The organism is Baekduia sp. (genome assembly GCF_035318805.1).
In the GTDB taxonomy this organism is placed as follows: Bacteria; Actinomycetota; Thermoleophilia; order Solirubrobacterales; family Solirubrobacteraceae; genus Baekduia.
In genome coordinates, this window is the sequence record NZ_DATHDY010000066.1 from 56,439 (window position 1) to 142,898 (window position 86,460).

An 86,460-nucleotide genomic window follows, 5' to 3' on the forward strand; every position below is an offset into this window, starting at 1 on the left:
GCTGGGCGACGACGACGCGGCCGAGGTCCGCGCGCTCGTCGAGGAGCACCTCCAGCGCACCGGCTCGCCGGTCGCCCAGCGCGTGCTCGACGACTGGGACGTCTCGCGCGGCTGCTTCGTCAAGGTCTTCCCCACCGACTACAAGCGCGTGCTGGCCGAGCAGGCCGCCGCGGAGGCTGCTGCTGAAGAGGAGGTCGCCGCATGACCGCCAGCGTGTTCGTGAATCCCGTCCACCTCGACGTCAAGCGGGCCGCATGACCGCCAGCGCGTGCGTGAACCCCGTCCCCCTCGACGTCAAGCGGGCCGCCTGATGGGCGAGCTCGGCGGGTTCCTCAAGATCGACCGCTCCAACATGCCCTACCGCGACCCGCAGGAGCGGGTGGGCGACTTCAAGGAGTTCGTCGTCCAGCGCTCCGACGCGGAGCTGTCGGCGCAGGGTGGACGCTGCATGGACTGCGGCGTCCCGTTCTGCCACAACGGCTGCCCGCTGGGCAACCTGATCCCGGACTGGAACGACCTGGTCTATCGCGACCGCTGGCCGGACGCGATCAAGCAGCTGCACGCGACCAACAACTTCCCGGAGTTCACCGGGCGCCTGTGTCCCGCCCCCTGCGAGGCCGCCTGCGTGCTGGAGATCCGCGAGGGCGACGCGGTCACCATCAAGCAGATCGAGAACTCCATCATCAACCGCGCGTGGGACGAGGGCTGGGTCGTCGCCCAGCCGCCGCTGGTCGAGACCGGCCGCAGCGCCGCGGTCGTCGGCGCCGGTCCCGCCGGCATGGCGGCCGCGCAGCAGCTGCGCCGCGCGGGTCATCGCGTCGTGCTCTTCGAGCGCGACGAGGCCGGCGGCGGGCTCGTGCGCTTCGGCGTGCCGGACTTCAAGATCGAGAAGTGGCTCGTCGAGCGGCGGATGGACCAGCTGCGCGAGGAGGGCGTCGAGGTCCGCTGCGGCGTCGACGTCGGGCGCGACGTCACGGGCGAGGAGCTGCGCGCCGAGTTCGACGCCGTCGTCCTGACGATCGGCTCGCGCGTCCCGCGCGACCTGCCCGTCCCGGGGCGCGAGCTCGAGGGCATCCACCCGGCGATGGACTACCTGTACGTGCGCAACCGCGCGATCGCCGACGAGTTCGGGCCGGCGCCGACGGTCGCGCGGGCGGGTGGGTCCGACTCCGTCGAGATCACCGCCGCCGGCAAGCACGTGGTCGTCATCGGCGGCGGCGACACGGGCGCCGACTGCGTCGGCCACTCCATCCGCGAGGGCGCGCTGAGCGTCACGCAGCTCGAGCTGCTGCCCGAGCCGCCGGCGCACCGGCCCGACGACCGGACGCCGTGGCCGCTGTGGCCGCAGAAGTTCCGGCTGTCGTACGCGATGGAGGAGGCCCAGGCCATCGGCAAGGGCGAGCAGGACTACTCGATCGTCACGACGCGCTTCGACGGCGAGGACGGCCACGTGGGCGCGCTGCACTACGCCCAGGCCGCCGACGCGCCGCCGTTCGCGCCCGTCGAGGGCACCCACGGCGAGATGCAGGCCGACCTGGTCCTGCTGGCCATGGGCTTCCTGCATCCCGAGCACGAGGGGATCGTCGAGCAGCTGGGCGTCGACCTCGACCAGCGCGGCAACATCAGGGCCTCGACCTACGCGACCTCCGTCAACGGCGTCTTCGCCGCCGGCGACGCTCGCCGGGGCCAGTCGCTCATCGTCTGGGCGATCAACGAGGGCCGCCAGGCGGCCCGCATGGCCGACCGCTTCCTCCACGAGCTCGGCGCCGCCGAGCGCGAGCCGGTCCTGGCCGGCAACGTCCACGACGCCGACGACGGCCCCGAGGGTCCGCCGTCGCACGCCGACGGCGGCATGGCGGTGGAGGAGAGCTAGCTACCGTCGCGCGATGCCCCACGCGCCACTGACCCGCCGCCGGCTCCTGCAGGCCGGAGCCGCCGGAGCGGCGATCGCCGCCGTGGAGGGACGGGCGCCGGCGCTGGCCGCGCGGCGCCGGCCCAAGCGCGCCGACGTGGTGGTGGTCGGCGCGGGCTTCAGCGGCCTGGCCGCCGCCCGGGCGCTGGAGGCGGCCGGGCACTCGGTGATCATCCTGGAGGCGCGCCGGCGCGTCGGCGGCCGCACCGCCAACGTCGGCATCGGCGGCGGCACGGCGATCGCCGAGATCGGCGGCGAGTACGTGGGGCCGACGCAGGACCGGATCCTCGCGCTGGCCAAGGCGACGCAGACCAAGACGTTCCCGGCGTACAACGAGGGCTCAAACGTCCTGCTGGCCGGCGGCCGGCGAACGCTGTACCCGGCCGCGACCGGCGTTCCCGACGACCCGGAGACCGTGGCGGCGCTCGGCGCGCTCCTCGCCCTCGACCCGATGGCGAAGAAGGTCGGCGTCGCGCTGCCGTGGACGTCCGAGAAGGCGCGCGCCCACGACGGCCAGACGCTCGCGCAGTGGCTGGCGCCCAAGGGCCTCACGCCCCGGGGCAAGGCGATCGCCGACGCGGTCTGCGAGTCGATCTGGGGAGCCGATCCCGAGGAGCTGTCGCTGCTGTACGTGCTGTTCTACGTCGCCGCGGCGGGCAATGCCAGGACGCTGGGCTCGTTCGCCAGGCTCGTCTCCACCGCCGGGGGAGCCCAGGAGCAGCGCATCGTCGGCGGGTCGGTCGTCGTGGCCGAGAAGGTGGCCGCCAAGCTCGGGTCGCGGGTGATCCTCGGCGCGCCGGTGCGCCGCATCGCCGCGCGCGACGGCGGCGTACGCGTCACGGCTGACGGCGTCACGATCGACGCGGAGCGGGCCATCGTCGCGGTTCCGCCGGTGCTCGCCGCGCGCATCGCCTACGCACCCGGACTGCCCGCCGGGAAGCGCACGCTGCTGCGGGCGATGACGCCCGGCTCGCTGACCAAGGTGGAGGCGGTCTACCCGACGCCGTTCTGGCGCGAGGCCGGCCTCAGCGGCCAGGGCGTCAGCGACACCGGCCTGGCCCGCGTCCCGTTCGACAACAGCCCGGCCGACGGCAGCCTCGGCGTCCTTCTCTCGTTCGTCGGCGGCCGACGGCACCGCGAGTGGGCGGCCTTGGACGCCGCCACGCGCCGCGCCCGCGTCCTCGACGACTTCGTGCGCTTCACCGGCGACGAGCGCGCCCGCAGCCCCGAGGATCTCGTCGAGAAGGACTGGACGACCGAGCAATGGACGCGCGGCTGCCCGGTCGGCCACTTCGCGCCGGGCGTGCTGTCGAAGCACGGCGCGCAGCTGCGCGCCACGCACGGCCGCATCCACTTCGCGGGCACCGAGACCGCCGACTACTGGCTCGGTTACATGGACGGCGCGGTGCGGGCCGGCGAGCGTGCGGCCCGGGAGGTCGGCGCGGCGCTCAGGAGGCGGAGCTGAGCGTCCTGCCACCACAAACTTGACGCCCCCGTCACCTTCTGCGACGCTGCCGCTCATGTCCCCGTCGCTTCCCACCGTCTGCCTGATCGGCGCGGGCTCGTCCGGCATCGCGGTCGCCAAGGCCCTGCACCAGCACGGTGTCCCGTTCGACTGCGTCGAGGCCTCCGACCGCGTCGGCGGCAACTGGGTCTTCGGCAACCGCAACGGCATGTCGGCCGCCTATCGCGACCTGCACATCAACACGTCGCGCGACCGCATGGCCTACTCGGACTTCCCGATGCCGGCCGACTACCCGGACTACCCGCACCACGCGCAGATCGCCGCGTACTTCGACGACTACGTCGACCACTTCGGCTTCCGCGACCACATCGTCTTCGACACGCGGGTCGAGAAGGTCGTGCGCGGCGGCGACGGCGTCTACACCGTGACGACCGACGACGGCGTCACGCGCGAGTACGACGTGGTGCTCGTCGCCAACGGCCATCACTGGAACCCCCGCTGGCCCGAACCCGCCTTCCCGGGCGCCGACACGTTCGAGGGCACGCAGATCCACGCCCACTCCTACCTCGACAGCTCGATCTTCGAGGACAGGAACGTCGTCGTGCTCGGCATGGGCAACTCGGCGATGGACATCGCGGTCGAGTCGTCCTATGTCGCCCGGAGCACGTTCCTGGCCGCCCGCCGCGGCGCCTGGATCGTCCCGAAATACCTCTTCGGCCGCCCGTCGGACCAGCTCAAGAACGACCCGCGGATCCCGTTCAAGATCCGCCAGAAGGCCATCCACAACATCGTCAAGCTCTACACGGGCGACCTGACGAAGTACGGCCTGCCCAAGCCCGACCATCACTTCGGCGAGGCGCACCCCACGGTCTCCGGGCGCATCCTGGACCGCATCCAGCACGGCCGGGTCGCGCCCAAGCCGAACATCGAGCGCCTCGACGGCCGCTTCGTCGAGTTCGCCGATGGCAGCCGCCAGGAGGTCGACGTCGTGGTCTACTGCACCGGCTACAAGATCACGTTCCCGTTCTTCGACGAGGACTTCCTCTCGGCGCCCGACAACCAGATCGAGCTCTTCCGCCGCGTGTTCCACCCGGCGCTGCCGGACCTGGCGTTCGTCGGCCTGCTGCAGCCGCTCGGCGCGGTGATGCCGCTCGCCGAGGCCCAGGGCCAGTGGCTGGCCGCCTACCTGCGCGGCGAGTACGCGCTGCCGGCGCCCGGCGAGGTCGGCGCCGACATCCGCGCCGACCAGCGGGCGATGCGCAAGCGCTACGTGGCCTCCAAGCGCCACACCATCCAGGTCGACTTCGACGACTACCTGCGCGACCTCGACAGGGAGCGCAAGGCCGGCGCCGAGCGCGCCCGCACGCGCGGCTTCGCCCCGCCGGTCGCCCACCGCGCCAAGGACGCCCCGCGCACCGCTGGGGCCGCTGAGGCCGTCGCCGCGTGACGCAGGCCGCGCCAGCCGGCAAGCGCGAGCGCACGAAGCAGGCCAACCGTGCGGCGATCCTGGTCGCGGCGCGCGCGGTGTTCGCCGAGCTCGGCTTCGGCGCCGCCTCGGTGCGGGACATCGTGCGCAAGACCGACCTGGCGACCGGGACGTTCTACAACTACTTCCCCGACAAGGAGTCGGTCCTGCGCGCGCTCCTGGACGAGACCGCGGGGGAGGCGCGCGTGCGCGTGCGGACGGCCCGCCGCGAGGGGGCGACCCTGGACGCCTTCGTGCGCGACGGCTTCCGGGCCTACTTCGACTACCTGCTCGAGGATCGCCAAACGTCGGAGATGCTCAGCCGCAACGCGGGCACGATCCGGGCGATGTTCGACGAGCCGTCGCTGGTGGCGGGTGTCGAGGAGCTCGCCGAGGACCTGCACGCCGGCGTCGCTGCGGGGCTGATCCCCGGGCACGACGTCGAGTACATGGCCGCGTCGATGGTGGGTGCGGCGTTCGAGGTGGGCGCACGGATGCTCAGCAGCGACGTCCCGGACCCGGCGCGCGCCACCGAGTTCATCAGCGCGCTGTTCATCGCGGGCCTGTCGTCGCGCCGCTGACCGTCGCGCTTTTGCACGGTCCGTTGCGCGGACAGGCACCGCAACTTCCGCCCCGGCTAGGCTGTCCTAGTTCTCAGCGCGCCGAAGTACGCCGTGCGCTGACCCCTGGTACTCGTCCCCGACGCCGACAAAGGAGCACCCCGCATTCCGATGCGACGTCTCTTCCGCACGTCCCTGCTCGCCACCGCCCTGATGGCCGCCGCGATCCCCGCGAGCGCCTCAGCTGCGACGGTGGGCATCTCCGATCAGCAGCCCTCGACCTTCACGAACCCGCTGTACTCGCCGTTGAAGCTGAAGGTCGCCCGTGTCATCACGCCCTACGACGTGACCAAGGAGCCGGCCGAGAAGGCGCGCCTGGATCAGTGGATCCACAACGCCAAGCTGGCCAAGCAGACGATCCTCATCTCGTTCGAGCACTCCCGCCTGTCGTCGAAGTACAACAAGGCACCGAGCGTCTCCGCGTACACCAGCGCGCTGAAGGCGTTCAAGAAGGAGTACGGCAGCAAGTTCGACATCTCGCCCTGGAACGAGGTCAACGTCTGCCAGGCCAAGGGCCGCCAGGAAGGGCAGCCGGCGAAGATCTGCAAGTCCGCGACGGGCCCGAAGCTCGTGTCGCAGTACTACTCCGCCGCCAAGAAGACCTTCCCCGGCCGCAAGATCGTGGCCCTGGACATCCTCGACGGCTCCAACGTGGGCGGCGCGGTGAGCTACCTGCGCAAGTTCAAGAAGTACGTCAAGGGGACGCCCAAGTACTGGGGCATCCACAACTACAGCGACACCAACCGCGGCTCGACGTCGCGCACCTCACGCCTGATCAAGGAGATCAACAACAAGAAGGCGGAGGTCTGGCTGACCGAGACCGGTGGCCAGCTGCGCCTGCGCGGCGTGGAAGCCGGGCAGGCCAAGGCCGCCAAGGCGCTGAAGTGCATGTTCTCGATGCCGAAGAAGTACAAGCAGATCAAGCGCTTGTACATCTACCAGTTCAACGGCGCCGCTCCGAGCAACGACTTCGACGCCGGCCTGATCAACACCGACAACACGATCCGCACCGGCTACACGGTCGTCCAGAAGCGCCAGTCGGCCACCTGCCACGCCTAGTGGGCCACTAGGCAGACCGACCGCAGCACCACGCAGGATCGACGGGCGCCCTCCGGGGCGCCCGTCGTGCGTTGCCGCCCCATCCGGTCACCCCAGCCCCGCGTGGGGGCGCGGTTCGTAGACTGGGGGTGTGCCCTCCTTCTGCCGTCACAACCGGCTCGTCGAGAACTGCCCGATCTGCTCCAAGAAGGCGTCGGTCGTCAGCCCGGTGCGCTCGGTCGCGCGGCGTCCGTCCAAGCCGGCCAACGGCGGGCCCGTGCGCGCGCCGCGCAAGTCGACGGCGGGTGGGATGACGGTGCGCCGCGTGGAGCGCGCGCCCGACGACGGCTACGAGCACGATCTCGTCCCCGGGCTGCGCTCCAGCACGGATGCGGGCCGCCTGGCCGACGAGCTGGCGTTCTCCGCGGCGCGCCTGCGCGAGCTCAGCGACGCGCCTCCCGGCCTCTACGCCGACGTGCGCGCCACGGAGGACCGCGAGGAGGCCGCGTGGCTGATCTTCCTGATCGCGTTCATGGCCCCGCTGGAGGGCGACGACCAGTGGGCCGGCATCGAGGCCGTGCGCACCACGTGGGCCGCGGGCGAGGTGCCCGTGCTCGACGGCGGCCGGTTCGGCCCCCGCACGGCGTACGACCCCAAGCGCGGCGCTGCGCCCCTGGTGGCCTACCGCACGTGGGCCGAGCGGCTCGGCGGGCAGATCAGCGCGCTGGCCGGCGAGGAGAGCTGGACGCTGCAGCATCGCTACGACCGCGCCTTCGAGCGCCTGGCGTTCTCGAGCTTCGGCCGCCCGCAGCGGATGGAGTTCCTGGTCCTGGCCCACCGCCTCGGCCTGGTCGAGCTCGATCCCTGGACGATGCACCTGAGCGCCGCCACGGCGACCGATCCGGTGGCTCTCGGCGCCAAGCGCCTTCTGGGGATCGGCGATCCCGTGCTGCTGCAGCGCCGCCAGCGCGAGCTGGCCCACGGCATCGACGTGCCGATCGAGGCGCTGGACCTCGGCCTGTATAACTGGAACGCGCCGATGGACGCGCCGCGGGTCAAGGCGGGCGCGACCGTCGACGCCGATCCGGCCGAGCGCAAGCGCATCGCGAGCGCGCTGGGGCTGTAGGACGTTGCGGGTGCGGCGTCGCGCCCGGCTCGCCGCCGGGCTGACCTGCCTGGTGGTCGCGGTCGGCGGGTGCGGGGCGCAGTCCAAGAGCTCGCAGCCGGGGAACGCGCCGACGGTCTCGCTCTGGACCAGCGCGACGTCGGCCGACTACCGCCAGGTCAACGACGGCGCGCGGCTGGCGCTGGCCGAGGCCGGCGGCAAGGCCGGGGTCTTCCGCGTCAACTACGCGGCGCGCGAGCTCTCGGACGCCGAGCCGCAGACGACGGCCGACGCCCTGGCGGCGGCGCGCCTGACGTTGCAGGACACGCAGTCGAGCGCGATGCTGACCGGGCTGGGCGACGCACCGGCGAAGGCGGCGATCACGCTGCTCAACGAGGCCGGGATCGGGACCGTGAGCCTCGGCGACGCGACGCTGAGGACGGCGGCGTGCTCGTCGCGCAGCGACTTCTACCCCAACGGTCGAGCGACGGCCGTCGTCGTGAATCCCGATGCCGCGGTGCCGGCGTCGTGGGCGTCGACCTTCCGCAAGACCTACGGAATCGCCCCGACCGTCAAGGCGTTTCGCGCCTACGAGGGCGCGTGGGCGATCCTGACGGCGCTCGCCCAGCCGGGCGTGGCGACCACCGACTCGCCGCCGCGGCTGAACCGCGACGCGCTCGCCACCGCGCTCGTGCGCGAGCAGCGCGGCTGCGCGTAGACGTCACCCGGGCGCCGCCCGGCCCGGCGAGGACCTCGTGCGCATCCCCAATCTTGGGGCCCGTTTTGGACGAACGTTGGCGTTTGTCCGACCATCGTGCATGAGCGTCACAAGGGGTGCTCGGCGCCCAAGTGGTACGTCGAAGTGCCGCAAAATGCGACCTTCGGCGTAGCGAAGCGCACAAGGGCTTGTCCGCATTCTGACGCCGTCTTCCCGCAGACGCGGTCGTCCGCCGGATTCGGAGGTCAGGTGATCTCGAGCGCGTTGCGATACCTCGTGGCGTTGCTCACCGATGGACGTGCGTCGCCACTCGGACATCCCCTGGGAACGAGGGGGGCGAGAAATGGCCCGGCGCGCCCTAATCGGTACGGACGCCATCGAACGACACCCAAGGACGGGACATGCCGGAACTCGCCCCTCCGGAGCAGGAAGCTCCGGGCAGGCTCACGCAGGAAGAGGCACAGGAGCTGGTGCTGCGGACGGTCGCCGCGCACGCGGAGTCGCTGCTGCGCACCGCCTACGCGCACAGCTTGTGCGCCGACGACGCGCATGATGCCTACCAGCGCGGCATGGAGATCTTCATGCGCCGCGCGCGATCCCTGGATCCGCAGCACGTCGATCGCTGGCTGCATGTCGTCGTCAAGCGCGAAGCCATCGCGGTCCGCCGCGGGCGCTCCGAGCTGGTGGGGACCGAGGACATCGACTTCGACCGGCACGAGGCGCCGCACGTCGCCTCGCCGGAGGAGCGTGTGCTCACCGCCGACCGGACGACGCGCGCCGCGGAGGCGCTGCGGCGCCTGAAGCCGCAGGAGCTGCGCGCGATCTGGCTGAAGGCGCTCGGGCATTCATACGCCGAGATCGGCGAGGTCACCGGGTTCTCGGCGACCAAAGTCAACCGGTGCCTGACCGAGGGACGCAAGAGCTTCCTCTCGCGCTTCGAAGGGATCGAGACGGGCGAGGAGTGCCGGCGCTGGGAGGGCGTGCTGTCGGCCATGGTCGATGGCGAGGCGTCCGCCGCGCAGCTCACCGACGTGCGGCCGCACCTGCGGGCCTGCCCGGCGTGCCGCGCGACGCTGCGGTCGCTGCACGGGCAGAACCGGTCGCTCGTGGCCGTCCTGCCGGTGGGCGTCGCGGGTGCCGGGATGAAGCTCGCGACGCTGTTGGAGCGCTTCGTGCCGGGGGTCGCGACAGGCGACGGCGGCGCGGCCGCGGCGGCCGGCGGCGCCGGGTTCCTCGGCGTGGGCGGGGCGAAGCTGGCGGGTCTGCTGGCCGCAGGCGCCGTGGCGACCGCGGGCGGCGGGCTCGTCGCGGTGCACGAGCGGGAGGCGCGCCCGCCGGATCGGCAGGCGGTGGCGGCCCGGAAGGTCACGGCGGCGCCGGCGCGGACGGCTCCGGCGGCGGCGTCCACCGCGGTGGGCTCAGCCCTGAGCGCCGCCTCCTCGCGGCCGTCGACGAAGGGCCGTGAGAGGCGCCGCGCTCCTGTGCGACAGCGCCTCGTCGCGGACCGCTCGGCGCCCGCCGGTCGGCTCGAGTTCTCGCCGGGCGGTGCCGAGCCCGGTGCGCCGACCCCCAGCCCGAGCGCGGCCGTCGCGGCGCAGCGTGCGCCGACGCCGACGCCGACGCCGACGTCGTCCTCCCCGCCGACTTCCGCCGCGGCCGCGAGCGGCGCCGACTCCACTCGGGGCGAGTTCGCCCCGCAGCCTTGAACCGATGATTCACTCGAAAGGACTCACCATGAATCACCCATCCCTGCCCAGGTTGCGCCGGTTGCTTGCGGCGGGCCTGGCCATGTTCGCCGCGACCGGTGCCTACCTCGTCGCCGCCACCGACGCGCAGGCTGCGGCCTACATCCACCAGAGCTGCATGAACGGCGCTGATGTCGCCGACGCCTACGGCGGCTGGCAGCCGTTCAACACGCATCCCGTCCTCGGCACGGGCACCCGGTTCGAATGCCCCTTGGGCGGACTGCACGCCACCATGTCCCCGACATCCAGCGCGCCCGTCCCGCTCGGCGGCGCGGTGGGCTGGACCTACACGGCGCCACCTGGCACGACCCTTTCGCGCCTGTGGCTCGACTACGCCGGTGCGACGAGGAACTTCGACGGCAGCAACCGCGGCGTCATCCAGATCCTGGACGGGCACGGAACCATCGCCTCGAGCTCGAGCGGCGAGGAGATCTCGACGATCGCGCGCCGCATCGTCGATTGGAACGGACTGAACGGCACCACCGTCACCGTGCGCGTCATCTGCGACGGCCCGACCGGCAAGCCGGCCTGCTCGGAGTCCACGGGCTGGGCGTCGTTCTACTACCCGCGGTTGACGCTGGTCGACGACACGCCGCCGGACGTCGGCGCTCCGTCCGGCTCTGCCACGGGCGACCCGACGTGGAAGGACAGCGAGGCCCTGGGCTACGCCGCCACGGATCAGGGCGGTGGGCTCGCGCGCTTCCGGCTCTCCGTGGACGGCACCGTGACGGTCGACCACGCTGTCGATGCCTCGGGCAGCCACTGCAACGCGACGGCCACCGACGGCGGGCTGTGGGTCTTCCCTCTGCCCAAGCCCTGCCCGGGCTCGGTGAGCACGATCGAGACGATCGACACCACCAAGATCCCGGACGGTCAGCACACGATCACGGCACGCGTGGTCGACGCCGCCCAGCGCGACGCGGTGATCTGGTCGGGGTCGCGCGTCGTTGCGAACCATCCGCCGGTGAACTCGGCGGCGCCGTCGTTCGCACAGGCCGCCGATGCCGCGTCACCGATCGTCGGCCTGAAGCTGACGGCCAAGGACGGGGAGTGGGGCGGTCCCAGCCTGACCTTCGCGCGTGGCTGGCAGCAGTGCGACACGTCGGCGCTCAACTGCGTGCAGATCCCGGGCGCGACGTCGGCGGACTACGTCCCGACGGCCGCCGACGTCGGCCATCGCCTGCGGTTCGCCGTCACTGCTACCAACGCCGCCGCCTCGGTCATCGCGTTCTCGCCGGCCACCGGCGTCGTCGCGGCGCCCAGCAGCGCGGAACCGCCCACCCCCAAGCCGGACCCGACTCCCGACACGCCGGCCCCCAACGGGTCCAACGGCTCCAACGGCTCCAACGGCAATGGGGGCACCACGATCGTCATCCCGAACCTGACGACGACCAACACCGAGCGCGCGGAGCACACGCTGATCGGTCGCGTCGTGGGCGAGCGTGCAGGCGTCGCGTGCCCCAACGACAAGGCCACGCTCAAGTTCCAGCACATCGTCGGCGGGCGGACGAAGCTCGGCTATGGGAAGTCCGGGATCGCCCAGCTCCAGCTGACCTGCACGGAGTCGGGCAAGGCGATCGAGGGCGCGAAGCTCGAGATCGCGACGAAGACCGGCGCGCAGGCGGCCGTGGCCTCGGACGTGACCACCGACGGCGCGGGCCACGCCACGCTGCGGCTCGGCAAGGGCGGCAGTCGCGGCATCGTCGTCGGCTACCGGATGTACGCCGACGACCCGATGGCGCGGGCCACCGCCACGTTGCGGGTCCTCGTGACCGGCCGGGTCTCGCTGTCGGCGAATCGCAAGCGGCTGACCAACGGTCGGGCGGTGACGCTCAAGGGCTCGCTCGCCGGTGGGCTCGTGCCGAAGCGCGGCGTCAACCTGGCGATGCAGTGGAAGGACGGCAAGCGCTGGCGTCCCTTCGCGCAGATCAAGAGCGACTCGAAGGGCCGCTTCCACTACGCCTACAAGTTCACCCGCACCAACCGCACGGTCGTCTACCGCCTCAGGGCGCAGGTCGGGCCGGGGCAGGTCGACTACCCGTTCGTCGCGACCGCCTCCAAGCCGGTGAGGATCACCGTTGCCCGCTAGGCGCATGTTCTGCGCGACCCGCCTCGGCGGGTCGCGCCCGACGTCCTTCGAGCTGCTCCGGCGGCGGGCTCTGCCCGCCGCCGTCGGCGGTTGTGCGCTCCTGCTCTCGTGGGCGCTGGCGTCGCCGGCACACGCCGAGGAGGTCTTCACGAGCCAGTCGGCCGCCGCTCACGCGACAGACTCGACCTGGATCGCGGCTCCGGCCCGGCCGGCCGCCGTGTGCATCGTCGACACCGGCAACGACGCGAACCCCGACACGACGAACGTGATCGCCCGGTTGGCGGTGGACGGCGGAGACGGCTCCGATCTCGACACCACCGGCCACCACGGCACCCTCATGTCAATGATCGCCTCGGCGCCCTACAACGGCTTCGGGATGGTGGGCGCGGCACCGAGCGTGAAGGTGGTGTCAGTGCGGGCGACGCGGCCAGGGAACGGAGGCGGGTTTGCGTTCTCCGACGTGATCACCAGCCTGACGCTGTGTCGGAAGCATCAAGCCGTCTACAACATCAAGGTGATCTCGCTCTCGCTTGGCATCCGTAACCGCGGAGACCTCGACATCGACTCTCAGAAGGCGATGCAGGAGGCTGTGGACAAGGCGAGGCAGGCGGGCATCGCCGTTGTCGCTGCGGCCGGCAACCATCCTGGTGCCGTGGACTACCCTGCCGCATACCTGCCGGTGGTCGCTGTCGCCGCCTCCGACACCGCAGGTACAACTTGCGCGTTTGCCGCGTTGGGCCTAGAGGTTGACTTGATGGCGCCGGGGTGTCCTCAGGATGTGGCGCTGCCAGACGGACGAGCCGCGTGGGCATCAGGCTCGAGCGAGTCCGCCGCGTACGTTTCAGCGATCCTCGCCCAGCTACGTGCCCTACGACCTGAGCTATCGCTGGACCAAGCCGAAGGCTTCTTGGCTCCAACCACGGGGCCCGCTGCCGGGAATCTGATCGATGTTGGTGCTGCGTTCCGTGCTGCCGGTCTTGACGTTCAGTTGGCTCAAGGTCATAACGCTATGCCACCGTCGATCGCGCCAGGGCCGGCTGACGCGTCGAACGCGGACCATCCAATGCAGACTCTCACCGGTTCGGGCGCCGCGGAGCAGCCCGCGGCGTCCGATCGCGCGCTGCCGCCAGCCACCTCACCGAATGTGGGACCTCAGCCCAAGTCAGTTACCGCGAAGGTTCCTCTGAGGCTCCCGGAGCCGCGGGTACGGATCTGGCGGTACCGACGCGGACACCTGACGCTAATGCTGGGTAACAGGCCGCCAGGAGCGCAAGCCGACGTGCGGATTTACGCTCGAAGGAGGGGCCACAACCTTCCGACGCTCGTACGGCGTGTCCGTATGATCCGTGACCGTCTGCGGACTCAGGTCTTAGGAACACTGAGTCAGGTGTCGATTAGCTACCGGGATCCCACCGGGAAGCATAGTAATTCCTCTGCGTTCATTCGGCGGCCCTGACCAGTTCCACCGCAGACCATCGTGATCGCTCGTCTCTGTTGTCATCTCGCTGCCATCTTGGCGATGGCTCTCTTCACGGCCGTGCCGGCGACCCCCGCGGTCGCAGCGCAGGATCGGCCGGGGCCGGGCGATGTCGGTCCGTCAGCAGACGGTGGGACATACGTCATCCTGAGCTGTGGCGAGGGAGGGTCGACTTCGGGCTGGGCGTTGGGACCTACAAACGGGCCGACGCTCGCCGCGGGGACTCAGTGTCCACCTCAGCGCGGCAATGCGCCATCTGCCCCCAGCGTCCTGGTGCGCACGGGTCTCTGGGTCACCGATGACGGCGCCGACACCAATACGCCGGCGGGCGATCATTCCGAGCTGATCTTCACGACGACGGCTGGGACAGCGATCACACGAGCGCGGTACTGGCGGCAAGTGTCGAAACGATCCGACGACAGCTGGCAGCCTTACATAGGCCCTGCTGGCGGTCCCGCAGCGGATACGTGTGACATGAACGGGGCTCCGAACTGTGGTGTCGGGAGCGACGATTGGTATCCCGAGGATCCTAACCCGAACCTCGATCGACTCGCTTACGCCGACCTGCAGGGCATCTCGACTACGGGCTTCACTGTCGGGCTGCTGTGCAGGGACGACGGTCTGACGCACATCTGCACCAACGGAGGCACTCTTCCGCAGGCCGACGCCGCCATCTACAGCGCCTTCTTCACCATCGCCGATCCCTCCGCCCCCGCGACGGGAGCTCCGGCTGGCTCTGGTTGGGACGCGACGGGATGGGTGGATGGGGCGCAGGGTGTTCTGCCGCTTGCGTTGAGCTCGACTGACAACACGGGCATCAGTGCGACGCGCGTGTATGCGGATGGATCGCTGATCGCCACGTTGCAGCGCAGTTGCAGCTATGACCGGCCGCGGCCTTGTACCGATGAGCCGACGGGTGCGGTTGGGATTCCGTTGGCGGGGTTGGCGGATGGGGCTCATGGCATTCAGGTGGCGGCGGTCGATGCCGCGGGCAACGAGGAGAGGCTCGATCGGCCGCAGCCGTTGTGGGTCGATGGCGCTGCGCCGGCGGCGCCGGTCGGGCTGGGCTCGGCGGCGGCGACCTCGGCCGACAACCGGTTCTCGGCCACATGGGCGCTGCCGGCGGATGCCGGTACGCCGATCGTCGCGGCTCGGTATCAGCTGTGCCAGGGCGGAACGTGCGCCGCGGTCCAGACGGCTCCGTCGCTCACCGCGGTCGACGGCCTCGCGCTGGCGGCCGCCGGCCAGGGAACGCTGAGGGTGTGGTTGGTCGACTCGCTCGGCCACGCCGATCCCGCGACCGCGGCGACGCTCGCGCTCAACTACGTCCCGGCCGGGGCGCCGAACCCCAACTCCAACCCGGAACCTCCCGCGCCGCCGTCGCCCGATCCCGCCCCTCCGGCCCCGCCACTGATCATCCTGCCGCCGGCGCTGGAGAAGACGGCCGCCGCGCTCAAGCTCTCCACGGTCCGGCTCGTCGGGCGTCGGGTGACGATCGCGGGCCGCCTGACCCGCCGCGCCTCCGGGCGCGTGACGCTGCGCTACCGGGCCCGGATCGGCAACGGCCACCGCAGCCTCAGCCGCCGAGCGACCATCCGCTCGGGCACGTTCCGCTCGACGTTCACGCTCTCGCACGCGATCGCCAAGGCCCGCTCGGCGACCATCACGGCGACCTACGCCGGGGACGCCGACACGAAGGCCGCGACGGCCCGCTCGACGCTGCGGATCCGCTCGCGCTGACGACGCCGTCGCGCGCGCGGACACCCCGTCTTCGCAACGGTCCGCACACCGATTTCCGCAAGGTGCAGGAGGAACGCAAACGCCCGTGAACATCTGGGGTTTTGCCGTCCGACGGGGGTTCTACCGTCACGCCGTCCAGTCCTCGAGCTCCGGGAGCTCCCATGGCCCTCTGCTTCATCGAACCTCAAGACGCGATCCGCGTCATCGCAGAGTCCGTCGGCCGTGAGGCCCGGCGGCAGCTGCTCGGCGAGCTCGTGCGCGCATGGGTGGATGAGATTCCCGAGCGCGAGCTGGACACGCACTACGCCAAGGCGGTCGCCGACCTCGACGAGCACGACCTCTCGATGCTCGCCGCGTGGCATGCGTCGCTGGAGGTCGGGCAGCCGATCGCCAACCGCGACTTCCTCATGAACGTCTACCCGACGCTCGGCGAGAACCGGCGCGAGGCGCTGAAGATCGCCGCCGGCTTCCGCGGCGAAGAGGCGTTCGAGGCCGGCGTCGCCGAGGAGCAGGCCCTCGAGACGGTCCTCCCGCGCCTGTCACGCGAGCGCTCCGTCGAGCTCGCGCAGGAGTGCATCGAGCTGTACCTCTGGGACCGGCTCGGCAGCGACAACTAGGAGACCGTGTCGCTATCGCGACCGGGGACCCACCTCCGGCGGCGACGGCTGGCCGTCGTGGGCCTCGGCCTCGCTGGCCGCCTACGGCACCCTTAGGGTCGCGCCGCTGCGGCCGCTTAAGCCGCCGCGTCCACCCGGCGCAGCACGTCGTAGCGACCCACGCCACTGCGGCCGTCCATCCGCCAGGTGAAGAACGCGCAGTCCAGGCGGAGGCGACCGAGGTCGAGGGTCGTGCCGCACGAGACCTCGCCCGCGGCACGGCGCGCGTAGTCATCGTCCTCGCCCAGGTAGAGCTCCAGGCCCGCGTGGCGCTGGCGACCCTCGGCGTCGTAGGTCGTCGACACGCGCGGGTCGGCGACGACCTGCGCGACCGGCTCGTTGGACTCGCCGTCGTGGCCGAGCATCACGGCGTGGATCGCCTCGTCGGCGTGCGACTGGGCCTTGGCCGGCCGGACGGCGGTCAGCGTGACGCCGACGTCGCCCTCCAGCCACACGCCCAGCGCCCGCGCGACCGAGAGCTTGTCCCAGTCCGGCGCGCCCCACGAATGGCCGCGCTGGCCGCGGCCAGCGAACGGGCGCTCCTGGCCGTCGACCGTCACCGTGCCGGCCACGGTCACCAGCTGGTCGTAGCCCTCCATGCCACCGAGCTTGCCGGCGGGCAGGCCGGCCTCCAGGCGGGCGACCGCGGAGACCGCCGTCAGGTCCAGCGCGAACGCGTGCCGGCCGTCCTCGTCCTCGAAGGTCACCTTCCACGCACGCAGCGGATCGACGATCTGGGTCTCGACGCCCGCGGCATGGACGTCGCCCCAGCCGGTGCCGGAGCGCGGGACGCCGCCCTCGGCGCGCACGGCGACCGGCTCGCCGCCGGCGAACAGGAGCGCCAGGCCGCTGGTCACGATCTCACCGCCGGCCATCGCGCGGCCGATGCGGGCCACGCCGCAGACGTCGGCCTCGGCGTCGCTGAACGCGACCGTCACCGCGTCGCTCTGGCCCTCGTCCAGCGCGCGCGGCGCCTCGTGCTCGGCGGTGACGCTGCTCAAGGAAGTCTCCTGGGATCGATCTCGGTGGCGGTGCCGTCGACGTCGTAGGCGTCGCCCGGTCCGGGCGCGCCCGGCGTCCCCGGCGAGCCGGGCCCGCGACGGCGCCGCCGCCCGCCGCCCGGAATCCCCGGGCTGGGCATGTCGGCGAGCACCTGGAAGCTGAACCGCCGCACGATGATGCGGCGGATGACCGCGCGCGTCGGCGGGATGAGCAGCAGGGCGCCGACGATGTCGCTGCAGAACCCCGGCGTCAGCAGGAACGCGCCGCCGAAGATGATCAGCACGCCGTCGAGCACCTCGCGGCCGGGGACGCGGCCCTCGGTCAGCGCGGCCTGGAAGCGCCGCCACGCCGCGCGACCCTGTGACCTCATCAGCACGCTGCCCGCGATGGAGTCGGCGATCAGCAGCGCGATCGTCCACCATGCGCCGATCGCCTGGCCGACCTGGATGATCACGTAGATCTCGAGGATCGGGACGAGGACGAAGAGGACGAGCAGGAGCAGGAAGGGCATCCGGGTCCGAAGGCTACGCGGTCCTGGCGCGCGGGCGCCCGCGTACGGGCCCGGGCATCACCACGCGCGCCCGCCTACGCGGGCGCGACGACCGGGTCCACGACGACGCCCGGCAGCCGGTGCAGGCCGACGAGCTCGATGAGCCGCTGGATCTGGGGCTGTGCGCCGCGGATGCGCAGGATGCCGTCCGCCTGGCGCAGGCGACGGGCCACGAGCGCGAGGTCGACCATGAGCGACGGGTCGGCGAAAGCCAACTCATGCAGGTCGACGAAGACCGTTCCGCCAGCGCGCAGCGCCCGGGAGAGGGCGGGTCGGCGCAGGCTCTGGGTGGACCGATCCTCGTCTCCCGTGCAGCAGATCACCGGGGGGTGTTCGCTGAAGGAGACGATGGACAGGAAACCTACCCCAGGCGCGGGGCTAGACTCAAGAGCTATGCCCTCCGTCGAGGATGTCGAAGCCGCTCTCACCAACGTAATCGATCCCGAGCTCGGGCTCGATTTCGTCGAGCTGGGCCTGATCTACGGCATCGAGGTGTCCGGGGGCGACGTGCAGGTCACGTTCTCGCTGACCTCCCCCGGGTGCCCGATCGGCCCGCAGGTGACCGAGCAGATCGAGGAGTTCGTCACCGAGCTCGACGGGGTCATCTCCGTCGAGTCGTCGATGACCTTCAGCCCGCCGTGGACCCCGGACAGGATGTCCGAAGACGCGAAGTTCGCGCTCGGCTACTAGCCGAGCCCCCTTCCGGGATCTCTGATGCGGTGGGCGCTCCTTCCGGCAGCGATCACCGGGCTGCTGGCCGTCCCCGCAGCCGCGCTCGCCGCATCCTCGGGCCAGCCCCAGCCTGCGGCGACGCCGACCACCGGCCGGCTGCTCGTCACGCTGAAGCCGCCGCCCGCCGGCCAGGCGCAGGCCTCGGCCGCCCGGGCCGTCGCCGCGCGCACGGGCGCCCAGCCGACGCAGCTGACGATCCCGCAGCTGCGGACCGTCGGCGTGCGCGCCGCCGGCGGCACCTCGCTCCACACGCTCGCCACCCGCCTGCGTCGCGACCCGCAGGTCGCCGAGGTCCATGCCGAGCAGCGGTTCACGCTCCGCTACGTGCCCAACGACCCGGCCTTCACCTCGTCCGAGCGCGGCGAGAACGGGACCGTGACGGAGTGGTGGGCGGCGCGCGAGGGCCTGCCCGCCGCGTGGGACCTCGCCCGGGGCGACGGCGCCCGAGTGGCGGTCATCGACACCGGCGCCGACGCCACGCACCCCGACCTCACCAACAAGATCGTCGCGAGCGCCGACTTCGACGACACCTTCGGGGACGGTCCACCGACCGTCGACGAGGACGGCCACGGCACGCACGTCGCGTCGCTGGCCTGTGCCCAGCCCGACAACGGCCTCGGCATCGCCGGCAGCGGCTTCGGCTGCGACCTCCTGATCGCCAAGAGCGACCTCAGCGAGGGCAGCGTCGCCAAGGCGGTCATCTGGGCGGCCGACAACGGCGCCGAGGCCATCAACATGAGCTTCGGGACCGACGGCCGGCGACCCGCGGGCGACGCCTTCGTCAAGGCGCTCGAGTACGCCAACGCCAAGGGCTCGGTCCTCGTCGCCGCCGCCGCCGACGAGCCCACACGCGAGCAGGGCTACCCGGCCGACGTCCTGCAGCCGACCGACACCGGCGGCGACCTCAGCCGCAACTTGGGGCTGTCGGTCACGGCCGCCGACGCCTCCGACGCGCGCGCCTCGTTCGCCGGCCGGGGCGGTCAGATCTCCATGGCCGCCTACGGCACGTACGGTCCGGGCGGCTCGGACGGCCTGCTCGGCGCCTTCCCGACGCCGACGACGGCCCTGGAGCGCGGCAACCCCGACCTCGACGAGCCGCCCTGCCACTGCCGCACGACCTACGCCGGCGACGACCGCTACGCCTACCTCGCGGGGACCTCGATGAGCGCCGCGGTCGTCAGCGGCGTCGCGGCGCTCATGCGCCATCTGAACCCCGACCTTCCGCCGGCCGACGTCGTGCGCCTCATCAAGCAGACCGCGCAGCGGCCGTCGGAGGCGTGGTCGCCCGAGCTGGGCTGGGGGATCCTGAACGCGGGCGCCGCTGTCGCGGCCGCGCGCTCGGTCGACGCACACGCGCCCAACTCGCAGCTGCAGCGGCCGACGGTCCGCGGCCGCTCGATCCTGCTGCGCTGGCGCGGCGCCGACGACGGCGTAGCGGGCGTCGTGGCCTCGGGCATCGATCACTTCGAGGTGTGGCGCTCGACCGCCGGCCGGACCGCCCGCCGCATCGCCAAGACCAGCGCGCACTCCCTGCGCCTGCGTGGTGTGCGCGGGCAGCGCTACAGCTACTTCACGATCGCCGTCGACCACGCGGGCAACCGCGAGGCGCCGCCCGCCAAGGCGGACGCCAGCGTGCGCGTGGCCCGGCGTTAGCGCTCGTGGCCACGCGGAAACGTCTCACCGGAAATCCCGTCCGGCGAACGTTCCCGCGCGACCCACTACACGGTGGTGTTGCTCGACGAGATCGAGAAGGCGCACGCGCGGCCGCCCCCGCACGCTGCTCGGCGACCTCGGCTACGACCCGACCTACGGCGCCCGCCCGCTCAAGCGCGTCATCCAGAAGCGCCTGGTCCACCAGCTCCCGTTCGGGATCCTCGAGGGCGGGCTCCGCGAGGGCGACATGGTCGTGGTCGACGCGGCCGACGGCGAGCTGACGTTCGCCAAGGCGGAGTCACCGATGCTCGCGGTGTAGCGCTCAACGGGCCACTGCGATGTGGTCTGTTGACTTAAGCTGCGAAATCGAGTTTGCTCAGCGGCACGGCTCGGCGGCTCTCGCCGAGCCCGTACTGCAACCTCGTGGGGGGTCCGCCGTGCCTGTTCGTCGTTGCTGTTTTCTGCCCGGGGTCGCGGCCGCCCTCGTCGCTGCCTCCTCGGTCGTCGCCGCCAGCGCCGCTCAGGGCACTCCGCCGCCGCCCGTTCCACAGGTCGCCGTGCCGTCGCCACTGCTTCTCGCCCGCGCTGCCAGTGGAACCCGGCCGACCGTGCCGACGACCGCCATGCCAAACCTCTCCGACGGCGCGGCTGTCGAGGCGCTGCGCGCCCGTCTGGGCGACGTCGTGCTCGCCGAGCCCTGGACCGGTGACATCGTCGGAGCAGGGGGCCGCGTGGCCGACTACCGCGACGGCGACCATGTCGCCGTCGTCCAGGCCGCGAACGGGCGCAAGGCCGTCGTCGATTCTACGGCGCCGTTGCGCGCCCGCGACCCGCGGACCGGGCTGCTGGCACCGGTCGACCTGCACGTGCGACCCTCTGGCACGGGCTTTGCGGCGGTGAACCCCATCGCTCCCATCACGCTTCCCGAGCGCCTGTCCGATGGCATCTCGGTCGGGCGCTTCGCGGTCCGCGTGACGGCCGCCGCGGACGTGACCGCGACAGCGCTCGATGATGCGTCTGTCGCCTGGCCGAACGCCTTCAGCGACACCGATGTGGTCGCGCGCCCGACGAGCTCGGGCGCGCAGCTGTTGTGGGCGCTGCGCTCAGACGCGGCGCCGGAGGACTTCCCGGTAGCAGTCGAGCAGCCCGCCCGCGGACGCCTCGAGCTCGTCACTGGCGTTGGTGGGGCCGGCGCCGCGGCGGACGGCTCGGTCCGCGTGCTCGACGCGACAGGGGCCGTCGTGGGAACCGTCGGCGCGCCGTACGCCTGGGACGCCGAGAACACGCCGTTCCGCACCGCCTGGCGCCTGGACGGCGGGCGGCTGAGCCTGCACGTTGCGCATGCGGGCATCCCGGTTGCGTGGCCGATCACCGTCGACCCCATCATCAACGACCAGCGCTACTACCAGGACTTGTCCATCCGGCATTGGAACTATTACAGTCCGCAGCCCAGCCACTACTGGCAGGTCTACGGCAACGGTGGCTGGGGCGAGGGCATGTATCAGGGGATCAGCACCTATCAGGCTGGCCAGGCGCCCTTCTACTACCCGGATGGCGAGTACGCCTACTGGTACTTCAGCCTCGCGGGGCGCACGGCCCGCATCCTGCAGATCCATGCCGAGAACATGGACCACGACAGCGGCGCCAACGTGGCCGGTGGACCCGCGACGTGCTCCTGGGTCGCCGTCTTCGCGCAACCGCCGACCCCTGGTGCGCCCTACGACGAAGGCGGCAGCTCGTTCCGCTGCGACAGCTACCGCAGCTGGGTGACCAACGTCGGCAACTGGACGACAACCCCGGGCACGCCGGGCAACGCGGCGACATACGGCATCTCCATGTACGGCGGGGGCGCTCGCGGCTACTTCCAGCAGCACGTCGGGGTGCTGGTGCTCGCGCTGAGGGACGATGACGTCCCTGCCATGTCTCTGAGTGCGCCCACGGGCTGGACGAACAACACGGGCGCCGCGATCTCCGCGTCGGGCAGCGACCCGGGCCTCGGCCTCCAGGCCGTGACAATCGCGGCGCCTGCCGTGCCGTCGTGGTCGGGAGCACGCACCGTCGGCAACTATTGTGAGAGCAACACCCTTTGCTCGACGAGCACGGTCTACGCCTCGACCACGATCTCCAACCTCCCGGACGGGGTTTGGGCGATCACGGCCTCCGGGACCGATCCGGCCGGCAACGGCCCCAGCCCAGGGCTGCCGACCGCCGATGTCAAGGTCGACCGAACGGGGCCCGCGATTACGCTGTCTGGTGCGGCCTGGAACGCCCGCAACACCGGCGTGGACGCCGGCAGCTACGGATTGAGCGTCACCGCGACCGACGGCAACGCCGGCGCCCGGTCCACCGCCCAGTCCGGCGCACGCTCGATCACCATCAAGGTTGACGGGACGACCGTCGACGGCTCCGGCAACCAGCCGTGCGCCGCGGCCATGGGAAGCTGCTCGCTGTCGCGATCCTGGGTCTTTCAGCCGGGCCTGTACGGCTATGGGCCGCACACGATCTCGGTAACCGCCGCCGACCAGCTAGGCAACTCGTCCACCACGAGTTTCTCGATCACGGCGGACTGCTGCTTTGCCACGGCCCTCAGCTGGGGCGCCGCACTGCCCGCCGGCGACATCCGCTACGCCGACGTCAACGGCGACGACTTGGACGACGCGGTGGTGCGCAACACGTCGACCGGCGCCATCACGGTCCAGCTCGCCGGGCCGGCGGGCCCGGGCGCGCCATCGAGCTGGGGGACGTGGGCGACGACCCGCGACTTCCACCTATATGACATCGACGGCAACAACCGCGACGACCTCGTCGGCCGTGATAGTGCCGGCAACGTGTTCCTGAGCAAGTCGACCGGCTCGACGTTCGCCGCGGCGACGACGCTCACGACGATGGCGCCGTCGTTGGCGACGCTGCGTTTCGGCGACGTCAACGGCGACCAACTCGGCGACGTCGTCGGAGAGAACCCCTCGACCGGCGTGATCCAGATCGTGCTGACGAACGGGACGCTCGCGCTGCAGCGCATCGACTCCGCGCTCACCTGGACGCCGGGCGACACATTCATCCTCAATGACGTCGACGGCGATGGCACCGACGACGCGGTGGGGCGCAACATCGCCGCCGGGACGGTGAAGGTGGGGTTCTCGGTCGCGGCGGACTTCGAGACGCGCAACGGCCCGTGGAACATCGCCGCCAACGCGGACTTCGCGGTGGGCGACGTCAACGCCGACGGCCTCGCCGACCTGATCTACCGCGCGAGCGGATCGAGCCAGGTGCTCGTCCGCACTGCCACACAGGACGACGCGAGTACCACGTTCGACGCGGGGCAGGTCTGGGCGGACTGGCCCCAGACGCGCGCCGTGACGACGGCGGACGCGACCGGCGACGGCGCTGAGGATGTCGTGGCGCGCGACACCGGCAGCAACGCGTTGTACGTCGCGGTGTCGCACGGTCGGACCCCGCCCGGCGCATCCACGGCAAATGATCCGGTCCCGGCCCCGTCCGCCACGCCGCAGGCCCTCGCCGCCTTGCCACTCGAGTGCCAGAACGCGAGCACGATGAAGGTCGCGATGATGGACGACGGCCGGCTGCTCTACCACCAGAACGAAGGCCCGGACGCGCCCCTCGGCATCCAGCACACCGTCGAACGGATAGCCGCGCTCGGTACCGAGGTGGTCCGCCTTACCGTCTACTGGGGTGCGCACGAGAACAAGGCCGGCGTGACGCCGCGCTACTTCTGGGACAAGCTTGATACGGCGGTCGACACGATCACGTCGACCCACGTCGGCAACAACCCGGCGTGCGGCACCCTGGGCGTTCATCTCACGCTCACCGGGCAGACCGGGCGGCAGTGCCCCAACCCGTCGAACCCGAGCGATCCGGCCAACTACGACGGCAACGCGCGCGACTGCGACTCGACCGTGGCGCCCACCGGCCTGAACCCTGACTCCGCGCGGTTCGCGGCGTTCGTGCGGGCGGCGGTCAACCACTTCGAGACGCGGCCGCCGGACAAGGGGAAGCCGGCGAGCTATTCGCTGTGGAACGAGCCGAACCTGCCGAGCCACCAGTTCCTTTCGGTCACCGGCACGGCGCCGTCCGGCCAACCTCGCCAGCTGCTGACGGCCGCGCGGTACCGCAGCCTCTACGTCGCGGGGTACCGGGCGGCTCAACTCGGCTACTGCGAGGCACATCAGGTCCCGACGACCTGCACGGATCCACTGTCCGACGCCGTCCGTGTCTTCATCGGCGAGCTCTCCGAGCAGAGGACGAACGACTCGCCGACGGGCGCGGGCTCTCCGCGGCCCGGCGGCTACAGCGCATTGGACTACCTGTACGAGGTGCTCAGGCCCACGTCGACGACATCGGCGCCGATCGTTGCCCTCGGTCTCGCGCTGCACGCCTACCAACACATCGGCCCACCGGATCATCGTGGGCCGAGCGGGCAGGTCGGGATCGGCAAGTTGCGCGCGCCGTTGACGGCCGCCGTGAACGGGAACCGCAACCGCGTCGGTGTGCTCGAGGCGCTGACCGACCTGCGCGACAGGCGTGGGCCAAACGGGAACGACACGTCCGGCGCGTTCTGGCTGCGAACGCCGGGTGGCGCCAAGGCGCCGCTCTTCATCACCGAGTTCGGGTACTTGAACCTCCCGGTCGGCGCCAAGGCCAGCGGCGGATCGAAGGCCAACCGCACGAAGTGGAAGACGGAGGCCACGCGGGCCAAGTACTTCACCGACAAGGGCGGCGTCCACGCGGGGGCGATCTACCAGGCTCAGGTCGCGGATGCGCGCTGGCTGACCATCCACACATTGTCGGAGTCGGGCTGGTCGGCGGACCCCAGCACGAACGTGCCGTACCCGCCCGTAGGAACGCATCCGGACTTCCGCGCCCAGTTCGACACCGGCCTCGTCGCACCTGTCTGGGCGTCGGATTGGAGCGACGCTATCGGGGTGCGAGCCTACGGCAAGACGTCCGTGCCCGGATACACCGACGGCGCGCAGCAGCGCAGCGCCTACTGCGAGCTCTACAAGGAGCTGAAGGGGAAGCACTTCCCGGCGCAACAGGCCGGCGTGCCGTGTCCGTGACGCCGCAACTCACTCGACGCCGCTACGTTGGTAAGGACATGCGATCGATGCGTGGATGGTTCCTCAGCACGATGCTCGTAGCGAGCATCGGCGTCCCTTGCGCGGCGGCCGCGGCGAGCTACGGGCCCGACTGCTGCTTCGCGCCGGCCGCGGCGGTGAGCGCGCCCACGCCGGCCGGCCAGCCCGTCTTCGGCGTCTTCGACAACGGGGTGCCTGAGGCGCTCGTGCGCGATAGCGGCGGAGGTTTGTTCGTCGCGCAGTTCGTCGACGGGCGTTTCGGGCCGCCGAGCGCCCGGCCCGGGCCGGTGGTCGCGCGCGATCTGCAGGTCGGAGACGTCGATGGGGACGGCGTCGAGGACCTTGTCGAGCGCGACGGCCTCGTCGTGTCGGTGGTGCGGTCGATCGGGACGGCGTTCGAGGCGCCTCGGCGGGTTTCGACGCTCCCGCACGCCGACGCCGAGTGGCGTGTGGGCGATTTCGACGGGGACGAAGCCTTCGACATCATCGTGCTCAACCGGCGCACCGGGCGGGTGCGCGTGACCGAGCACGCCCTGGGCAAGGATGCGATCACCGTAGCGGCCGGGCGCTGGCCGATGGCCTACACGTTCATGATCGCCGACGTCGACCGCGACGGCCAGGACGACGCGGTCGGCGTCGACGCTCGCACGGGGCGCGTGCGGGTCGGCTTTTCGATCGCCACCGAGTTCGAGCGGCGCCACGCTGACTGGCGGATTCCGGCGGGCGCGCAACTGGCGTCGGCGGACGTCACGGGCGACGGGCTGGCCGACCTCGTGTTCCGGGCGAAGGGCAGCGACGACGTCTTCGTGCGACGCGCGTTGCAGACCGACGAAACGACGAGCTTCCACACGGCGCGGCGCTGGGGGCGGTGGGATCGGCGCCTGCCACTGACGACGGCCTATCTCAACGGCGTCCGCGCCGGCCTCGCCGCCCGCGACCCGCGCACCGGCCGGATCATGGTCGCGCTGTCTCGCGCACGACTCGCGTCTTCGTCCTAGGCGGCCCGCTCTTCGACCTCGTCCTCGTGCGCCACCGCCACGGCCCAGCGGCCGTGATCGCCGGAACTCGTCCGGCCCGCCGCGTTGATGAGGACATGACACCGATGCGCGGATGGCTCGGCGGCGCCCTCGTGGCGGTCAGCTTCACGGTCGCGCCCATCGGTGCGGACGCGGCGACGTACGGCCCCGACTGCTGCTTCGGGCCGGCGAAGGCGGTGAGCGACCCGTCGCCGGCCGGCCCGGCGGTCTTCGGCGTCTTCGACGGCCAGGTGCCCCAGGCTCTCGCGCGCGACCGCGGCGGGCGGCCGCTGGTGGCCCCGTATGTCGACGGCCGCTTCGCGGCGTACGCCGCGCGTCCAGGGCCGGCGGTCGGGGTGGACGTGCAGGTCGGCGACGTGGACGGCGACAACCGCGACGACCTGATCGTGCGCGCGGGCCGCGCCGTGTCCGTGATCCGTGCATCCCCAGACGCGGACGTCGGCGTCGTCGCTCGGAAGCGTCCGGGCCGGTCGCGGCGCCTCGAACGCCCCTAGGCGACTTCGACGGCGACGACCTCGCGGACATCGTCGTGCGCGACCGGCGCACCGGGCGGGTGAGCGTGACCCGGGACGCGCTCGGCCCGCAGCCGCTGACGGCCGGCATCGGCCGGTGGCCCAAGGCATACACCTTCGTGCTCGCCGACGTCACCGGAGACGGGCTCGCCGACCTGGTGTTCCGCCGACGCGGCCGCGACGACGTGCTGGTGCACCGCACCTTCCAGACCGACGAGCGGACCAGGTTCCATTCGCCGCGCCGCTGGGGCCGCTGGCCGCAGCGCCTGCCGCTCAGGTTCACCTATCTCGTCAGCGCGCGGGCGAACCTCGCCGCCCGCGACCCGCGCGGCGGGAAGATCGTCGTCGCCCTCTGGCACGCGCGGCCCGCGCCGCCGGGACGCTAACCGGCGCTGCCCACGGGCGTGCCGTCCCGGCGCGCGCCGTTGGACGACGACCGCGGCGGAGCCGTCCGCCGACGCGCCAGCGCCACCAGCTCGGCCAGCGACGCCTCGATGCCGTCCGCGATGCGGTCGAGATCGGGCACGGCGTCGTAGTCGCCGAGCAGGCCGAAGTTCATCTGCCCGTTGTAGGACATGATCGCGATCGCCAAGGCATGGTCCTTGGGCAGGAACGCCACGGGGAAGACGTCGGTCATCTCGCGTCCGCGCACGTAGAGCGGCATCTGCGGCCCCGGCACGTTGGTCACGATCAGGTTGAACAGGCGCGTGGAGAAGTTCAGCCGCGAGGCCTGGGCGAGGATCGTCGGCGGGGCGAAGCTCTGCACGCCGGCGAGGACCTCGGCGCCGACGGCCTGCTTGGACTCCTTCAGCCCGTCCATCGACGCCTTGACGGCGCGCAGCCGCGCGATCGGGTCGTCGATGTAGACCGGCAGGGGACCGCGCATCGCGGCGATGCGGTTGCCCAGCTCGTTGCGCTCCGAGCTCGTGCGGGTGGAGACCGGGACGAGCGCCCGCAGCTCCAGGCCCTCGGTCCGCACGCCGCGCGCGTGCAGCCAGTCGCGCAGCGCGCCGCTGACGACGGTCAGCACCACGTCGTTGACGGTGCCGCCGAACGCGTTCTTGACGACCTTGAAGTCGTCGAGCCGGTTGCGCACCACCGCGAAGCGACGATGCGGGCCGATCGGGACGTTCAGCGGCGTCTCGGGGGCGGGGTTCAGGCCGGCCCACGCGACCTCGCCGACGCCCTCGGCGGCGACGGTCAGGGCGCGCAGCGTCGCCTGCGGGTTGCGGACCATCCCCAGCGCGCCGGCGACGGCCCCGGCCGCGACCTTCGCCAGGCCGAGCGCGCCGCCGGCGACCAGCTCGGCGCCGGTCGGCTCGGTGTGCGGCTGCCACGGCTCGTCGGGGTGGGGAGGCTCGGCGGGCACGGGGGTGAGGTCGAACATGACCGTCGCCAGGTCCACGCCCGAGATGCCGTCGATGAGCGAGTGATGGGTCTTGGTGATGAGCGCGAAGCCGCCGTCGTCGAGACCCTCGACGATCCACATCTCCCACAGCGGCTTGGAGCGGTCCAGCTGCTGGGACATGATCCGCGCGACGAGGCGCATGAGCTGCCCCTCGCTGCCCGGGGCGGGCAGCGCGGTCTGGCGCACGTGGTACTCGAGGTTGAACGTGGGGTCGTCGACCCACAGCGGGCGGCCGGTCTCCAGCGGCGGCTGCGCGAGGCGCTGGCGGTAGCGCGGCACCAGGTGCAGCCGCGAGCGGACGTGGTCGAGCATCTCCTCGAACCGCGGCGGCGGACCGTCGCACAGCACGATGCCCCCGATGTGCATGTGCGACGCGGGACCCTCCTGGGCCAGGAACGACGCATCGACTGCCGTCAGCCGATCCAGATGCTGCTGTGCCATCCCGGACTCCCCCGATCTCTCTCGATTCGCGCCAGCCTACTCCGGGACTGCCAGCGGTGCAGGAGGTTGAGTCGCGGGCGCCACGCCCGCGGCGATCTCCAGCAGTTCATCGTGCGTTCGGGCGTGCCCGGTACCGTGCCGGTGCACTCCATGGCCTGTTCGCCTCCCCGACATGTCTGACGTGGACGCGCCGAACGGCGCGCGCGACGACGCGCCCGACCAGCCGCCGGCCGAGCCCGCGAGCCGTCCGGCGCCGCCGCCCGAGGAGGGCGGCAGGCTGTCGGTCAAGCTGCTCGTGGTGGCGCTCGTCGGCCAGGTGGTGCTGTTCGGCGGCCTGATCGCGCTGACCGTCCACGGCTTCCCGTTCCTCGGCGGAGGCGACCACGCCACGGTCGCGCCGACCAAGCCGGGCGCCGTCCCCGGCGCGTCGGCCAACCGCTTCGACGCCGGGCGAGCGATGGCCATCGCCAAGATGCAGGTCGACGCCGGCCAGCGCCCGGCGGGCTCGCCGGCGCTGCGGGCGGTCGCCGAGAAGCTGAAGGCGCAGCTGCCCGCCGGGCGGTTCGAGCCGGTCCCCGCGCACCCCGGCCTGCGCAACATCGTCGGCGAGCTCCCCGGCCCGGGTCCCGTCATCGTCATCGCCGCGCACTACGACAGCGAGTACCACCCCAAGGGCTTCGTCGGCGCCAACGACGCGGCCGCCGCGGTCGGCGCCGTCGTCGAGCTCTCGCGCGCGCTGTCCAAGCTCCCGCGCACCGCCGTTTCGCCCGGCATCCGCTTCGTGCTCTTCGACGGCGAGGAGGAGGCCGCGCCGACCGACGACTTCTACCGCGACGCCCTGCGCGGCTCCAAGTCCTACGTGCAGATCCACGCCGAGGAGATCCGGGCGCTGCTGCTGCTGGACTACATCGGCAACAAGGGCGTGCGCCTGCCGCGCGAGGCGAGCTCGACGGCCTCGCTCTGGGACGACGTCCGCGCCGCCGCCCAGCGCGTCGGAGTCGGCGACGTGTTCGGCGCCCGCACCTCGGTCGGGATCATCGACGACCACACGCCGTTCCTGCGCGCGGGCATCCCCGCGGTCGACTTCATCGACTGGAGCTACCGCTACAAGGACACGGTGCAGGACACCTACGACAAGCTGTCGCCCGGCAGCGTCGACGCGGTGGGCGAGACGCTCGTCGAGCTCCTGCGCACCTGGGACCGCTGACCGATCGCGTCCCGGCGGGAGCGGCCGGGCCGGCGGGGCGCCCTACAATCGTCGGCGATGGCCGCCACTGTCGAGAAGCTCCTCCTGGCGGCCCCGCGCGGGTACTGCGCCGGGGTCGATCGCGCCGTGCAGACCGTCGAGCGTGCGCTCGAGCTCTACGGCGCACCCGTCTACGTGCGCAAGGAGATCGTCCACAACAAGCACGTCGTCGAGCAGCTGCGCGAGCGCGGTGCGATCTTCGTCGACGAGCTCAACGACACGGTCCCCGAGGGCGCGACGACCGTCTTCTCCGCCCACGGCGTCTCGCCGACCGTCCACGCCGACGCGCAGCGGCGCGGCCTGCAGACGATCGACGCGACGTGCCCGCTGGTCACCAAGGTCCATCGCGAGGCCGTCAAGTTCGCCTCCGAGGGCTACACGATCGTCCTCATCGGCCACGCCGGCCACGAGGAGGTCGAGGGCACGATGGGGGAGGCCCCCGAGCACATCGTGCTCGTCGAGACCGAAGCCGACGTCGACGCCCTCGAGGTCGCCGATCCCGAGAAGATCGCCTACATCTCGCAGACGACCCTGTCGGTCGACGAGACCCGCACGATCATCAACCGGCTGCGCGAGAAGTTCCCCGCGATCACCGGGCCGCGCACGGACGACATCTGCTACGCCACGACCAACCGCCAGGCGGCCGTCAAGCAGATGGCCTCGCACTGCGACCTGCTGCTGGTCATCGGCTCGCGCAACTCGTCGAACTCCAACCGCCTCGTGCAGGTCACGCGCGAGCTCGGCACCGAGTCGCACCTGATCGACGACGTCAGCGAGGTCGAGGAGGCCTGGCTGGAGGGCAAGCGCACCGTCGGCATCAGCTCCGGCGCCAGCGCGCCCGAGGAGCTCGTGCAGCGCCTCGTCGACTTCTTCCGCGCTCGCGGCGTGGAGCAGGTCGAGGAGTTCCAGGTCGTCCAGGAGGACGTCCGCTTCATGCTGCCCAAGGCCATCCGCCAGGCCATGGCCTCCGCGGCGCCCAGCGGCGCCTGAGCGCGACCGCGAAAGGTTCGCCGAAGCAGGGCATTCCGGGCTCAAGTCCGGACGTCCGGCAGCCGACGACCGGAGTGGAATGTCCCTCCGGAACCCCATCGTGGGTGCGGTCTCACGCACCCTGCTCGCCGCCGCCGGCACCGTCGCGGCCGTGGGCTTCTCCGCGTGGCCGTCGGCCACCGCCTGCTTCGCCGCCCTCGCGGCGCTCGCGCTCGTCCAGGGCCGCGCCTCCGAGCGCGCCGGGCACGAGTACCGGCGCGAGTCGCGCCACGACGCCCTCACCGGCGTCGGCAACTACCGCGAGCTGCACGAGCGCCTGCACGCGGCCACGGCCGCGGACCCCCAGCGCTTCGCCCTGCTGACGCTCGACGTCGATCGCTTCAAGGAGATCAACGAGACGCACGGCCACCCGGAGGGCGATCGCCTGCTCCAGGAGGTCGGCCGCGTGCTCGTCGAGAACGTCCGCGGCACCGACGTCGTGGCCCGGCAGGGCGGCGATGAGTTCTCGGTCCTGCTGCCCGAGTCCGACGAGGAGGGCGCGGTCATGCTCGCCCGCCGGATCGAGGCGGCGCTGACCTCCATCGAGGCGGCCGACCGCGTGCCGGTCCGCGCGTCGATCGGCGTGGCGGTCTTCCCGCAGGACGGCGCGACGCCCGCCGACCTGCTCGAGAAGGCCGACCTGGACCTGCGCGCCACCAAGGAGCGCCGGCGCGCGGCAGCGCTGCTCTCCGAGGACGGCACGGTGGCCGCATGGGCGACCGCGGCGACCTCGCGGGTCTGAACGACCGCGAGCGGCGCGGCGACGGCCCTACAGCCGCTGCTTGAGCCGCTCCAGGCGCGTGTCCCACTGCGCGCCGGCGGCGACCATCCACTCCATCGCGCCGGCCAGCGGCTCGGGCGTCAGGCGGTAGCGGGTCTCGCGACCCGCGTGCTCGGCCTCGGCGAGGCCGGCGTCGCGGAGCTGGGCGAGGTGCTTGGCGATCGCCTGGCGGCTGACCGGCAGCTCGTCGGCCAGGGCCGAGGCGGTCAGCCCCGGCCGGTGGGCGAGCAGGCGGACGACCTCGCGGCGGGTGGGGTCGGCGAGGGCGGCGAAGACGGGACCGGGATCGCTGCGCTCCATCAGGCGGCGACAGCCATCTGCGGTCCGCGGGTGCGTCCCGCGGCCGCCGACGCGTGGACCGTGCGCTCCGCGACGGCCCGCAACGCCACGATGGGCACCTCGACGACGACCATGCGCGTGCGCCCGTCCTCGGCGTCGTCGAGCGTCAGCTCGACCAGCGACGGCTCGCCGCCCGGCGCGCACCACGACAGCGCGACCCGCCGCCCGTCCTCGACCTCCTCGATCGTGACGCGGCGCAGCTCGCCGTCCTCGAGCACGGTGCCCTCGGCGCCCGGCTCGACCGCGGGGAGGTCCACGTCGTCGGCCAGCCACTCCGCGAGCCCCCCGGGCTCGGCGACGAGCTGCCAGACCGCGTCGCGCGGAGCGTCGAGGATCGTCTCCCGCCGGAGGGCGCCCATCTCTTCGTGCAACTCCATGGTTGCGGATGCTACCGTGATCGAGACGTGCAACCAAACGGTTGCGTTACGACAGACGACAAGGAGCCCAGCCCATGCCCCTCGTGCCCATGGTCGTCGAGCAGTCGCCCCGCGGCGAGCGCTCGTTCGACATCTACTCCCGCCTGCTCAACGACCGCGTCGTGTTCCTCGGCAGCCAGATCGACGACGAGATCGCCAACCTGATCGTCGCCCAGCTGCTGCACCTCGAGGCCGACGACCCCGACAAGGACATCAACCTGTACGTCAACTCGCCAGGCGGCTCGGCGTACGCGGCGCTGGCGATCTACGACGCGATGCAGTTCGTGCGCTGCGACGTCGCCACGATCTGCTGCGGCATCGCGATGTCGGGCGGCTCGCTCGTGCTCGCGGGCGGGGCGGAGGGCAAGCGCGCCGCGCTGCCCAACGCGCGGATCCTGATCCATCAGCCCCACGGCTCCTACCAGGGCCAGTCGAGCGACATGGAGATCCACGCCCGCGAGGCGATCTCCCTGCGCCGCCGCTACGAGGAGATCTATGCCGAGCACACCGGGCAGGACGCGGCGCGCATCAAGGCCGACATCGAGCGCGACCGCTACTTCACGGCGCAGGAGTGCGTGGAGTACGGCCTCGTCGACCGCGTGATCTCCAGCCGCCTGGAGGCGATCCCGGCGCGGCGCGCCGCGGGGCTGGCGTAGGCCGCGCGCCGGGGCGGATAGCCTCGGCGGCGCATGCGCAGCCTCGTCGTCTCCGACCTGCACCTCGGCGGCCGCACGGGCGTCGACGTCCTGCGCGACGCCGACGTCCGCGGCGCGCTGCTCGAGGAGGTCGCCCGCGCCGACCGGCTCGTCCTGCTCGGCGACACGCTGGAGCTCCGCCACGGCCCGGCGCGCGAGGCGCTGGCCGGGGCGCGGCCCGCGCTGGAGGACATCGGGCGGGCGCTGCGCGCCGACGCCGAGGTCGTCCTCGTCGCCGGCAACCACGACCACGCGCTGGCGAGCCCGTGGCTGGATGCCCGGCGCCGGCCGCTGGGCCTCGAGACGCGCGTCAAGGCGCAGACGGCGTCGACGATCGCGCGCCGGGTCGCCGGCTGGCTCGGCGCCGGCGGCGCGGCGGTCGGCGTCGCCTACCCGGGCGTGTGGCTGCGCGACGACGTCTACGCGCTGCACGGCCACTACCTCGACCCGCACGGCACGGTGCCGACCTTCGAGCGGCTGGCCGCCGGGGTGATGAGCCGCCTCGTCGGCGCCGTGCCGGACCCGGCCACGGCCGAGGACTACGAGCGCGTGCTCGCGCCGCTGTACGCGTGGACCAACGCCGCGGCGCAGCGGACCGCCGCCGGCGGCCTGGGCGCGGGGGCGGGCAAGGCCGGCAAGGCCTATGAGCTGCTGCAGGGCGACGGTCATCGCCCGGTGCGCGCGCGGCTGCTGACCGCCGTCTTCCCGCTCGGCATCCGCGGCCTGAACCTCCTGGGCGTCGGGCCGGTCAGCGGCGACCTGTCCGGCGAGGCGCTGCGGCGCAACTCGCTGACGGCGATCGGCGAGGTCGTGGGCCGCCTGGGCGTCGAGGCCGAGCACGTGATCTTCGGCCACAGCCACCGCACCGGCCCGCTGCCGTTCGACGACGTGACCGAGTGGCGCACCGAATCCGGCGCGTGGCTGCACAACTCCGGCAGCTGGGTGCACGAGCCGGCGTTCACCAGCGCGGACGGCCCGAGCAGTCCGTACTGGCCGGGCGGCGCGATCCTCGTGGAGGACTCCGGCGCGCCCAAGCTGCTGCGCCTGCTGGGCGATTCGGCGGGCGAGGAGGAGGAAGGGGAGGACGGCGGCGAGGAAGCCGAGGCCTAAGCCGGCGCCAGGCCCGGTGTGAAGCACACGGCGTGGCAGGTGACGCCGTCGCCGACCTCGAGCTCGAGGACCGCGGCCTCGTGGTGGCCGTGGTCGACGAGCAGGTGCGCGCCGGTGAAGTCCACGGCACGCTCCGCGTCGTTGACCGTGATCGTTCCCGCGCCCTCCAGCACCGCCCAGACCGCGCCGGCCTCGTAGGGCCCGGAGTACGCGCCCTCCTGGTCGGGCGTCGGGACGACGATCCGCGCCTCCGGATCGTCCTCGGGGTGGATCGGCGGCACGAGCTCGCCCGCGGTGCCGAGCAGCTCCTGGATGGCCTCCTCGGTCTCGCGGTAGCCGCCCTCGCCGAAGTGCACCTCGAACAGCCGCAGATCCTGGTTGAAGAGGTAGCGCGCCGGCCAGCCCTGGTTCTCGTAGATCTTCCAGAGCGCGAGGTCGGTGTCCAGCAGCACCGGGTGCTCGATGCCAAGCCGCTGCACGGCCGCGGCCACGGCCTGCTCGTCGCGCGCGGGCGCGAAGCCCGGCGCGTGGGCCGAGATCACGCGGAGGCCCGCCTCGGCGTAGCGCGCGTGCCAGCGCTGCAGGTATGGCAGCGTGCGCAGCGAGGACGGGCGGCAGAAGTCGAAGAACTCCAGGAGCACCGGACGGCCGCGCTGCTGGTCCATCCGCAGGGTCGCGACGTTCAGCCACTTCAGGGCGGCGGGGAACATCGGGGCGGCGATGGTGTCGGTCGGGACGCGCACGAGGCGGGCGACGGTAGCAGCGGCCCGTTGCCCAGAGCCGCCATGCACGGACCGGCGTCCTTCCGCCCACCGCAACTCTTGCGCTCCCGAAGTTCTGGATAAGCTGCGCACCCCGTCCCGCGAGTCTCTTGGAGGAGAAGCTTTTGCGTAAGGTCTCACTCATGGCGATTTCCGTCGCCGCACTGCTGTGTCTCGCTGCTGTCGCGCTGGCACAGACGAGCAGCAACGTCTACAGCGTCACCGGCAAGATCGCCAGTGGCGGCACGAAGGCGAAGCCGAAGCACGTCGGCGTCGTCTTCAACTACAAGATCAGCACGCCCGACAGCACGCTGACGTCGCCGGTCAAGACGTACAAGATCCACTTCGACGGTCTGAAGTACAACACCAAGGGCGTCGCGAAGGGCAAGTACTGCACCGCCGCGTCCATCAACGCCGCCGCGTCGGACGCCGGCTGTGCCGCCGCCACCAAGGTCGGCACCGGTCAGGTCAACGCGTTCGTCGGCGCCGCCGGCGGCCCGGTGGACCCGGGCGCCAAGTGCAACCTGAAGCTCGACATCTACGCGGGGGGCCCGAAGAGCCTGGCGCTCTTCCTGCACGGCACCCCGCCGGACTGCATCGCGCAGATCAACCAGGCGATCGACGCGAAGCTCAGCACGGACGCCACCGGCGGCTCGCTGACCTTCACGGTCCCGCCGACCCTGCTGCACCCGGTTACCGGCCTCGACTCCGGCATCACGAGCGTCTCCTCGACGATCGCCAAGGGCAGCGGCACGAAGGGCGTCTTCACGTCCACCGGCTGCAAGAGCACCCGCAAGGTGACGGTCACCTTCACGGCTGAGGACGGCGCCACGAGCACCGCCGACGCCAAGGCTGGCAAGTGCTGATCTGACGCTTCCGAGCGTCGAGTAGTTGCTGTCCCCGGAGGGGCGGGCCATCTGGCCCGCCCCTCCCTCGTCGTTACGGCGCAGCACATCCGGCAGCGCACTGGACGGATGTCGTAGGGACACCGCATTCCCCGGTCGAGGAAGGTGGCGCCGTCCCGCATCACCAGGAGGAGAAGGCAACGTGCGCATCACACGAGTGCTCGCCGCGACCGCGCTCGCGGTTCTCGGCATGGCGGTCATCGCGACCGCCCAGACCACGACCTACGACGTCGGCGGAACGGTCTCCGTCCACGGCGGCAGCAAGAAGAAGCCCAAGCCCGGCGGGCTGACGTTCAGCTTCACCGTGTCGGACCCGTCCGGCAACCAGACCCCGCCGGTCCAGACGTACTCGATCATGTACGAGGGCGGCCGGCTCAACACCGACCTGATCCCCGGCTGCTCGGCGGCCAAGATCAACGCGCTGGCGACCCCGGACACCGACGTCTGCCCTGCCGGGTCGAAGATCGGCTCGGGATCGCTCACCGCGCTGATCGGCAGCGCCGGCCAGCCGGTGTCGACGGCGTCGAGCTGCAAGGGGTCGCTGGCGCTGTTCAACGGCGGCAAGGGCCACGCGACGCTGTTCGTGTCGTCCGAGCTGGCCACGTGCCCCGTGGCGCTGCGCCAGGCGATCGACATGAAGTACGTGACCAAGGGCGACTTCGCCGGCCTGGAGTTCACCGTCCCGGAGATGCTGCGCCACCAGGTGATGCTCGACATCACCGTCACCCACGCCGACGCGCGCCTGTCGACGATCGTCAAGAAGAACAAGAAGGGCGAGAAGGTCGGCTACATCGAGTCGACCGGCTGCAAGGACGCCAACCGCGACATGACGGTGACGTTCACCGACGAGCAGGGCGCCTCGTTCCCGGCGACGAAGACCCTCGGCAAGTGCTGATCCGCCGGGGCTGACCGGCCCGGCGCGAGGCGACGGGCCGGCGGTGCGACTGCCGGCCCGTCGTTTTCCTAGGGTGTGCGCATGTCGCCGCGCGCTCGCATCGCCCTCGTGGCCTCCGCCGTGGTCGTCCTGGTGGTGGCGTTCGTGATCTCCAGCGGCTCCGACGACACGAGCAAGAAGCAGGACCGCACCGACGCGGGAGCGACCGCGCCCGCCGCGACGGCGACGACGCCGGCCGCCGCCGGCGCCGACACGACGGCGGGCGGGGCCGGCACCACCACGACGCCGGCGGCCCCGGCCATCCCGGTCATCCGCGTCGTGGACGCCAAGCCCCAGGGCGGCGTCGAGCGCCTGACGTTCACCAAGGGCGACACCATCAAGTTCACGGTGCAGTCAGACACGGCCGACGAGATCCACGTCCACGGCTACGACGTGCACAAGGACGTCACCGCCGGCGGCAAGGTGACCTTCTCGATCCCGGCCAAGATCGAGGGACGCTTCGTGGTCGAGCTCGAGAACCACGCCACCCAGATCGCCGAGCTCGAGGTCAACCCCTCGTGAGCAGCGCCGCCCGCCGCGCCCGGCGCGCGGTCGTGGGCGTCGCCGCCGTCGCGCTCGCCCTGCCGGCGTCCGCGTCGGCCCACGGTCTGGTCGGCAAGCAGGACCTTCCGATCCCGCGCTGGCTGTTCGCCTGGGCCGCCGCGGTCGTGCTCGTCGCCTCGTTCGTCGGCCTCGCGGTGCTGTGGGCGCAGCCGCGCCTGCAGCAGGTCGTCGAGCGTCGCCGCTTCGCGATCCCGCGCGTGTTGGAGGTGCTGGCCGGCGCCGTGGGCGTCGCGTTCTTCGCGTTCGCGGTCTACGCCGGGTTCGCCGGAACCCAGGCCGCGACGGCCAACATCCTGCCGACGGTCATCTACGTCTACTTCTGGGTCGCGATCCCGTTCCTGAGCGCGGCCTTCGGCGACGTGTTCCGCGCGTTCAACCCGTGGCTGGCGATCGGCAAGGCGACGGGGTGGGCGGCGCGCCGCCTCGGCGGCGACACGGCGCCCGAGCCGCTGCCCTACCCGCCGTGGCTGGGCCGCTGGCCCGCCGTGGTCGGCGTGCTGGTCTTCGCGTGGGTCGAGCTGGTGTACGCCAACAAGGACGACCCGTCGCAGCTTGCGGTCATGGCGCTGGCCTACGCGGCCGTCCAGCTGGTCGGCATGAGCCTCTACGGCGTGCAGGCCTGGTCGAACCGCGCCGACGCGTTCGGCGTCTACTTCGGGTTCTTCGCACGGGTCTCGCCGCTGCACTGGCGCGACCGCGCGCTCTACACGCGCCCGCTGCTGGGCGGCTGCCCGTCGCTGAGGCCCGTCGCGGGGACGGTCGCGCTGTTGTGCACGATGATCGGCACGACCAGTTTCGACGGCTTCTCGCAGGGCACCACCTGGAACTCGATCGTGCCCCACCTGCAGGACTTCTTCGCCAGCCTGGGCCTCAACGCCGAGCATGCGCTCGAGGCGGCGGGGACCGTCGGCATCGTCGTCATGTGCTGCCTGATCGGCCTGCTCTACCGGCTCGGGATCCTGGGCATGCAGACGGTCGGGCGCCGGCGGCCGGCGGGCGAGCTGGCCGGCGCGTTCGCGCACACGCTGATCCCGATCGCGCTGGCCTACGTCGTGGCGCACTACTTCTCGCTCCTGGCCTATCAGGGCCAGGCCATCGCGGCGCTGGCGTCCGACCCGCTCGGCGACGGATCCGACCTGCTGGGCACCGCGGCCACCGGGATCAACTACACATGGATCAGCGCGACGGGCATCTGGTACGTCCAGGTGGGCGCGCTGGTCCTCGGCCACGTCGCGGGCCTGACGCTCGCGCACGACCGCGCGCTGGCGCTCTACGCCAAGGCGCGCGACGCGATGCGCTCGCAGTACTGGATGCTGGCGGTGATGGTCGCCTTCACGTGCCTCGGTTTGTGGCTCCTCTCCGCGGCGGCGCAGCAATGACGCCGGCGCTGATCCTCGCGCACGCCGGGCACTGGCTCGCCGGGCTGCTGTACCTCGCGCCCGTGCTCATCGTCGTCGGAGCGCTCCTCTACCAGAGCTGGAAGGACAGGCGCCGGGGCGACGACGACCCCGACGACGACGTCTCCGACATCGAGGTGAGCCAGGGCCCCTGAACGGGGTGTCGCGCATGCGCCGATCGCGGCGCTGGACGCGCTCATGGCGCACCGCGGCGGGAGGGACTACGCGCCGAGCAGGCGCAGGTCGTGCGCGAGGCCTTCGGGCGTGAGCTTCTCGGTCGGCCACGAGACGCGACGGACGCCGCGGCCGTCGACGAGCAGCACGTAGGCCGAGTGGTCGAAGCCCTTGCCCTGCGGCCGGATGGCGTAGGCATCCCAGATCGGCGCGAGCTGCCGCTCGCTGCCGAGCAGGAACCGCATGCGCCCCGTGAGGCCCGTTCGGTTGAGGAAGCGCTTGGCGTTGAGCTCGGTGTCGTTCTTGGGGTCGACGGAGATGGCGAGCGTGGGGATGTCGTGCCCGATCTGGTCCATCGCCCCGCGGATCTGGTAGGCCGTCAGCGGGCACGTGTCGCGGCACGTCGAGTACATGAACGTCAGGATCACCGGCTGCCCGCGGTAGTCGGAGAGGCGGGCGACCTTGCCGTCCTGGTCGCGCAGCGTGAAGTCCGCGCGGGGGACGTCCGGCGGCAGCGAGCCGTCGAAGCCGGCCCCGCCGGCGTGGGTGCCGCCGCCGGCGAACAGCACCACGGCGAGCGCGCCGAGCAGCACGAAGCTGGCGGCGAGCATCAGCGCGAGGCGGGCGCGGAGCGGCATCATGGTCAATGCTAGGTCGCCCGCGGCGGCGGGCGGCGCGTCAGGACGGGTCGGGGTCGGGGGCCGGCACGGCGGGCTCGGCGGCGGCCGGGGCCTCGGGCTCCGGGGCCTCGGGCTCCGGGGCGTCGGGGGCCGGAGCGTCCGCCTGCGGAGCGTCCGCCTGCGGAGCCTCGGCGGCGGGAGCGTCCGCCTGCGGAGCCTCGGCGGCGGGAGCCTCCGCCTGCGGAGCCTCGGCGGCGGGCGCCTCGGGCTCGGCGGCCGGCGCCGGCTCGTCGTCCTTGAACAGGGCGGCGATCTCGTCGAGGCCCTTGATCTTGGCGCCGGAGAACTCGCCGAAGGACGTCTGCTGGCGGGAGCTGCGGGCATCGTCGCGACGCTTGCGGCGCTGCTCGTCGCGCGCCTTGTCCTCCTCGTCGCGGGCGCGGCGCTGGGCCTGGCGGTTCTCGCGCTCGAGCAGGTCGCGCTTGGGAAGGATGACCTGGGCGGCCTTCTCCGGTTCCAGCGACGCGATCATCTCGGCGGCCATGGCCTGGCCGATGGCCTGCCCGACCTCGCCGCTGGGGTGCGAGTTCTTCTTCATCCGGCGCGCGGTGTGCGACGCGCGGGCGAGCTGCTTGGCGGCATGCTGCGAGACGGGGCGGCGCGCGCCCTTCTTGAAGCCCCGGACGTTCTCGGTGACCTCTTCGCGCAGCTTCTCGGGGAACTGGCGGAAGAGCTCCTTGAGCTCTGAGATCTCGAGCGTCTCGCGCGTCGCAGCGACGGCGGCGCGCAGCTCCGGCCACGGCAGCGGATCGCGCTTGGGCTTCTCCTGCAGGCGCTTCTTGACGACCGGCAGCGTCTTCTCCTCGGCGACGCCGAGGATCTTGGGGCCCACGGTGGTCTCGGCCGGCTCGGCCGGGACCGCGCCGTCGGCGGCGGGCTCGGCGGGAGCCTCCGCCTGCGGCTCGGCGGGAGCCTCCGCCTGCGGCTCGGCGGGAGCCTCCGCCTGCGGCTCGGCGGGAGCCTCCGCCTGCGGCTCGGCGGCGGGCTCGGCATGCGGCCCGGCGGGAGCCTCCGCCTGCGGCCCGGCGGGAGCCTCCGCCTGCGGCTCGGCGGCGGGCTCGGCCTGCGGCTCCGCGGCGGCCTCCTGCGGCTCCGCGGGCGCCTGCGGCTCCTGCACCGGCGCGGCCGGCGCCTCGGACTCGGGCTCCTGCGCCGGGGCGGCCGGCGGGGCCACGGGGGCCTCGGGCTCGCCGACCGGCGTGGTCGGCTCCTGCGCCGCGACGGCGCTCTCGGGGTGCTCCTGCTGCTCGCTCACCACCTTGAAGGATGCCCGAACGTCGCGCGAGGCGTCGCGCGCCGCCGTCGCGCGGACCGCCGGGCACGCACCGGGTTACGGCTCGATGAGCCCGCGGCGGATCGCGTACCGCACCAACTCGACCCGATCGCGCATCCCGAGCTTGCGCAGCAGGTTGCCGCGATGCGACTCCACGGTCTTCTCCGACAGATGCAGGATCTCGCCGATCTCGCGGTTGGTGTGGGCCTCGGCGATGAGCTTGAGGACCTCCTGCTCGCGCGGGGTGAGCGGCTCGACCGGCCCGGTGCTGTCGTCGGCCATCCACTCGCGCACGAGCGAGCGCTGCGCGGCGTTGGTCAGGAACGGCTCGCCACGCACGACGGCGCGGACGGCGTCGACCAGGAACTGGTCGGCCTCCTTCTTGAGCACGTAGCCGCCGGCGCCGGCCTTCAGCGCCTCGAAGAGGTAGCGGTCGTCGTCGTGCATCGAGAGCATCAGCACGGCGATGTCGGGCGCGTGCGACCGGATCTCCCGCGCGGCCTGCAGCCCGGTGAGCTTCGGCATCGACACGTCGAGGATGCAGACGTCGGGGCGGTCGGCCAGCGCGCGCTCCACGGCCTCGGCGCCGTCGCCGGCCTCGGCGACGACCTCCATGTCGGCCTGGCGATCGAGCAGCAGGCGCAGCCCGCCGCGCAGGACGCCGTGGTCGTCGGCGATCAGCAGCCTCATGCGGCGCGCGTCTCCTCGGCCGCGAGCCAGAGGTCGCGGTCCAGTCGCAGCTCGACCGCCGTGCCGCGGCCGGGGACGGAGTGGACCTCCAGGCGCCCGCGCGCGAGCCGCGCCCGCTCGCGCATGCCGACCAGGCCGATGCCGTCGCCGTCGGTGCCGGCGAAGCCGACGCCGTCGTCCACGATCCGGACGATCGGACGGCCGTGGTCGCGGCCGACCTCGACCAGGACGTTGGAGGCGGCGGCGTGGCGGGTGATGTTGGAGAGGGACTCCTGCACGACGCGGTAGACCACGGTCTGCTCGTGGTCCGGGAGATCGGTCAGCTCGTCGTAGCACCGCAGCTCGGACGGGACGCCCGTCTGGTCGCTGAAGCGCTCGAGCTGGTTGCGCAGCGCGACGGTGAGCCCGTGGTCGTCGAGCGCGGCGGGGCGCAGCTCGCGTGCCAGGCGCAGCAGCTCGTCCATCGCGGTGACCGCGACGTCCTTGGTCTCGCGCAGCTCCTCGCGCAGCTCCTCGGGCGCGCTGTGGATGTGGGCCTCGAGGCGCAGCAGCACCGCGGTGAGCGCCTGGTTGCACTCGTCGTGCAGGTCGCGCGCCACGCGGGCGCGCTCGCTCTCCTGGCCCTGCAGCACGGCGGCCGCGGTGCGCGAGCGCTCGTCCTCGATGCGGCCGAGCATGCGGTTGAACGCCTGCACGAGGCGCACGACGTCGTCGGAGTCGGCCTCGGGCACGTCGGCGCGCACGCCGGGGCGCGCGAGGTCGATGCGCTCCATCACGTCGATGACCTTCTCCAGTGGGGCGAAGCGGCGGCGCAGCACGATGCCGTTGACCAGCACCGCCCCGAGGATCCCCGCCACGAGCACGAACGCCTGGCGGCGGCCGACGACGTCGTCGAGCGACAGCCGCGCGGCGACGATCGCCGCCATGCCGGTGGCGACGATGAGCAGGGCGTTGACGGCGAGGATCTGGGTGGCGAGCGGGGGCTTGCGCATCTTGGGGTCTAGACCCCATATCGGCCGCTGCGTCCATCTCCGATACACCTGATGCAGCAAGTCCCGATCGAGGACACCGAAACTCCCCTCCGAGCTTGAGGGGCACCACGCGCGGCTTGTGGTGCTTTGCGGTGGTCCTCGCACGGTGGGTAGCAGAGGCAACGGTCCATCCGGCGCCGGGGGGCGCCCCGGATGGACCGTCGCCTCCTCCCGCCGACTCGCAGCTCGCGTTCATCAAGGCCGGGATGGCCCGCTACACTTTCTGAAGCACGAATCCCGACCAGCGTTCAGGTGAATAGCAGTGAGCCCCTCCGGCGCCGAGTACATCAAGCAGGTCAAGGCCCAGATCGACGAGATCGACCCCTCCGCCGTGAGCGAGGTCACCGGCGTCGACGGCGTCGTCATCGTCGACGTGCGCGAGAGCGACGAGTGGGACGCCGGGCACCTCCCCGGCGCCAAGCACGTCCCTCGCGGCCATCTGGAGTCGCGCATCGAGGGCGCGGCAGCCGACCGCGGCCAGCGCGTGATCCTCTACTGCGCGTCGGGCAACCGCTCCGCGCTCGCGGCCAAGACGCTGCGCGACGAGCTTGGCTACGAGAACGTCGAGTCGATGACCGGCGGCTACACGCTGTGGAAGGACCGCGGCTACGCCGTCGAGGTCCCGCGCACCTTCACGCCCGAGCAGCGCCAGCGCTACTCGCGACACTTCCTCCTGCCCGAGGTCGGTGTCGAGGGCCAGCAGAAGCTGCTCGACGCCAAGGTGCTGCTGCTCGGCGCCGGCGGCCTCGGCTCGCCGACCGCGCTCTACCTCGCCGCCGCCGGCGTCGGCACGCTCGGCATCGTCGACGACGACGTGGTCGACGTCTCCAACCTGCAGCGCCAGGTCATCCACACGACCGACTCGGTCGGCACGCCGAAGGTCGACAGCGCCGAGCGCGCGATCCACGCGCTCAACCCGGACGTCCACGTCCGCAAGTACGAGACGCGCCTGGACGCATCGAACATCGTCGACATCATCAAGGACTATGACATCGTCGTCGACGGCGTCGACAACTTCCCGACGCGCTACCTGCTCAACGACGCGTCGGTGCGCCTGAAGATCCCGGTCGTCAGCGCCGCCATCCTCGGCTTCGAGGGCCAGCTCAGCGTCTTCGCGCCGTACGACGGCCCGTGCTACCGCTGCCTCTTCCGCCAGCCGCCGCCGGCCGAGCTGGCGCCGTCCTGCGGCGCCAACGGCGTTCTCGGCGTGCTGCCCGGCACGATGGGGCTGCTACAGGCCACCGAGGTCGTCAAGCTCATCATCGGCGAGGGCTCGCCGCTCATCGGCCGCCTGCTGATCTACGACGCGCTCGACGCCACGACGACCGAGCTCAAGGTCCGCCGCGACCCGGAGTGCCCGATCTGCTCGCGCGAGCCGTCGGAGATCACCGACGAGGAGCTCGGCGTCTTCCCCGACTACGAGGCGTTCTGCGCCGCGGCGGGCTAGGGTCACGGCCATGGCGACGATCCGCATTCCCCCCGTGTTGCGCCCCTCCGTGGGCGGCGAGCGTGAGGTCAGCGCCGACGGGCAGACCGTCGGCGAGGTGCTCGAGGGCCTGGCGGCCTCGCACCCCGACACCCGTGGCCAGCTGTTCGGCGACGGCGGCGAGCTCAACCGCTACGTCAACGTGTACCTCAACGACGAGGACGTCCGCGTCCTCGACGGGCTCACGACCAACGTGGGCGAGGGGGACGTGCTCGTGATCCTGCCGGCGATGGCGGGCGGAGCGCTCGCCTAGAGGCTCGCACTCCGCCTTGCGTGTGTCGGCCCCAGGGGGCCGAACCCGCGGGTGGCGGCAGACCCTGCCGCTTGGCGTCCGGGGCCCGGGGCGGGGCCCGGAACGGCGCTATATTTCCTGAAGTCATGGCCGTCCCGCCTCTTCAGAACAAGCCCTGTGGTGGTCGCTACAGCGACATCGTGGCCGCCATCGGCAACACGCCGCTGGTCGAGCTGCGCCGCCTGTCGCCCAAGCCGGGCGTCCGGATCTGGGCCAAGATGGAATCCCACAACCCGACGGGATCGGTCAAGGACCGCGTCGCGCGAGCGCTGATCGAGGACGCCGAGGAGAAGGGCGCCATCGGCCCCGGCATGACGATCCTCGAGCCGACGTCGGGCAACACCGGCATCGCGCTGGCCATGATCTCCAGCCGCAAGGGCTACCGGCTCAAGGTCGTGATGCCCGACAACGTCACGCCGGAGCGCACCCAGCTGCTGAAGATGTACGGCGCCGAGATCGTCTACTCGCCCGGCGACCAGGGCTCCAACGGCGCGGTCGCGATGGCGCTGAAGATGGCCGAGGAGGACGCCTCGTACTACATGCCCTACCAGTACGGGAACCCGGCCAACCCGCGTGCGCACTACGAGGGCACCGCGCCGGAGATCCTCGACGAGCTCGACGGCGACATCTCCGCGTTCGTCGCGGGCCTCGGGACCGGCGGCACGCTCATGGGCAACGGGCGCCGCTTCAAGGAGGAGCTCGGCGACGCGGTCAAGATCGTCGCGGCCGAGCCCATGCAGGGCGAGCCCGTCCAGGGCCTGCGCTCCCTCGACGACGGCTTCATCCCGCCGATCATCGACCTGTCGGTCCTGGATCGGAAGATCTTCGTCACCAACCGCGACGCCATCATCTGGACGCGCCGGCTGCTCGACGAGGAGGGCATCTTCGCCGGCGTCTCCTCGGGCGCCATCGCCTCGATCGCCGTGCGCATCGCCGGCGAGATGGACGAGGGCAACGTCGTGTTCATCATCTGCGACGACGGCTGGAAGTACCTCTCCTCCGGCATCTACACCCTGCCCGTCGACGAGGTCGCCAACCTCGACTCCACGGTGTGGTGGTAGGCGGAAGTCCATCCCAGGTACGCCGGCCGCCGATACCGTCCTTGATCCCACGCTAACACCCGTCTGAAAGACTTCTTCCATGCCCGGCATCGGCGTCCCCGAACTCCTCGTCATCCTCGTCATCGCCCTGATCGTCCTCGGCCCCAAGAAGCTGCCCGAAGCGGGCCGCGCCATGGGCAAGGGGATGCGCGAGTTCAAGGACTCGCTCAACGGCGACCACCACGACGACGAGAAGCCCGCGATCAAGTCGGAGTGAGGCTAGGGTCCGGGTTGATGCACATCGCCCCGGACCTCCTTCAGCAGATCGTGGACCACGCCCGGCGCGACGCGCCGGACGAGTGCTGCGGCTTCGTCTGGCTCCAGGACGACCGCGCGGCCGAGGTCGTCGAGGTCGAGAACGTGGCGCACAGCCCGTTCCGCTTCGAGGTCGGCCCCAGCGACCTCTTCGCGCTGGCCGAGTCCGGTGAGGACGGCCGGCGCGCGATCATCTACCACTCGCACACGCGCTCGGAGCCGCGTCCGTCGCAGACCGACGTGAACTTCGCGGCCAACTGGCCCGGGGTGGAGTGGCTCATCGTCGGCCTGGCCGGCGACGGCGAGCCGGAGATCCGCAACTGGCGGATCGAGCCCGACGGCACCGTCGCCGAGGTCGAGGTGCAGGTCGATGCCGGGGTCTGAGCCCCTCGTCTGCCCGTCTTGCGCCACGCCCCATCCATTGGAGGAGCGGTTCTGCCGTGACTGCGGCATGCCGCTGGTCTACGCCGGCCTGCGCGAGACGGAGGAGCCGCTGACCTCCGCCCAGGAGCGCGCCCGCAAGATCAAGCCGCAGCTGTCGGAGGGCGACCTCACGCAGGTCGCCACCGGGCGCAACCAATCGGAGGCGGAGCTGATCCAGGGCATGCTGCTCGAGGAGGGCGTGCCGTCGATGCTGCGGCGCTCGGCCGGCTTCGACGTGCCCGACATGCTCGCCGCCGGCCCGCGCGACGTGATGGTGCCCCGCTCGGGCCTGGAGGTCGCGCGCGACGTGCTGCTGCAGGCCGACCTCCTCGGCGACGCCGGCCCCGGCGCCTCGGGCGTCGACCGCCCCGCGCGCATCCTCGTGGGACTGCTGGCGGCCGTGGCGCTCGTCGCGCTGATCGCCTGGATCGGAACGGAGCTGCTGGTGTGAGCAGGACGGGAAGCCCGATCGCCGTGACGGGCGCCACGGGCGGGATCGGCCGCCGCGTCGCGGCCCGGCTGGGAGCACGCCGGCGCAACCAGCGGCTGATCGTCCGCGACCTGGCGGCCGCGCCCGCGGTCGTCGGCGCCGACATCGAGCAGATCGGCCCGGCCGGCTACCGCGACACGGCCGGGATGGTGAACGCGCTGCGCGGGACCGAGACGATGCTGCTGGTGTCGGGCCGCGAGTCGGCGCAGCGGGTGGTCGAGCACGCCGAGGCCGTGCAGGCGGCGGTGCAGGCCGGGGTGCAGCGCATCGTCTACACCTCGTTCCTCGGCGCCGACCCCGACGCGACGTTCACGTTCGCCCAGGACCATTACGCCACGGAGCAGCTGATCCGCGAGACCGGGTTGGCCTACACCTTCCTGCGCAACAGCCAGTACCTCGACTACGTGCCGCGGCTCGTCGGCGCCGACGGCGTGATCCGCGGTCCCGCGGGCCAGGGCCGGATCGCCTGGGTCTCCCGCGACGACGTCGCCGACGTCGCGGCCGCGGTGCTGGCCGCCGCCGACGGCGTCCACGACGGGCAGACCTACGACCTGACGGGCCGCGAGGCGCACACGATGGCGTGGGCCGCCGAGCAGCTGAGCGCGGCGACCGGGCGCGAGATCACGTTTCGCAACCAGGGCGTCCAGGAGGCTTACGAGTCGCGTGCGCACCTGCCGGCGGCGGACTTCGAGCTGGACGGCTGGATCACGTCCTACGTGGCGGTCGGCACGGGGGAGATGGACGTCGTCGCCGACACCGTCGAGCGTATCGCCGGCCACCCCGCGCAGGACCTTCCCGACTGGCTGGCACAGAATCCCGAGAGCTGGGCGCACCTCAGGTCGTAGGCTGAAGTCATGGCCGACACCTGCACCCACCTCGACGCCGTCGAGGTCCTGGAGCTCCCCGACGAGATCGCCGGCTGCGAGGACTGCCTCGCGATCGGCGGGCGCTGGGTCCACCTGCGCATGTGCCAGACGTGTGGGCACATCGCCTGCTGCGACGACTCGCCCAACCGGCACGCCACCGCGCACAACAAGGCGACCGACCACCCGATCATCCGCTCGGCCGAGCCGGGCGAGGACTGGAGCTGGTGCTACGTCGACCAGCTGGCGTTCCGGCTGACGGCCTGATCAGCCCGGCACGAGCGCCAGGTCCACGGCCCGCTCGGCGTGCAGGCGGGTGGTGTCGAACATCGGCACCGGCGCGTCGCCGGGGCCGACCAGCAGGTCGATCTCGGTGCATCCGAGCAGGATGGCCTCGGCGCCGCGGTCGGCGAGCCTGCGCATGATCCGGCGGTAGGCGTCGCGCGAGCCGTCGTCGACGACGCCCAGGCACAGCTCGCCGTAGATGACCTCGTGCACCACGGCGCGGTCGGGCGCGTCGGGCACGAGCACCTCGAGGCCGTGCGCGTCGCGCAGGCGGCCGACGTAGAAGTCCTGCTCCATGGTGTAGGCGGTGGCCAGCAGGCCGACCGTGCCGATCCCCGCCGCCCGGACCGCGTGGGCGGTGGTGTCGGCGATGTGCACGAACGGGACGTCGATGGCGTCCGTGATCGCGGCGGCGACCTTGTGCATGGTGTTGGTGCACAGGACGAGCAGCTCGGCGCCGCCGGCGACCAGCGCCTGCGCCTCGGCGGCCAGCAGCGCGCCGGCGTCGTTCCACGCGCCGGCGCGCTGCAGCGCCTCGATCTCGGCGAAGTCGACCGACCGCAGGAGGCAGTCGGCGGAGTGCAGGCCGCCGAGCCGCGCGCGCGTCGCCTCGTTGACGAGGCGGTAGTACTCGGCCGAGGACTCCCAGCTCATGCCGCCCAGCAGGCCGATGCGCTTCATGCGCGCACGCTACTCGTCTCCCCATTCTGCGTCACTGCGGCGGGAGGACGGGGGCTGGAGCCATCACCCGAAACGGATGGTGCGTGTCACGCCAGTTCCCGGGATCGTTGGATCCGGTGCCTCGCGCGCCTCGACATCCAACAGAAGGGATCGACCGATGGCAAACCGGCAACTCGTACTCGCTGTGTTCCCGGATGAGATCGCCGCCGACTCCGCCGCAGTGGCGTTGAAGGAGTCGGGCATCGCCGACCGGGACGCCGTCGGCATCCTGGTCCTCGATGCCAATGGCAAGCTCAAGCAGGACAAGGTGGGCGCCCACAGCACCGGCAAGGGCGCCGCGATCGGCGGCGTGATCGCGGTTCTCGGCCCGGCACTCCTGGGCCCGGCGGTCCTGGGCGGCGCGGCGGTGGGCGCGCTGCACCACAAGAACCTGGGGCTCAGCGATGCCGACAAGGCGCGCCTCAGCGTGGAGCTGAACGCCGGTAAGGCGGCAGTCGGTGTGATGGCCCATTTCGACACCGCGCCCGCGGTCTCCGATCGCCTGGCCCAGCTCGGTGGCACCCCCGAGCGTCACGACCTCACCGACGAGGCCCTCCAGGCCGCGGGGGCGGCAGACAGAGCGGCAGTCTGATCGACAGGCGCCGGCAGACACGTGGTTCCAGGTCGGGCGGACGAAGACGCCGGAGGGCCGGGTGAGACACGTCGCCGGCGAAGCGGAAGGACGGCAAGCGAAGAAGGGACAAGAGATGACGAACACACCTTTTGACGAACTCGGCCCCGTTGACTACGTGGTGGTCGAGTTCCCGGCCGGCGTAAAGAACTTCACCGGCGAGATGGCGGAGGAGCTTCTCAAGCTCGTGGACGCCGGAACGATCCGCATCATCGACGTCCTGATCCTCGACAAGAACGAGGACGGTTCGGTCGACGCCACCGAGCTGTCGGACATCGACCAGCTCGGCGAGATGCAGGCCGTCGAGGCCGAGCTGGCGGAGCTGCTGGCCGCCGACGACGTCGAGCATCTCGCCGCCGCGATGGAACCCGGCAGCACAGCGGGTGTGCTCATCTGGGAGAACCTGTGGGCCGCGCCGTTCGCCTCAGCCGCGCGACGCGCGGGAGGCCAACTCATTGCCGACGGACGGATCCCGATCCAGTCGATCATTGCCTCGGTGGAGGCCGATCCGGTCGGCGCGACGACCGAAGGAGACTGAAATGCCGCTCAGGCCAGCACGTGTAGGACGTGTAGGTGTCATCGGCCACCCGGTGGCGAAGACCGCGGTAGTGGCCTCGGCCGTGAGCCCCGGCCCCTCGCCCGTTGCGAAGACCGCGGTGGTGGCCGCGGCCGTCACCCCGGGCCGCGGTAGGCGCCGGCGCATCTGACCGGGCCGGGGCGCAGTTCTTCGCAGCCCGGCTCAAGCCGCGCCAGAGGAACGCGATGTCCGCCGCCAGCACCCCGATGGACCGTCAGCGACGCAAGCTGTTGGACCTCGTGTGGAGACGACGGGCAGCGGCGGTCGCGTTCTGCTCGTCCACTACACCTTCACGCACAGACGCTCACCGTGTCGGACGCGATGGCCGAGGCGCTTCGCGGCGCCGGCCTCGACGTCACGCAGGCCGCGATCGAGTTCACCGATCAGCGGTACATCGACCGCTTCAAGCGGTTTCCGATTCGCAACGCCTTCCTGGACGTCTCGCGGATGCTGCCTGCGCAACTGCTGCGCAAGATCGGCGAGATCCAGATTCCGCCGGAGGCGCGGCGTGACGATTACGACTTCGTGTGCGTCTTCTCGCCGACGCGGTGGCTGACCACGAACATGCCGACGCGCTCGTTCCTGAAGGCGCGGTCGACCGGCACGCTGCTGGCGGACACGCTGTTCACCGGCGTCGTGGTCTGCCGCCGGTTACTTCCCGGAGGCAATGACGACCAGGCGATCGACTGGCTCGCCGGCGTCCGCGGCCACGCGGCCGACAAGCCATGGATGCTCTACTACTCCACCGGTTGCAGCCACGCCCCGCACCACGTGACAGCCAGCGCTTGAGCCCAGCCGCCGTAGTGCGCAGCGGGGCCGACCTGCACAGGCCTCTTTACGAGATAACGATGCAGAAACCTGCTGTATAGGTCCCGTTTGTGTATCGTTAGCGCGGCGATGCACTCCGTTCCTCAGATCATCGAATACTTTCATCTCGCGTTCCTCGACGTGCTGCGCACGCGTGTGGACGTGAGCCGCTACGTCGTCAAAGGGGGTGCCAACCTGCGCTACTTCTTCGACAGCGTCCGCTACTCCGAGGACATCGATCTCGACATCTACGGCCTGGAAGCCGACTGGAAGTTCGAAGAGCAGGTCGACAACACACTGAGCGGCGACGCGCTCACGCGCCTGCTGCGCAGCGCAGGCATCACGATCGACCCCGCCGAGATCGCCAAACCCAAGCAGACAACGACCACTCGCCGCTGGAAGGTTCTCCTGACGGCGGCCGGTCACAGCGACAAGGTCCGGACCAAGGTCGAGTTCAGCAACCGCAACGGGGAAACCCGCTTCCAACTCGATGCAGTGCCTGACTCCGTGGCGGCCCCCTACGCGATGCGGCCGCCCTCGGTACAGCACTACCTGCTGGAACCCGCGACTGAGCAGAAGGTCGTCGCCCTGGCTCTGCGCCCCGAGACGCAGGCGCGCGACGTCTTCGACCTCGACGTCCTCATGCGTCGCGGCGGCCTCACCCCCGGGGCCGTCGACCAAGACCGGCGCAACACCGCAGCCGAGGCCGCCGTCGCTCTCACCTGGGACGACTTCCAGTCCCAGGTGGCCCCGTTCCTCGACCCCGCCGTGGCCGAACTCTACGACCAGGTGCGCTGGAACCAGATCCAGGACTACGTCGCCGGGGAGCTGCTCAAGTGAGGACGGCCGACGCCTTCCACGAACTCAAGACGCTCGGCCGCCCGCTTGTCGAGACCAGCGAGGCCGCTGCGCGGCTACGAGTCTCACCGAACACGGCCTCGAAGGCCCTGCGTGCCATCGAACGCGCCGGCCTGATCCGACAGGTCCACAAAGGGCTGTGGGCCATCGACCCGGAGGTGCCGCCCCGCGTCGCGGCGCCGTACCTAACCGCGCCCTATCCGGCGTACGTCTCGCTATGGTCGGCGCTAGCCCACCACGAGATGATCGAGCAGATCCCGGCTCGCATCGAGGTTGCCTCGCTGGATCGGACGCGGACGGTGTACACCCCCATGGGCGTCTACGCGATCCACCGCATCGCACCCGAGGTCTTCACCGGCTTTGAGGGCGACCCCGCGACGGGGTACCTGGCCACACCCGAGAAGGCGCTTTTCGATGTCGTGTACGTTCGCGCGCCTCGCGGAGGGCTCGTGCGATTTCCTGAGCTGACGCTGCCTGAGAGCTTTGACCGCAGCCAGCTTGAGCGCTGGGCTGAGCTGATCCCGCGGGCCCGGCTGCGGACGATCGTCAAGCGGGGAGTGCACGCCGCGCTCGAACAAGCCGACCGGCTCGCGGCCGACGAGTACTGAGCACCCCTCGCGACCTGGCAGCCGTTGACGCTGGCGTTCTCACGCCGCGGCGCCAACGCTCATATCCGCGCAAATCGAGACAGAACACGTGTTCGTGGCAAGCGCCGGTTGCCACGCGGTTCGCTTCTTCGCGAACGCACGTCGCTGTGCCCCGGTTTTGCTGTCGAACTTACGCGAACAGCCGCAGAGGTTCTGAGACAGCTTCTTATCGGGTCGCCAGAACACGTACACGCCGCCGGAGCTGAACCCTGATCCCGAATCGGGACCGAGCAGCTGCTCCAGCGCCGCGCGCATGTCGCGAGCTTCCGACTGTCGATAGACGTCCAAGAAGTACGTGCCCCACATCGAGCGGAAGTCTCTCAGCACGAGGTGCTGTGTCGCTCAGCACGGGCTCCTTCACCCGGCCGCTGCCACCCAAGGGACATCGGCCCGCCGGACGGTCGACCCCGATCGGCGTGACGGCGCGAGCCCAGCAACCGCAAGGGATGCGCCGTTCTCAGGTTTCAAGGCCCTTCTCCAGAGGGCCCGAAAACCTGAGAAACAACCTGAGCGCAGGCCCCTAGCGCGGCCGGTGTGACCCGATCTCCACCGCCTGCTGGTAGGTGGGGCGGTTGATCCACGGGATCAGCGGCTGCGTGATGGCGCCCAGCGCACGGAAGCTGACGGCGTCGAAGCAGGTCTGGTCCCCGTCGCGGTTGGCCTTCTGGCACGTCGCGTCGCCCGAGTAGAGCTCCGACGCCGGCACGGTGAGCGCGGCCTTCAGCGACTGGCGCAGCAGCGTGCGGCAGTCGGCCAGCACGCCCTTGCCGCAGAACGTACGCGCGTACTGCTGCTTGACCGGCTCGCCGAGCAGCGTGCGCAGATCCTTGGCCGCGTAGCCGTACCAGCCCTCCTGGTAGGCCGACCCGAGGTGATCGCCGTGGTTGTTGGGGGTGTTGTCCTGGCCGTGGGGCAGCGTCGCGAAGAGCGTGGCGCCGAGCGTCGGACGGAACTGCGCCTCCAGCCACCTCGGCCACCACGCGTCCATGATCCGGACCGCGTCGGCGTGGTCGTAGGTGCCGTCGCCGTCCCTGTCGCGGCGCTGCGTCCCGGAGGCGACCCACGCCTTGAGCGTGTCGACCGCCGCCGCGAGCTGCGGGTCGGTCGGCGTGCCGATGACCTTCAGCGCGAGGGGGAGGACCTCCTGGCCGCGGAGGTCGGTCGTGCCGGCCTCCTCCATCGCGTCGGCCAGGCCGGGCAGGTCGAGCTTGGCGCCGCCCTGCAGCCGCTCGTCGAGCTGGCGGTCGAGCATCTGCGAGCGGAAGACCGAGCTGAACAGGTTGGAGTCCGCGCCCGCGAAGCCCTGCGCCTGGCGGTTGTTCCAGGAGGTGATGTAGTCCTGGTTGACGACCTGCGGGTGCTCCTGCATCGGGGTGTAGTCCGCGACGTTGGTCTCCGGGTCCCAGCCGTTCCACGTGTTCGCGGGGTCCATCGGCAGCTGGCCGGTCGTGCCCGCCGCCCGCACCGGGTTGTTGCCGGAGTTGAAGTAGGCCACGTCGCGGTCGTCGGCGTAGAGCCAGTTGAACGTGTAGCCGATCTTGTAGGCCGCGCGGGCGAAGCTCTCGGCGTCGTGCACCTTGTCGGGGTCGTTGAAGTCGGAGAACCCGCGCGCGGAGTCGACCTCGTGCCGGTAGGTGGTCCGCAGCGACGTGAACAGCACCGGCTTGCCCTTGACCGTGCCGCGCGCCCGCACGAGGCCGAGCTTGGTGCGCAGCGTCCGCAGCGTCTGGGTGCCGGGCGCCGTCTGGTCGGCGGCGTTGGGCAACCACGTGTTCTTGCGCTCGAGGACCTCGACGCCCAAGCACCGGCCGCGGAAGCGGTAGTGCATGGAGTCCTGGCAGGTCGGCACCGCGAAGGTGTCGATGATGTCCTGGCCGGCGGATGTCGCGGACCACGCGTAGTCGCGGCCGTGCCCCAGCTGGACGAAGAGGTTGACGCCGGCGAAGGCCGAGCCGCGCGCGTCGATGGTCGGCGCGTGGACGTCCTGCTCCATCAGGATCTCCGGTGCGAAGTAGGAGACCTGCGGGCCGAAGACGGCGATCGGGTGGCCGGACTTCGACTTGGCGGCCGAGACGACCAGGGCGTTCGAGTTGGACTTGGGCAGTGCCAGGAGGCCGGGCAGGCCGCCCACCGGCGGTGTGCCGCCGGCGGCGCCGCTCGGCAGGTCGGTGCCCGCGACCACCACGGGCTCGGGCTGCAGCGAGCCATCGTCGGGCAGCACCTCGGCGCCCTGGGCGGGCTGGGCGGCGGGCTGCTGGTACGGGAAGCTTCCCTCCTTGACGGTCGTCGGCGCGTCAGGGTCGTCGAACGCGGCGAGCTGGTACCAGAGCTTGCGCCCGTCCTCGTCGCCGAAGCGATCCTGAAGGCGCTGGAGGAACTGGGCCATCCCGAGCTCCTGTCCGCCGCCCTTGCCGAAGATGGCGCCGACGAGCGACGCGGTGGCGATGACGTCGGTCCCCTTCCACGGGTCCGGGCCGAGCAGCCGTCCGATCGCCGCGTACTCACCGGGCATCTTGGTCGGATCGAGCCTGGCCTCGTTGATATAGGTGTTGACGCCCGCGACGTAGTCGGCGAGATCGGCCTGCAGCTGCCGTCCATCGGCGCCGTACAGCTCGTCGAACTGGTCGATCTGCTGCTGCAGGTCGGCCTCGGTGTAGGGCGCCAGCGCCCACTGCTCCTGGTCCATCGCGCGGTTGCCGGGAGCGCCGCCGGCGAAGGACGACAGCTGCGCGCGTCCGGCGTGGCGCAGCACGTCGATGAAGAACAGGCGGTCCTGCGCGGCCGCGTAGCCCTCGCCGAACATGGCGCCGCCGCGCGTCGTCCCGTAGATGTGGGGGACGCCGTAGCCCGCGTCGCGCACGATCGTGACGTCGCCGCGCGGGCTGACCGAGCTGGCGACGTCGCCGTCGCGCACGCCGAAGGTGGAGTCCTTGAAGTACTTGGGCAGCGTCTCGGTGGTCAGGCCCGGCGTCGCGCGCACCAGGTCGGCGTACATCGCCAGCTGGTCGTCGTTGTGGGCCGGACGCGCGCCGGTGGCCAGAAACGCGCCGATCTGGAAGACGTTGGCCAGGCCGTTGGTGCCGGGCGGCAGGACGTCGCGAAAGCCGCCGTAGTCGTCGGTGGCGTACGGCGTGACGGGCGCGGCGGCGCGAGCGGCCGGCGCGAGCGCGATCGACAAGACGGTGGCCGTCGCGAGCGCGGCGACCTTCGGAACGTTCATCCAGCTCTCCCTCCCCAAGTGAGTGCTGACCCACCCAGAACGTTAGAGCTATGTGCCGCCGGCGTGCGCCGCTTCCCGTTCGCCGTCGAGCACGGTGCGAACACCGAGGCCGGCGAGGATCGCCCGGGCCGGTGACCAGGACGACGGAGCGGCGGCGACCTCCTCCTTCGCTCGCCGCCGCTCCGCGGTCACATCAGGGTGCTGCGTGGTGCGTGGCTAGACCAGCACGGGAACACGCGCATCGCAGATCTCGGCGATCTGCTCGGCGGCGCGGTCGAACTCGTCGTCCGACAGCACCGGGGTTCCCTCGAAGGGCAGGTCGCGCGTGATCTCGAGCCACGACCGGCAGCCACCGAACTCGTCCTTGACCCGCACGGTGACCGGCCGCGGAATGCGGTAGGTGCGCAGGAGGACGACGTGCAACGGATGGCGACGCTTCCATGCCAGGCGCTTCTCGGCGTAGTCGGTCGTCCACACGTAGTAGGGGGACAGCTCACCGACCGATCGGGGGTCGGTGATCGTCCAGCTGGCGGCCACCTCGGCCCATGCGCGGATGCGCACGCGGTCGGGCTGGCCGATCCCGCCGTCACGCGTCAGCGCGTGAAGCGGCGGCTCACCGTCCGGCCAGACACCCTCTTCGAGGGCGCGGCGGAGCTCCGGCTGGTGCGAGTCTCGCACCAAGTCGTAGCGCTGGTGATCGAACGTCGGATAGAGGAAGAAGCGGTCATGCTCCAGGCTGAAGTTCCGGCTGGGCTCGCCCACGCCACCCTTACGCAGGGTGACGAGCTGCTCGCCCTCGGCGAGCGCGCGGACGGTGACCGCCCATTCCTTGATTGCAATAGGCATAGGAGGGGGTTCAGAGGTAAGTGACGACAGAAATCCCGCGCATCACCGGTACCCCGGGGACGCGTCGGGAAGGACGTCGATTGTCGCACGCGTTGTGAAGATCCCAAAATCTTCCTGCTAACAAGAGGTATTCATGGTGACCAAGTTGGCGCGTAGACGCTCAAAATGAACGTCTCCGTCCGGTCAATCCTCCCCGACGCGCAGCCCGGCCATCCCCTCGAAGGCCTCCAGGAGCGCCGAGAAGTCCGCGTCGGCGTAGCCGCGCCCCACCGCGGCCACCAGCGCGTCGCGCGCGCCGCTCGCCGCCGGGAACGGCACGCCGGCGGCCTGCGCCTCCTCCAGGCAGAGGCGCACGTCCTTGAGCATGTGCTCGGTCTTGAAGAGCACCGTGTAGTCGTGCTCGCGCATCGGCCTGGCCTTCAGCGTCACCATCGTCGAGCTGCCCGACCCCGCCGCGAGGATCTGCTCCAGCGCCTCCAGGTCGACCCCGGTGGCCGACCCCATCACGAGCGCCTGGGCGAGCGTCGCGGCGTTGGCGGCCGCCACGGCGTTGTTGATGAGCTTGATCGTCTGGCCGTGGCCGAGCGCGCCGACGTGCACGATCGTCCTGCCCATCACCTTCAACAGCGGCATCGCGCGGCCGACGTCGGCCTCGCCGCCGCCGGCCATGATCGTCAGCGTGCCGGCCTGCGCGGCCGGCGACGATCCGGTCACCGGCGCATCGACGAAGCGGATGGAGCGCTGCGCGAGCTCGGCGCCGATCCGGCGGGCGTCGGCCGGGGCGATCGTCGACATGTCCACGAACAGCGCCCCCTCGCCGGCGGCCGTTGCAGCGCCGTCCTCGCCGAGCAGGATCTGCTCCACCTGGGCGCCGTCGACGACCATCGAGATCACGACGTCGGCGCCGGCCGCCGCCTCGGCCGGGGTCGCGACGGCGGTCGCGCCGTGCTCCTGCGCCCACGCCTCCGCCTTGCCCGGCGTGTGCGTCCACGCCGTCACGGCGAAGCCGGCGCGCTGGAGGTTCGCGGCCATGCGGGAGCCCATGATCCCAAGACCGAGGAAGCCGACGGATGTCATGCCGCCGACCCTAACTTGCCGCGGCGACCGGCTCGTCGCCGTTGGTCTCCAGCCCGAGCCGGTGTGCGACCGCGGCGGCCTCGGTGCGGCTGCGCACGTCGAGCTTGGCGAGGATCCGGGAGACGTGGACCGACGCGGTCTTCTCGGCCATGAAGAGGCGCTCGCCGATCTCGCGGTTCGTGCGGCCGTGGGCGACGAGGGCCAGCACCGAGCGCTCCCGCGGGGTGAGGCCCAGCTCGGCGCCGGGATCCGGCGCGACGGCGCCGGGGGCGGTCGCGGGCGCGCCGGCCGCGCCGCCGCGGGGCGCGACGGTGCCGCCCGGCGCCTCCAGGCGCAGCCGGCCGCGGCGCGCCAGGGCGGCCAGCTCGTCGACCAGCCACGCGGCGCCCAGGCGGCGGGCGATGGCCATCGCGTCGGCTCCCGCGGCTTCGGCCCCGGCGCGGTCGCCGGTCGACAGGCGGGCCTCGGCCTCGCGCCAGCGCACGCGCGCCACGCGGAACGGCCGGTCGATCGCCGCCCACGCCTCGGCGGCCGCCGCCCAGCGCTCGGCGTCGGCGCGTCCCTCGGCGGCGGCGACCTCCGCCTCGGCGACCAGCACGAGCGCGTGGGCCTCGGGCATCGCCGAGGCGAACGGGCGCTCGGCGGCCTCGCGCGTCTGCGCGGCGAAGCGCCCCGCGGCGGCGATGGCGCGGGCCTCGTCGTCGGCGCGGCCGAGGTCGCGGGCCTGCTGCGCCGCGTCGGCCTCGACGCCGGCCGCCGAGGAGTAGATGCGCGCCAGGCGCGCGCCGTCGTCCATCGCGTCGGTGTCGACGAGGCGCTCCAGTCCGGTGCGGATCGCCTCGCGCGCGGCGTCGACGTTGCGCTCGCGGCGCTCCAGGCCCGCCATCAGCGCGGTGATGGGCGCGTGCCACTGGGGCTCGTAGGAGCGGGCGACCAGCTCGCGTGCGAGCTCGAGGCGGGCGCGCGCCTCGGCGTGGCGTCCGCGGCCGAGCTCCAGCTCGCCGCGGACGAGCTCGAAGAACACGCGGGTCGTGCCCTGAACGCCACGGCCGAGCTCGACGGGCGCGAGCGCGTCGGCCTCGTCCCAGAACCCCAAGGCGAAGGAGATCTCGGCCTGCTGCAGCGCCAGCCACTTGGCGTCGCGGCCCATCGCGCGGACCTCGTCGCGGCCCTCGATCAGCAGCTCGCGCGCCTCGACGCTGGCGCCCGTGAGGTGCATCGCGTCGGAGAGGTTGAGGTAGCCGCGCAGCAACTGGTCGACGTTGCGGTCCTCGCGGGCCAGCTGCATCGCCTCGCGGATGGAGCGGAAGCCCTCGTCGCTGTCGGGGCCGCCGCGCAGGCAGATGCCCTTCGTGTTCAGCGCGTGCATCCGCGCGAAGCGCGAGCCGACCGCGTCGGCGGCGGCCAGGGCCTCGTCGGCCATGGCGCGGCCGTCCGCGTAGCGGCCCCAGAGCATCAGGCCGCCGGCCTTGGCCGCCAGCAGGCGGGCGCGCTCCTCGGTCGGCGGCGTGGGCGGCAGGAGTGCGAGCGCCTGGTCCCAGGCCTCGAGCGCGATCTGGCCCTTGCCCTGCGACCAGCGCGCCTTGCCGAGGCGCTCGAGCAGCAGGGCGGCGCGGCCGGGCTCGGCCTCCTGGTCGAGCTCGTGCAGCGCCTTCTTGATCAGCACGATGCAGCGGCCGTAGTCGAACTGGTGCGCGTTGCCGGCCCGGGCGAGCAGCGCGACGTGGTCCATGCCGATCAGCGACCCGGCGTCGTCGACGCGATCCCAGAGCTCGAGCGCGCGCTCGTAGAACGCGGCCGCCTCGCCCTCGGCGTGGACGCGCTCGGCGGTCTGCGCGGCGCGCACCGCCGTGCGCAGCGCGGACGGCTGGTCGCCCGCGGCGTCGAAGTGATGGGCGATCTCGGCGGCGCGATCCAGGCCCACGCAGGTGTCGCAGTCGACGCGGACGTCGAGCACCTGCGCCAGGCGCAGGTGCAGCTCGGCGTGCTCGCCGGGGAGCAGGTCGTCGTGGACGGCCTCGCGCAGGAGCGCGTGGCGGAAGGCGATGTGGCCGTCGGGCTGGGTGACGAGGACGTGATGGGCGACCGCCTCGCGGAGAGCGTCGCGCAGCGCGCGCGGCTCCAGCGCGCTGGCCTCCTCCAGGATGTCGTGCTCGATCCGCTGGGCGGCCGAGACCCAGCGCAGCGCCTCCTGGGTGACGTCGCCGAGGGCCTCGACCCGGAGCATGAGCGCGTCGCGCAGCGACTCGGGCAGCGTGCCGTCGCCCTCGCGCTCGGCGGCCAGGATCTCCTCGGCGTACAGGGCGTTGCCCTCGCTGCGGGCCCACACGCGGTCCAGCAGGTCGCTCTCGGGCGCGGTCCCGAGGATCGCGGCGAGCTGGGCGCCGAGCTCCTCGCGCGTGAACCGCTCCAGCGGCACGCGCTGCGCGCGCTCGGCCCGCTCGATCTCCGCCAGGAAGGGGCGCAGCGGATGGCGGCGGTGCAGCTCGTCGACGCGGTAGCTGGAGATGACGAGCAGGCGCTGATGGCAGACGTTGCGGGCCAGGAACGACAGGAAGTCGCGCGTGGAGCGGTCGGCCCAGTGGAGGTCGTCGATGACCAGCACGACGGGCGACTCGGTGCACAGGCGCTCGAAGAGCATGAGCAGCAGCTCGAAGAGGCGGCCCTGGGCGCTGCCGGCGTACGGCTCCACGAGCAGGTCGGCCGGCGTGCCGAGCTCGGGCAGGAGGCGCGCGAGCTCGCCGCGCGCCGGGCCGAGGTCGTCGAACACCGGGTGGCCGCGGCGCACGAGGGAGCGCAGGGCCGAGACGATCGGGGCGTAGGGCAGCTCGCTGTCGCCCAGGTCGATGCAGTCGCCCCAGAGGACGCGGACGCCGTCAGCCTGCGCCAGGTCGGCGAAGTGGTCGAGCAGGCGGGTCTTGCCGACGCCCGACTCGCCGGCCACGAATAGGAGCCCGCTGTGGCCGGTGCGGGCGTAGGACAGGGCCGCGCCGAGTTGGGTGAGCTCGGCGCGGCGGCCGATGAAGGCGTCGCTGGTGACGCGTGCGGGCATGGGCGCACCATGATCCCGCACGCGCCGGAGGAGGGAGAGGTCGGTGGGTTGGGAGGTCACGCGTGCGCGGCGTGGGGATGACGCACGTCGCGCCGGCCGCGGAACCGCCCGAGGAGGGCCGCGCGCTGAGGGATGCGCGGCAGGGGGCGGGTCCGTCGGCCGGCGCGCATGGCGTCCTCGGCCAGCGCTGCGGCGAGAGGCTTGGAGAGGAGAGAGAGCATGGACTACATACTCGGGCTGAGGCCGGTGGCGCACATCGGGAGGACGGTGCGACCTGCGACCCCTTACCCCTTACTCCCGGGCGGGGACCCCTTACCCCGCCTGTGTAGCGTGCGCGCCGATGGCTGACCCGACCTCCGATCGTCCCCTGCGCGTCGTGCTCGCCGGCTTCGGCCTGGCCGGCGCCGTGCTGCATGCACCGCTGATCGCCACCACTGAGGGGCTCGAGCTGGTCGGGGCGGTGACGCGCGCACCGGAGCGGCGGGCGGCGCTGGCGCGGGCACATCCGGGGGCGGTGGCGTACGACACGCTGGACGACGCGCTGGCGGGCGGCGACGTCGACCTGGTGGTGGTGGCGTCCCCCAATCGCTTCCACGTGCCGCTGGCGACGGCGGCGATCGCGGCCGGCTCGCACGTCGTCGTCGACAAGCCGCTGGCGGTCACGGCCGCGGAGGCGGGCGTGGTGGCGGCGCGGGCCGAGGAGGCCGGCGTCGTGCTGTCGGTGTTCCACAACCGGCGCTGGGACGACGACTTCCTGACGCTCGGGCGCGTCGTGGCGGAGGGGCGGCTGGGCGCGCTGCTGCGGGTCGAGTCGCGGTTCGACCGCTGGCGGCCGGCGCTCAAGGAGGGCGCGTGGCGCGAAGGGGGCGACCTCGCCGACGGCGGCGGGCTGCTGCTGGACCTCGGCAGCCATCTCGCAGACCAGGCCGTGCAGCTGCTCGGGCCGGTGAAGTCGGTGTACGCGGAGCTCGACGTGCGCCGGCAGGGCGCGGTCGTGGAGGACGACGTGTTCCTGGCGCTGGAGCACGCGGGCGGCGCGCGGTCGCACCTGTGGGCCGGCATGCACGCGGCGCACCCGGCGCCGCGGTTCCGTGTGCTGGGCGACCGGGCGGCGTTCGTCTCGGAGGGGCTCGACCCGCAGGAGGAGCAGCTGCGCGCCGGCGGATCGCCGCTGGATGCGGGGTTCGGGCGCCGTGCCGGGTCGTCGGCGGCGCGGATCTTCGTCGGTGAGGAGGGCGCGGACGGCGAGCCGGTGACGATGGAGGCGGGGCGCTGGGCGGCGTTCTACGCCGGGGTCGTGGAGGCGATCCGGACGGAGGGCGCGCCGCCGGTGAGCGGTGCGGAGGCCGTGGCCGTTCTCGCGATCCTGGACGCCGCGCGCGAGAGCGCCGCGCGGCGGACCGTCGTCGCGGTGGGATGACCGCGGCGGGCGGGGCTTAACGTGCTGACGGTGGGCGCGGCGCCGCTGAACCGCGGCGGAGCGGTGTCGGTGCTCGGGCCTTCAAGTTCGCGGGCAGTGCGCTGGCGCCCGTGGTGTGGCTGGCGTTGTACGCCGCCGACGTGCGGCTGGCGTTCAGGTCGGGCGCGGGTGGTGCGGCGCGCGTTCGGGGCGATGACAGGGAGGTGGAGGGGGCGCCGGCGTCGGTGGCGTTCAGCTCGGTCGTGGGTGGTGGTTCGGTGCGGGGTTCGTCGGCACTGACAGGGAGGTGGCAAGCGGGCCGGCGCCCGGGGGCTGCCGCGGGGGCTGGGAGTTGTTGGTGGTGTTGGCGCCTGACTCGAAGAATGGGTGTAGGAGACCCACACCTCGAGTCGGACGAGGGGCGGCGCTCCGTGTCGAGGAAAGGGTCCATGAGACCCATAGGTCGACACGGATCCCCCGCGTCCACCTCCCGGCGCCTGCGGAGGGCCCCGGGCGCCGGCGCTTCGCTGGCCTTCTCGTCAGTGATCCCCGACAGCGCTCGCAGCGGGCGGGCGCCCGAACGGGACGCCACCTACGTCCCGCCGTGCCCGCCCCCGCCCGGCGTCTCGATCCGCAATCGCTGCCCCGCGCGCAGCGTCCCGCCCGTCTTCGCGGCCTGCTCCTCGCCGTCGAGCACGTTGCGGCCGCGCTCGCCCGGCGCGCCGCCGGCGGCGCCCGGCGGCGCGTGGCGGCGCCGTTCGGTGATCAAGGAGTAGGACATCTCCGTCAGCGCCTCGACCTCGCGGATCACGCCGTCGCCGCCGTGGAACCGCCCGGTGCCGCCGCTGCCGCGGCGGACCGCATACTGCACGACGCGCAGCGGGAACTCCAGCTCCAGGGCCTCGACCGGCGTGTTCAAGGTGTTGGACATCGCGACGTGGACGGCGCTCGGGCCGCCGGCGTCGGGGCAGGCGCCCTGGCCGCCGCCGAGCGTCTCGTAGTAGGAGAAGCCGTCGTTGCCCAGGGTGAGGTTGTTCATCGTGCCCTGGCCGCACGCGCGGCCGAAGGCCTGGAGCACCAGGTCGGCGACGCGCGACGAGGTCTCCACGTTGCCGGCCGCCACGGCGGCGGGCGCGCGGGCGTCGAGGAGCGTCCCCGGCTCGGTAACCACTTCAACCGGCCGGTGCGCCCCGGCGCTCGGCGGGATGTCGGCGTCGGTGAGCACGCGCACCGCGAAGAGGCACGCGCTGCGCGTCACCGCCAACGGGCAGTTGAGGTTTCCCGGGTCCTGCGCAGCGCTGCCGGTGAAGTCGAGGATGAGCCGGTCGCCGGCGACCGTGGCGGCGACCCGCAGCTCGAGGTCGCCGTCGACGCCCTCCAGCACGTCGACCGCCTTCCGCGTGCCGTCGGGCAACGCGGCGAGGCAGGCGCGCGTCCGGCGCTCGGCGTAGTCGAGGACCGCGGCGAACGCGTCGCGCAGCCCGTCGACGCCGAGGCGCGCCGCCAGTTCGCGCACGCGCACGGCGCCCAGCCGGTTGGCCGCCAGCTGCGCACGCAGGTCCGCTCGCCGCTCCGACGGCTGCCGCATGCGCGATGCCAGCTCGTCGATCGCCGCGTCGTCGAGCACGCGCGGCGCGATGACGACGCCCTCCTCGTCGAGCGTGCGCGAGTCGAACGGCATCGAGCCCGGCACCCGCCCGCCGACGTCGGCGTGGTGCGCTCGCGACGCCGAGAACCCCAACAGCTCGGCGTCCTCGGCCAGCACCGGCGTCACGACCGTGATGTCCGGGAGGTGCGTTCCTCCGCGATACGGATCGTTCAGCACCCATGAGCGGCCGGCGGAGTGGTCCTCGCCCAGCACCGCCGCGACCGACGCGGGCATCGCGCCGAGGTGCACCGGGATGTGCTCGGCCTGCATGACCATCTCGCCACGGGCGTCGAAGAGCGCGGTCGAGCAGTCGCGGCGCTCCTTGATGTTGGCCGAGTGGGCGCTGCGCACGAGCACCGCGCCCATCTCCTCGCACGCCGCGCGCAGCGCGCCCGTGGCGACCTGCAGCGCGATGGGGTCCAGCGCGCTCACGCAGCGACCTCCCGTTCCAGGATCACCGTGCCGGTCGCGTCGGTCCGCCCGCTCCAGCCCGCGGGCACGACCAGCGTGGCCTCCGGCAGCGCCAGCACGGCCGGGCCGGCGACGTCCTGCACCGCGCCGTCATGCTCCCAGCGCACCTCCGGCCCGGGCTCGATCCGCGCCGTGCGCACGGTCACCAGCTCGACGTCGGCCTCGTCGTCGCGGTAGCCGTAGCGCTCCTCGTGGGCGGCGGCGAACGCCTCGCGCACCGCGGCGGCCGACGGCTCCACGCCGCGCAGCGCGAGCTCGTGCGACTGTCCGGCGTAGCGCGCGTCCCAGGTCACCTCGTCGGCGTCGCCCGCCAACCGGGCGAGCGCCGAGTCGGTCAACTCGGACCCCCGCAGCAGGACCGACCGGGCCTCGTCGCGTCGCCGGTCCGCCGCCGCCAGTCCGAGCGCGCTCAGGACGCCCGCGGCCCGCGGCACGACGATCCGCGTGATGCCGAGCTCGTCGGCGATGGCCGCGGCGTGCAGCGGGCCGGCGCCGCCGAAGGCCAGCAGCGCGAAGCGCCGCGGGTCGATCCCGCGCTCGACCGTGACGACGCGCAGCGCCCGCACCATCTCGGTGTTGGCCACCCGCACGATGCCCGCGGCGGCGGCCCGCGCGTCATCCAGGCCGAGCTCGTCCGCGAGCCGTCGCACCGCGTCGAGCGCCGCGCCGGCGTCCAGCCGCACGCCGCCGGCCAGCGGCCGCTCCGCGTCGAGGAACCCGAGCACGAGGTTCGCGTCGGTCACCGTCGGCTCGGTGCCCCCGCGCCCGTAGCAGGCCGGCCCGGGATCGGCGCCCGCCGAGCGCGGCCCGACGCGCAGCGCGCCGCCCGCGTCGCGCCAGGCGATCGAGCCGCCGCCGGCGCCCACCGTGTGGATGTCGACCATCGGCAGCGCCAGCGGGCGCCCGCCGATCTCCCGCCCGGCCGAGGCCCGCACCGCGCCGCCCTCGACGACGCAGACGTCGCACGACGTCCCGCCCATGTCGAAGCACAGCAGGTCGGGCTCGTCCAGGCGCGCGCTCAGCAGCGCCGCGGCCGCCGCGCCGCCGGCCGGACCGCTCAACACCGTTAGCGCCGCGTGCCCGGCCGCCTGCGCCGCGTCGGCCAGGCCACCGCTGGACTGCATGATCGCCGGCTCGGGCAGCCCGGCCTCAGCGGCGCCGGCGACCAGCCGCCGCAGGTACCGGCGCAGCAGCGGCGACAGCGCCGCGTCGACCTCCGTCGTGGCGGCGCGCTCGAACTCCCGGAACGTCGCGGTGACCTCGTGCGACAGCGACACGTGGACGCCGTCGCCGAGCCGCGCCCGCAGCGCCTCGCCCAGCACGCGCTCGTGCGCGGGGTGGCGGTAGGCGTGCAGCAGCACGACCGCGACCGCCTCGGGCTCCAGCGCCGCGACCTCGTCGGCCACGGCCGCCGCGCCCGCGGCATCGAGGGCGCGCAGCACGCCGTCGGGGCCCATCCGCTCCGGGACCGCCACGCGGCGCGACGGCGGCACCAGCGGCGCCGGCCCCGCGACGCACAACCGGTACAGCTCGGGCCGCGCCTGGCGCCCGAGCTCCACCACGTCGACGAACCCCTCGGTCGCGCACAGCACCGTCCGCGCGCCGACGCCCTCCAGGAGCGCGTTGGTCGCCACGGTCATGCCGTGGGCGAAGGCCTCCACATCGCCGGCCTCGCGGCCCGCGGCGCGCAGCGCGCCCTGCACCGCGTCGAGGACGCCGCGCGACTGGTCGTCGGGCGTCGTCGGCGCCTTGGCCGTGATCAGCCGCCCGCCGTCGACCAGGACGGCGTCGGTGAAGGTCCCTCCGACATCGACGCCCAGCAGCATGCCGGCGGCACGCTACCGGCCGCGACGAGGCGACCCCCCGGGTCCCGCAGCCTCAGGCCGCGATGGGCTCCGCGATCTGCTCGGTCTCCGCGAGGTGCTGGTGCGACGGGCAGTAGCCGTTGTGCGGCAGGGGCATCCGCTGGCAGGCGGTCCCGCGGCGGGTCGTCGCGCGGCACTGCAGCGGCTGGCCGTTGACGTCGATGCCGTTCTGCGGCAGGCGGTCGAGCCAGTCCTCGGCGCACACCACGTAGCGCTGCACGATGGCCCAGGCGCGCGCCTGAGCCGTCATCGGGAAGTAGCGCCGGATGTCGTTGAAGAGCGTGCGGGCGGGCCGTGCGAAGTAGTGGCGATCGCCGACCAGGCGCTCGATGTTCTGCTCGCAAGCGTGGAGCACATGGTGGTGCGCATCGATGTCGATGGACGTGTCGACGTCGCGCGCGAGCTCCCGGTACATGGCCCTGCTGAACTGGTACATGCGACCTCCCTTGACCCTTGGGCGTGGTTGGCTCCCCGACCGTGAGCATCGTGCCCCGGCCTCATGAAGCACCAACGCACGGTCTGTTGAGTTCGCGTTAAGAGGGCGCCGGCGTTCAGCCGACCCACCCGGACCGGTCAGGTCCAGGGCTCGAACGTGGGGGACTCGTCCCCCCGCACCACGGCGTGATGCCCGTCGAGGGCGGGATCCGTGTTGGGGAAGTCGCTGCGGAAATGCGCACCGCGGCTCTCCTCGCGCAGCATGGCGCATGCCGCGACGAGCCGCGCCAGTGGATGCGGGTCGTCGGCCAGGGCGGCCAGGCCGGCGCGGTCGCGCGTCAGCCCCGCGTGGCGCCAGAGCGCCTCGCGTGTCGCCTGCGCCGGCGGCGCGATCGGGCCGGCCACGGGCGGTTCGGCGGGCGCTACGGGCAGGCGCGGCTCGTCGAGGCCGGCCAGCGCGGCGCGCTTGCCCTGCACGAAGCACTCCGTCAGCGAGTTCGACGCGAGGCGGTTGGCGCCGTGCAGGCCGGTGCACGCGGTCTCCCCGACGACGTACAGCCCGCCGACGCTTGACGCGCCGTCCAGATCGGCCACGACGCCGCCCATGCAGTAGTGCGAGGCGGGGGAGACCGGGACGAGCTCGGACGCCGGGTCCAGGCCCGACTCGCGGAGGGCGCCCACGATGTTGGGAAAGGCCGCGGCGTCGACGTGGCGCATGTCCAGCCAGACGTTCTTGGAGCCCTCGGCGACCATCTTCTCGGCGATCGCCCGCGAGACCTCGTCGCGTGGCTTGAGCTCCTCGACGAACCGCTCCCCGCTCGCATCCAGGAGCGTCGCGCCCTCGCCGCGGATCGCCTCCGTGACCAGGAACCCCTCGCGGCCCGGCACGCCGGTCACCGCGGTGGGATGGAACTGGACGAACTCGAGGTCGGCCAGCGCGGCGCCCGCGGCACGCGCGAGCATCAGGCCGATGCCGAGCGACCCCGGCGGGTTGGTCGTGCGCGCCCACAGCGCCGCGGCGCCGCCGGTCGCGAGGATCGTCGCTCGGGCCCGCACCGCGCGGCCGTCCTCCAGCACGACGCCGACGCAGCGGCCGTCGACCGTCCACGGCGCGGCGGCGCGCGCCTGCTCGAGCACGTCGATGCGCTGCTCCTCGACGACCACGGCGCTGAGCTGGCGCACGACGCGGCGGCCGGTCGCGCTGCCGCCGGCGTGGACGACGCGGCGCTGCGAGTGGCCGCCCTCGAGGCCGAGCGCGAGATCGCCCGCGGCGTCGACGTCGAAGTGCACGCCGAGCGCCTCCAGCTCGCGGACGGCGCGCGGCGCCTCGCGGCACAGCAGCGCGGCGGCGCTGCGGCGGACGGCGCCGCGGCCGGCGATCTCGGTGTCGTTGCGGTGCAGGTCCGGCGAGTCGCCCGGACCGAGCGCCGCGGCCAGGCCGCCCTGCGCCCAGTAGCTCGCGGTCTGCGCCAGCGGGGTGGCGGAGACGAGCGCGACGCGCGCGCCCGCGCGGGCGGCGGTCAGCGCCGCGTACAGGCCGGCGGCGCCGGCTCCGACCACCGCGACCTCGGCGTCGACGATGGAGGCGTGGTCGGCCACGCGGGTACCGTACCGGCGAGATGGCCGATCCCGTCCTCTTCCATCACGCGTCCTCGCTGCTGCACGACCCCGGCCCGCACCCTGAGCAGCCCGCGCGCATCACGGCGATCGAGCAGGCGATGGCGGCGCGCGACTGGCTGGGGTTCGAGCGGCGGCAGTCGCCGGCCGCGTCGCGGGCGCTGCTGGAGGCGGTCCATCCCGCACGCCTGATCAACGGCATCCACGAGCTGTGCGCGGCCGGCGGCGGCGCGATCGACGCCGACACGGTCGTCTCACCCGGGTCCTGGGAGGCGGCGCTGCACGCCGCGGGCGGCGCAGCCGCGATGGTCGACGCGTTGCTCACCGGCGGGGCGCGCCTCGGCGCCTCCGTGCACCGCCCGCCCGGCCACCACGCCGAGATCGAGCGGTCGATGGGCTTCTGCCTGTTCAACAACGTCGCCGTGGCGGCGCGCCGGGCCCGGGACGAGCACGGCGTCGATCGCGTGCTGATCCTCGACTGGGACGTGCACCACGGCAACGGCACCCAGGACGTCTTCTACGCCACCGACGAGGTCCTGTTCGCCTCGATCCACCAGTCGCCGCTGTACCCGGGGACCGGCGCGGCCGCGGAGACCGGGAGCGCCGCGGGGGAGGGCTTCACGGTGAACTTGCCCGTGCCGCCGGGCTCCGACGACGCGGTGTACACGTCGCTGGTCGAGCACGTGGTCGTGCCGCTCGCGCGCCGCTACGCGCCGCGGCTGATCCTGATCTCGGCGGGCTTCGACGCGCACGTCGACGACCCGCTGGCGCAGTGCCGGGTGACCGACGCGGGCTACGCGACGATGTCCGCTTCAGTGCGGGCGCTGGCCGACGAGCTCGACGTCGCAGTCGGCGTGGTGCTCGAGGGGGGCTACGCCCTGGGCGCGCTGGCCACCGGCTTGGTGGCGACGCTCGAGGTGCTGGGCCGCGACGGGCCGGTCGCCGCGCCGCAACTGCCCGTGCATGAGCTGGCCGACGGGTACCGCCGGCGGCACGCGGCACCCGCGGGCTGAAGGCGCGCGGGGCGCGGCGGGGCGCGGGGCGCGGCGTGCCGCGCTACGGCGCGGGGACGGCCGAGGACGCGCTGGAGGTCGCCGCGGCGGCGGGCGCGGTCGGCACGCTGGCCGCGCCGGCCTCGTTGGGCTGCGCCGGGGCGGTCGTCGCGGCGCTGACCGTGCCGTCGTCCTTGGTCAGGCTCGTGAACGCGACGGCGAGCGCGAGGCCGGCGACGAGCGTGACGACGGCCAGGAACGCGATCGGCAGGCGCCAGTTGGGCGTCGGCGCCAGGCGCGTGCGGGCGGGCGCGCCGCACTCCAGGCACCAGTCCTGCTCGGGCGCGACGTTGGCCCCGCACCGCGGGCAGCGCAGTGGGACGGGGGCCGGGCCCGGGAGCGGCGGCTGCTCGGGGCCCTGCGAGAAGTCGCCGGCGCTCACGCGTCGGGGCGCTCGCCCGGGACGGCCGGCATCGCCTGGGTCCGCTGGTCGCCGGATGGCGGGCCCGGGGCGCCGGCCAGGGCCCCCGAGACGGGGGTGGCGCCCAGCTCGACGGCGCTGACGGGGTCGGTGGGCGCGGGGCCGGGCGCCTCCGGGATCGCGGAACCCGCGGACGCCTCGGGCGTCCCGGCGGGCGCGGGGGTGGCGGTCCCGCCCACCTCGATCATCGCCAGCGGGCCGCTGAACTGCGTGCCGCACTGCGGGCAGTACCGCGCGTCGCTGCCGTGCAGGGCGCCGCAGCGCGGGCATGCGGCGACGCCGGGCTCGCGCAGCTCGACGATGTCGCGGCGCTCGTCGAGGACGCGCTCGATCGCGCGCAGCTCGCGGTCGACGGCGTCGAGCGCGGCGAGCTTGCCGAGCACCAGCTCGTCGTTGCGCCGGCCGAAGCGGTGCAGGTCGAAGACCAGGCCGCCGAGGTCGCGGAACCCGAGCTCGCGGACGCGGCGCAGGTAGCGCAGGCGGCGCCGGAGCCGGCCGCGGTCGCGGAAGCTGGGGCGGCTGGGCGCGACGTCCTCGGGAGCAAGGCCCGCGGGAAGCGGCTCGGACGGAGGCGGCGCCTGCTCGGGCGCCACGATCGTCGGCGGCTGCGTCTCGGGGGGTACCGGGTCGGACGTGCGCCGGCGGAACGGAATGCGGCGGGGGAGACCCTTCATCACAAGAAGGCGCCTCTGTCGCGGCGCCTGTCCTGACCATACCAGCGCCTTCCGACACCGGCGCTGCGCAGGATCGGCACGAACGCGCGTGGATCGGTCACACGCGCTGGCCCAGCATCGCGGTCACCTCGTTTCAGCAAGCTCACTCAGGAGGAGACGTATGTACCGCGCCATGGGTTGCGCTCACGCGACCGTCCATCACGAACTGCGCCGGGCGCACCGGGCGCTCGTCGACCGCGAGGACGGGCAGGGGACGGTCGAGTACATCGGCCTGATCCTGCTCATCGCCGGGATCATGGCGGCGGTCGTCGCGATGAAGTCGTCCGGACCGGACTTCGGCAAGACGATCGTCGGCAAGCTCAAGGACTCGATCGACGGCGTCGGCGACCCGCCGAAGGGCAAGGGCTGAGGGCGGCTGGGAGAGGGGGCGAGGGCGGCGCGGACGTGGTCCGCATGCGAGTCGGCGGCGGCGCCTCGGGGTGCCGTAGGCGGCCAGCGAGGCCGAGGCCCACGACGGCCCGCCGTCGCCGCCGGAGGTGGGTCCCCAGTCGCGATAGCGACACAGTCTCCTACGATGGGCCCGTGCCCGCCGCCGACCCGCGCGATCGCCCCATCGCCGTCTTCGACTCGGGCGTCGGCGGCCTCACGGTGCTCCACGAGCTGCTCGTCACGCTCCCGCAGGAGGACTTCGTCTACCTCGGCGACAGCGCGCGCTTCCCCTATGGCGAGCGCAGCGCCGGGGAGCTCGAGCGCTTCGGGATGGACATCGCGGAGGAGCTCGTGGCGCGCCGCGCCAAGCTGCTGGTCGTGGCCTGCAACTCGATGACGTCCGCCGCCCTGCCGGCGCTGCAGCGCCGGATGCTCGAGACGACGCTGGGCGTCGACGTCATCGGCGTCGTGCGGCCCGAGGCGGCACAGGCCGTGGCGGTGACCCACACCGGCCGGATCGGCCTGCTCGCCACGCGTGCGACCGTGGCCAGCGGCGCCTACGAGCAGGCCGTGGCGACCGTCGACCCGCACGTCGACCTCGTCGCCGTCGCCTGCCCCGAGCTGGCGCCGCTGATCCAGGATCCGCCGGGCGGCGAGCTGTTCACGCACGAGCTCGAGGACGTCGTGCGCGGCTCCTGCGCGCCGCTGGTCGAGGCCGGCGTCGACACCGTGATCCTCGGCTGCACGCACTACCCGCTCGTGCGCCCGATGCTCCAGCGAATGCTCGGGCGCGGCGTGACGATCGTGACGTCCGGGGCGGCGCTCGCCCGCCAGGTCGAGCACGCCCTCGGCGCCCGCGGCCTGGCGTCGCGGCGCACCGGCGAGGGCACGTACTCCTTCCTCTGCACCGGCGACGACGGCGCCTTCCGCGCGCTCGGCACGCGCTTCCTGCAGATGCCCCTGACCGAGGTCGAGCACGTCGATCTCGCCCCGATCCCGATCACCGAGGTGCCCGCGTGGCCGCGACCCTGACCCGCTCCTACGGACGTCCCGCCGACGGGCTGCGGCCGGTGACGATCGAGCCCGGCTTCGTGCGCACCGCCACGGGCTCGGCGCTCATCAGCATGGGCGAGACGCGCGTGATCTGCACGGCGTCGGTCCAGGAGAGCATCCCGCGCTGGCGGGCCGGGAGCGGCCTCGGCTGGGTCACCGCCGAGTACGGGATGCTCCCGGCGTCGACCGGCGAGCGCAAGCAGCGCGACGTCACGAAGGGACGGCCCGACGGGCGGAGCGTCGAGATCCAGCGCCTCATCGGCCGCTCGCTGCGGGCGGTGGTGGACTTCGCGGCGCTGAGCGAGAACTCGATCTACCTCGACTGCGACGTGCTGCAGGCCGACGGTGGAACGCGCACCGCGTCGATCACCGGCGCCTACGTGGCGCTCACGCTGGCCGCCGACACGCTCGTCGCCTCCGGGCGCATCAAGCGCTCGCCGCTCAGCGGGTCGATCGCCGCGGTCTCGTGCGGCATCGTCGACGGCGTGCCGCTCCTGGACCTCGACTACCCCGAGGACTCGACCGCGGAGGTCGACGCCAACGTGGTCATGACCGGCGACGGCGGCCTCGTGGAGGTCCAGGCCACCGCTGAGCGCACCCCGCTCAGCCGCACGCATCTCGACGAGCTGCTGCGCCTGGCCGAGGCCGGGATCGTGCAGCTGCGCGCCGCGCAGGACGAGGCCATCGCGACCGGCCGGGCCGCCGCCGCGGCCGCCGGCGCCTGAGGCCCGTCCGTGCGCCTCGTGCTCGCCACCCGCAACGCCCACAAGGCGCAGGAGTTCTCCGCGTTGCTGGCGCCCCACGTGGTCGTGGCGCTGCCCGACCACGTGCAGCTGCCGCCCGAGACCGGCGAGACCTTCGCCGAGAACGCCCTCGGCAAGGCGCGCGCGGCGGCCGCGGCGTTGGACGCGGTCGTGATCGCCGACGACTCGGGCATCGAGTCCGAGGCGCTGGGCGGCCGGCCCGGCGTCTACTCGGCCCGCTTCGCCGGCGAGGACGCCACCGACGAGGAGAACCTCGCGAAGCTCCTGGCCGACGCGCCGGCCGGTAGCGCGCTGGCCTACGTGTGCGTGATCGCGCTCGTCGATCCGGCCGCCGCCACCGAAGCGCTCTTCGAGGGCCGCTGCACGGGCGTCCTGACCGATGAGCCGCGCGGCACCAACGGCTTCGGCTACGACCCCGCGTTCGTCCCCGACGACCAGACCCCGCCCCCGCCCACGCGCACGATGGCCGAGCTCTCGCCCGACGAGAAAGGCGCGATCAGCCACCGCGGCCGCGCGGCGAGCGCGCTGCTGGCGCGCCTGGGGACGTGAGCGCGACGTCCGCGACCGGCGAGACCCGCGCGCCGCGCCCGGGAGGGGCCGGTCCCGAGGGCTCGGCCACGAGCGCCGGGGTGCTCCGATCGGCGCTGGCGTCGGTCGTCGCCGCGGCGTTCCTCGTCACCCTCAAGCTCGTCGCCGGACTGCTCTCGGGCAGCCTCGGCCTCGTCGCCGAGGCCGTGCACTCGGGCACCGACCTCGTCGCCGCGCTGCTGACCTTCCTGGCGCTGCGCGTCGCCGTGCGCCCCGCCGACCGCGACCATCCCTACGGCCACGGCAAGGCCGAGCACCTGGCGGCGCTGAGCGAGGGCGGCTTCCTCGTGCTGGCCAGCGCCTTCATCGCGCTCCAGGCCGCCACGCGCCTGATCGGCGGCTCGCACGGAGAGGTCGACGCGCAGTGGTGGACGTTCGTGGTCCTCGGCGTCGTGCTCGTGGTCGACGTCACGCGCATGGTCGTCTCGCACCGCGCGGCGGTGCGCCACGGCAGTCCGGCGCTGGCGTCCAACGCGCTGCACTTCGCCTCCGACATGGTCGGCACGGTCGCGGTGCTGATCGGCCTGGTGCTCGCCCGCGCCGGCTCGCCGGAGGCCGACTCGTTCGCCGCGCTCGCGGTCGCGGTGCTGGTCGTGGTGGCCGCCGTGCGGCTGATGCGCCGCAACGTCGACGTGCTGATGGACGCGACGCCCGAGGAGGCCGCCGCCGCCGCGCGCGCCGCCATCGAGACCGCGGAGCCCGAGATCGAGTTGCGCCGCCTGCGCGTCCGCGCCGCTGCGGGGCGCAACTTCGTCGAGGCGACGGTCGGCGTGCCGCCCGACGCCGCGCTCGGCGAGGGGCACGCGATGGCCGACTCGATCGAGGACGCCGTGCGCACCGTGCTGCCGGGCAGCGATGTCGTCGTGCACGTCGAGCCGGGCGCGTCGGCCGGCGACCTGCGCGAGCGCGCCAGCGCCGCGGCGCTCACCGTGCGCGGCGTGCGCGAGGTCCACAACGTGCGCGTGGTCGACGTCGAGGGGCAGCCCGAGCTGTCGCTGCACCTCAAGCTGCCGGCCGACCTCGGCCTCGGCAGCGCCCACGACATCGCCTGCGCCGTCGAGCAGGCCATCGAGGCCGCGGTCCCCGAGGTCGTCGACGTCCACACTCACATCGAGCCGCTGTCGCCCGACGCGGAGGGGGAGGCGGTGCGCCGGGCCGAGGTCGCGGCCGAGGCCGAGGCGATCCGCGCGGTCGTGCGCGACGTCACCGGCGCCGATCCCGAGGGGCTGCGCTTCCGCGCCGGCGACGAGGGGCTCGTGACGCTGCTGACCGTCCGCCTCGGCGGCGACCGGACGCTGGACGAGGCCCACCGCGCGGCGAGCGAGATCGAGCGCCGCGTGCGCGATCTCGCGCCCCGGATCGACGAGGTGATCGTGCACACCGAGCCGGCGGAGGACGCGCCCTGAGGGAGCGACGCCCGCGTCAGCGGTGGAAGCGCAGGTTGATCGCGGCGCTCGCCGCGACCGCGGTGAACAGCGCCGCGTAGCCCTGGTAGTTGGACAGCAACATGATGAGCGCGCCGATCAGGAGGGCCACGACGGTCACCAGCCAGGCGATGCGCTGCAGGGTCATGAGGTGCGTCATTCTGGACGGCGCGGGCGACGCCTGCACGCACGATCCGTCCGGGCGGCGCACCACACTGCGCGCCGACCGTCCCCAAGAAGCGCCCACGATGCGGGTTTCGCGGCCACGCAGCGCGGAACACCGCGTCAGAACGCGGGTTTCGGCCGCAGTCGCGCTGGTAGCGTCGCCCCGACTCCGACCCTCGACAGGAGGACCGCAGTGACGAAGTCCGAGTTCGTCGATCACGTCGCCCGCAAGGGTGACCTCGACAAGAAGGAAGCCGCGAACGCGGTCGACGCCGTCCTCGGCGTCATCGAGGAGACGCTCGCCCGTGGTGGCGAGGTCACCTTCTCCGGGTTCGGCAAGTTCCACGTGGCCTCGCGGGCGGCCCGCGAGGGCGTCCATCCCCGCACGGGCGAGCCGATCCAGATCGCTGCGTCCAAGGTTCCGCGCTTCACCGCAGGGTCGGGCCTCAAGAAGGCCGTCAAGGGCTAGTCGAGCTGGACGCTTCTTCGGCATCTCCGGCGTCGCGGCCGGCCGGCAGCCACGTCGCTGACCGGCTGGCCGCCGCCGTGGCGCAGCGCGAGTCGCAGGTGGTGCTCGGCCTCGACCCGGATCCGGTGCGCCTGTGGCCCGCGGCAGCCGCCGCGGTCGCCGCCGGCGCCACGCCCGCCGCCCAGGCCGCGGCCGCGGTCTTCGCGCACTGCCGCGCCGTCATGGACGCTGTGGGCGACGCCGTCGTGGCCGTCAAGCCGCAGGTCGCCTGCTTCGAGCGCCTCGGCGGGCCCGGTTGGGACGCGCTCCAGCAGGTCTGCGACCACGCGCGCGCGGCCGGCCTGCTCGTGCTCGCCGACGCCAAGCGCGGCGACATCGACGTCAGCGCCACCGCCTACGCCCAGGGCTTCCTCGGCGCCACGCCCGGCCCCGGCGGGGACGTCGCCGGCCTCGGGGCGGACCTGCTCACGGTCGCGCCCTACATGGGCCTCGACACGCTGCGGTCGTTCGCCGCGGTCGCACGGCCGCGGGGCGCGGGGATCTTCGTCCTCGTCCGCACGTCCAACCCGGGCGCGGCCGACCTCGAGGACGCGCGGCTGGCCGACGGCGACACGGTCTGGGAGCGCGTCGCGCGCCTCGTGGGGGAGCTCGGCGACGAGCACCTCGGTCCGCAGTCACGGCTGTCGGACGTCGGCGCCGTCCTCGGCGCGACGCGGCCCGAGCACCTCGCCCGCGCTCGCGAGCTGCTGCCGCGCACGATCTTCCTGCTGCCCGGCGTCGGCGCCCAGGGCGGCCGCGTCGAGGATCTCGCGCCCGCGTTCGCGCCCGGGCGCGCCGCCGGCCTGGTCACCGCGTCGCGCTCGATCGTCAACGCCCACGACCAGGACGGCGGCGCTCCGGCGGCCGCCGCGCGCACCGAGGCCGAGCGCCTGCGCGCCGCCGCCTGGGCGCTGAGCTGAGCTGACCGGCGGTGCCAGATCGGCCCGATGCCTATCCTGCGCCCCTGATGCGCCGACGTGCCCCTGCCCGACTTCTGGCCACCGCGGCCCTCGCGACCTGCGCGATCGCGGTCTACGCGATCGTCCACAACGAGACGAAGTCCCACGGCCAGGACGGCGGCTCGAGCTCGTCGACCACGTCGACCGGCCGCACGACCGCGACGACCAAGCGCACGACGACGAGCAAGGCCAAGACCTACACGGTGAAGTCCGGCGACGTCCTGTCGGCGATCGCGATCAAGACCGGCACGAGCGTCGCCGAGCTCGAGCGGCTCAACCCCAAGATGGACGCAGCCACCCTGCATCCCGGCCAGAAGCTCAAGCTGCCGCGATGAGCCGTCCGACGTCCGCTGTCCGGCGGGCGGCGCTGGGCGCGGTCGTCGCCCTCTTCGCCGTCATGCCGTCCGCCGCCACCGCGGCGACCGCCGCCCCGAGCCCGCCGCAGGTCAAGGCGCCCGCGGCGATCCTCGTCGAGCCCGCCACCGGCGACATCGTGTTCCAGCGCAACGCCGATCAGCGCATGCCGATCGCCTCGACGACCAAGTTGATGACCGCGCTCGTGACGCTCGAGCACGCGTCGCTGGACGACGTCATGACGACCGTGCCCTACCACGGCGCGCCCGCCGAGTCGATCGCCGGCTTCCACGCGGGCGAGCGCGTCACCGTCCGGGACCTGCTGCGCGCGCTGCTGATCACCTCGGCCAACGACGCGGCCGCGACGCTCGCCACGCGCGTCGGCGGATCGCGCGCCGCGTTCGTGACGATGATGAACGCCAAAGCGCGCGAGCTGAAGCTGACCGACACGCACTACGACAACCCGATCGGCCTCGACGGGTCGACCAACTACTCCTCGGCGACCGATCTGGTCAAGCTCACGCTGATCCTGCGCCGCAACGCGTTCTTCCGCGAGACGACCAACCTGCCGCGCGTGACCCTCCGTTCGGGGGCGCACGAGCGGACGTTCCTCAACCGCAACGTGCTGGTCCGCAACGTGCCGGCGGTCAACGGCGTCAAGACCGGCCACACCAACACGGCCGGCTACATCCTCGTCGGCTCGGCGTCGCGCGACGGCGTCACCGTCCTCAGCGCGGTGCTCGACGACCCCAGCGAGTCGGCGCGCGACAGCGACTCGCTCAACCTCCTCAAGTACGGCCTGAGCCGCTACCACGTGGTCACGCCCGTCAAGGTTGGCCAGGTGCTCGGACGGGCCACGCTGGCGCACCGCGACGAGCACGTCGACCTGGTGGCCGGCGGCACGGTCAGGCGCACCGCCCGGCGCGGCGACAAGCTCGTCGTCACCGCGCTGGATGCGCCGTCCGAGCTCGACGGGCCGCTGCCCAAGGGCGCGCGCGTCGGCACCGTCACGGTCACGCAGCGCGGCAAGGTCGTCGCGCGCGTGCCGCTGCAGACGGCCGCGCCCGTGGACGCGGCGACGTTCGTCGACCGCCTGGCCGACTGGCTGGGGCGGCCGTTGACGCTCGTGCTGCTGGCCGCCTTCGCCGTGTGTAGCCTCTACCTCGTGCTGCTCCGGCGGCGCGCAGTGCGGCGTCGCCAGGCGCGCCGCCCAGGCAGAGGGGCCCCTGTCGCGTGATCATCACCGTCACCCTGAACGCAGCGATCGACAAGTCGCTCTCGGTCCCGAACTTCCGGCTCGGGCGCCGCCACCGAACCGTCGAGCAGCGAACGGCCGCCGGCGGCAAGGGCGTCAACATCGCCCGCGCGCTCAAGACGCTCGGCCAGCCGGTGATCGCCACCGGCTTCGCGGGCGGCCCCACCGGAACCCGCATCGTCGACCAGCTGACCGAGGAGTCGATCCTCAACGACTTCGTGCGCATCCGCGAGGAGTCGCGCACGAACACGGCGGTGTACGACCCGACCAACGGGCAGCAGACCGAGATCAACGAGCGCGGTCCGGCGGTGAGCGAGAAGGAGCTCGAGCTCTTCCGCGACAAGCTGCTCTACCTCGCCCGCGGCGCGGACATGGTCGTCATGGCCGGATCGCTGCCGCGCGGGGTGGAGGCCGACGTCTACGCCGGCCTGGTGCGCGAGCTGCGCAAGGCCGGCGTGCTGACGGTGATCGACACCGACGGCGAGCCGCTGCGCCACGCGGCACGCGCCGAGCCCGACGTGATCTCGCCGAACGTCGTCGAGGCCGAGGAGCTCGTCGGCCACGAGTTCAACGACGACGAGGACCGGCTGATCGCCGTCGGCGAGATGGTCGAGCAGGGCGCCCGCGAGGCGATCATGACCCTCGAGGCCGGGTGCGTCGCGTGCCTGAAGGTCGACGGCCACGCCCAGCGCTTCCGCGTCTCGATCGCGCCGCGCGAGGCCGTCGCCGGCGTGGGCGCCGGCGACGCGTTCCTGGCCGGCTACGTCGCGGCCCGCTACTCGGGCAAGTCGCCGGCCGACTGCCTGGCCTACGGCGTGGCGTGCGGGGCCGAGTCGACGCAGCACCTCGGCGCCGGGCTCGTCGAGCCGCGCGAGGTCGAGCGGCTGCTCTCCGAGGTCGAGGTGCAGGTGCTCTCGGCCCCGGCCGAAGTGGGCTGATCGGGCGAAGCCCCGCATCGTGCGGCGCTTTGTGTCGACCCACCCGTTCGGTTCCGTACGACCCCGTTGCTATTCTCGAAGATGCGTGATTGGTTGCCGCCACACCACGCCGCACCGCCCGTCCTGGACCCCGCTCGCGCGGGGTCTTTTTGTCCGGCCCCAGACTTAGGATTCGCCCATGGAGATCGAGATCGGTCGCGGGAAGAAGGCCCGCCGCGCCTATGGCTTCGACGACATCGCAATCGTGCCCTCGCGGCGCACGCGAGACCCTGACGACGTCGACATCTCCTGGAAGCTCGGTGACTACCGCTTCGAGCTTCCGGTCCTCGGCTCGGCGATGGACGGCGTGGTCTCGCCCCGCACCGCGGGCATCCTCGGCAAGCTCGGCGGCCTGGCCGTCCTGAACCTCGAGGGCATCTTCTCCCGCTACGAGGACGCCGACGAGCAGCTCGAGCGCATCGCGTCGCTGCCGAAGGAGGTCGCGACGCGCGAGATGCAGGAGATCTACCGCGCGCCGATCGACGAGGACCTGATGGTCCAGCGGATCCGCGAGATCAAGGAGCAGGGCGTCGTCACCGCCGCCTCGCTCACGCCGCAGCGCGTCATGAAGTACTACGAGAAGGTCCTCGACGCCGGGCTGGACATCCTCGTCATCCAGGGCACCGTCGTCTCGGCCGAGCACGTCTCGCAGACGACCGAGCCGCTGAACCTCAAGGAGTTCATCGCCGATCTCCCCGTCCCCGTCGTGGTCGGCGGCTGTGCCAGCTACCACACGGGCCTGCACCTGATGCGCACCGGCGCGGCCGGCGTGCTGGTCGGCGTCGGCCCCGGCGCGGCGTGCACCACGCGCGGCGTGCTCGGCGTCGGCGTCCCGCAGGCGACGGCGATCGCCGACGTCGCCGGCGCCCGCTCCCAGCACATGCTCGAGACCGGCGAGTACGTCCGCGTCATCGCCGACGGCGGCATGCGGACCGGCGGCGACGTGTCGAAGGCCATCGCCTGCGGTGCCGACGCCGTGATGGTCGGCTCCCCGCTGGCACGCGCCCACGAGGCGCCCGGCCGCGGCTTCCACTGGGGCATGGCGACGTTCCACCCGACGCTGCCGCGCGGCACGCGCGTCGCGACGGTGCAGAACGGCACGCTCGAGGAGATCCTCGTCGGGCCCGCCCGCGAGAACGACGGCACGTTCAACCTCATGGGCGGCCTGCGCACCTCGATGGCGACCACGGGCTACCAGGACATCGCCGAGTTCAACCGAGCCGAGCTGATGATCGCCCCGTCGCTGCAGACCGAGGGCAAGCAGCTGCAGTCCTCGCAGGGCGTGGGCATGGGCTCGCGCGGCGCGGCGGTCGGCGCGCACAGCCCGTCGTCGAGCGAGAGCAACGGCACGGCGGAGAAGACGCCGGCCCTCGCGAAGGCCTGAGCAACACCATGGACAACCTCGTCACGGCCAGCACGGCGGCCACGGAGCTCGTCGACGCGGCGGCGCCCGTCGACCGCCCGACGGCGGTCGACGAGGTCGTCGTCCTCGACTACGGCGGGCAGTACTCCCAGCTCATCGCGCGCCGCGTCCGCGAGTGCGGCGTGTTCAGCGAGCTGCTGCCGCATCACGTCGGCGTCGAGGAGGTCCGCAAGCGCAAGCCCAAGGGGCTGATCCTCTCCGGCGGCCCCGCGTCGGTCTACGCCGACGGGGCGCCGAAGCTCGATCCCGAGCTGCTCGAGCTCGGCATCCCGGTGCTGGGTATCTGCTACGGCATGCAGCTGCTGGCGCTGAAGCTCGGCGGCAAGGTCGAGGGCGCTGAGGTCGGCGAGTTCGGCCGCTCGCAGCTGACGGTCCGCGAGAGCGGCACGCTGCTGGAAGGCCTGCCGCTGGAGCAGAGCTGCTGGATGTCGCACCGCGACACCGTGTTCGAGGCGCCGCCCGGCTTCACCGCGCTGGCGTCGTCGACCGCGTCGCCGGTGGCGGCGTTCGAGTCGACCGAGCGCGGGATCTACGGCATCCAGTTCCATCCCGAGGTCGTCCACACGCCCTACGGGACCGACGTCCTCAAGAAGTTCCTGGGCGACGTCTGCGGCGCCGAGCTCAACTGGTCGGCCGCGTCGATCGTCGAGGAGCAGATCGCGCGCATCCGCGCCCAGGTCGGCGACGCGAAGGTCATCTGCGGGTTGTCCGGCGGCGTCGACTCGTCCGTCGCCGCGGTGCTCGTGCACCAGGCGATCGGCGACCAGCTCACGTGCATCTTCGTCGACCACGGGCTGATGCGGAAGAACGAGGGCGACCAGGTCATCAAGGCCTTCCGCGACCAGTACAAGATCCCGCTCGTCGCGGTCGACGCGGAGGACCGCTTCCTGAAGCGCCTTGCCGGCGTGAGCGATCCGGAGACCAAGCGCAAGATCATCGGCGCCGAGTTCATCCGGGTCTTCGAGGAGGAGGCCGTCAAGATCGGCGACGCGAAGTTCCTCGTGCAGGGCACGCTGTACTCCGACGTCATCGAGTCCGGCGGCGGCACCGGCGCCGCGACGATCAAGTCCCATCACAACGTCGGCGGCCTGCCCGACGACCTCGAGTTCGAGCTCGTCGAGCCGCTGCGCGCGCTGTTCAAGGACGAGGTCCGCGCGGTCGGCGCCGAGCTGGGCCTGCCCGAGCGCCTCGTCTGGCGCCAGCCGTTCCCCGGCCCCGGCCTGGCGATCCGCATCGTCGGCGGCGAGGCCACCAAGGAGCGCCTCGACGTCCTGCGCGACGCCGACTACATCCTGCAGGACGAGATCCGCAACGCGGGCCTGTACCGCGAGCTGTGGCAGTCCTTCTGCGTGCTGCCCGACGTCCGCACGGTGGGCGTCCAGGGCGACGAGCGCACCTACGGCTACGTCGTCGTCATCCGCGCGGTCACGTCCGACGACGCGATGACGGCCGACTGGGCGCGGCTGCCGTATGACCTCCTCGAGCAGATCGCCTCGCGGATGATCAACGAGCTGCGCGAGGTCAACCGGGTGGTGCTGGACATCACGTCCAAGCCCCCCGGCACCATCGAGTGGGAGTGAGCGGTCGCGTCTGCGCGCCGCCTCGCCGCGCCTGACGGCACCGACCGGCTTGACGGGCGGCCGCCCGCCGGCGCTCGCCCGGCACCGTCAGCCACGACGATGCGGGGCGCAGACGCGACCGCTTGCAGCATCGATCCCGCGGTTTGCCGCTCCGCGCGGATGGCGACGGCACGCACCCCGCTACGTCCCACGCCTCGGCTGACCACCGCCGCTACGCCCAGGCGCCTCGGCTGAGGCGTCGCATGCTCGGCGACGGCGGAGGGCGGCGCGCTGCCGCCCAGCCAGCCCCGCTCGGGCGAGCGAGCCGGAGCAGTCGACCACGACGGTCCCGCGTGCGACAATGTGGAGGTGAGTCCGCTCGACCCCAGTACCTTCGGGACGCAGTCGCCGCGCACGCTCGACGGGCGTAGCTATCCCGAGCATCTGAGGGCGTATGAGGGTCTGGACGACGCGTTGCTGCCGGTCGTCGCGCAGCTCGAGCCTGCGACGTTCGACGATCTCAGCATCGCCATCGACGAGCCGAGGCTGCGGGCATCCTTGCCGCGCTGGCTCGCTTCGGCGGAGTGGCGCGGGCTGATCCAGCGCCTGGACGCATCGATGCGCGGACCGCGCACGTACGGTCTTGGGCCTGAAGGCCCCGCGCAGCTGCACCGCGCCGCCTAGAGAGGCGCTCCCCACCCATGGCACCCAAGCGCGACGAGCGCTTCGTCGATCGCGTCTTCGTCACCCGGCGCGGCACGCCGAAGCTCGTTCCGTGCGCCGTGCTCTTCGTCGACCTCCTCGGGGTGCGGGAGATGAACCGGAGCCCCAAGGCCCGCGATCACCTCATCGCGCTGGAGCGGGCAGTGACGGGGATGTACCGCGACTACCTCAGGCCGGAGTCGCCGTGGCCGGCGTCGTTCTTCTCCGACACGCTGGTCCTTGCGTCGCCGGTCATGCCGTACTCCGACGAGGAGTCGTCGATCGGGGGCTTGGTGCTGCAGGCGGCGTGGCTCCAGCTCAACCTGATCGCCGAAGGGTTCTTCGTCCGCGGCGGCCTCAGCCTCGGCAAGTTCCACATCCGCGACGGGCTCATCTTCGGCCCAGCGCTTGCGGATGCCGCGGAGCTCGAGCACGACGTGGCCGTCCACCCGCGGATCGTCCTCAGCCGCGAGACCGAGGCGTCTCAGCGTCGCGACCTACGGTTCTACGGACAGCCCGAGCAGTCGCCGCAGAACGCGATGCTGCTCTGCGACAGCGACGGATGGACGTTCATCAACTACCTCGGCCTGCTGTTCGACGAGCCCGACGATCCCCGCCCCGCGCTCGAGGCCCATCGGGACCAGGTGACGTCGAGGCTCGTCGAGCACCGCGGCAACAAGCGGGTGTGGGAGAAGTACCGCTGGGTCGCCGAGTACCACAACGAAGTCGTGCGCCAGCGACTGCCCAGCGAGCCCGCGTTGCTCGTCGGGGCTGCGGCCATGACCTGGCAGTTCGGCGCGTTCGCCTAGTCGTCGAGCCTTGCAAGTCGTGGTCGGCGCCCCCGGTGGAGCGCGCCGCGCTGCCACGGCGCTGAGCCGCGGCGGCCGTCCGTCGATGTCGGCATCCGCTCCGGAGCGGAAGCGCGCGATCGATGCCAGGCCGGATCGCGTCGCCGCGCACAGTGCGAGCGAACGACCAGCGCCCGCGGCACGGCAACGCGAGCGCGTCGCGCAGGGGCGGGTGGCGAGCATCGCGGAGTGCCGCCCAGCCAGCCCCGCTCGCACCCGGCAGCCAGCCCCGCCCGCACCCGCCGCGCACCGGGCGCACCCACGTGTAGGGTCGCGCGATGTCCCGCTCCCACGCGCTGTCCCGAGCGCTCGTCGTCCCCATGGCGCTCGCGCTGACCCTGGCGCTCGCCGCACCTGGCCCCGCGCCCGCCAAGGTCCGCACCGGCCCGGCCGGTGACGCGTTCTACACGCCGCCGTCGCCGCTGCCCGGGAAGTCCCACGGCGATCTGGTCTGGGCGCGGAAGCTGACCGGCGCCGCGGTGGCGCCCGGCGCGTCGCAGACCAAGCTGGTGCTCTACCGGTCCACCGGCGTGGACGGCAGGCCGGACGCCGTCTCGGGCATCGTCTCGCTGCCGAAGGGCAAGGCGCCCAAGGGCGGCTGGCCCGTGGTCACCTACGCGCACGGCACGACCGGCATCGCCGATCAGTGCGCGCCCTCGCGCGATGCCGCCGGCACGCCGGTGCATCCGTACAACGCGTACGTCCTGCCGCTGCTCACCCGCTGGCTGAAGGCCGGCTACGCGGTCGTGCGCACCGACTTCGAGGGTCTCGGCACGCCCGGCGTCCACCCGTATCTCGTGGGCTCGTCCGAAGGCCGCAGCACGCTCGACGTCGTCCGCGCCGCGCGTCAGCTCGACCCGCGCCTGTCGAAGACCACCATCATCTCCGGTCACTCGCAGGGCGGCCACGCGGCGCTCTTCGCGGCGGCGCTGGCGCCGAAGTGGACGCCCGAGCTCAAGGTGCGCGGCACGGTCGCCTTCGCGCCCGCCTCGCACCTCGACGAGCAGATCCCGCTGACGACCGTGCTGAGCCAGCCGGGCGGGGGCCTGAGCGGCCTGGTGTCGCTCATCACGCGCGGCATCGCAACCGCCAACCCGTCGCTCGACACCACCGCGGACCTGACGCCGGCGGCCGCGGCGTTCTACCCCGACACGCTCACGCAGTGCCTGCCCGAGCTGGCGGCGGCGACGTCGTTCGGCGGCCTCGCGCCCAAGGCCCTGTTCCAGCCGGGCACGGACTTCGCGGCGATCGCCAAGCTGCTCGACGTCCAGGACCCGTCGCACCTGAAGATCACGTCGCCGCTGCTGATCGAGCAGGGGGCGGCCGACACGACGGTGCTGCCGATGTTCACCGATCAGCTCGCCACCGAGCTGAAGGCCGGCGGCGCCAAGGGGTTGACCTACACCAAGGTCGCCGGCGTCGACCACGGCGGCATCGTCACCGCTGCGGCCAAGGACGCCACCACCTGGATCGCCAAGCGCCTGAAGTAGTCGAAGGCGCGCGCACCGGCGTCGAGGGACGACTCGATCTCGTACAGCGAGATTCAGTCGTCCCTCGACGCCCCGGGGTGGCGTTCAACGCCCGGGGCGGCTCGGGCGCGATGCGAAAGCTAGCCCGCCGCGGTCACCCGCAGCACTTCCTCGGGCGAGGTCAGCCCGAGGCGGATCTTGCGCAGGCCGTCCTCGCGCAGGCGCACCATGCCCTTGCCGACGGCCGCCGAGGCGACCTCGTCGGCGGAGGCGCGGCGCAGCACCAGTGAGCGGATCTCCTCGTCCATCTGCAGGATCTCGAAGATGCCGAGGCGGCCGCGGTAGCCGGTCTGGTTGCAGCGGTCGCAGCCGCCGGGCTTGCAGACCTCGACGTCGCCGTCGACGTCGAAGCCGTTGTCGCGCATGACCTGCGCCTCCACCCGCACGGGCTTCTTGCACGACTCGCAGAGCTTGCGCGCCAGGCGCTGGGCGACGACGCAGTCGATCGCCGAGGAGAGCAGGAAGGGCTCGACGCCCATGTCCAGCAGCCGCGACACGGCGTTCGGCGCGTCACGGGTGTGCAGCGTCGAGAGCACGAGGTGGCCGGTCAGCGCGGCCTCGACGGCGATGTGCGCCGTCTCGCCGTCACGGATCTCGCCGACCATGATGATGTCCGGGTCGGCGCGCATGATCGCGCGCAGGCCGCCGGCGAAGGTCATCTTGGCCTTCGTGTTGATGGCCATCTGCTTGACGCCGTCCATCCGGTACTCGACCGGGTCCTCGACGGTGACGATCGTGCGCGTGCCGTTGTTGACGTGTGCCAGGCACGAGTACAAGGTGGTGGACTTGCCCGAGCCCGTGGGGCCGGTGACGAGCACACCGCCGTAGGGGCGCGCCATCGCGCCCTCGACGACCCTGCGGTCCTCCTCCAGCATGCCGATCTGCTCGAGGCCGACCGGGGCGGACGAGGAGTCCAGGATGCGGGCGACGATCGCCTCGCCGTAGACCGTCGGCAGCGTCACGACGCGCAGGTCGATCTCGTGGCCGTCGATCAGCAGCGACACGCGACCGTCCTGCGGCGTCCGGCGCTCGGCGATGTCGAGGTTCGCCATGACCTTCATGCGCGAGACGACGCCGACCGCCATGCGGCGCGGGATCGTGACCGACGCGTCGAGCATGCCGTCCACCCGGAAGATGACGCGCATGTCCTCGGAGGACGGGTCGAAGTGGATGTCCGACGCGCCGCGCCGGATCGCCCGCTTGAGCACCGAGTTGACGAGCTTGATGATCGGCGCCTGGTCGTCGGCGCCGAGGTCGGTGACGTCGCTGTCGGGGACCGAGAGGTCGACCTCGCCGGAGGACTCCTCCTCGTCGGTGCCGAGATCGGGGAAGTCGTTGCCGAGCTTGAGGCTCAGGCGGTGGATGTCGTCGTAGGCGGCGACGACCGGGCGCACCGCCATGCCCGTGATCATCGTCACGTCGTCGATCGCCAGCATGTTGGCCGGGTCGGCCATGGCCAGCAGGAGCTGCCCCTCGGCGTCCTGGCCGACGGGGATCGCGTCGTAGCGGCGCACGAACCCGGGCTCGACGAGGCGGGCGAGATCGGTGTCGATCCGGAAGATCGTGAGGTCGATGCGCTCGATGCCGAACCGCTCGGCGAGCACGCGCGCCAGCTGCTGCGGCGTCAGGACGCCGTCCTCGATCAGCACGCGGCCGGTCAGGCGGCCCGACTCGCGGGCGTGCATGACGGCGCGTTCGACGGCCTCCTCCTTGGCGAAGCCGAGCTCGACGACGACCTGGCCGATCAGCCGCGTCGAGCGCCCGCTCGACAGCGGCGAGATCAGCCCGGGGATGTCCGAGACGGGAGGGCCGTCGTGGTAGGGGATCGCGGGCGAGAGGCTGGTGGAGGGCGGAGGGACCGACACACCAGGTACGTCGGCCGCCATCGAACCCAAGTCCAGCCCCTGGACGGACGTCGTAGGCGGCGCCGCCGGTCACCCGCAGATCGCCCGGGCGGGCTCGTGCCCTACACTCCGCCGTCTGGACGGGGTCGCCTGACGACCCGCCTTGGTCCGGGACCATCCCTCGGGGTGCCGCGTCCCGGCCCGATTCCCTATCATCGTCCGTCGCCGTGCGCCCTGACGCATGGCTTCCTTACGCCGTGAAGACCTACGTCGCCAACTCCACCACCGCTGAGCGCAACTGGCTCGTCGTCGATGCCAACGGGCAGACCCTCGGTCGGCTCGCCACGCAGCTCGCCGATGCCCTGCGCGGCAAGCGCAAGCCCGA

General features: G+C 72.5%; 87 protein-coding genes (1 of these 87 cut by a window edge). 61 read left to right on the top strand and 26 right to left on the bottom strand.

What is annotated here, in order from left to right; genetic code table 11:
- The 13 genes from gltB to VK501_RS15335 all read left to right on the top strand — a co-directional run.
- A protein-coding gene (gene gltB / locus VK501_RS15275; RefSeq protein ID WP_324338754.1) for a glutamate synthase large subunit crosses the window boundary here: on the top strand, positions 1–205 show its final stretch. The gene continues 4,343 nt to the left of window position 1, outside the view; only the last 205 of its 4,548 coding nucleotides appear in the window; its start codon lies off the left edge, out of view; its stop codon occupies positions 203–205.
- A 105-nt stretch (positions 206–310) separates the two neighbouring features.
- Entirely contained in the window at positions 311–1,873 is a 1,563-nt protein-coding gene (locus VK501_RS15280) for a glutamate synthase subunit beta (RefSeq protein WP_324338756.1), read from the top strand.
- Between the two features lie 13 nt (positions 1,874–1,886).
- On the top strand, positions 1,887–3,377 hold the full coding sequence (locus tag VK501_RS15285; protein ID WP_324338758.1) for a flavin monoamine oxidase family protein: 1,491 nt from the start codon (positions 1,887–1,889) through the stop codon (positions 3,375–3,377).
- Between the two features lie 55 nt (positions 3,378–3,432).
- The gene (locus VK501_RS15290) at positions 3,433–4,824 is read left to right on the top strand and encodes a flavin-containing monooxygenase (protein ID WP_324338760.1); all 1,392 of its coding nucleotides are present in this window, start codon (positions 3,433–3,435) and stop codon (positions 4,822–4,824) included.
- Positions 4,821–5,423, top strand: coding sequence for a TetR/AcrR family transcriptional regulator (locus tag VK501_RS15295; RefSeq protein WP_324338762.1), 603 nt, complete (start codon positions 4,821–4,823; stop codon positions 5,421–5,423). The genes VK501_RS15290 and VK501_RS15295 overlap by 4 nt, the downstream gene beginning before the upstream one ends.
- Positions 5,424–5,573: 150 nt before the next feature.
- Positions 5,574–6,521 (top strand): hypothetical protein, encoded by a 948-nt coding sequence (locus tag VK501_RS15300; RefSeq protein ID WP_324338764.1) that lies wholly within the window; start codon positions 5,574–5,576, stop codon positions 6,519–6,521.
- A 130-nt stretch (positions 6,522–6,651) separates the two neighbouring features.
- On the top strand, positions 6,652–7,626 hold the full coding sequence (locus VK501_RS15305) for a hypothetical protein (RefSeq protein ID WP_324338766.1): 975 nt from the start codon (positions 6,652–6,654) through the stop codon (positions 7,624–7,626).
- Between the two features lie 10 nt (positions 7,627–7,636).
- Positions 7,637–8,323 (top strand): hypothetical protein, encoded by a 687-nt coding sequence (locus tag VK501_RS15310; RefSeq protein ID WP_324338768.1) that lies wholly within the window; start codon positions 7,637–7,639, stop codon positions 8,321–8,323.
- A 401-nt stretch (positions 8,324–8,724) separates the two neighbouring features.
- Positions 8,725–10,029 (top strand): sigma-70 family RNA polymerase sigma factor, encoded by a 1,305-nt coding sequence (locus VK501_RS15315; protein WP_324338770.1) that lies wholly within the window; start codon positions 8,725–8,727, stop codon positions 10,027–10,029.
- Between the two features lie 28 nt (positions 10,030–10,057).
- Positions 10,058–12,157, top strand: a complete 2,100-nt coding sequence (locus VK501_RS15320; RefSeq protein WP_324338772.1) for a hypothetical protein — start codon at positions 10,058–10,060, stop codon at positions 12,155–12,157.
- 4 nt (positions 12,158–12,161) lie between these two features.
- On the top strand, positions 12,162–13,613 hold the full coding sequence (locus VK501_RS15325; RefSeq protein ID WP_324338774.1) for a S8 family peptidase: 1,452 nt from the start codon (positions 12,162–12,164) through the stop codon (positions 13,611–13,613).
- Positions 13,614–14,108: 495 nt separating this feature from the next.
- Positions 14,109–15,374 carry a hypothetical protein gene (locus VK501_RS15330; protein ID WP_324338776.1) on the top strand — a complete coding sequence of 422 codons (1,266 nt, stop codon included), beginning with the start codon at positions 14,109–14,111 and terminating at the stop codon, positions 15,372–15,374.
- Positions 15,375–15,535: 161 nt separating this feature from the next.
- Positions 15,536–15,991: a hypothetical protein gene (locus VK501_RS15335; RefSeq protein WP_324338778.1), complete on the top strand. Its 456-nt coding sequence runs from the start codon at positions 15,536–15,538 to the stop codon at positions 15,989–15,991.
- Positions 15,992–16,107: 116 nt separating this feature from the next.
- Here VK501_RS15335 and VK501_RS15340 read toward each other — a convergent pair whose 3' ends face one another.
- The 3 genes from VK501_RS15340 to VK501_RS15350 all read right to left on the bottom strand — a co-directional run bounded on the left by VK501_RS15340 (position 16,108) and on the right by VK501_RS15350 (position 18,010).
- The gene (locus VK501_RS15340; protein WP_324338780.1) at positions 16,108–17,031 is read right to left on the bottom strand and encodes a hypothetical protein; all 924 of its coding nucleotides are present in this window, start codon (positions 17,029–17,031) and stop codon (positions 16,108–16,110) included.
- Positions 17,028–17,543 (bottom strand): FxsA family protein, encoded by a 516-nt coding sequence (locus VK501_RS15345; RefSeq protein WP_324338782.1) that lies wholly within the window; start codon positions 17,541–17,543, stop codon positions 17,028–17,030. Before VK501_RS15345 ends, VK501_RS15340 begins: the two co-directional genes overlap by 4 nt.
- A gap of 74 nt (positions 17,544–17,617) precedes the next feature.
- Positions 17,618–18,010: an STAS domain-containing protein gene (locus VK501_RS15350; RefSeq protein WP_324338784.1), complete on the bottom strand. Its 393-nt coding sequence runs from the start codon at positions 18,008–18,010 to the stop codon at positions 17,618–17,620.
- Between VK501_RS15350 and VK501_RS15355 the strand changes: the two genes are divergently transcribed.
- The 7 genes from VK501_RS15355 (at position 17,976) to VK501_RS15385 (ending at position 26,995) form a co-directional block, all read left to right on the top strand.
- A complete protein-coding gene (locus VK501_RS15355; protein ID WP_324338786.1) occupies positions 17,976–18,272 on the top strand; it encodes a metal-sulfur cluster assembly factor in 297 nt (98 codons plus the stop codon). The two genes, VK501_RS15350 and VK501_RS15355, sit on opposite strands and share 35 nt — an antisense overlap.
- 24 nt (positions 18,273–18,296) lie before the next feature.
- Positions 18,297–19,967: a S8 family peptidase gene (locus VK501_RS15360; RefSeq protein WP_324338788.1), complete on the top strand. Its 1,671-nt coding sequence runs from the start codon at positions 18,297–18,299 to the stop codon at positions 19,965–19,967.
- Complete coding sequence (locus tag VK501_RS15365; protein WP_324338789.1) at positions 19,858–20,286, top strand: hypothetical protein; 429 nt, start codon at positions 19,858–19,860, stop codon at positions 20,284–20,286. Before VK501_RS15360 ends, VK501_RS15365 begins: the two co-directional genes overlap by 110 nt.
- Positions 20,287–20,590: 304 nt before the next feature.
- Entirely contained in the window at positions 20,591–25,042 is a 4,452-nt protein-coding gene (locus VK501_RS15370) for a hypothetical protein (RefSeq protein WP_324338791.1), read from the top strand.
- Between the two features lie 47 nt (positions 25,043–25,089).
- Complete coding sequence (locus VK501_RS15375) at positions 25,090–26,058, top strand: VCBS repeat-containing protein (protein ID WP_324338793.1); 969 nt, start codon at positions 25,090–25,092, stop codon at positions 26,056–26,058.
- 104 nt (positions 26,059–26,162) lie between these two features.
- Entirely contained in the window at positions 26,163–26,591 is a 429-nt protein-coding gene (locus VK501_RS15380) for a hypothetical protein (protein WP_324338795.1), read from the top strand.
- 59 nt (positions 26,592–26,650) lie between these two features.
- Positions 26,651–26,995 (top strand): hypothetical protein, encoded by a 345-nt coding sequence (locus VK501_RS15385; protein WP_324338797.1) that lies wholly within the window; start codon positions 26,651–26,653, stop codon positions 26,993–26,995.
- Here VK501_RS15385 and VK501_RS15390 read toward each other — a convergent pair.
- Positions 26,992–28,458 carry a wax ester/triacylglycerol synthase family O-acyltransferase gene (locus VK501_RS15390; RefSeq protein ID WP_324338799.1) on the bottom strand — a complete coding sequence of 489 codons (1,467 nt, stop codon included), beginning with the start codon at positions 28,456–28,458 and terminating at the stop codon, positions 26,992–26,994. The genes VK501_RS15385 and VK501_RS15390 overlap by 4 nt on opposite strands.
- A gap of 172 nt (positions 28,459–28,630) precedes the next feature.
- Between VK501_RS15390 and VK501_RS15395 the strand changes: the two genes are divergently transcribed.
- The 3 genes from VK501_RS15395 to VK501_RS15405 all read left to right on the top strand — a co-directional run bounded on the left by VK501_RS15395 (position 28,631) and on the right by VK501_RS15405 (position 31,475).
- Entirely contained in the window at positions 28,631–29,665 is a 1,035-nt protein-coding gene (locus tag VK501_RS15395) for a M28 family metallopeptidase (RefSeq protein WP_324338801.1), read from the top strand.
- 57 nt (positions 29,666–29,722) lie between these two features.
- Positions 29,723–30,694 (top strand): 4-hydroxy-3-methylbut-2-enyl diphosphate reductase, encoded by a 972-nt coding sequence (locus VK501_RS15400; protein WP_324338803.1) that lies wholly within the window; start codon positions 29,723–29,725, stop codon positions 30,692–30,694.
- 79 nt (positions 30,695–30,773) lie between these two features.
- Complete coding sequence (locus tag VK501_RS15405; protein WP_324338805.1) at positions 30,774–31,475, top strand: GGDEF domain-containing protein; 702 nt, start codon at positions 30,774–30,776, stop codon at positions 31,473–31,475.
- 27 nt (positions 31,476–31,502) lie between these two features.
- On the opposite strand, the gene VK501_RS15410 is transcribed toward VK501_RS15405, so the two are convergent.
- On the bottom strand, positions 31,503–31,814 hold the full coding sequence (locus VK501_RS15410; protein WP_324338807.1) for a winged helix-turn-helix domain-containing protein: 312 nt from the start codon (positions 31,812–31,814) through the stop codon (positions 31,503–31,505).
- On the bottom strand, positions 31,814–32,230 hold the full coding sequence (locus tag VK501_RS15415) for an SRPBCC domain-containing protein (protein ID WP_324338809.1): 417 nt from the start codon (positions 32,228–32,230) through the stop codon (positions 31,814–31,816). The genes VK501_RS15410 and VK501_RS15415 overlap by 1 nt, the downstream gene beginning before the upstream one ends.
- Positions 32,231–32,304: 74 nt before the next feature.
- Here VK501_RS15415 and VK501_RS15420 point away from each other — a divergent pair, with 74 nt between their 5' ends.
- Together VK501_RS15420 and VK501_RS15425 are read left to right on the top strand one after the other, a co-directional pair.
- Positions 32,305–32,925, top strand: a complete 621-nt coding sequence (locus VK501_RS15420; RefSeq protein ID WP_324338811.1) for an ATP-dependent Clp protease proteolytic subunit — start codon at positions 32,305–32,307, stop codon at positions 32,923–32,925.
- A gap of 33 nt (positions 32,926–32,958) precedes the next feature.
- Positions 32,959–34,074, top strand: coding sequence for a hypothetical protein (locus tag VK501_RS15425; RefSeq protein ID WP_324338813.1), 1,116 nt, complete (start codon positions 32,959–32,961; stop codon positions 34,072–34,074).
- Here VK501_RS15425 and VK501_RS15430 read toward each other — a convergent pair.
- Positions 34,071–34,817, bottom strand: coding sequence for a DipZ protein (locus VK501_RS15430; RefSeq protein ID WP_324338815.1), 747 nt, complete (start codon positions 34,815–34,817; stop codon positions 34,071–34,073). The genes VK501_RS15425 and VK501_RS15430 overlap by 4 nt on opposite strands.
- 161 nt (positions 34,818–34,978) lie before the next feature.
- Between VK501_RS15430 and VK501_RS15435 the strand changes: the two genes are divergently transcribed.
- The 5 genes from VK501_RS15435 to VK501_RS15455 all read left to right on the top strand — a co-directional run bounded on the left by VK501_RS15435 (position 34,979) and on the right by VK501_RS15455 (position 38,790).
- Positions 34,979–35,701, top strand: coding sequence for a hypothetical protein (locus tag VK501_RS15435; RefSeq protein ID WP_324338817.1), 723 nt, complete (start codon positions 34,979–34,981; stop codon positions 35,699–35,701).
- Positions 35,702–35,882: 181 nt separating this feature from the next.
- Complete coding sequence (locus VK501_RS15440) at positions 35,883–36,635, top strand: hypothetical protein (protein ID WP_324338819.1); 753 nt, start codon at positions 35,883–35,885, stop codon at positions 36,633–36,635.
- Positions 36,636–36,716: 81 nt separating this feature from the next.
- Positions 36,717–37,196, top strand: a complete 480-nt coding sequence (locus VK501_RS15445; RefSeq protein WP_324338821.1) for a hypothetical protein — start codon at positions 36,717–36,719, stop codon at positions 37,194–37,196.
- Complete coding sequence (locus tag VK501_RS15450) at positions 37,193–38,617, top strand: fenitrothion hydrolase (protein ID WP_324338823.1); 1,425 nt, start codon at positions 37,193–37,195, stop codon at positions 38,615–38,617. The genes VK501_RS15445 and VK501_RS15450 overlap by 4 nt, the downstream gene beginning before the upstream one ends.
- A complete protein-coding gene (locus VK501_RS15455; RefSeq protein WP_324338825.1) occupies positions 38,614–38,790 on the top strand; it encodes a hypothetical protein in 177 nt (58 codons plus the stop codon). Before VK501_RS15450 ends, VK501_RS15455 begins: the two co-directional genes overlap by 4 nt.
- Before the next feature lie 66 nt (positions 38,791–38,856).
- Here VK501_RS15455 and VK501_RS15460 read toward each other — a convergent pair whose 3' ends face one another.
- The 4 genes from VK501_RS15460 to VK501_RS15475 all read right to left on the bottom strand — a co-directional run bounded on the left by VK501_RS15460 (position 38,857) and on the right by VK501_RS15475 (position 42,444).
- A complete protein-coding gene (locus tag VK501_RS15460; protein WP_324338827.1) occupies positions 38,857–39,447 on the bottom strand; it encodes an SCO family protein in 591 nt (196 codons plus the stop codon).
- A 40-nt stretch (positions 39,448–39,487) separates the two neighbouring features.
- Entirely contained in the window at positions 39,488–40,744 is a 1,257-nt protein-coding gene (locus VK501_RS15465; protein WP_324338829.1) for a hypothetical protein, read from the bottom strand.
- A gap of 75 nt (positions 40,745–40,819) precedes the next feature.
- A complete protein-coding gene (locus tag VK501_RS15470; RefSeq protein WP_324338831.1) occupies positions 40,820–41,452 on the bottom strand; it encodes a response regulator transcription factor in 633 nt (210 codons plus the stop codon).
- Positions 41,449–42,444, bottom strand: coding sequence for a sensor histidine kinase (locus VK501_RS15475; protein ID WP_324338833.1), 996 nt, complete (start codon positions 42,442–42,444; stop codon positions 41,449–41,451). Before VK501_RS15475 ends, VK501_RS15470 begins: the two co-directional genes overlap by 4 nt.
- A gap of 301 nt (positions 42,445–42,745) precedes the next feature.
- On the opposite strand from VK501_RS15475, the gene moeB reads away from it, so the two are divergent.
- The 8 genes from moeB to VK501_RS15515 all read left to right on the top strand — a co-directional run bounded on the left by moeB (position 42,746) and on the right by VK501_RS15515 (position 47,659).
- Positions 42,746–43,930, top strand: a complete 1,185-nt coding sequence (gene moeB, locus VK501_RS15480; RefSeq protein ID WP_324338835.1) for a molybdopterin-synthase adenylyltransferase MoeB — start codon at positions 42,746–42,748, stop codon at positions 43,928–43,930.
- A gap of 10 nt (positions 43,931–43,940) precedes the next feature.
- Entirely contained in the window at positions 43,941–44,222 is a 282-nt protein-coding gene (locus tag VK501_RS15485) for a ubiquitin-like small modifier protein 1 (RefSeq protein ID WP_324338837.1), read from the top strand.
- 125 nt (positions 44,223–44,347) lie between these two features.
- Positions 44,348–45,322 (top strand): cysteine synthase family protein, encoded by a 975-nt coding sequence (locus VK501_RS15490; RefSeq protein WP_324338838.1) that lies wholly within the window; start codon positions 44,348–44,350, stop codon positions 45,320–45,322.
- A 79-nt stretch (positions 45,323–45,401) separates the two neighbouring features.
- Positions 45,402–45,578, top strand: a complete 177-nt coding sequence (locus tag VK501_RS15495; RefSeq protein WP_324338839.1) for a twin-arginine translocase TatA/TatE family subunit — start codon at positions 45,402–45,404, stop codon at positions 45,576–45,578.
- A 17-nt stretch (positions 45,579–45,595) separates the two neighbouring features.
- Complete coding sequence (locus VK501_RS15500; protein WP_324338841.1) at positions 45,596–46,000, top strand: M67 family metallopeptidase; 405 nt, start codon at positions 45,596–45,598, stop codon at positions 45,998–46,000.
- Between the two features lie 67 nt (positions 46,001–46,067).
- On the top strand, positions 46,068–46,490 hold the full coding sequence (locus VK501_RS15505; RefSeq protein ID WP_324338843.1) for a hypothetical protein: 423 nt from the start codon (positions 46,068–46,070) through the stop codon (positions 46,488–46,490).
- Positions 46,487–47,374, top strand: a complete 888-nt coding sequence (locus VK501_RS15510) for an NAD(P)H-binding protein (RefSeq protein WP_324338845.1) — start codon at positions 46,487–46,489, stop codon at positions 47,372–47,374. Before VK501_RS15505 ends, VK501_RS15510 begins: the two co-directional genes overlap by 4 nt.
- Before the next feature lie 9 nt (positions 47,375–47,383).
- Complete coding sequence (locus tag VK501_RS15515) at positions 47,384–47,659, top strand: UBP-type zinc finger domain-containing protein (protein ID WP_324338846.1); 276 nt, start codon at positions 47,384–47,386, stop codon at positions 47,657–47,659.
- Here the strand turns inward: VK501_RS15515 and VK501_RS15520 are convergent, their stop codons facing one another.
- Complete coding sequence (locus VK501_RS15520) at positions 47,660–48,358, bottom strand: aspartate/glutamate racemase family protein (RefSeq protein ID WP_324338848.1); 699 nt, start codon at positions 48,356–48,358, stop codon at positions 47,660–47,662.
- A gap of 157 nt (positions 48,359–48,515) precedes the next feature.
- Here VK501_RS15520 and VK501_RS15525 point away from each other — a divergent pair, with 157 nt between their 5' ends.
- The 5 genes from VK501_RS15525 to VK501_RS15545 all read left to right on the top strand — a co-directional run bounded on the left by VK501_RS15525 (position 48,516) and on the right by VK501_RS15545 (position 51,878).
- Complete coding sequence (locus tag VK501_RS15525; protein WP_324338850.1) at positions 48,516–48,989, top strand: hypothetical protein; 474 nt, start codon at positions 48,516–48,518, stop codon at positions 48,987–48,989.
- Between the two features lie 115 nt (positions 48,990–49,104).
- Positions 49,105–49,566 carry a DUF6325 family protein gene (locus tag VK501_RS15530; RefSeq protein ID WP_324338852.1) on the top strand — a complete coding sequence of 154 codons (462 nt, stop codon included), beginning with the start codon at positions 49,105–49,107 and terminating at the stop codon, positions 49,564–49,566.
- A gap of 360 nt (positions 49,567–49,926) precedes the next feature.
- Positions 49,927–50,394 (top strand): hypothetical protein, encoded by a 468-nt coding sequence (locus VK501_RS15535; protein ID WP_324338854.1) that lies wholly within the window; start codon positions 49,927–49,929, stop codon positions 50,392–50,394.
- 108 nt (positions 50,395–50,502) lie between these two features.
- Positions 50,503–51,252 carry a nucleotidyl transferase AbiEii/AbiGii toxin family protein gene (locus VK501_RS15540; protein ID WP_324338856.1) on the top strand — a complete coding sequence of 250 codons (750 nt, stop codon included), beginning with the start codon at positions 50,503–50,505 and terminating at the stop codon, positions 51,250–51,252.
- A complete protein-coding gene (locus VK501_RS15545) occupies positions 51,249–51,878 on the top strand; it encodes a hypothetical protein (RefSeq protein ID WP_324338858.1) in 630 nt (209 codons plus the stop codon). The genes VK501_RS15540 and VK501_RS15545 overlap by 4 nt, the downstream gene beginning before the upstream one ends.
- Positions 51,879–51,917: 39 nt before the next feature.
- Here VK501_RS15545 and VK501_RS15550 read toward each other — a convergent pair whose 3' ends face one another.
- The 6 genes from VK501_RS15550 to VK501_RS15575 all read right to left on the bottom strand — a co-directional run bounded on the left by VK501_RS15550 (position 51,918) and on the right by VK501_RS15575 (position 60,333).
- Positions 51,918–52,244, bottom strand: a complete 327-nt coding sequence (locus tag VK501_RS15550; protein WP_324338860.1) for a hypothetical protein — start codon at positions 52,242–52,244, stop codon at positions 51,918–51,920.
- A 193-nt stretch (positions 52,245–52,437) separates the two neighbouring features.
- Positions 52,438–55,137, bottom strand: a complete 2,700-nt coding sequence (locus tag VK501_RS15555) for a penicillin acylase family protein (protein WP_324338862.1) — start codon at positions 55,135–55,137, stop codon at positions 52,438–52,440.
- A 216-nt stretch (positions 55,138–55,353) separates the two neighbouring features.
- A complete protein-coding gene (locus VK501_RS15560; RefSeq protein ID WP_324338864.1) occupies positions 55,354–55,983 on the bottom strand; it encodes a DUF1802 family protein in 630 nt (209 codons plus the stop codon).
- Positions 55,984–56,166: 183 nt separating this feature from the next.
- Positions 56,167–57,060, bottom strand: coding sequence for an NAD(P)-dependent oxidoreductase (locus VK501_RS15565; RefSeq protein ID WP_324338865.1), 894 nt, complete (start codon positions 57,058–57,060; stop codon positions 56,167–56,169).
- Between the two features lie 10 nt (positions 57,061–57,070).
- Positions 57,071–60,112: an ATP-binding protein gene (locus VK501_RS15570; protein WP_324338866.1), complete on the bottom strand. Its 3,042-nt coding sequence runs from the start codon at positions 60,110–60,112 to the stop codon at positions 57,071–57,073.
- 56 nt (positions 60,113–60,168) lie between these two features.
- Positions 60,169–60,333 (bottom strand): hypothetical protein, encoded by a 165-nt coding sequence (locus VK501_RS15575; RefSeq protein WP_324338868.1) that lies wholly within the window; start codon positions 60,331–60,333, stop codon positions 60,169–60,171.
- 119 nt (positions 60,334–60,452) lie between these two features.
- Between VK501_RS15575 and VK501_RS15580 the strand changes: the two genes are divergently transcribed.
- The gene (locus tag VK501_RS15580) at positions 60,453–61,532 is read left to right on the top strand and encodes a Gfo/Idh/MocA family protein (RefSeq protein WP_324338871.1); all 1,080 of its coding nucleotides are present in this window, start codon (positions 60,453–60,455) and stop codon (positions 61,530–61,532) included.
- Between the two features lie 571 nt (positions 61,533–62,103).
- Here the strand turns inward: VK501_RS15580 and VK501_RS15585 are convergent.
- The 4 genes from VK501_RS15585 to VK501_RS15600 all read right to left on the bottom strand — a co-directional run bounded on the left by VK501_RS15585 (position 62,104) and on the right by VK501_RS15600 (position 67,529).
- On the bottom strand, positions 62,104–63,591 hold the full coding sequence (locus VK501_RS15585; RefSeq protein WP_324338873.1) for a hydantoinase B/oxoprolinase family protein: 1,488 nt from the start codon (positions 63,589–63,591) through the stop codon (positions 62,104–62,106).
- Positions 63,588–65,456 (bottom strand): hydantoinase/oxoprolinase family protein, encoded by a 1,869-nt coding sequence (locus VK501_RS15590; RefSeq protein WP_324338875.1) that lies wholly within the window; start codon positions 65,454–65,456, stop codon positions 63,588–63,590. Before VK501_RS15590 ends, VK501_RS15585 begins: the two co-directional genes overlap by 4 nt.
- Positions 65,457–65,508: 52 nt before the next feature.
- Complete coding sequence (locus VK501_RS15595; RefSeq protein ID WP_324338877.1) at positions 65,509–65,931, bottom strand: hypothetical protein; 423 nt, start codon at positions 65,929–65,931, stop codon at positions 65,509–65,511.
- Between the two features lie 137 nt (positions 65,932–66,068).
- Entirely contained in the window at positions 66,069–67,529 is a 1,461-nt protein-coding gene (locus tag VK501_RS15600; RefSeq protein ID WP_324338879.1) for an L-aspartate oxidase, read from the bottom strand.
- 20 nt (positions 67,530–67,549) lie between these two features.
- On the opposite strand from VK501_RS15600, the gene VK501_RS15605 reads away from it, so the two are divergent.
- Complete coding sequence (locus VK501_RS15605) at positions 67,550–68,560, top strand: histone deacetylase (RefSeq protein ID WP_324338882.1); 1,011 nt, start codon at positions 67,550–67,552, stop codon at positions 68,558–68,560.
- A 43-nt stretch (positions 68,561–68,603) separates the two neighbouring features.
- On the opposite strand, the gene VK501_RS15610 is transcribed toward VK501_RS15605, so the two are convergent.
- Together VK501_RS15610 and VK501_RS15615 are read right to left on the bottom strand one after the other, a co-directional pair.
- Positions 68,604–68,981 carry a hypothetical protein gene (locus tag VK501_RS15610; protein ID WP_324338884.1) on the bottom strand — a complete coding sequence of 126 codons (378 nt, stop codon included), beginning with the start codon at positions 68,979–68,981 and terminating at the stop codon, positions 68,604–68,606.
- Complete coding sequence (locus VK501_RS15615) at positions 68,978–69,694, bottom strand: hypothetical protein (protein WP_324338886.1); 717 nt, start codon at positions 69,692–69,694, stop codon at positions 68,978–68,980. The genes VK501_RS15610 and VK501_RS15615 overlap by 4 nt, the downstream gene beginning before the upstream one ends.
- Positions 69,695–69,866: 172 nt before the next feature.
- Between VK501_RS15615 and VK501_RS15620 the strand changes: the two genes are divergently transcribed.
- The 5 genes from VK501_RS15620 to VK501_RS15640 all read left to right on the top strand — a co-directional run bounded on the left by VK501_RS15620 (position 69,867) and on the right by VK501_RS15640 (position 73,934).
- Entirely contained in the window at positions 69,867–70,103 is a 237-nt protein-coding gene (locus VK501_RS15620) for a hypothetical protein (protein ID WP_324338887.1), read from the top strand.
- A 173-nt stretch (positions 70,104–70,276) separates the two neighbouring features.
- Positions 70,277–71,155, top strand: a complete 879-nt coding sequence (gene murI, locus VK501_RS15625; protein ID WP_324338889.1) for a glutamate racemase — start codon at positions 70,277–70,279, stop codon at positions 71,153–71,155.
- A complete protein-coding gene (gene rph, locus VK501_RS15630; protein WP_349261024.1) occupies positions 71,152–71,901 on the top strand; it encodes a ribonuclease PH in 750 nt (249 codons plus the stop codon). The genes murI and rph overlap by 4 nt, the downstream gene beginning before the upstream one ends.
- A 9-nt stretch (positions 71,902–71,910) precedes the next feature.
- Entirely contained in the window at positions 71,911–72,489 is a 579-nt protein-coding gene (gene rdgB / locus VK501_RS15635; protein WP_324338892.1) for an RdgB/HAM1 family non-canonical purine NTP pyrophosphatase, read from the top strand.
- On the top strand, positions 72,486–73,934 hold the full coding sequence (locus VK501_RS15640) for a cation diffusion facilitator family transporter (RefSeq protein ID WP_324338894.1): 1,449 nt from the start codon (positions 72,486–72,488) through the stop codon (positions 73,932–73,934). The genes rdgB and VK501_RS15640 overlap by 4 nt, the downstream gene beginning before the upstream one ends.
- Positions 73,935–73,950: 16 nt before the next feature.
- On the opposite strand, the gene VK501_RS15645 is transcribed toward VK501_RS15640, so the two are convergent.
- Positions 73,951–74,100, bottom strand: coding sequence for a hypothetical protein (locus VK501_RS15645; RefSeq protein WP_324338896.1), 150 nt, complete (start codon positions 74,098–74,100; stop codon positions 73,951–73,953).
- A gap of 210 nt (positions 74,101–74,310) precedes the next feature.
- Here VK501_RS15645 and VK501_RS15650 point away from each other — a divergent pair, with 210 nt between their 5' ends.
- The 10 genes from VK501_RS15650 (at position 74,311) to VK501_RS15695 (ending at position 84,192) form a co-directional block, all read left to right on the top strand.
- Positions 74,311–74,586, top strand: coding sequence for an HU family DNA-binding protein (locus tag VK501_RS15650; RefSeq protein WP_324338898.1), 276 nt, complete (start codon positions 74,311–74,313; stop codon positions 74,584–74,586).
- Positions 74,587–74,651: 65 nt separating this feature from the next.
- Positions 74,652–75,545 (top strand): orotidine-5'-phosphate decarboxylase, encoded by an 894-nt coding sequence (pyrF, locus tag VK501_RS15655; RefSeq protein ID WP_324338918.1) that lies wholly within the window; start codon positions 74,652–74,654, stop codon positions 75,543–75,545.
- A 47-nt stretch (positions 75,546–75,592) separates the two neighbouring features.
- On the top strand, positions 75,593–75,919 hold the full coding sequence (locus tag VK501_RS15660) for a LysM domain-containing protein (RefSeq protein WP_324338900.1): 327 nt from the start codon (positions 75,593–75,595) through the stop codon (positions 75,917–75,919).
- Positions 75,916–77,175 carry a D-alanyl-D-alanine carboxypeptidase family protein gene (locus VK501_RS15665; RefSeq protein ID WP_324338901.1) on the top strand — a complete coding sequence of 420 codons (1,260 nt, stop codon included), beginning with the start codon at positions 75,916–75,918 and terminating at the stop codon, positions 77,173–77,175. Before VK501_RS15660 ends, VK501_RS15665 begins: the two co-directional genes overlap by 4 nt.
- Positions 77,172–78,131 carry a 1-phosphofructokinase family hexose kinase gene (locus VK501_RS15670; protein WP_324338903.1) on the top strand — a complete coding sequence of 320 codons (960 nt, stop codon included), beginning with the start codon at positions 77,172–77,174 and terminating at the stop codon, positions 78,129–78,131. Before VK501_RS15665 ends, VK501_RS15670 begins: the two co-directional genes overlap by 4 nt.
- A 178-nt stretch (positions 78,132–78,309) precedes the next feature.
- Positions 78,310–79,554, top strand: coding sequence for a GuaB3 family IMP dehydrogenase-related protein (locus VK501_RS15675; protein WP_324338905.1), 1,245 nt, complete (start codon positions 78,310–78,312; stop codon positions 79,552–79,554).
- An 8-nt stretch (positions 79,555–79,562) separates the two neighbouring features.
- Complete coding sequence (guaA, locus tag VK501_RS15680; RefSeq protein WP_324338907.1) at positions 79,563–81,173, top strand: glutamine-hydrolyzing GMP synthase; 1,611 nt, start codon at positions 79,563–79,565, stop codon at positions 81,171–81,173.
- Positions 81,174–81,521: 348 nt separating this feature from the next.
- Entirely contained in the window at positions 81,522–81,836 is a 315-nt protein-coding gene (locus VK501_RS15685) for a hypothetical protein (RefSeq protein ID WP_324338909.1), read from the top strand.
- A gap of 17 nt (positions 81,837–81,853) precedes the next feature.
- Complete coding sequence (locus VK501_RS15690; RefSeq protein ID WP_324338911.1) at positions 81,854–82,663, top strand: hypothetical protein; 810 nt, start codon at positions 81,854–81,856, stop codon at positions 82,661–82,663.
- 317 nt (positions 82,664–82,980) lie between these two features.
- On the top strand, positions 82,981–84,192 hold the full coding sequence (locus VK501_RS15695) for a lipase family protein (protein WP_324338912.1): 1,212 nt from the start codon (positions 82,981–82,983) through the stop codon (positions 84,190–84,192).
- A 119-nt stretch (positions 84,193–84,311) separates the two neighbouring features.
- Here VK501_RS15695 and VK501_RS15700 read toward each other — a convergent pair whose 3' ends face one another.
- Positions 84,312–86,096, bottom strand: a complete 1,785-nt coding sequence (locus VK501_RS15700; RefSeq protein ID WP_324338914.1) for a GspE/PulE family protein — start codon at positions 86,094–86,096, stop codon at positions 84,312–84,314.
- A 236-nt stretch (positions 86,097–86,332) separates the two neighbouring features.
- On the opposite strand from VK501_RS15700, the gene VK501_RS15705 reads away from it, so the two are divergent.
- The coding region (locus VK501_RS15705; protein WP_324338920.1) for an uL13 family ribosomal protein at positions 86,333–86,460 on the top strand (128 nt) is incomplete at its 3' end.

What these genes read in the sequence shown, in the direction of transcription:
- VK501_RS15690 (WP_324338911.1), top strand. Translation starts at nt 81,854, where the DNA reads ATGGCACCCAAGCGCGACGAGCGCTTCGTCGATCGCGTCTTCGTCACC.
- VK501_RS15320 (WP_324338772.1), top strand. Translation starts at nt 10,058, where the DNA reads ATGAATCACCCATCCCTGCCCAGGTTGCGCCGGTTGCTTGCGGCGGGC.
- VK501_RS15525 (WP_324338850.1), top strand. Translation starts at nt 48,516, where the DNA reads ATGGCAAACCGGCAACTCGTACTCGCTGTGTTCCCGGATGAGATCGCC.
- VK501_RS15695 (WP_324338912.1), top strand. Translation starts at nt 82,981, where the DNA reads ATGTCCCGCTCCCACGCGCTGTCCCGAGCGCTCGTCGTCCCCATGGCG.
- VK501_RS15570 (WP_324338866.1), bottom strand. Translation starts at nt 60,112, where the DNA reads ATGCCCGCACGCGTCACCAGCGACGCCTTCATCGGCCGCCGCGCCGAG.
- VK501_RS15460 (WP_324338827.1), bottom strand. Translation starts at nt 39,447, where the DNA reads ATGCCGCTCCGCGCCCGCCTCGCGCTGATGCTCGCCGCCAGCTTCGTG.
- VK501_RS15390 (WP_324338799.1), bottom strand. Translation starts at nt 28,458, where the DNA reads ATGGCACAGCAGCATCTGGATCGGCTGACGGCAGTCGATGCGTCGTTC.
- VK501_RS15380 (WP_324338795.1), top strand. Translation starts at nt 26,163, where the DNA reads ATGCGCGGATGGCTCGGCGGCGCCCTCGTGGCGGTCAGCTTCACGGTC.
- VK501_RS15375 (WP_324338793.1), top strand. Translation starts at nt 25,090, where the DNA reads ATGCGTGGATGGTTCCTCAGCACGATGCTCGTAGCGAGCATCGGCGTC.
- VK501_RS15435 (WP_324338817.1), top strand. Translation starts at nt 34,979, where the DNA reads ATGGCGATTTCCGTCGCCGCACTGCTGTGTCTCGCTGCTGTCGCGCTG.
- VK501_RS15425 (WP_324338813.1), top strand. Translation starts at nt 32,959, where the DNA reads ATGCGCAGCCTCGTCGTCTCCGACCTGCACCTCGGCGGCCGCACGGGC.
- VK501_RS15515 (WP_324338846.1), top strand. Translation starts at nt 47,384, where the DNA reads ATGGCCGACACCTGCACCCACCTCGACGCCGTCGAGGTCCTGGAGCTC.
- VK501_RS15360 (WP_324338788.1), top strand. Translation starts at nt 18,297, where the DNA reads ATGCGGTGGGCGCTCCTTCCGGCAGCGATCACCGGGCTGCTGGCCGTC.
- VK501_RS15395 (WP_324338801.1), top strand. Translation starts at nt 28,631, where the DNA reads ATGTCTGACGTGGACGCGCCGAACGGCGCGCGCGACGACGCGCCCGAC.
- VK501_RS15495 (WP_324338839.1), top strand. Translation starts at nt 45,402, where the DNA reads ATGCCCGGCATCGGCGTCCCCGAACTCCTCGTCATCCTCGTCATCGCC.
- VK501_RS15575 (WP_324338868.1), bottom strand. Translation starts at nt 60,333, where the DNA reads ATGCTCTCTCTCCTCTCCAAGCCTCTCGCCGCAGCGCTGGCCGAGGAC.
- VK501_RS15445 (WP_324338821.1), top strand. Translation starts at nt 36,717, where the DNA reads ATGTCGCCGCGCGCTCGCATCGCCCTCGTGGCCTCCGCCGTGGTCGTC.
- VK501_RS15560 (WP_324338864.1), bottom strand. Translation starts at nt 55,983, where the DNA reads ATGCCTATTGCAATCAAGGAATGGGCGGTCACCGTCCGCGCGCTCGCC.
- VK501_RS15285 (WP_324338758.1), top strand. Translation starts at nt 1,887, where the DNA reads ATGCCCCACGCGCCACTGACCCGCCGCCGGCTCCTGCAGGCCGGAGCC.
- VK501_RS15580 (WP_324338871.1), top strand. Translation starts at nt 60,453, where the DNA reads ATGGCTGACCCGACCTCCGATCGTCCCCTGCGCGTCGTGCTCGCCGGC.
- VK501_RS15420 (WP_324338811.1), top strand. Translation starts at nt 32,305, where the DNA reads ATGCCCCTCGTGCCCATGGTCGTCGAGCAGTCGCCCCGCGGCGAGCGC.
- VK501_RS15530 (WP_324338852.1), top strand. Translation starts at nt 49,105, where the DNA reads ATGACGAACACACCTTTTGACGAACTCGGCCCCGTTGACTACGTGGTG.
- VK501_RS15370 (WP_324338791.1), top strand. Translation starts at nt 20,591, where the DNA reads ATGCCAAACCTCTCCGACGGCGCGGCTGTCGAGGCGCTGCGCGCCCGT.
- VK501_RS15290 (WP_324338760.1), top strand. Translation starts at nt 3,433, where the DNA reads ATGTCCCCGTCGCTTCCCACCGTCTGCCTGATCGGCGCGGGCTCGTCC.
- VK501_RS15475 (WP_324338833.1), bottom strand. Translation starts at nt 42,444, where the DNA reads ATGCGCAAGCCCCCGCTCGCCACCCAGATCCTCGCCGTCAACGCCCTG.
- VK501_RS15470 (WP_324338831.1), bottom strand. Translation starts at nt 41,452, where the DNA reads ATGAGGCTGCTGATCGCCGACGACCACGGCGTCCTGCGCGGCGGGCTG.
- VK501_RS15455 (WP_324338825.1), top strand. Translation starts at nt 38,614, where the DNA reads ATGACGCCGGCGCTGATCCTCGCGCACGCCGGGCACTGGCTCGCCGGG.
- VK501_RS15330 (WP_324338776.1), top strand. Translation starts at nt 14,109, where the DNA reads ATGAACGGGGCTCCGAACTGTGGTGTCGGGAGCGACGATTGGTATCCC.
- VK501_RS15595 (WP_324338877.1), bottom strand. Translation starts at nt 65,931, where the DNA reads ATGTACCAGTTCAGCAGGGCCATGTACCGGGAGCTCGCGCGCGACGTC.
- VK501_RS15675 (WP_324338905.1), top strand. Translation starts at nt 78,310, where the DNA reads ATGGAGATCGAGATCGGTCGCGGGAAGAAGGCCCGCCGCGCCTATGGC.
- VK501_RS15400 (WP_324338803.1), top strand. Translation starts at nt 29,723, where the DNA reads ATGGCCGCCACTGTCGAGAAGCTCCTCCTGGCGGCCCCGCGCGGGTAC.
- VK501_RS15605 (WP_324338882.1), top strand. Translation starts at nt 67,550, where the DNA reads ATGGCCGATCCCGTCCTCTTCCATCACGCGTCCTCGCTGCTGCACGAC.
- VK501_RS15405 (WP_324338805.1), top strand. Translation starts at nt 30,774, where the DNA reads ATGTCCCTCCGGAACCCCATCGTGGGTGCGGTCTCACGCACCCTGCTC.
- VK501_RS15485 (WP_324338837.1), top strand. Translation starts at nt 43,941, where the DNA reads ATGGCGACGATCCGCATTCCCCCCGTGTTGCGCCCCTCCGTGGGCGGC.
- VK501_RS15415 (WP_324338809.1), bottom strand. Translation starts at nt 32,230, where the DNA reads ATGGAGTTGCACGAAGAGATGGGCGCCCTCCGGCGGGAGACGATCCTC.
- VK501_RS15490 (WP_324338838.1), top strand. Translation starts at nt 44,348, where the DNA reads ATGGCCGTCCCGCCTCTTCAGAACAAGCCCTGTGGTGGTCGCTACAGC.
- VK501_RS15645 (WP_324338896.1), bottom strand. Translation starts at nt 74,100, where the DNA reads ATGACCCTGCAGCGCATCGCCTGGCTGGTGACCGTCGTGGCCCTCCTG.
- VK501_RS15535 (WP_324338854.1), top strand. Translation starts at nt 49,927, where the DNA reads ATGGCCGAGGCGCTTCGCGGCGCCGGCCTCGACGTCACGCAGGCCGCG.
- VK501_RS15325 (WP_324338774.1), top strand. Translation starts at nt 12,162, where the DNA reads ATGTTCTGCGCGACCCGCCTCGGCGGGTCGCGCCCGACGTCCTTCGAG.
- VK501_RS15280 (WP_324338756.1), top strand. Translation starts at nt 311, where the DNA reads ATGGGCGAGCTCGGCGGGTTCCTCAAGATCGACCGCTCCAACATGCCC.
- VK501_RS15615 (WP_324338886.1), bottom strand. Translation starts at nt 69,694, where the DNA reads ATGAAGGGTCTCCCCCGCCGCATTCCGTTCCGCCGGCGCACGTCCGAC.
- VK501_RS15660 (WP_324338900.1), top strand. Translation starts at nt 75,593, where the DNA reads ATGCGCCGACGTGCCCCTGCCCGACTTCTGGCCACCGCGGCCCTCGCG.
- VK501_RS15335 (WP_324338778.1), top strand. Translation starts at nt 15,536, where the DNA reads ATGGCCCTCTGCTTCATCGAACCTCAAGACGCGATCCGCGTCATCGCA.
- VK501_RS15410 (WP_324338807.1), bottom strand. Translation starts at nt 31,814, where the DNA reads ATGGAGCGCAGCGATCCCGGTCCCGTCTTCGCCGCCCTCGCCGACCCC.
- VK501_RS15300 (WP_324338764.1), top strand. Translation starts at nt 5,574, where the DNA reads ATGCGACGTCTCTTCCGCACGTCCCTGCTCGCCACCGCCCTGATGGCC.
- VK501_RS15590 (WP_324338875.1), bottom strand. Translation starts at nt 65,456, where the DNA reads ATGCTGCTGGGCGTCGATGTCGGAGGGACCTTCACCGACGCCGTCCTG.
- VK501_RS15620 (WP_324338887.1), top strand. Translation starts at nt 69,867, where the DNA reads ATGGGTTGCGCTCACGCGACCGTCCATCACGAACTGCGCCGGGCGCAC.
- VK501_RS15665 (WP_324338901.1), top strand. Translation starts at nt 75,916, where the DNA reads ATGAGCCGTCCGACGTCCGCTGTCCGGCGGGCGGCGCTGGGCGCGGTC.
- guaA (WP_324338907.1), top strand. Translation starts at nt 79,563, where the DNA reads ATGGACAACCTCGTCACGGCCAGCACGGCGGCCACGGAGCTCGTCGAC.
- VK501_RS15565 (WP_324338865.1), bottom strand. Translation starts at nt 57,060, where the DNA reads ATGACATCCGTCGGCTTCCTCGGTCTTGGGATCATGGGCTCCCGCATG.
- VK501_RS15540 (WP_324338856.1), top strand. Translation starts at nt 50,503, where the DNA reads ATGCACTCCGTTCCTCAGATCATCGAATACTTTCATCTCGCGTTCCTC.
- VK501_RS15505 (WP_324338843.1), top strand. Translation starts at nt 46,068, where the DNA reads ATGCCGCTGGTCTACGCCGGCCTGCGCGAGACGGAGGAGCCGCTGACC.
- VK501_RS15315 (WP_324338770.1), top strand. Translation starts at nt 8,725, where the DNA reads ATGCCGGAACTCGCCCCTCCGGAGCAGGAAGCTCCGGGCAGGCTCACG.
- VK501_RS15555 (WP_324338862.1), bottom strand. Translation starts at nt 55,137, where the DNA reads ATGAACGTTCCGAAGGTCGCCGCGCTCGCGACGGCCACCGTCTTGTCG.
- VK501_RS15520 (WP_324338848.1), bottom strand. Translation starts at nt 48,358, where the DNA reads ATGAAGCGCATCGGCCTGCTGGGCGGCATGAGCTGGGAGTCCTCGGCC.
- VK501_RS15500 (WP_324338841.1), top strand. Translation starts at nt 45,596, where the DNA reads ATGCACATCGCCCCGGACCTCCTTCAGCAGATCGTGGACCACGCCCGG.
- VK501_RS15345 (WP_324338782.1), bottom strand. Translation starts at nt 17,543, where the DNA reads ATGCCCTTCCTGCTCCTGCTCGTCCTCTTCGTCCTCGTCCCGATCCTC.
- VK501_RS15355 (WP_324338786.1), top strand. Translation starts at nt 17,976, where the DNA reads ATGCCCTCCGTCGAGGATGTCGAAGCCGCTCTCACCAACGTAATCGAT.